105 protein-coding genes, 1 pseudogene and 1 riboswitch (2 of these 107 cut by a window edge) are annotated in these 113589 nt (G+C 64.0%); of the genes and pseudogenes, 67 read left to right on the forward strand and 39 right to left on the reverse strand.

The genetic code is table 11. From position 1 onward, the window contains the following. A protein-coding gene (locus tag MHM97_RS03890) for a GlxA family transcriptional regulator (RefSeq protein WP_239319669.1) crosses the window boundary here: on the forward strand, positions 1-346 show its 3' portion. Its footprint begins 677 nt before the window's first position; only the last 346 of its 1023 coding nucleotides appear in the window; its start codon lies beyond the left edge, outside the window; it ends in the stop codon at positions 344-346. 35 nt (positions 347-381) lie between these two features. On the opposite strand, the gene MHM97_RS03895 is transcribed toward MHM97_RS03890, so the two are convergent. The 4 genes from MHM97_RS03895 to MHM97_RS03910 all read right to left on the reverse strand — a co-directional run bounded on the left by MHM97_RS03895 (position 382) and on the right by MHM97_RS03910 (position 4767). Then, complete coding sequence (locus MHM97_RS03895) at positions 382-1029, reverse strand: DUF1826 domain-containing protein (protein ID WP_239319671.1); 648 nt, start codon at positions 1027-1029, stop codon at positions 382-384. A 29-nt stretch (positions 1030-1058) separates the two neighbouring features. After that, positions 1059-1532, reverse strand: coding sequence for a phosphoribosyl-AMP cyclohydrolase (locus MHM97_RS03900; RefSeq protein WP_239319674.1), 474 nt, complete (start codon positions 1530-1532; stop codon positions 1059-1061). A 69-nt stretch (positions 1533-1601) separates the two neighbouring features. Further along, complete coding sequence (thrS, locus tag MHM97_RS03905) at positions 1602-3521, reverse strand: threonine--tRNA ligase (protein WP_239319677.1); 1920 nt, start codon at positions 3519-3521, stop codon at positions 1602-1604. Positions 3522-3615: 94 nt separating this feature from the next. Then, positions 3616-4767 carry a CobW family GTP-binding protein gene (locus MHM97_RS03910; protein WP_239319680.1) on the reverse strand — a complete coding sequence of 384 codons (1152 nt, stop codon included), beginning with the start codon at positions 4765-4767 and terminating at the stop codon, positions 3616-3618. A gap of 84 nt (positions 4768-4851) precedes the next feature. On the opposite strand from MHM97_RS03910, the gene hisI reads away from it, so the two are divergent. The 14 genes from hisI (at position 4852) to MHM97_RS03980 (ending at position 22184) form a co-directional block, all read left to right on the forward strand. Beyond that, on the forward strand, positions 4852-5325 hold the full coding sequence (gene hisI / locus MHM97_RS03915; protein ID WP_239319682.1) for a phosphoribosyl-AMP cyclohydrolase: 474 nt from the start codon (positions 4852-4854) through the stop codon (positions 5323-5325). Between the two features lie 96 nt (positions 5326-5421). Continuing rightward, positions 5422-5631: riboswitch (cobalamin riboswitch) on the forward strand. A 160-nt stretch (positions 5632-5791) separates the two neighbouring features. Then, entirely contained in the window at positions 5792-7693 is a 1902-nt protein-coding gene (locus tag MHM97_RS03920) for a TonB-dependent receptor plug domain-containing protein (protein WP_239319686.1), read from the forward strand. 3 nt (positions 7694-7696) lie between these two features. Then, positions 7697-8533 (forward strand): ABC transporter substrate-binding protein, encoded by an 837-nt coding sequence (locus MHM97_RS03925; RefSeq protein WP_239319689.1) that lies wholly within the window; start codon positions 7697-7699, stop codon positions 8531-8533. Continuing rightward, on the forward strand, positions 8530-9513 hold the full coding sequence (locus MHM97_RS03930) for a FecCD family ABC transporter permease (RefSeq protein ID WP_239319691.1): 984 nt from the start codon (positions 8530-8532) through the stop codon (positions 9511-9513). Before MHM97_RS03925 ends, MHM97_RS03930 begins: the two co-directional genes overlap by 4 nt. Then, positions 9510-10265, forward strand: a complete 756-nt coding sequence (locus MHM97_RS03935; RefSeq protein WP_239319693.1) for an ABC transporter ATP-binding protein — start codon at positions 9510-9512, stop codon at positions 10263-10265. The genes MHM97_RS03930 and MHM97_RS03935 overlap by 4 nt, the downstream gene beginning before the upstream one ends. After that, positions 10265-10921 (forward strand): adenosylcobinamide amidohydrolase, encoded by a 657-nt coding sequence (locus MHM97_RS03940; protein ID WP_239319696.1) that lies wholly within the window; start codon positions 10265-10267, stop codon positions 10919-10921. The genes MHM97_RS03935 and MHM97_RS03940 overlap by 1 nt, the downstream gene beginning before the upstream one ends. Next, on the forward strand, positions 10914-11915 hold the full coding sequence (locus MHM97_RS03945; RefSeq protein WP_239319698.1) for a DUF6925 family protein: 1002 nt from the start codon (positions 10914-10916) through the stop codon (positions 11913-11915). The genes MHM97_RS03940 and MHM97_RS03945 overlap by 8 nt, the downstream gene beginning before the upstream one ends. 197 nt (positions 11916-12112) lie before the next feature. Next, positions 12113-13120, forward strand: coding sequence for an ABC transporter substrate-binding protein (locus MHM97_RS03950; RefSeq protein WP_239319700.1), 1008 nt, complete (start codon positions 12113-12115; stop codon positions 13118-13120). After that, positions 13120-14157, forward strand: coding sequence for a FecCD family ABC transporter permease (locus MHM97_RS03955; protein ID WP_239319702.1), 1038 nt, complete (start codon positions 13120-13122; stop codon positions 14155-14157). Before MHM97_RS03950 ends, MHM97_RS03955 begins: the two co-directional genes overlap by 1 nt. Then, a complete protein-coding gene (locus MHM97_RS03960; RefSeq protein WP_239319704.1) occupies positions 14154-14918 on the forward strand; it encodes an ABC transporter ATP-binding protein in 765 nt (254 codons plus the stop codon). Before MHM97_RS03955 ends, MHM97_RS03960 begins: the two co-directional genes overlap by 4 nt. A 338-nt stretch (positions 14919-15256) precedes the next feature. Continuing rightward, positions 15257-19021 (forward strand): chemotaxis protein CheB, encoded by a 3765-nt coding sequence (locus MHM97_RS03965; protein ID WP_239319707.1) that lies wholly within the window; start codon positions 15257-15259, stop codon positions 19019-19021. 4 nt (positions 19022-19025) lie between these two features. Then, positions 19026-19406 (forward strand): response regulator, encoded by a 381-nt coding sequence (locus MHM97_RS03970; protein ID WP_239319709.1) that lies wholly within the window; start codon positions 19026-19028, stop codon positions 19404-19406. Position 19407: 1 nt separating this feature from the next. Continuing rightward, positions 19408-21792, forward strand: coding sequence for a transporter substrate-binding domain-containing protein (locus MHM97_RS03975; protein WP_239319711.1), 2385 nt, complete (start codon positions 19408-19410; stop codon positions 21790-21792). Further along, the gene (locus MHM97_RS03980; protein WP_239319721.1) at positions 21789-22184 is read left to right on the forward strand and encodes a response regulator; all 396 of its coding nucleotides are present in this window, start codon (positions 21789-21791) and stop codon (positions 22182-22184) included. Before MHM97_RS03975 ends, MHM97_RS03980 begins: the two co-directional genes overlap by 4 nt. A 241-nt stretch (positions 22185-22425) precedes the next feature. Here the strand turns inward: MHM97_RS03980 and MHM97_RS03985 are convergent, their stop codons facing one another. Both MHM97_RS03985 and MHM97_RS03990 read right to left on the reverse strand, forming a co-directional pair. Beyond that, a complete protein-coding gene (locus MHM97_RS03985) occupies positions 22426-23190 on the reverse strand; it encodes a substrate-binding periplasmic protein (protein WP_239319723.1) in 765 nt (254 codons plus the stop codon). Positions 23191-23272: 82 nt separating this feature from the next. After that, positions 23273-24040 carry a substrate-binding periplasmic protein gene (locus MHM97_RS03990; RefSeq protein WP_239319724.1) on the reverse strand — a complete coding sequence of 256 codons (768 nt, stop codon included), beginning with the start codon at positions 24038-24040 and terminating at the stop codon, positions 23273-23275. 417 nt (positions 24041-24457) lie between these two features. Between MHM97_RS03990 and MHM97_RS03995 the strand changes: the two genes are divergently transcribed. The 4 genes from MHM97_RS03995 (at position 24458) to MHM97_RS04010 (ending at position 28597) form a co-directional block, all read left to right on the forward strand. Then, entirely contained in the window at positions 24458-25576 is a 1119-nt protein-coding gene (locus MHM97_RS03995; RefSeq protein ID WP_239319725.1) for a porin, read from the forward strand. A 306-nt stretch (positions 25577-25882) separates the two neighbouring features. Beyond that, positions 25883-27214, forward strand: coding sequence for a trigger factor (gene tig, locus MHM97_RS04000; protein ID WP_239319726.1), 1332 nt, complete (start codon positions 25883-25885; stop codon positions 27212-27214). Between the two features lie 184 nt (positions 27215-27398). Continuing rightward, positions 27399-27686: a hypothetical protein gene (locus MHM97_RS04005; protein ID WP_239319727.1), complete on the forward strand. Its 288-nt coding sequence runs from the start codon at positions 27399-27401 to the stop codon at positions 27684-27686. Further along, a complete protein-coding gene (locus MHM97_RS04010; RefSeq protein WP_239319728.1) occupies positions 27683-28597 on the forward strand; it encodes a GGDEF domain-containing protein in 915 nt (304 codons plus the stop codon). The genes MHM97_RS04005 and MHM97_RS04010 overlap by 4 nt, the downstream gene beginning before the upstream one ends. A 71-nt stretch (positions 28598-28668) precedes the next feature. Here the strand turns inward: MHM97_RS04010 and MHM97_RS04015 are convergent, their stop codons facing one another. Together MHM97_RS04015 and MHM97_RS04020 are read right to left on the reverse strand one after the other, a co-directional pair. Continuing rightward, a complete protein-coding gene (locus tag MHM97_RS04015) occupies positions 28669-30633 on the reverse strand; it encodes a bifunctional 2',3'-cyclic-nucleotide 2'-phosphodiesterase/3'-nucleotidase (RefSeq protein WP_239319729.1) in 1965 nt (654 codons plus the stop codon). A gap of 164 nt (positions 30634-30797) precedes the next feature. Beyond that, entirely contained in the window at positions 30798-31265 is a 468-nt protein-coding gene (locus tag MHM97_RS04020) for a lytic transglycosylase domain-containing protein (protein ID WP_239319730.1), read from the reverse strand. 473 nt (positions 31266-31738) lie between these two features. Here MHM97_RS04020 and MHM97_RS04025 point away from each other — a divergent pair, with 473 nt between their 5' ends. Then, a complete protein-coding gene (locus tag MHM97_RS04025) occupies positions 31739-32584 on the forward strand; it encodes a flagellin N-terminal helical domain-containing protein (protein WP_239319731.1) in 846 nt (281 codons plus the stop codon). A gap of 290 nt (positions 32585-32874) precedes the next feature. Next, the gene (locus MHM97_RS04030) at positions 32875-33726 is read left to right on the forward strand and encodes a flagellin N-terminal helical domain-containing protein (RefSeq protein ID WP_239319733.1); all 852 of its coding nucleotides are present in this window, start codon (positions 32875-32877) and stop codon (positions 33724-33726) included. Between the two features lie 136 nt (positions 33727-33862). Here the strand turns inward: MHM97_RS04030 and rplI are convergent, their stop codons facing one another. From rplI to rpsF, 3 genes are read right to left on the reverse strand one after another with little or no spacing between them, the layout of a single operon-like run. After that, entirely contained in the window at positions 33863-34480 is a 618-nt protein-coding gene (rplI, locus tag MHM97_RS04035) for a 50S ribosomal protein L9 (protein ID WP_239319735.1), read from the reverse strand. 13 nt (positions 34481-34493) lie between these two features. Continuing rightward, positions 34494-34721 (reverse strand): 30S ribosomal protein S18, encoded by a 228-nt coding sequence (rpsR, locus tag MHM97_RS04040; protein ID WP_005608650.1) that lies wholly within the window; start codon positions 34719-34721, stop codon positions 34494-34496. A gap of 29 nt (positions 34722-34750) precedes the next feature. After that, positions 34751-35104: a 30S ribosomal protein S6 gene (gene rpsF / locus MHM97_RS04045; RefSeq protein WP_239319737.1), complete on the reverse strand. Its 354-nt coding sequence runs from the start codon at positions 35102-35104 to the stop codon at positions 34751-34753. 291 nt (positions 35105-35395) lie between these two features. Between rpsF and MHM97_RS04050 the strand changes: the two genes are divergently transcribed. The 3 genes from MHM97_RS04050 (at position 35396) to MHM97_RS04060 (ending at position 37806) form a co-directional block, all read left to right on the forward strand. Beyond that, complete coding sequence (locus MHM97_RS04050; RefSeq protein WP_239319739.1) at positions 35396-35929, forward strand: hypothetical protein; 534 nt, start codon at positions 35396-35398, stop codon at positions 35927-35929. A gap of 240 nt (positions 35930-36169) precedes the next feature. Next, a complete protein-coding gene (locus MHM97_RS04055; protein WP_239319741.1) occupies positions 36170-36748 on the forward strand; it encodes a YceI family protein in 579 nt (192 codons plus the stop codon). 278 nt (positions 36749-37026) lie between these two features. Further along, a complete protein-coding gene (locus MHM97_RS04060) occupies positions 37027-37806 on the forward strand; it encodes a transporter substrate-binding domain-containing protein (RefSeq protein WP_239319743.1) in 780 nt (259 codons plus the stop codon). Positions 37807-37879: 73 nt separating this feature from the next. Here MHM97_RS04060 and MHM97_RS04065 read toward each other — a convergent pair whose 3' ends face one another. Then, a complete protein-coding gene (locus MHM97_RS04065) occupies positions 37880-39121 on the reverse strand; it encodes a cytochrome b/b6 domain-containing protein (RefSeq protein ID WP_239319745.1) in 1242 nt (413 codons plus the stop codon). A 202-nt stretch (positions 39122-39323) separates the two neighbouring features. Between MHM97_RS04065 and fabD the strand changes: the two genes are divergently transcribed. The 24 genes from fabD to MHM97_RS04185 all read left to right on the forward strand — a co-directional run bounded on the left by fabD (position 39324) and on the right by MHM97_RS04185 (position 60224). Beyond that, positions 39324-40259: an ACP S-malonyltransferase gene (gene fabD / locus MHM97_RS04070; RefSeq protein ID WP_239319747.1), complete on the forward strand. Its 936-nt coding sequence runs from the start codon at positions 39324-39326 to the stop codon at positions 40257-40259. A gap of 20 nt (positions 40260-40279) precedes the next feature. Then, complete coding sequence (gene fabG, locus MHM97_RS04075; RefSeq protein WP_239319749.1) at positions 40280-41017, forward strand: 3-oxoacyl-[acyl-carrier-protein] reductase; 738 nt, start codon at positions 40280-40282, stop codon at positions 41015-41017. A 384-nt stretch (positions 41018-41401) separates the two neighbouring features. Further along, positions 41402-41635: an acyl carrier protein gene (locus MHM97_RS04080; RefSeq protein ID WP_005645147.1), complete on the forward strand. Its 234-nt coding sequence runs from the start codon at positions 41402-41404 to the stop codon at positions 41633-41635. Between the two features lie 184 nt (positions 41636-41819). Then, positions 41820-42563, forward strand: coding sequence for a HisA/HisF-related TIM barrel protein (locus MHM97_RS04085; protein ID WP_239319751.1), 744 nt, complete (start codon positions 41820-41822; stop codon positions 42561-42563). A gap of 488 nt (positions 42564-43051) precedes the next feature. Then, positions 43052-44320, forward strand: a complete 1269-nt coding sequence (fabF, locus tag MHM97_RS04090) for a beta-ketoacyl-ACP synthase II (RefSeq protein ID WP_239319754.1) — start codon at positions 43052-43054, stop codon at positions 44318-44320. A 1-nt stretch (position 44321) separates the two neighbouring features. Next, positions 44322-45476, forward strand: a complete 1155-nt coding sequence (mltG, locus tag MHM97_RS04095; RefSeq protein WP_239319757.1) for an endolytic transglycosylase MltG — start codon at positions 44322-44324, stop codon at positions 45474-45476. A gap of 255 nt (positions 45477-45731) precedes the next feature. Continuing rightward, positions 45732-46085, forward strand: a complete 354-nt coding sequence (locus MHM97_RS04100; protein WP_239319759.1) for a hypothetical protein — start codon at positions 45732-45734, stop codon at positions 46083-46085. Continuing rightward, positions 46054-47355 (forward strand): DNA-packaging protein, encoded by a 1302-nt coding sequence (locus MHM97_RS04105; protein ID WP_239319761.1) that lies wholly within the window; start codon positions 46054-46056, stop codon positions 47353-47355. The genes MHM97_RS04100 and MHM97_RS04105 overlap by 32 nt, the downstream gene beginning before the upstream one ends. Positions 47356-47554: 199 nt before the next feature. Then, positions 47555-48760, forward strand: coding sequence for a phage portal protein (locus MHM97_RS04110; protein ID WP_239319762.1), 1206 nt, complete (start codon positions 47555-47557; stop codon positions 48758-48760). Beyond that, positions 48753-48977: a GTA head formation protein, RCAP_rcc01685 family gene (locus tag MHM97_RS04115; RefSeq protein WP_239319763.1), complete on the forward strand. Its 225-nt coding sequence runs from the start codon at positions 48753-48755 to the stop codon at positions 48975-48977. The genes MHM97_RS04110 and MHM97_RS04115 overlap by 8 nt, the downstream gene beginning before the upstream one ends. 35 nt (positions 48978-49012) lie before the next feature. After that, positions 49013-49585, forward strand: a complete 573-nt coding sequence (locus MHM97_RS04120) for an HK97 family phage prohead protease (protein WP_106163522.1) — start codon at positions 49013-49015, stop codon at positions 49583-49585. A gap of 20 nt (positions 49586-49605) precedes the next feature. After that, positions 49606-50802: a phage major capsid protein gene (locus MHM97_RS04125; protein ID WP_065323682.1), complete on the forward strand. Its 1197-nt coding sequence runs from the start codon at positions 49606-49608 to the stop codon at positions 50800-50802. A gap of 175 nt (positions 50803-50977) precedes the next feature. After that, complete coding sequence (locus MHM97_RS04130) at positions 50978-51580, forward strand: head-tail connector protein (protein ID WP_239319764.1); 603 nt, start codon at positions 50978-50980, stop codon at positions 51578-51580. After that, complete coding sequence (locus tag MHM97_RS04135) at positions 51577-51915, forward strand: head-tail adaptor protein (protein WP_239319765.1); 339 nt, start codon at positions 51577-51579, stop codon at positions 51913-51915. Before MHM97_RS04130 ends, MHM97_RS04135 begins: the two co-directional genes overlap by 4 nt. Continuing rightward, positions 51912-52319, forward strand: coding sequence for a DUF3168 domain-containing protein (locus MHM97_RS04140; RefSeq protein ID WP_239319766.1), 408 nt, complete (start codon positions 51912-51914; stop codon positions 52317-52319). Before MHM97_RS04135 ends, MHM97_RS04140 begins: the two co-directional genes overlap by 4 nt. A 35-nt stretch (positions 52320-52354) precedes the next feature. Then, the gene (locus tag MHM97_RS04145; protein WP_065334134.1) at positions 52355-52768 is read left to right on the forward strand and encodes a phage major tail protein, TP901-1 family; all 414 of its coding nucleotides are present in this window, start codon (positions 52355-52357) and stop codon (positions 52766-52768) included. A 3-nt stretch (positions 52769-52771) separates the two neighbouring features. After that, entirely contained in the window at positions 52772-53095 is a 324-nt protein-coding gene (locus MHM97_RS04150) for a gene transfer agent family protein (RefSeq protein ID WP_239319767.1), read from the forward strand. Further along, positions 53092-53307: a rcc01693 family protein gene (locus MHM97_RS04155; RefSeq protein WP_239319770.1), complete on the forward strand. Its 216-nt coding sequence runs from the start codon at positions 53092-53094 to the stop codon at positions 53305-53307. Before MHM97_RS04150 ends, MHM97_RS04155 begins: the two co-directional genes overlap by 4 nt. Before the next feature lie 3 nt (positions 53308-53310). Next, complete coding sequence (locus tag MHM97_RS04160; RefSeq protein ID WP_239319772.1) at positions 53311-53970, forward strand: phage tail tape measure protein; 660 nt, start codon at positions 53311-53313, stop codon at positions 53968-53970. 13 nt (positions 53971-53983) lie between these two features. Continuing rightward, positions 53984-54616, forward strand: a complete 633-nt coding sequence (locus tag MHM97_RS04165; protein WP_239319774.1) for a DUF2460 domain-containing protein — start codon at positions 53984-53986, stop codon at positions 54614-54616. Further along, positions 54616-55494 (forward strand): DUF2163 domain-containing protein, encoded by an 879-nt coding sequence (locus tag MHM97_RS04170; RefSeq protein WP_239319776.1) that lies wholly within the window; start codon positions 54616-54618, stop codon positions 55492-55494. Before MHM97_RS04165 ends, MHM97_RS04170 begins: the two co-directional genes overlap by 1 nt. Continuing rightward, on the forward strand, positions 55491-55919 hold the full coding sequence (locus MHM97_RS04175; RefSeq protein ID WP_239319777.1) for an NlpC/P60 family protein: 429 nt from the start codon (positions 55491-55493) through the stop codon (positions 55917-55919). The genes MHM97_RS04170 and MHM97_RS04175 overlap by 4 nt, the downstream gene beginning before the upstream one ends. 58 nt (positions 55920-55977) lie before the next feature. After that, entirely contained in the window at positions 55978-59898 is a 3921-nt protein-coding gene (locus MHM97_RS04180; RefSeq protein WP_239319778.1) for a baseplate multidomain protein megatron, read from the forward strand. Beyond that, positions 59883-60224 carry a DUF7742 family protein gene (locus tag MHM97_RS04185; RefSeq protein WP_239319780.1) on the forward strand — a complete coding sequence of 114 codons (342 nt, stop codon included), beginning with the start codon at positions 59883-59885 and terminating at the stop codon, positions 60222-60224. Before MHM97_RS04180 ends, MHM97_RS04185 begins: the two co-directional genes overlap by 16 nt. A 110-nt stretch (positions 60225-60334) precedes the next feature. Here the strand turns inward: MHM97_RS04185 and MHM97_RS04190 are convergent, their stop codons facing one another. After that, positions 60335-60541: a cold-shock protein gene (locus MHM97_RS04190; RefSeq protein ID WP_011538414.1), complete on the reverse strand. Its 207-nt coding sequence runs from the start codon at positions 60539-60541 to the stop codon at positions 60335-60337. A 398-nt stretch (positions 60542-60939) separates the two neighbouring features. Here MHM97_RS04190 and cysE point away from each other — a divergent pair, with 398 nt between their 5' ends. Further along, positions 60940-61746 carry a serine O-acetyltransferase gene (cysE, locus tag MHM97_RS04195; RefSeq protein ID WP_239319782.1) on the forward strand — a complete coding sequence of 269 codons (807 nt, stop codon included), beginning with the start codon at positions 60940-60942 and terminating at the stop codon, positions 61744-61746. An 88-nt stretch (positions 61747-61834) separates the two neighbouring features. On the opposite strand, the gene MHM97_RS04200 is transcribed toward cysE, so the two are convergent. From MHM97_RS04200 to MHM97_RS04235, 8 genes are all read right to left on the reverse strand, one after another. Further along, positions 61835-63595 (reverse strand): methyl-accepting chemotaxis protein, encoded by a 1761-nt coding sequence (locus tag MHM97_RS04200; protein WP_239319784.1) that lies wholly within the window; start codon positions 63593-63595, stop codon positions 61835-61837. 221 nt (positions 63596-63816) lie between these two features. After that, a complete protein-coding gene (locus tag MHM97_RS04205; RefSeq protein WP_239319786.1) occupies positions 63817-65142 on the reverse strand; it encodes a pyruvate dehydrogenase complex dihydrolipoamide acetyltransferase in 1326 nt (441 codons plus the stop codon). 11 nt (positions 65143-65153) lie between these two features. Then, a complete protein-coding gene (locus MHM97_RS04210; RefSeq protein ID WP_239319788.1) occupies positions 65154-66533 on the reverse strand; it encodes a pyruvate dehydrogenase complex E1 component subunit beta in 1380 nt (459 codons plus the stop codon). Positions 66534-66549: 16 nt separating this feature from the next. Then, positions 66550-67563: a pyruvate dehydrogenase (acetyl-transferring) E1 component subunit alpha gene (pdhA, locus tag MHM97_RS04215; protein WP_239319798.1), complete on the reverse strand. Its 1014-nt coding sequence runs from the start codon at positions 67561-67563 to the stop codon at positions 66550-66552. A 247-nt stretch (positions 67564-67810) separates the two neighbouring features. After that, the gene (locus MHM97_RS04220; RefSeq protein ID WP_239319800.1) at positions 67811-68110 is read right to left on the reverse strand and encodes an FtsB family cell division protein; all 300 of its coding nucleotides are present in this window, start codon (positions 68108-68110) and stop codon (positions 67811-67813) included. A 195-nt stretch (positions 68111-68305) separates the two neighbouring features. Next, a complete protein-coding gene (locus MHM97_RS04225; RefSeq protein WP_239319802.1) occupies positions 68306-69574 on the reverse strand; it encodes an MFS transporter in 1269 nt (422 codons plus the stop codon). Between the two features lie 164 nt (positions 69575-69738). Beyond that, positions 69739-71508 carry a methyl-accepting chemotaxis protein gene (locus tag MHM97_RS04230; RefSeq protein WP_239319805.1) on the reverse strand — a complete coding sequence of 590 codons (1770 nt, stop codon included), beginning with the start codon at positions 71506-71508 and terminating at the stop codon, positions 69739-69741. Positions 71509-71688: 180 nt separating this feature from the next. Continuing rightward, on the reverse strand, positions 71689-72879 hold the full coding sequence (locus tag MHM97_RS04235) for a phosphoglycerate kinase (RefSeq protein ID WP_239319808.1): 1191 nt from the start codon (positions 72877-72879) through the stop codon (positions 71689-71691). A gap of 225 nt (positions 72880-73104) precedes the next feature. Between MHM97_RS04235 and MHM97_RS04240 the strand changes: the two genes are divergently transcribed. Together MHM97_RS04240 and MHM97_RS04245 are read left to right on the forward strand one after the other, a co-directional pair. Further along, positions 73105-73611, forward strand: a complete 507-nt coding sequence (locus MHM97_RS04240) for a peptidylprolyl isomerase (protein ID WP_239319811.1) — start codon at positions 73105-73107, stop codon at positions 73609-73611. Continuing rightward, positions 73604-74152 carry a peptidylprolyl isomerase gene (locus MHM97_RS04245; protein WP_239319814.1) on the forward strand — a complete coding sequence of 183 codons (549 nt, stop codon included), beginning with the start codon at positions 73604-73606 and terminating at the stop codon, positions 74150-74152. The genes MHM97_RS04240 and MHM97_RS04245 overlap by 8 nt, the downstream gene beginning before the upstream one ends. Before the next feature lie 208 nt (positions 74153-74360). On the opposite strand, the gene MHM97_RS04250 is transcribed toward MHM97_RS04245, so the two are convergent. The 5 genes from MHM97_RS04250 to MHM97_RS04270 all read right to left on the reverse strand — a co-directional run bounded on the left by MHM97_RS04250 (position 74361) and on the right by MHM97_RS04270 (position 79123). Then, entirely contained in the window at positions 74361-74891 is a 531-nt protein-coding gene (locus tag MHM97_RS04250; RefSeq protein WP_239319816.1) for a hypothetical protein, read from the reverse strand. A 362-nt stretch (positions 74892-75253) separates the two neighbouring features. Next, entirely contained in the window at positions 75254-75787 is a 534-nt protein-coding gene (locus MHM97_RS04255; protein WP_239319820.1) for a bactofilin family protein, read from the reverse strand. Then, positions 75777-77108 (reverse strand): M23 family metallopeptidase, encoded by a 1332-nt coding sequence (locus MHM97_RS04260; protein WP_239319823.1) that lies wholly within the window; start codon positions 77106-77108, stop codon positions 75777-75779. The genes MHM97_RS04255 and MHM97_RS04260 overlap by 11 nt, the downstream gene beginning before the upstream one ends. A 297-nt stretch (positions 77109-77405) precedes the next feature. Then, a complete protein-coding gene (locus MHM97_RS04265; RefSeq protein ID WP_239319826.1) occupies positions 77406-78248 on the reverse strand; it encodes a ferritin-like domain-containing protein in 843 nt (280 codons plus the stop codon). Between the two features lie 413 nt (positions 78249-78661). After that, the gene (locus MHM97_RS04270; RefSeq protein WP_239319829.1) at positions 78662-79123 is read right to left on the reverse strand and encodes a peroxiredoxin; all 462 of its coding nucleotides are present in this window, start codon (positions 79121-79123) and stop codon (positions 78662-78664) included. A gap of 61 nt (positions 79124-79184) precedes the next feature. On the opposite strand from MHM97_RS04270, the gene MHM97_RS04275 reads away from it, so the two are divergent. From MHM97_RS04275 to MHM97_RS04290, 4 genes are all read left to right on the forward strand, one after another. Continuing rightward, complete coding sequence (locus MHM97_RS04275) at positions 79185-82604, forward strand: YhdP family protein (protein ID WP_239319833.1); 3420 nt, start codon at positions 79185-79187, stop codon at positions 82602-82604. A gap of 85 nt (positions 82605-82689) precedes the next feature. Further along, positions 82690-83739, forward strand: coding sequence for a tRNA preQ1(34) S-adenosylmethionine ribosyltransferase-isomerase QueA (gene queA / locus MHM97_RS04280; RefSeq protein WP_239319836.1), 1050 nt, complete (start codon positions 82690-82692; stop codon positions 83737-83739). A 304-nt stretch (positions 83740-84043) separates the two neighbouring features. Continuing rightward, positions 84044-85318 carry an MFS transporter gene (locus MHM97_RS04285; RefSeq protein ID WP_239319838.1) on the forward strand — a complete coding sequence of 425 codons (1275 nt, stop codon included), beginning with the start codon at positions 84044-84046 and terminating at the stop codon, positions 85316-85318. A 148-nt stretch (positions 85319-85466) separates the two neighbouring features. Continuing rightward, positions 85467-86045, forward strand: a complete 579-nt coding sequence (locus MHM97_RS04290; RefSeq protein ID WP_239319840.1) for a DUF924 family protein — start codon at positions 85467-85469, stop codon at positions 86043-86045. 123 nt (positions 86046-86168) lie between these two features. Here MHM97_RS04290 and MHM97_RS04295 read toward each other — a convergent pair whose 3' ends face one another. Then, positions 86169-86627, reverse strand: coding sequence for a pyridoxamine 5'-phosphate oxidase family protein (locus tag MHM97_RS04295; protein WP_239319842.1), 459 nt, complete (start codon positions 86625-86627; stop codon positions 86169-86171). A gap of 319 nt (positions 86628-86946) precedes the next feature. On the opposite strand from MHM97_RS04295, the gene lpdA reads away from it, so the two are divergent. The 4 genes from lpdA to MHM97_RS04315 all read left to right on the forward strand — a co-directional run bounded on the left by lpdA (position 86947) and on the right by MHM97_RS04315 (position 93533). Then, on the forward strand, positions 86947-88341 hold the full coding sequence (gene lpdA / locus MHM97_RS04300) for a dihydrolipoyl dehydrogenase (protein WP_065321686.1): 1395 nt from the start codon (positions 86947-86949) through the stop codon (positions 88339-88341). Between the two features lie 152 nt (positions 88342-88493). Further along, the gene (locus tag MHM97_RS04305) at positions 88494-89678 is read left to right on the forward strand and encodes an MFS transporter (protein WP_239319852.1); all 1185 of its coding nucleotides are present in this window, start codon (positions 88494-88496) and stop codon (positions 89676-89678) included. A gap of 93 nt (positions 89679-89771) precedes the next feature. Next, positions 89772-92663 carry an excinuclease ABC subunit UvrA gene (gene uvrA, locus MHM97_RS04310; protein WP_239319864.1) on the forward strand — a complete coding sequence of 964 codons (2892 nt, stop codon included), beginning with the start codon at positions 89772-89774 and terminating at the stop codon, positions 92661-92663. 144 nt (positions 92664-92807) lie between these two features. Then, complete coding sequence (locus MHM97_RS04315) at positions 92808-93533, forward strand: head GIN domain-containing protein (RefSeq protein ID WP_239319866.1); 726 nt, start codon at positions 92808-92810, stop codon at positions 93531-93533. Here the strand turns inward: MHM97_RS04315 and MHM97_RS04320 are convergent. Continuing rightward, positions 93523-93966 (reverse strand): excinuclease ABC subunit A, encoded by a 444-nt coding sequence (locus MHM97_RS04320; RefSeq protein WP_239319868.1) that lies wholly within the window; start codon positions 93964-93966, stop codon positions 93523-93525. The genes MHM97_RS04315 and MHM97_RS04320 overlap by 11 nt on opposite strands. 135 nt (positions 93967-94101) lie before the next feature. On the opposite strand from MHM97_RS04320, the gene MHM97_RS04325 reads away from it, so the two are divergent. Further along, complete coding sequence (locus MHM97_RS04325) at positions 94102-94878, forward strand: helix-turn-helix domain-containing protein (protein ID WP_239319871.1); 777 nt, start codon at positions 94102-94104, stop codon at positions 94876-94878. A 179-nt stretch (positions 94879-95057) separates the two neighbouring features. Here MHM97_RS04325 and mmsB read toward each other — a convergent pair whose 3' ends face one another. Genes mmsB through MHM97_RS04340 form a run of 3 tightly spaced genes read right to left on the reverse strand, consistent with a single transcriptional unit; the run spans position 95058 to position 98148 of the window. Then, the gene (gene mmsB, locus MHM97_RS04330; RefSeq protein ID WP_239319874.1) at positions 95058-95930 is read right to left on the reverse strand and encodes a 3-hydroxyisobutyrate dehydrogenase; all 873 of its coding nucleotides are present in this window, start codon (positions 95928-95930) and stop codon (positions 95058-95060) included. Positions 95931-95934: 4 nt separating this feature from the next. Then, positions 95935-96978 (reverse strand): enoyl-CoA hydratase/isomerase family protein, encoded by a 1044-nt coding sequence (locus MHM97_RS04335; protein WP_239319876.1) that lies wholly within the window; start codon positions 96976-96978, stop codon positions 95935-95937. A 24-nt stretch (positions 96979-97002) separates the two neighbouring features. Further along, the gene (locus MHM97_RS04340) at positions 97003-98148 is read right to left on the reverse strand and encodes an acyl-CoA dehydrogenase family protein (RefSeq protein ID WP_239319878.1); all 1146 of its coding nucleotides are present in this window, start codon (positions 98146-98148) and stop codon (positions 97003-97005) included. 290 nt (positions 98149-98438) lie between these two features. On the opposite strand from MHM97_RS04340, the gene MHM97_RS04345 reads away from it, so the two are divergent. After that, positions 98439-100286: an O-linked N-acetylglucosamine transferase, SPINDLY family protein gene (locus MHM97_RS04345; RefSeq protein ID WP_239319879.1), complete on the forward strand. Its 1848-nt coding sequence runs from the start codon at positions 98439-98441 to the stop codon at positions 100284-100286. A gap of 152 nt (positions 100287-100438) precedes the next feature. Here the strand turns inward: MHM97_RS04345 and MHM97_RS04350 are convergent, their stop codons facing one another. Together MHM97_RS04350 and MHM97_RS04355 are read right to left on the reverse strand one after the other, a co-directional pair. After that, a complete protein-coding gene (locus MHM97_RS04350) occupies positions 100439-101056 on the reverse strand; it encodes a L,D-transpeptidase (RefSeq protein ID WP_239319881.1) in 618 nt (205 codons plus the stop codon). A 190-nt stretch (positions 101057-101246) separates the two neighbouring features. After that, the gene (locus tag MHM97_RS04355) at positions 101247-102746 is read right to left on the reverse strand and encodes a CoA-acylating methylmalonate-semialdehyde dehydrogenase (protein ID WP_239319883.1); all 1500 of its coding nucleotides are present in this window, start codon (positions 102744-102746) and stop codon (positions 101247-101249) included. 155 nt (positions 102747-102901) lie between these two features. Between MHM97_RS04355 and MHM97_RS04360 the strand changes: the two genes are divergently transcribed. The 3 genes from MHM97_RS04360 to coaD all read left to right on the forward strand — a co-directional run bounded on the left by MHM97_RS04360 (position 102902) and on the right by coaD (position 104900). After that, positions 102902-103798 (forward strand): LysR family transcriptional regulator, encoded by an 897-nt coding sequence (locus MHM97_RS04360; protein ID WP_239319885.1) that lies wholly within the window; start codon positions 102902-102904, stop codon positions 103796-103798. Between the two features lie 56 nt (positions 103799-103854). Next, positions 103855-104289 (forward strand): CBS domain-containing protein, encoded by a 435-nt coding sequence (locus MHM97_RS04365; protein WP_239319887.1) that lies wholly within the window; start codon positions 103855-103857, stop codon positions 104287-104289. Positions 104290-104408: 119 nt separating this feature from the next. Further along, the gene (coaD, locus tag MHM97_RS04370; protein ID WP_239319894.1) at positions 104409-104900 is read left to right on the forward strand and encodes a pantetheine-phosphate adenylyltransferase; all 492 of its coding nucleotides are present in this window, start codon (positions 104409-104411) and stop codon (positions 104898-104900) included. A gap of 84 nt (positions 104901-104984) precedes the next feature. Here the strand turns inward: coaD and MHM97_RS04375 are convergent, their stop codons facing one another. Both MHM97_RS04375 and gap read right to left on the reverse strand, forming a co-directional pair. Further along, on the reverse strand, positions 104985-105128 hold the full coding sequence (locus MHM97_RS04375) for a hypothetical protein (RefSeq protein ID WP_239319896.1): 144 nt from the start codon (positions 105126-105128) through the stop codon (positions 104985-104987). Positions 105129-105208: 80 nt separating this feature from the next. Further along, a complete protein-coding gene (gene gap / locus MHM97_RS04380; protein ID WP_239319898.1) occupies positions 105209-106210 on the reverse strand; it encodes a type I glyceraldehyde-3-phosphate dehydrogenase in 1002 nt (333 codons plus the stop codon). A gap of 254 nt (positions 106211-106464) precedes the next feature. Between gap and MHM97_RS04385 the strand changes: the two genes are divergently transcribed. Beyond that, positions 106465-107415: a DUF808 domain-containing protein gene (locus tag MHM97_RS04385; RefSeq protein ID WP_239319900.1), complete on the forward strand. Its 951-nt coding sequence runs from the start codon at positions 106465-106467 to the stop codon at positions 107413-107415. A 121-nt stretch (positions 107416-107536) separates the two neighbouring features. Here MHM97_RS04385 and tkt read toward each other — a convergent pair whose 3' ends face one another. Then, positions 107537-109558: a transketolase gene (tkt, locus tag MHM97_RS04390; protein ID WP_239319901.1), complete on the reverse strand. Its 2022-nt coding sequence runs from the start codon at positions 109556-109558 to the stop codon at positions 107537-107539. A gap of 325 nt (positions 109559-109883) precedes the next feature. Here tkt and MHM97_RS04395 point away from each other — a divergent pair, with 325 nt between their 5' ends. After that, on the forward strand, positions 109884-110789 hold the full coding sequence (locus tag MHM97_RS04395; RefSeq protein ID WP_239319903.1) for a hypothetical protein: 906 nt from the start codon (positions 109884-109886) through the stop codon (positions 110787-110789). Next, positions 110789-111199 (forward strand): annotated as a pseudogene (locus MHM97_RS04400) (cell division protein ZapA); the annotation flags it as partial. The gene MHM97_RS04395 and the pseudogene MHM97_RS04400, both read left to right, overlap by 1 nt. 201 nt (positions 111200-111400) lie before the next feature. Here the strand turns inward: MHM97_RS04400 and grxD are convergent. The 3 genes from grxD to purL all read right to left on the reverse strand — a co-directional run. Continuing rightward, the gene (gene grxD, locus MHM97_RS04405; protein WP_239319907.1) at positions 111401-111763 is read right to left on the reverse strand and encodes a Grx4 family monothiol glutaredoxin; all 363 of its coding nucleotides are present in this window, start codon (positions 111761-111763) and stop codon (positions 111401-111403) included. A 281-nt stretch (positions 111764-112044) separates the two neighbouring features. After that, positions 112045-112281, reverse strand: coding sequence for a BolA/IbaG family iron-sulfur metabolism protein (locus MHM97_RS04410; RefSeq protein WP_239319908.1), 237 nt, complete (start codon positions 112279-112281; stop codon positions 112045-112047). A 277-nt stretch (positions 112282-112558) separates the two neighbouring features. Continuing rightward, positions 112559-113589 carry the 3' portion of a phosphoribosylformylglycinamidine synthase subunit PurL gene (gene purL, locus MHM97_RS04415; protein ID WP_239319910.1) on the reverse strand. 1135 nt of this gene lie beyond the right edge of the window, so the window shows 1031 of its 2166 coding nt (coding positions 1136-2166); its start codon lies beyond the right edge, outside the window; its stop codon occupies positions 112559-112561.

Raw genomic sequence — 113589 nt, forward strand, 5'->3', positions numbered from 1 at the left:
GGCGGGCGCAACCAGCATGACCAAGGTGCTGACCTGGATGAGCGACCGGCTGGATCAACCGCTGAGCCTGAGTGACATCGCCGCCGCGCATGGGATGAGCGTGCGCAGCCTGACCCGCGCCTTCACGGCCGAGTTTGCAGTCGCGCCGATGGCCATGCTCGAAGCGCTGCGATGTGACCGGGCCAAGGCGTTGCTGCTCGATACGGACCTGCCACTAAAGACCCTAGCCTATCGCGCCGGGTTTCAGTCGGACGAGCAAATGCGCAAGGCCTTTCGCCGCCGCTTTTCCCTGTCGCCGCGCGACTACCGGGCGCGGTTTGCGACCTCCGGCGCACCGCCTGGCTAGCGCCCCGCAGTACGAACCCCCGGGGCGCGTTGCGATCAGTGCTTGTAGGCCGCCGCCGCTTCTTCTGCTGGATCGTCGATCGGGTCGAGCACCAGCAGCAGCCGTGTTTCACCGGTGCCCGCGATGGGCGGCGAGCGGTGCAGCACCCCCGAGACCGGTGTTTCCGGCCACCGCGTGCCACGCAGGATGATCGGCGCGCCCGTGGGGACGGTCAGGATCTGCGCGGGGTCGTGGCCATTTTCGGACAGACCATACTGCGTTCCGGTGCCGCGATAGGTGCAGACCAGACGGGCCTTTACGGCATCGATATGAAACTTGCGACACGCATTGGTGTCGACGACGTCAAAGCGCAGCCGGACGTAGGCACTGTCCATGACTTTGGCAAAAATCGACGCCAGTGCCGAGGCATCTTCGATCAGCATGTTGCGCTCCTCACATGTCGGCGTACCGCATTGAACGGCAATATTGATCAGCGCGTCACAGACCGCATCCGGCCGCAGGATCAGCCGCGCCTTTGGCAACTGCTCGGGCGGCAGCGCATCGATCCAGCGCTGGAACCGTGGCAGCGGATCGCGCTGCCAGATCGTCGCCGCGCAGGCGGGCTGGTGAATGGCCGTCAGACCGCTTGGTGTGGTGACCGATGTCGTGCAGTTGTCGAGCGCGGGGTGCGTGTCGAGGATCATCTGGCGAACTCCTGTTTCAGGCTGTGACGTTAGGGCTGGTAGGGCAGGGAGGAATGGTGCAGGACGATGCGCAGGGTGCCTGTTTCGTCCTTCTTGTAGCCAAAGCTCTTGTCCACCGTGGTGACGGTGCCGTCCTTGTTGGTCAGCTTGACCCAGCCCATCCACATGGCGACATCGCCCTGGATGAAGCGGGCCGAGGGGATGCTCGCCATGGCGCGCCAGCCCATGATCGCAAACCCATTGTCGAGGGGGTAGTCATCGGAATGGCCGCAGAAATAGGCCAAGGCTCCGGCTTTGGTCGGGCGAAAGGTCTGCGCGCCGCTGGCCATGGTCGGTTCGAACAACACGGGCCCGAGGTCATAGCCGTAGTAAGCGTCGATATTGGCAGAGGCGACCGCGCGGGCCGCGTCTATGCCGCCATCCTCAAAGGCCTTCGAGATGGCGATTTTCCCATTGCCCCAGATGGTCAGGGCGTTCTGGATGTCGTCTTCGGTGATCTGCAAGGAACAGTCCTTTGTTTGATGGGGTCACGAGGGGCCGGTAGCCCCTTCTGGCAGAGCGAGGATGGGGCTTTACGCGCCGCGGGGCGGACGCGCCTCTGTCACCAGCAGGCGGACCGCCTCTTCGAGGGTCAGTGTCTCGGTCTTGTCGGTTCCGTGTCGCCGGATGGTCACGCTGCGCGCGTCGGCCTCGCGCCCGCCGAGTGCGATCTGGACGGGGATCTTTTGCAGCGCGTGTTCGCGCACTTTGTAGCCGATCTTCTCATTGCGCAGATCGGTCTCGACCCTGAGCCCCGCCGCCTTCAGCGCCTGTGCAACCTCGGAGGCCCAGTCATCGGCGGCCTCGGTCACCGTGGCGACAACCACCTGCACCGGCGCCAGCCACAGCGGCAAATGCCCGGCGTGGTGTTCGATCAGAATGCCGGTGAACCGCTCCAGCGAGCCAAACAGCGCGCGGTGCAGCATCACCGGTGCCAGCTTGTCGCCCGACGGGGCCACATAGGTGGTGCCGAACCGTTCCGGCAGGTTGAAATCCACCTGAAGCGTGCCGCATTGCCAGTCCCGTCCGATGGCGTCGCGCAGGACATATTCCAGCTTTGGCCCGTAGAACGCGCCTTCGCCTTCAAAGATCGTATAGGGATGACCGGCCTGATCCAGCGCCTGACGCAGCGCATCCTCGGAGCGGTCCCAGCTTTCATCGCTGCCGATGCGGTTCTCCGGGCGGGTCGAGAGCTTGATGCGTACATCGTCAAAACCAAAGTCGCGATAGATCGACATCACCAGGCCGTTGACCTTCAGGCATTCCTCGGTCAGCTGCTCCGGCGTGCAATAGATATGGGCGTCATCCTGGGTGAAGCTGCGCACGCGCAAAAGCCCGTGCAAGGCACCTGATGGCTCATAGCGATGCACCTTGCCAAATTCGGCGATCTTCAGCGGCAGGTCGCGATAGCTCTTGGTGCCTTGCCCGTAGATCAGCATATGGCCGGGGCAGTTCATCGGTTTCAGCGCATAGTCGCGATCGTCCTCGGTCTTGGCGAGAAACATGTTCTGGCGGTAGTTCTGCCAATGGCCCGAGGTCTCCCACAGGGCGCGGTCCATGATGTCGGGAGAGTTGACCTCGATATAGCCCGCCTCTTCCTGACGCGCGCGCATGTAGCCGATCAGCGTCTGGAACAGGCGCCAGCCCTTTGCATGCCAGAAGACAGACCCGGGCGCGACCTCCTCAAAGTGGAACAGGTTCATCTCGCGCCCCAGTCGACGATGATCGCGTTTCTCGGCCTCGGCCATCATCGTCATATGCGCATCGAGTGCGGCTTTGTCGGCAAAGGCGACGCCATAGATGCGGCTGAGCATCGGGTTGTTGCTGTCGCCACGCCAATAGGCGCCCGCCACCCGGGTCAGTTTGAACGCGCTGCCGACATCCGCGGTGCTGCGCATATGCGGCCCCCGGCAGAGGTCGAGCCAGTCCCCCTGGCGATAGATCGTGACGGTCTCGCCCTCGGGGATCGCATCAAGCAATGCGAGCTTGTACCCTTCGCCGGCGGTCTCAAAATGCTGTCGGGCTTCTTCGCGGGTCCATTCCTCGCGGGTGAAGGGGGTCCTGGCGGCGATGATCTGGCGCATCTTTTTCTCGATCACCGGTAGATCCTCGGGGGTGAACGGCGTGTCCCGCTCGAAATCATAGTAGAACCCGTGTTCGATGGCCGGCCCGATGGCGGTCCTAGTGCCGGGCCACAGCGCCTGAACCGCTTCGGCCAACACATGCGCAAGGTCGTGGCGGATCAGTTCCAGCGCCCGCGGGTCATCCCGCGTCACCAGCTCCACCGCGGCGCCGTCGGGCAGGGGACGGGACAGATCCGTGACCTCTCCGTCAACAACCGCAGCGACCGTGCGCTTGGCAAGGCTCGGGCTGATGGCGGCGGCAAGATCGGCGGCGGTGCTGGCAGGCTGAAGCGCGCGGCTTGCGCCATCGGGCAGGCGAATATGGATCATTTCGGGGTCTTTCTGTCAGGGAGGAGAGGCACCGGGCAGCAGGCCACAGGCGCTGCGGCGGTTTCTCTGCTGTGGTGGCAACAGCCGGCATGGCTCAGAACGGCAATTCAAGGGTGTCGACCATCATGCCGCCGGGCAGGTCCGGCGGTGCGATCTCGGCCTTTGGTTTCATCAGGAGCATGTCGAGGCTGGCCTTTAGGTCGGCCTCTTCCACGTCGCGCGCGATGACAACGACGCGGCTGGTGGTCTCCGTGCCCGACCAGCTTTTAAGCGGCACAGGGGCATCAAAAATATGCTGCACCCCATGAAAGACAAACGGGTATTGCAAGCCCTCGACGTGCAGGATGCCTTTCATACGCAGGATGTTCTGTCCCTTAAGTGCAATCAGCGAGTCCAGCCAGAAATCAAAGACATTTGCGGCAATGGGATCTGTCACTGCGATCGAGGCGGAGGTGATCCGATGGTCATGAGTGGCGAGCGCCGATGCGCCGAAGGCCAGCGGGGCCGGGGGCGTTTCCGCGGCGGCAAAGCCGGAGACCCCAGCCAGCGGATCGGGCTGTGCGATCTCTTGCAACAGTCCCAGCCAGCGATCCACCTCCGGCGCGGCCACGCCCTCGCGCAGGGCGGAGAGGCCAAACAATGTGCCCACCGGCACGCGCCCATGGTCAGCCCGGACACGCGGGGCGGTGGCGTTCAGACCCTCCAGGCGTTTTTCGAGCCGGGACTGGTCGAACCCGTCGATCAGATCCGCCTTCGACAGGATTAGCGTATCGGCCATGGCGACCTGCTGCACCGCCTCGAACTGCCGATCGAGGGTGCCCATGCCCGTCGCCGCATCCACCAGGGTCACCACCCCATCCAGCCGGAAGGCCTGCGCAATCTGGTAATCGGTCGTCAGCGTATGCACGATCGGTGCCGGATCGGCGATGCCGCTGGTTTCAATCACCACCCGATCAAATTGCACCTGACCCGCGTCCCGCTTTGCGATCAGGTCCTCGAACGTCTTGGCCAGATCGCCCAGGATCGCACAGCACAGGCAGCCCGATGGCAGCAGGACGGTCTCCTCGGTGGCTTCTTCGATCAGGTCGTGGTCCAGGCCGATATCGCCAAATTCATTCATGATGACGGCAATCCGCCCCGCGTCGGGGTCGCGGATCAGGTGGTTCAACAGCGTGGTTTTCCCGGCCCCCAGAAACCCGGTCAGCAAGGTCACGGGAATGCGTTTGTCCTGCTCGGTCATCACCATGCTGGCCTCTTTACAGTGTGTTGCCTTTCGTTCAGGGGTGTTACGTTATAACACTGCGTTTTACAAGAAGCCGGAGAAGGCGATATGACACAACTGCACTTTCAGCCCCGCACCACCGTGGAACAGGTCGAGGAAAGCACCGACCTTGCGCCCAAATTCGGCGAGGATGGTCTGATGCCCTGCATCACCACGGACGCAACCACGGGCGAGGTGCTGATGCTGGGTTGGATGAATGCCGAGGCCTTTCGCCTGACCATCCAAACCGGCGAGGCGCATTATTTCAGCCGCGCCCGGCAGGTGCTGTGGCACAAGGGGGCGACCTCCGGCCTGGTTCAGACCGTGGTCGAGGCGCGCATCGACGACGATCAGGACGCCCTGTGGCTGCGTGTCGATGTGACCGGCTCCGGCGCATCCTGCCACGTGGGCTATCGGTCCTGTTTCTACCGCGCCGTGCCACATGGCGCAGAGGCCGGGATGCCGCTGACCTTTGTTGAGGCGCGCAAGACCTTCGACCCGGTGGCGGTCTATGGCGATGCGCCGAACCCGACCCAACTCTGACCCTGCGGCGTCGGGGCAGGGCGTTTGTACGCCGCTACCGCGCCCTCACCGTCGCCGCACCGGGCTTTGGCGCTTGACAGGATCACGTCACTTTGCCTAAGCCCGGGTCATTCTGGTCCGGCTGGGAGACCACCCGGTTAAAAGGGAACACGGTGAGGTGTAGCCAACAGGCGCCGAATCCGTGACTGCCCCCGCAACTGTGAGCGGAGAGCAATGCTGCGATATGCCACTGCCCGGAAAGGGTGGGAAGGCGCGGCAAAGCTTCGACCCGCGAGTCAGGAGACCTGCCAGGAGGATCACCCTGTCCGGGTGCGGGGCGCGCCAAGGACAACGGACTTCCGTAGTGGTGGCAGTTCTCACCGTCTGCGGGGGCAAAGCCTTCCAAAGACCCGAAATTTGGACCCGCTGCCCGGTATGGGCGGTGTGCCTGGCGTGTGTATGGCGCGCGGGCTGGGAGGAATGGAATATGGACAAGGCAAGCCTGTCACTGGCCGCCGCGCTGGTGGTCGCCCCCGCAATCGCAACCGCTCAGGAGGGCGGTGTCATCGATCTCGGCGAGATCATCGTCTCCGGCGGCCTGACCCCGATCGAGGCGGACAACTATGGTCGCTCGGTCTCGGTGATCACCGCGCAAGAGCTTGAAACACGCGGAGTTACCACCCTGCAAGATGCCCTGCGCGGGGTTCCCAGCGTGGCGGTGAACTCGACCGGCAGCGGCTTTACCCAAGTGCGGATCCGCGGCGGCGAAGGCAACCACGTGCTGGTGCTGATCGACGGGGTCGAAGCCAATACCGGGTCGGGCGGCGAATATATCCTCAGCGGGCTGACCGTCAGCGATATCGAACGCATCGAAGTCTTGCGCGGCCCGCAATCGGCGCTTTACGGCGCCAATGCCGTCTCTGGCGTGATCTCGATCACCACCAAGCGGGCGGAGAAGCCGGGCACCTCTTATGGCGGCGGGGTTGAATTCGGCTCCAACAGCACCCGTGCTGCCAATGCCTATGTGCGGCAGCGGTTCGAGCGCGGCGAGCTGAACTTCTCCGTCGACACGCGCCAGACCGATGGCGAGGACGGTTCGCGGCTGGATGGCGGCGACACCGAGTTCAACGACCGGGAAACAGTGAACCTGACCGGTCGGTATGAGATTACGGATCAGATCACCACCGGTTTCACCCTGCGGCGCACCTGGCAGCACTACGGCAGCGAGGACACGCTGCCCTTTGGCTCCACGGCGCCGACCTCTGAAGGGTATCTGGTGGAAAGCCCGGCAAACACCGACCGCGACGAAGTGTTCGGCTCGTTGTGGCTGGAAGCCGACAGCGCCTCCGGGCGCAGCAGGCACCGGTTTTCCATCAGCGGCACCGACCAGGAAAACCAGTCCCGGGATGGCGCCTTTGGCCCGTCCTCCAGCGAGTCGACACACCGCGCGTTCAAATACCTGGGCAACTTTGCACTGGACGGGGCGGGGCTGGATCAGTCCGCACACCGCCTGAACCTGCTGCTGGAGGCCGAAGAACAGACATACACGGCGTCTTTCAGCGGCAGCACCGCGTTCGAGCGCAACAGCGAGGCCGTCGCACTGGAGTATCAGGGGGAACTGGCCAATGGTCTTGATGTGCAGGCCGGGCTGCGCCACGACTTTAACGACACCTTCGAGAATGCAACCACCTGGAACCTGTCGGTGTCCTATCAACTGCCCGGACGCGACATCCGCGTGCGCGGTGCCGCCGGGCGGGCCTTTGTGAACCCGACGATGTTCGAGCAATTCGGCTTTGTTCCCGGTTCCTTTGCCGGCAATCCGAACCTGAAGCCGGAGGAAAGCACCAGCTACGAACTGGGTGCGGACTTCGGTCTTGGCGATCGCGGTGAGCTGGCGGTGACACTCTACCGGAATGACGTCGACAATCTGATCCAGGGCTCGGGCATGACAGCTGTCAACATTCCGGGCACCAGCAAGTCGCGCGGGGTTGAGCTGGAAACCTCCTTTGCCGTGCTGGACTGGCTGGATCTGAGCGGCGCCTATTCCTACACGGATGCCGAAACCGCCACCGGTGCGGTGCAGGTGCGCCGGCCAGAGCATGAGCTGCGCCTGTCGGTGGCGGCGCAGGCCTATGCCGGGCGCGGCACGGTCAACCTGGATGTGCGCCACGTCTCCGGCAATCACGGCCGCCAGTTCTTCGCGACCGGCACCCCGACGGCAGAGCTTCCGTCCTTCACTGTCGTGGATCTGGCCACCACCTATGACCTGACGGCCAATGCACAGCTGACCGCGCGTGTGACGAACCTGCTGGATGAAGACTATCAGGAATCCTGGGGGTATTTCGCAAATGGCCGCGAGGTCTTTGTCGGCGTCCGGGCATCGTTCTGATCCATGCGCAGGCTGCCAGGTATAGCCCTGGCCCTTCTGTGGGCCGCCACCGGTGCCTTTGCCGGGCCGTCGCGCGTGGTGTCGATGAACCTGTGTACGGACCAGCTGGCGATGCTGCTTGCGGCGCCGGGCCAGCTGGCGTCGGTCTCCTACGTCGCGCGGGACACCCGCGCCTCGGCCATGGCTGACGTGGCCATGGCGTATCCCGTCAATCACGGTCTGGCCGAAGAGATCTATCTCCTGCAGCCCGATCTGGTGATTGCCGGTGCCTATTCGACCCGGGCCACCACCGATATGCTGCGGCGCCTCGGGGTGCCGGTGGTGGTGTTTGAGCCCGCCAACGCGCTTGAGGATGTGCGCGACCGCATCCTGCGGATGGGAGAGGTTCTGGACCGCGAAGAGGCCGCCCGGGCCCTGCTGGCCGACTACGACAGACGCCTGAAACAACTGGAACACGCCGGGCCGGATGCGCCGCGCGCCGCGCTCTATGCCGCCAATGGGTTTACCTCTGGCAGCCGCACCCTCGCAGGCCAGATCCTGCGGGCAGCGGGGCTGCGCAATGTCGCGGATGAGCTGGGCTTTGGCGGCTCCGGCCACATGCCGCTGGAAGTGCTGGCCCTGTCGGCGCCGGACCTGCTGGTCGCAACATCTCCCTATCCGCGCGCCTCGCGCAGCGAGGAAAATCTGGCGCATCCGGTGGTGCGCCATCTGGCCGCCCGCAGCGGTGCCGGTCAGATCCGCGACGCGGATTGGGTCTGCGGCACCCCGTATGTCTTGCGCGCGGTCGAGGCCCTGGCCGCAGAGCGCCGCCAGTTTGTCGCTCAGGAGGACCGCAAATGACCCGTCTGATGATCGCCCTCAGCGCCATGGTGGTGGTGCTGTTCCTGCTGTCGCTTACGGTGGGACCGGCGGATGTGCGTCCGACCGAGAGCCTGGCGGCGCTGTTTGACGACGGCTATGGCCCGCTGACCCTGGTGATGCGGGAAATCCGGCTGCCGCGCGCCGTGCTGGCGGTGATCATCGGCGGCGGGCTTGGGCTGGCGGGGGCGGCCATGCAGGGCTATCTGCGCAACCCGCTGGCTGAGCCGGGACTGATAGGCGTGTCCTCCTCGGCGGCGCTGGGGGCGGTGCTGGCGATCAATACCGGGTTGGCGGCCAGCCTGACCCTGGGCCTGCCACTGGCGGCGCTTGCCGGGGCTTTGGCGGGGGTGTTTCTGGTGATGGCACTGGCCGGGCCGCAGGGCGGATCGCTGACGCTGATCCTGGCGGGGATCGCGATCTCGGCGATGGCGGCGGCGCTCACGTCGCTGGTGCTGAACCTGTCGCCCAATCCCTTTGCCGCCAATGAGATCGTGTTCTGGATGATGGGCTCGCTTGCGGATCGTTCGATGCTGCATGTCTGGCTGGTGCTGCCCTTTGCACTGACGGGGGCGGCAATCCTGCTGACGCTCGCGCGGGGGCTGGATGCGCTGACCCTGGGCGAGGATGCGGCGCAGACCATGGGGATGAACCTGAACCGGATGCGCCTGCTGCTGGTGATCGGCACCGCCGGTATCGTTGGCGGTGCCACCGCCGTGGCCGGGGCGATCGGCTTCATCGGCCTGGTGGTGCCGCATATTCTGCGCCCTCTGGTGGGCGGCCAACCGTCGCGGCTGTTGTGGGCCTCGGCGCTTGGCGGCGCCATCATGCTGCAACTGGCGGATATTGCCGTGCGGGTCATCCTGCCGTCGCGCGACCTGAAACTGGGCGTGGTCACCGCCCTGGTGGGCGCGCCGCTGTTCCTGCATCTGATCTACAAGACCCGAAAGGGGCTGGCATGAGCGTGCTTTCGGTCCGGACCCTCTCCGTCACCTTGCGCAACCGCCCGGTGCTGCGCGATGTGTCCTTCACCCTCCGGGAGGGGGAATTCGTCGGCCTGCTGGGCCCGAATGGCGCGGGTAAAAGCAGCCTGATGCGCGCGGCGCTGGGGCTGATCCCGGCGCAGGGGCACAGCTCGTTGGCACAGATGAGCGCGGCAGAGCGCGCCCGCACGGTCGCCTGGATGCCGCAATCGCGCGAAATCGCCTGGCCGATCCCGGTGGAGCGGCTGGTGGCATTGGGCCGCCTGCCGCATCTGCCGCAGGGGCTGCGGCTGCCGCCTCGCGATCAGGCGCTGGTGGATCAGGCCATCGCCCGCATGGGGCTGGAGATGTTTCGCCAGCGGGCGGCCTCGCGCCTGTCGGGCGGCGAGCAGGCCCGCGCGCTGATTGCCCGCGCCCTGGCGCAGGACACGCCGCTTCTGATGGCCGATGAACCCGCCGCCGGGCTTGATCCGGCGCATCAGATTTCCACCATGGAGGTCTTTGCCGCCCTCGCCGCCGAAGGGCGCACCGCGCTGGTCGCGCTGCATGACCTGGGGCTGGCCGCGCGCCACTGCACCCGGCTGATCCTGCTGGCCGAGGGGGGCGTCCTGGCCGACGGGCCGCCCGCCGAAGTGCTGACGCCCGACCTCATGGCCCGCGCCTTTGGCATCTCGGTCTGGCATGAGCAGACGGCGCAAGGGCCGGTGTTCCAGCCGCTGCAGGTGCTGTGATGGGATCTGTCACCCTGGACCGCCCCTGGATCGCGTTTGACCTCGGCGCCGAGATGCAGGTGCTGAGCTGGGCTGTGAACCGCCCCGGCCTTGTCACCGCCCGCCGCATCCTGTGGCGCGAAGTCCGCAACAGCGACCTGCCGCCGGGTCTGGATGTCACCGCGTGGTTTGCGGGTGAACTGGCACAGAGGGGCGGCGAGGACGCCGTGGCCTTCCTGACCTCCCGCGATCTGCGCGCGTATTGCGAGGCCACGGCCACGGTCGAGGGCATCAGTGCCCATGCGGTGGCCACCGTCGGCCTGTCCAACGCCGAACGGGCCGGCAGCCGGATGGACTATGCCAGCCGCAACTGGGGCACCATCAATGTGGCCCTGCGCCTGTCCGAAGGGCTGACCCAGGCCGGGCTGATCGAGGCGATGAGCATCGCGGTCCAGGCCCGCACCGCCGCGGTGATGGAGGCGGGCCTCACCTTGCCAAGCGGAACCGCGACCGGCACCGGCACCGACTGTGTCGCGGTGGCTGCGCCCCTCGGCGACACGCCCTATGCCGGGCTGCACACGGCCACCGGCGAGGCCATCGGCAAGGCCGTCTACCAGGCCGTCCACAGCGGCGCCCTGGACTGGAAAACAACCAACAGGAGGGCAGCAGATGCCTGAGCTTCAACAGGTGCTGAAAGACGCGCTGACGCAAGAAGACTGCGGCTGGAACATGGGGTCGTTTGGCGCCATTGCCGAGTTCCACCACGTCGAGGGCGACCCGGCCCCGCAGGAACACGCCGGGCTGATGCAGGTCACCCCGCGCGGCGGCCTGCGCATCGACACGCTAGAAGGGGTGCGCCCGGTCGCCTATGAAACCCTCAGCCCCAAGCCGCACCGCTGGACGCAGGCGGTGTCGCTGTGCCTGCCGCATGCAGATGCGGCGATGAACCGGCGCGATGTGCTGACCGCGCTCGGCCCGGACCACGACGCGCTGCGCTTTGAGGATCGCGGTGCGCAGCTGTTCGACATGGGGCTGGGCCAGTATCAGGCGGATTTCTGCATCCGCACTGCCGACCCCGACCTGCTGGCGGTGCTGAATGAAAACGCCGGCCGGTCGCTGTTTGAACAGGACAACCCGGCGATGGGCGCGATCCTGAAGGCACATCCGCATCGGGTACTGCTGACCCGTCTTGGCCGGGTCGAGGTCTATCAGATGATCGGCGGTCCGGACACCGGCGGCAAATCCCCCGAAGGCCCGCACACCCATGTGCTGCCGAAACTTCTGCGTGCCGAACGCACCCATTCTGCCAATACGCCGATCCCCGAAGGTTGGGTGCCCTGTTGCGGTGTGCATCCCGAGAACCCTGTCATTGGCCGTCTGGGCGAGGACAAGCGCTTCAATCGCGCTGCCTTTGACGCCTTTCAGGATCTCCTCGGTGCCTGGGGCGCTGACGCCTATTGCGACGGCAAACAGGCCGTCTGGCAGCACCTGAAGGACGGGACCCCAGCCGGGAAGACCCAAGAGCCCGATACCCGCGAGGGCCGCGCGGGCTGGCGCAACGGTATCCGGCAATGGCGGGTGCTGCATGGGTCAGACCCGTTGACCGAGACCTACGCAGAGCGCTTTGATCGTGGGGCCGAGCAAACCGAACCGGAAAATCCTGGCCACTGATACCTGTCCCGCAGGCAGCGGCGCGGCGCAGGCAACGGCACCGCCGCCGCTGCCTGCGGCCCGGATACTGCGCTGGCTGCGCGGTTGGCCAGAAGCGGAGCGCCCCAGGGCAATGCAGGTCAGAATCACGCTTGATCTTGCAGGCTGATGTCTCTAGCTGGTTTCCGACTAAAGTGCTCAAGAATGGAAATCTGCCGATGTCTCGCAATTCGATCCTCACCCTGGGAACCGTGGCGCTGCTGGTGTCCGGCATGTCCCTGCGGGCCGACACGCACTATCCCCTGACGATCGAGAACTGCGGTCAGTCGGTGACCTTTGACAAGGCGCCGGAAAACGCCGTCGCGCTGGGACAGAACAGCGCCGAGATCATGCTGCTTCTGGGGCTTGAGGACCGCATGGCGGCCACCGCGTTCTGGCCCAACGCCGTCCTGCCCGAAGTGGCAGAGGCCAACAGCGGTGTCGAAAGGCTCACCGTTGAATTTCCGACGCTGGAATCCGTGCTTGCCACCCAGCCCGATTTTGTCGCCGCCATGCTGACCACGTTGCTGGGTCCGGACAGCAAGGTCGCCAAACGGTCCGATTTTGAAGGCCTCGGCATCCCGACCTATCTGTCGCCCAGCGCCTGCTCGACGACGCTGGACGCAGGCGACGCCTATGGCTCGCGCGGGGAACTCTGGAACATGGACCTGCTGTACAAGGAGATCGAGGATCTGTCCCGGATCTTTGACGTGGCAGAGCGCGGGCAGGCGTTGATCGCCGATTTCAGGGCCCGTGAGGCCGCCCTGCGGGCGCAGTTTTCCGAAACCGAGGATCTGAGCTTCCTGTTCTGGTTCTCCAGCCCGTCCCCGGCGGATGACGCCTATCTGGGCGGGGGCAACGGGCCGTCGGGCTATATCGCCGATGTTCTGGGCGGCACCAATGCGATCAAGACCGAAGCGGACTGGCCCGCCGTTGGCTGGGAAGGCATCATGGCAGCCGACCCGACGGTGTTTGTGGTGGCGCAGGTCGATCGGGAGCGCTGGAACCTGGACACGGCGGACAACAAGATCGCGTTCCTGACCTCCGATCCGACCGTCAGCCAGATGGAAGCGGTGCGCAACGGGCGCATTGTCGTGATGAGCGGCGCCGCCATGAACCCCAGTATCCGCACGCTCTATGGTGCGGAGCAGGTGGCCGAACAGCTGAAGGCGATTGATCTTCCGTGATGGCATCGGATGCTTCAGAAGGCGAGGCGGCGCGTCTGACGCTCTTCCTCTGTCTGTCGCTGGTCGTGCTGGTCTTTGTCGTCGCGGCGGCGGCGGCGATCGGCGACTACAATATCGGTCTGGACACGGTGTTTCTGTCGGTCACCAATGAACTGGGGCTGACCGGGGCGGATATTGCACAGATCGAACAGAGCGTGGTCTGGAACCTGCGCCTGAGCCGCGCGCTGGTGGCCGCGCTGGCCGGGGCCGGGCTGGCCATCTGTGGCGCGATCCTTCAGGCGCTGCTGCGCAATGCCCTGGCCGAACCCTTTGTCCTGGGGGTGTCGGCGGGGGCCTCGACCGGCGCGGTCTGCGTGATCGTCCTGGGGCTGGGGGCCGGCAGCCTGTCCTTGTCGTTGGGGGCGTTTTCCGGGGCCTTCGCGGCGTTTGCCCTGGTGGCGCTGCTGTCCAACGGGGCCACCAGCGGGCCGAACCACACGATCCTGGCCGGGGTGGCGGCCTCGCAGCTGTTCAACGCGCTGACCTCCTATATTGTCACCACCTCCGGCAATGCGCAGCAGGCCAGGGACGTGATGTTCTGGCTTCTGGGCAGCTTTGGCGGCGTGCGCTGGCCGGATTTCCAGCTGTTGCTGGGGGTGGTGGTCGTCAGCCTCGCGATCTGTATCGTGATGGCGCGCTCGCTCGATGCCTTTACCTTTGGGGACGAGGATGCCGCTGCGCTCGGGGTGCCGGTGGCGCGCATCCGACTGCTGTTGTTCGGGGTGACGGCCCTGCTCACGGCCACCATCGTCAGCATGGTGGGGGCGATCGGGTTTGTCGGTCTGGTGGTGCCCCATGCGGCGCGCTACGTGGTGGGGCCGCTGCATTTGCGGCTGTTGCCCGCCTGCGCCGTGGTTGGCGCTGTCTTCATGGTGGTGGCCGACATCGTATCCCGGGTGATCGCGCCGCAGCAGACGGTGCCGATCGGCGTTGTCACGGCGCTTGTCGGGGTGCCCTTCTTTGCCATCATCCTCTACCGGGCGAGGCCGCAGTCATGAGTGTGGTTGCCGACAGCCTGCGGTGGGGCGTCAAACGCCGGACCATTGTGTCCGATGTGTCGCTGAGCGTCGCGCCCGGCGAGACGCTGGGCCTGATCGGCCCCAACGGGTCGGGGAAGTCGTCCCTGCTGCGGCTGCTGGCTGGGTTGCGCAAGCCGGCATCCGGGCGGGTCGCGATCAACGGCGAGAACATCGCGCAGGTGCCGCGCAAGGCGCTGTCGCGGCAGGTGGCCTTTGTCCAGCAAAGTGCCGCGACCGACACCAATGTCACGGTGGCAGATGTCGTCCGCCTCGGGCGCACCCCGCATCGCTCGGCGCTTGCGGGCTGGTCGGAGGCCGACGAGGCCGCAGTCACTAATGCGCTGGAGCGGGTCGACATGGCCTCTCGCAGGCGTCAGGCATGGCAGACCCTGTCCGGCGGAGAACGCCAGCGCGTGCATATCGCGCGGGCGCTCGCCCAGGCGCCGCAGGTGATGTTCCTCGACGAGCCGACCAACCACCTCGATATTCACCACCAGATCGAGATCCTGCGCATGGTGCGTGATCTGGAGCTGACCAGCATCATTGCGCTGCATGACCTCAATCTCGCGGCGATGTTCTGTGACCGGATCGTGGTTCTGGACGCCGGAACCGTCCGCGCTTGCGGCACCCCTGATGCGGTGCTGACCCAGGATCTGCTGCGCGATGTGTTCCGGGTCACCGCCCAGATCAGTGGCCCCGCGGTGGGCGACAGGCCGCATATCCGCTTCAGCGCCGAGTAACCGTCCCAGCGCCCCGGGGGCGACGGCCCCTGCACGGACGCGCAAAACCCGTTCGGCATGCCGGGCGGGGCAGGGCGCCCGGGCGGGCTGTGCGGATGCCGGCACTGGTGTTCGGGACCCGCTTGCGCCTTGAGAAGAGTGACAAAACGCCCGCGTTACACGCTGGACGTGCACCGGTCCCGTCGTTAGTCTCTCAGGCAAAGCTGTGGGAGACCGGACCGTGTCATGGGCGCCATGATCGCACCCGCCCCCGGCATCCCGCCCACAGGGCCGCTGTGCTTGCAGGTCTGGCCGGCGACGTGATCGATCAGGTTTCAAGCGAGGCGATTTAGCAGAACATGACGGAGGACAACATTCAGCCCGAAGAGACCACCCCGCAGTCCGTCTCGGCCACAGAGATCACCGGCGGGCCCCGTCCGATGGGATCTGTCGACCAGCGGTTCTATATCATCGGCGTTGGCGCGTCGGCGGGGGGGCTGGATGCGATCAAGCAATTGCTGACCCGGGTGCCCGAGGATTTCCCGCACAGTTTTGTCGTCATCCAGCACCTGTCGCCGGACTACAAATCGCTGATGACCGAGATCCTCGGCCGCGAAACCCAGCACCAGGTGGTGGAGGTCGAGGACGACATGCCGGTGGAACCGCACCACATCTATGTCATCCCCCCCGGCGCGCATATTGTCATTCAGGGCACCCGGGGCGACAGCAACAGCGGGCGAGCGCATCAGGCGGGCGATCCGGATGCCTCGGACAACGCCAATGCGCCACGGGGGGCGGGATTGCGGTTCTCGCTGGTCGCGCCGCAGCCGCGCCCGGCGCTCAACCTGCCGATCGATGTGTTCTTCCTCTCCCTTGCAGAGGCGGCGGGCGAGCGGGCGATCGGGGTGGTGCTGTCCGGCACCGGGTCCGACGGCAGCCGCGGGCTGCGGGCGATCAAGGACAGCGAGGGGCTGGTGATCGCGCAGGACCCCGAGACCTGCGGCTTTGACGGCATGCCGCGTCAGGCCATTGCCACCGGGCTGGTGGATCAGGTGCTTCAGCCCGACGACATCGTCGAGGAAATCGATCGCTTCATCGCGCTGCGCCAGAGCGGCATTGCCGATGTGGATGAGGTGTTCTCCGGCGCGCAGGATATATTCCGGCAGATCCTGGAGCGGGTCAGCACGCGGGCGGAAATCGACTTTGCGCTCTACAAGGAGCCCACCCTGAAACGCCGCATCGCGCGGCGCATGGGCTTTCTTGGCCTGACCCGGGCGGAGGAGTATCTCCGCTATCTCGAGGACAACAGCGGCGAGGCGGAGCTGCTCTATCGCGAGTTTCTGGTCGGGGTGACCAACTTCTTTCGCGATCTGCATGTCTGGCGCACGATGGAGGCCCGGGTGCTGCGACGGCTGTTCGAAGAGGGCGACACCAGCGCGCCCCTGCGGATCTGGTCGGTCGGCTGCTCCACTGGCGAGGAAGCCTATACGCTGGCGATGCTGTTGCAGAAATTTCGCGACGATAACCAGATCGAGCGCGACTTTCGCGTCTATGCCACCGATGTGAACGAAAACGCGGTCAATACCGCCAAACAGGGGATCTATCCGGATCACACGCTGGAGGAAATCCCGGTGGAATACCGCGAGGCGGGCTATATCACCCACCACCCCGGCACCTTTGCGATTGCGCCCAAGATCCGCGCCCAGATCGTCTTTGCGGTACATGACATCACCCTCGATCCGCCCTACACGCGGACTGATCTGATCGTCTGCCGCAACCTGCTGATCTATCTCAGCCCGGATGTGCAGGCGCGGGTGATGGTGAATTTCTCGATGTCGCTGCGCATGGAGGGGTATCTGCTCCTTGGGGCGGCGGAAACGCCGGGGCCGGATGGTGTCCGGTTCAGCTTCTTCATGGGCAAGGAGCGGATCTACAAGAACATGCGCGTCGCGCAGTCGAGGCCCGGGCGCGGATCGCTGACCGCACAGCTGCCGGCCCTTGGCATGCTGCCGCGGGCGCGGCGCATGCTCTCGAGCACCCACACCGCGCAGGACGACCTGCATTCGCTGTTCCAGTTCTCGCTGGAGGCAAGCCAGACCGGCGTATGCATCGTGGACCCCAGTGCCACCCTGCTGAAGACCTTCGGCAACATGAAGTCGATCCTGCAAATCCCGGACAGCGGCTTTTCCACCAATATCTTTGAACTCTGCGATGATCGTCTGCGCAGCGCCGTGGCGCTGGTCATGCGCGGCGCCGAGGACAATACCTCGGCCCAGGCCTCCGACATCCGGCTGATCGAGGAAGACGAGGTGCGCACGATATCGGTGTCCGGGCGCAAGATCATGTGGGAAGGGCACACCACCGCCATTGCCCTGTTCATCCGCCAGTCGACCCAGGCGCTGCCGCGCAGCCAGCCGGGCACGGCAGACGGAGAGGAGCCGGCGGCCCAGACCAGGGCCTATATCCAGCATCTGGAGGGCGAGGTGCGCTCGCTTCAGGAAATGCTCGGGGTGACGGCGCAGGACCTCGGTGCCTCCAACGAGGAGCTGCAAACCGCCAACGAAGAGCTGATTGCCGCCAACGAGGAATTGCAGGCCAACAACGAAGAGACCCAGAGCATCAACGAGGAGCTGCACACGGTCAACACCGAGAACATCGAGCGGATTTCCGAACTGGAGCAGGTGAATGCGGATGTCGACAACCTGCTGGAAACCGCGGCCCTGGGCATCCTGCTGTTGGACAATGACATGTGCATCCGCCGCTTCAGCGCCGGGGTGACCCGCTACCTCGACCTCCAGCACAGCGATGTGGGCCGCCCGCTGCAGAGCTTTGCCACGGCGCTGCTGCCGGAGGCGGTCACTCTGCTGCTGGAGGACGCCACGCTGGCGCGCGATCAGGGCGAGGAAACCGAACGCGAGCTGCGCCGCCGGGACGGCGGCTTTGTGCAGACCCGCGTGCGCCAGTTCACCCGTCCGCGTGGCAGCCCCGACGGGGTGGTCATTACCCTGCTGGACATCACCGACAGCAAGCTTCTGGAGCAGGAGGCACGGCGACAGAGCGAAATTCTGGCCAGCGTGCTGGAGAGCGAGGAAGCGGGCTATTGGGACTGGAACATCCCCAGCGATCAGCTCTATATCAGCCGCCGCTTTCTGGAATTGCTGGGCTTTGCCACCGGCGAACTGGCCCCCACGCCGGAAACCTGGTTTGCCCTCATCCACGAGGAAGACCGCCCGCGGTTCCACCAGGCCTATGACGCCCATGTCGAGAGCCGCGGCACAAAACCCTTTGCGGTCGAGGTGCGCTATCTGCGCAAGGATGGCTCGGTGATCTGGGTCAAGAGCCGCGGGCAGGTCACCGACTGGAGCGTGGATCACCGTCCGATGCGGATGATCGGCGTGCATCAGAACGTCACCGACCTGCGCGAGCGGGAGGACGAGATCCAGCGCCGCGCCAATGAAATCCGCCGCTTTGCCTTTATTTCCGCCCATGACCTGAAACAGCCGCTCAATACCATCGAAAGCAGTATCGAGGCGCTGTTGGAGGAACTGCCGGACCAGCTCGACGAGGAGGCCCGGGAGGTGGTGGACTATCTGACCCGCGGCACCAACCGCCTGAAACGGCGGGTGGATGCGATCCTCGATTTTGCCCGCTTGCAGGACAAGGACGTCACCCTGGAACCGCTGGATCTGAACCGGATCGCCCGGGCCTCGGTGCAGGATCTGAAGGTGCCGATCGAACAGGCCGGGGCCGAGGTCATCGTCGAACCGCTGCCGCAGGCGCTTGGGGTGCCGGATCTGATTGCGCGGGTGTTGCAGAACCTGCTGAGCAACGCGCTCAAATATCGCCACCCCGACCGGCCATGCCGCATCACCATCGCGCCGCTGGCAACCGTCGATGGACGGGTCGGCGTGCGCGTGGATGACACCGGCATCGGCATCGCGGAAAAGGATCGCGAGAGCGTTTTTGAACTGTTTACCCGCTTGCATGTAGAATCCGAGGTCGAAGGCAGCGGCCTCGGCCTTGCCATGTGTGAAAAGATCATCTCGATGCACGGCGGCACCATCGAGGTGGTGGAGGCAGAGGACGGCGGCTCCAGCTTCCGCTTCACGTTGGGAGAGGGATGACACCATGACAGCGCGCCCCAAGGTCCTTCTGGTCGATGACTGCGATGCGGATCGGTATTTCTTCAAACGCAGCCTGCGCAAGGTCGCGCCGGAGGCCGAAGTGGTGGAATTCACCTATGCCGAGGATGCGCTGACCTATCTCAAGACACCGGGGCGGGGGCAGGTGGATCTGGTGTTTGTCGACATCAACATGCCACGGCTGAACGGGTTTGAATTCGCCGATCACTATCAGGCGCTCTATCCCGAACTGCGCGGCCATGCGCGGCTGTTTGTCTGTTCCTCCTCGATCAACCCGGCCGACCGGCAGCGCAGCGAGGACCATCCGGTGATCGACGGGTTCTACGAAAAACCGGTTGGCAAGGCGCAACTGGGGGCCTTGTTGTAACATGGGACCGGCGCGCGCACTGCCTCTGCTGCATTGGCGGCGCATCGTCCGGGGGCTTGTCGCCGCGCTGGCGCTGAGCACCGGCGCAGCCATCGCGGCGGACGACGTGCCGCGCTACGACAAGGTGGTGATGCCCTGGGGCAATGTGCCGCCGCTGTTGATGCGCGGCGAGGATGGCGCGCCGACCGGGTTTGCGGTCGAACTGGCCCGGCTGGTCGCCGATGAGGTCGGGTTTGAACTGGAACTGAAATATTACGGCCCGATCCCCGATATTGCCGCCGCGCAGGCAGGTGGCGAGACCGACATGCTGGTGGCGGTGGGGATGGGGCCGGTGTTCCAGCCCACCAATGTGGCCTCGCGCCCGATTTCCGAAGTGCAGGTCAGGCTGGCGATCCCGGTTGAACGGGCCGACAGCTTTGATCCCGACAACCTCGCCGGGCTGCGCATCGGGGCGGTGCCGCCGACCATCGCAGCAGATCCCGCCCTGTTTCCCGCCGCCACCCTGGTGGAGCAACCGGGGCCGGAGGAGGCGCTGATCTCGCTCCTCAGCGGCGATGTCGACGCGGTCTCCTATCCGGTCAACGTGCTGTTTGCGATGACCCGCGCCACCCGGCTGGACGGGCGGATCGCCTTTGTCGGTGATCCCCTGAAGACGATCCAACGCGTCATCGTGCTGCACGAAAGCCGCGCCGAGCTGCTTGACCCCGTCAACGCCGCGCTTGAAAAATTCGAAGCCGACGGCACCCTGGAGCAGCTGCGCGCCAAATACCTGATCTCCAACCCGGCGCCGGTGCCCGACGTGCTGACCGTGGGGGTGCACCACGTGCCGCCCTTTGTCGACATGGCGGCGGATGGCACTGCCACCGGGTTCGGGGTGGAGGTGCTCGAGGACCTGATGGATCTGGCCGGCCTGCGGTTTCGATATCAGCCCATCACCGACGAGGAATTTGGTCAGGGCCCCCGCGACGGCGTTGCCGATATCGTGCCGATGATGGCCTGGAACGCAGCGCGCGAGACGCGGATGGATTTCACCTTTCCCACCCACCGGGTGCCGTTCTCGATCTTCACCCTTGCCGACGCACCACAGCGGCCGCAGTCCCTGGATGACCTGCGCGGACTGCGGGTGGCGGTGGAATCCGGCAAGAACACGGCGCTTCTGGCCGAGAGCCACGGCGGGCTGGATCTGATCTATGTCGACGGCAAGGACGGCACCATGACCGCGCTGCTCGATGGCCGGGCAGAGGCCACCCTGTCGCCGACCAACGCTTTCTGGAGCCATGTCACGCAGCGCGGCAACCGCGACCTGTTCCGCGCCAGCGCGCAGCCCTTCTATGTCAGCGAGTCGGGGCCCGCCCTGCGTCTCGGGCTTGGCGAGGTGCGGGAGCGGCTGAATGCGGTCATCCCCGGCTATCTGATCTCCGACACCTATGCCGACCGGCAGGCCAAGTGGTTCGGCACCCCGGTGTTCTGGACGCCGCTGCGGTTGCGGCTGCTGATGGGCGGCATCGCTGCGCTGCTGGTGGCCTTGCTGGGGGTGGCGATCTGGCAGCAGGTGCAGCGCAGCCGGACCCAGGAACGCCAGGCCCGCCTGCTGCAACATTCGCGCCAGCTCGAAGGGCTGGTGGAGGAGCTGGAACGCTCCAACCGCGAACTGGACAGCTTTGCCGATATTGCCTCCCACGACCTCAAGGAACCGCTGCGGGCCATCCACTGGCAGATCCGCCAGCTGCAAGAGCAGAGCGAGACGCCGCCCGCCGCCGAAATCCGCCGTATCGAGGACCTCTGCGCCCAGATGGAGGCGACGATTTCGGCGCTCCTCAGTTCCTCGCAGCATCGCGGCCGGGGCAGCGCCCGGGTCGATATCGACGTCGAAGCGCTGGTGGAGGAAATTCGCGGCGAGCTGTCAGAACTGGCGCTGGCGACGGGCGGGCGCATCGTGGTGGAAACCCCCTTGCCACGGGTGAACGCCAGCCGCGCCAAGGCCAAGGTGGTGTTCCAGAACCTGATGGCGAACGGGCTGATCTACAACCGCGCCGCCACGCCGGAGGTGCGGCTGGGCTATCTGACGCCGGACAGCCAGGACCACAGCGGGCTGGTGCATGTGTTCTATGTCCGCGACAATGGCATCGGCATCGCGCCGGAGGATCGGATGCGCTTGTTCGAACCCGGGGTGCGGGGCCAGTCGCCCCATGACCAGACGCTCCCCGGCGCAACCGGAAGTGGTCTGGGGCTTTCCTTTGCCAAGGAAATCGTGGAAAGCTATGGCCAGCTTATTACACTGGACAGCACAGTCGGCAGCGGCACCACCTTCTACTTCTCCTTGCCCAACGCGCGGGAGCAGGACGCTGGTGCTGCGGCGACGGCGACATTGGCGGACGCAGTATGACCAAGATCCTTGTTATCGACGACAGTCCGGAGGACACCCAGATCCTGTGTCAGCTCTGCGAGCAGATCCCGGGCACCGTGACCACCACCGAAGCCACCGGCAGCGACGGCGTGGCGCGGTTTGCCAAATGGCGCGCGGATTGCGTGCTGCTGGACTATCACCTGGCGGATAACAATGGCCTGTCGGTGCTGGCGGCCCTGAAGGCGCGCGACCCGTTTGTGCCGGTGATCGTGCTCTCGGGACGCGGCAGCGAGGAGCTGGCCGCCGCCGCGATGAAGGCCGGGGCGACCCGCTATCTGACCAAACGCGGCCTGTCGCTGGACATGCTGCGCACGGCGGTGGAGGCGTCAATCCGCTGGATGCAGCACGCGGCGATGATGCGTCAGGGATAACGCCCGTCGCAAACGGGCACCTCATCCCGGCGAGCCTCCTTTGGCGCGGGGCATATTGCAGAGAAATCAAAGCCTGTATGATCTTCGCGGATCAAACCCGGCCCTCTGGCACAAAAAAAACGGGGCGCAGAACGCCCCGTTCGTGTTCCAGGTCCGCATGTCATCACCGAATAGGGACGCCCACCGGCCTGACCCGCGCGGCCCGTCAGCGCCAGGGTGCAGCGCTGACGGACCGGGGGGATCAGCTGCCGAGACCGGCTGCGGAACTCAGCTCGGCGCGGCTCTCGTCCAGAGCGCCGGAGGCCTGCATCTCGTCATAGGCCGCCTGCAACCGTTTGGCGAGCGCGGCACCGCCCTCCGCCTCGAGCGAGATCTGGAGGAAGCCGCCAACGCCCATGATGGCGCTCTCGGTGGAGCCAAGTTGCGCCCGCTCTTCGGCAGAGAATTCCTGCTCCAGCAGATACTGTCCGACATATTCATCGACGATAAAGGCATCGATGCGCCCGCCCAGCAGCTTGCGGAAGTTGGAGGCATCATCCTTGGCGGTCTGGGTCTCGATCGACCCGTTTTCCACATTGGCCCAGAACACCGGCGTGTAGGAATAGCCGTGGGTGACACCGATCACCACGTCCTCCAGTTCGGTGACATCCTCGAATTCCGGCACCGGATTGTCGGTGCGATAGTAGAGCACGTTCCGGTCCAGCGTGAAGGGGCCGACCATCGCCAGACCGGTCTGGTCGGGGCGCTCGCCCCAGTAGCTCGACGCCTGCACCTGGCCATTGCGGGCCATCTCCAGCGCGCGTTTCCAAGGCATGTATTCGAATTCGACATCGAGGCCGGCGTGCTCGGCCACGCGGGTCACCAGCCCGTTGACGACACCGTGGTTGGGCAGCGATTCCCCGGTGAAGGGCGCGTATTCACCGGTGGAGATCGTGATGGTTTCGGCATGGGCCGCCGTGGACAGCGCCACCAGCGCGCCGGTCAGGGTCGCAAGGATATGTTTCATGAGAGAGGTCTTTCGTTCACAGGATGGGGGAGGGCGCCGCACGAGGTCAGATGCGGCGCCGGGAGGAGAGGCCGATGGCCCGTCAGCTGGACGGGATGCCAGAGGCCGCATTCAGTTCGGTTTTTACCGCGTCGAGTTCGCCGGATTCGGCCAGCGCGTCATAGGCGGATTGCAGGCGTGCCGCGATGTCGGCGCCGCCTTCGGCTTCGGTCGAGATCTGAAGATAGCCAAGCGCCTCGGCAACGGGCGTTTCCGATGCCGCGAACTGAGCCACTTCCTCGGGGCTGAAGTTCTGGTTCAGGAGGTCCCAGCCCACCAGTTCATTGATGATGAAAGCGTCGATGCGCCCCTTTTGCAGCTTCTTGAAGTTGGACAGGTCGTTTGACGCGGTCTGGATCTCGTAGGTGCCATCCTCGCCATGTGCCCAGAACGCCTCTGTGTAGGGGTAGCCCAGCGTGGCGCCAAAGGTGGTTCCGGCCAGATCGTCCAGCTCGGACCACTCTGGCAGCGGCGCATCGGCGCGGTGGAAAAAGACGATGCGGCCGTTGGACACCGGGCCCACTTCGATCAGGCCGCTTTGGTCTGTCAGATCGTTCCAGTAGCTGGCACCGTGCATCTGACCCTGACGGGTGAGTTCAAGCCCGCGGTTCCACGGCATGTATTCAAAGCTGATCTCGACCCCGGCATCGGCGGCCAGACGTGAAACAAGGCCGTTGACCACACCGCCATTGGGCAGCGCTTCGCCGGTCATCGGGGCGTATTCGCCGGTGGCAATGCGCAGCGGCTCCGCCATCAGCGGCGCGGTCATGGTGGCGAGGGCAAGGCCGAGGGCGCTCAGGGTTGTCTTCATGTCGTCTACTCCGGAGGTGGATTGTCGCAAAAACGGGTTTGGCGAAAGTCTCCCCCCAGATCCCTAACCGGCGGTTACCGGGGCAGGGGGGCAGCCGGGGATTTTTGTGCGGATTTGATTCGAGTGACGCGCCGCTTTGATGCCGGGACAGCGCCGGAGGGTTGCACGCAGCGAATGGCTGCCTATTCAATAATGCAAACTTGGGTGGTTGAAATTGATCGTGCAAAACCCCAGTGGCACGATGTGCTAGGCGGAAAAGTGCCATAATTACAGCGCTCTCCGCGATGTGAACTGACCCGTTCAGCTGGGTCGACTTTCAAGTCCTGTTCCCGAAATTCTTACATGATAGCTCAGGGTCCAGTCGGATCCGGGGATGGAGGATGGCCGACTGTAAATCGACTTTAGGAGACTCAGATCATGAGCACCAAAACCCTTGCGGCGGGCTCCAGCGCGCTCGCGCTGACAGCCCTCCTCGCCGCTCCCGCCGTTGCGGGCCCCACCTACACCTCGGACAATGGTGGCACCTTCCGCTGGTACGGCCAGCTCAACCTGACCTATCAGGGCTATGACGATGGCCAGGAAGACTACAACCGCTTCCTCGACAACGGCAACTCCGGGTCCCGCGTCGGCTTCTGGCTGGAGCAGCCCTTTGGCGAGAACACCCTGAAATTCCGCTTTGAAACCTCGCTGTCGCTGCGCTCGACAGATGGTGTCGATCAGAACGGGCAGGGCGACATCACCGACTGGACCCGCAGCGACCTGCGCCACGTCGACCTGCAATGGCACACCCCGCGCTACGGTACCTTCTCCATCGGTCAGGGCTCGATGGCGGCGGATGGCGCCACCGGGATCGACCTCTCCGGCACCGGTGTGGCGGCGAATACCTCCGTGGCGGATGCCGCCGGTGGCTACTTCCTGCGCAGCAGCACCGGCGCGCTGACCGGGATCGAGATCGGCGATGTCTTTGCGACCTTTGACGGCTCCCGCCGGGGCCGGGTGCGCTATGACTCGCCCGAATTCGCCGGGTTCACCGTCTCTGCGTCCTATGGTGAGGACATCCTGACCGAGGATGCCGACACCGAGCAGTATGACATCGCCCTGAACTACGAAAACGAGGATCTTGGCGATTTCACCGTGGCCGGTGCCCTGGCCGTGAGCTGGACCGACAAGGGCGGTTCCGACACGCGGGACACCATCGCCTCCGCCGCGGTTCTGCACGAGCCGACCGGCCTTTCGCTGAGCGCCGCCACCGGCGACCGCGACACCGGCGGCAACTATGGCTACGTCAAGCTGGGCTACACCGCGAACCTGGTCTCCGTCGGCGCCACCTCCTTCTCGGTGGACTATTATGACGGCTCCGATCTGGTCTCTGTCAACGACAGCGCGGAATCCTTCGGGATCGCGGCGGTGCAGAAATTCGACCGCCAGAACATCGAAGCCTATGTCGCCTACCGCGAGTATTCCTACGATGACACTTCGGCGACCACCTATCAGGACGGGTCTGCCGTTCTGGCCGGTGCCCGCTGGAAGTTCTGAGCAGAACATGTCAAGAGCGGTGCTCTGAATACGGGTTACCGGGCCGGGTGAGGGTTTTTACCTCGTGACCCGTGACTGGTTCGGTTGTCCGCATCACGCTGCGCCCCCCGGCTCCTCCCGGGGGGCGTTTGCATGTGGTCTGCGGCCTTCACGGCGTAAAAACGGGGGGAAAGCGCCGGTTTGGGGCGCTTCATGGGCGGATCGGGGCGGATGCCTCTTGCACCGCGCCGCGCGGGCCAATAGAAGGCCACAAATTGTCTGGGGGCGGAGCCTGCGCGCGCGCCCCGAATCTCTATGGGGAATATGATGCAGGTCACTGAAACTCTGAACGAAGGTCTGAAGCGCGGCTACGCGATCACCATTCCGGCAACCGAGCTGGAAGAGAAGGTCAACGCGAAACTGGCCGAAGCGCAACCCGAGATCGAGATGAAGGGCTTCCGCAAGGGCAAGGTTCCGATGCCGCTTCTGAAAAAGCAGTTCGGTCCGCGCCTGATGGGCGAAGTCATGCAGGAAGCTGTCGATGGTGCGATGAACAAGCACTTCGAAGATTCCGGCGACCGTCCGGCGTTGCAGCCCGACGTCAAGATGACCAACGAAGACTGGAAAGAGGGCGACGACGTCAACGTCGAGATGTCCTATGAGGCGCTGCCCGAGATCCCCGAGGTCGACGTGTCCGGCGTCGAGCTGGAAAAGCTGGTTGTCAAAGCCGAAGACGAAGCCGTGACCGAGGCGCTGGAAAACCTCGCGTCCTCCGCACAGGAATTCGAAGCCCGCGAAGAGGGTGCCGCATCCGAGGATGGCGATCAGGTCGTGATCGACTTTGTCGGCAAGGTTGACGGCGAAGCGTTCGAAGGCGGTTCCGCCGAGGATTACCCGCTGACGCTGGGCTCCAACTCCTTCATCCCCGGCTTCGAAGAGCAGCTGGTCGGCGTGAAGTCCGGTGAGGAAAAAGACGTCACCGTGACCTTCCCCGAAGAGTATGGCGCAGAGCACCTCGCGGGCAAGGAAGCCGTGTTCTCCTGCACCATCAAAGAGGTCAAAGCCCCCAAAGCGGCCGAGATCAACGACGAGCTGGCCAAGAAATTCGGTGCCGAGGATCTGGACCAGCTGAAAGGTCAGATCTCCGAGCGTCTCGAAGCAGAATATGCCGGTGCCGCCCGTCAGGTGATGAAGCGTGCCGCCCTCGACGCGCTGGCCGATCTGGTCTCCTTCGACCTGCCGCCGAGCCTGGTTGAGGCCGAAGCCAAGCAGATCGCACACCAGCTGTGGCACGAGGAAAACCCGGACGTGCAGGGCCACGACCACCCGGAAATCGAGCCCACCGACGAGCACAACAAGCTGGCCGAGCGCCGCGTGCGCCTGGGTCTGCTCCTCGCCGAAATGGGTCAGAAAGCCGAAGTCGAAGTGACCGACCAGGAAATGACCCAGGCGATCATGCAGCAGGCACGCCAGTACCCGGGCCAGGAACGTCAGTTCTTTGAGTTCATCCAGCAGAACGCCCAGATGCAGCAGCAGCTGCGCGCGCCGATCTTCGAAGACAAGGTCATCGACTTGGTATTCGATCAGGCGAAGGTCTCCGAGAAGGAAGTCTCCAAGGAAGACCTGCAAAAAGCCGTCGAGGCGCTGGAAGAAGAATAATCTCTTCCTCTTTGAGTTTTTGGAAAGAGCCGTCCGGTCCGGGCGGCTCTTTTTCTTTGGGCGACGGGTGCGTTGGCGCGGATTTTAGCGCGCGCGACCTTTGCCGCGGAGGCTGCGAATCATCTGGTCGCGCAGTTCGGCGCGGTTGCGGTTTTGGGCCAGATATCTGCAACTGAGACCTTTCATGCTTGAAAATATTCATTTGCTTCAACCATTTGGTGCGATTTTGTCTAATTCATTCAATTTTTTAGAGAAACCGCCCCAAACGGTGGGGGGCATCAATTTGCAGGTCGTGCCATTGCGGGGAAGGCATCGTTTTTTTCCCCTCATCGCCTGTCGGATTGGGGCTTTTCCTTTGCCCGCGAAAAAATCAAAAGTCGTCGATATAAAAAAATTTCAAGGCAGCGCCTTCAAACGCATAAATCGTATCGGGACAGATCCATGCCAACGACCAGGATTCAGCGCCGCGTGAATATCCTTCTTGGGGCCAGCGTTGCCCTCATTTGTGCGGGTATGGTTGTGGTCAACCTGTCGCGCGGGACCTACCCGATGGCGGCCATTCTGGCGCTTGTGGTGCTGATCCTGGTGCTCGACCTCGTTGCGGCGCTGCGCCTGCAACGGCTGCCTGTCTCGATCAACCTTGTGCTCTGCCTGATCGGGGCGGCGATCGTGCTGGGGATCTGGCTGATCGGGCCGGAGACCGGTTTCTATGCCTTCCCGGCCGTGATCGGTGCCTTTCTGGTGTCGCGTGGCCTGTTCCCGCTGGTGTTCTCGCTGATCTTCTGCGGCGGGGTTGTTTCCATGACGCTGTTCTCTGGTGGCGATTGGCCCTTTGCCATGCGGCTCTTCTTTGCGCTCAGCCTGTGCCTTGCCTTCCTGTGGTATGCCGCAATCCGCATCGACGAAGCGCAGAACCAGCTGGTCAGCGGCTGTATCCGCGATCCCCTGACCGGATGTTTCAACCGGCGCCACCTGGAGGCGGTGATCGAAATCGAGGATCTGTCCGACGCAGCCCTGATCCTGTTTGACCTCGACGATTTCAAGAGCGTCAACGACAACCTCGGCCATCCCACCGGCGACTATGTGCTGAAAGCGGTGACGATGCTGGTGCAGCAGGAACTGAGCCCCGGTGATCTCCTGTTCCGGCTGGGCGGCGAGGAGTTTCTGGTGTTGCGGCCGTGCGGGGATCTGGCATCGGCACGCACGCTTGCCGAACAATGCCGCGCACAGCTCGAAGGCTCCGGCATTCTGAAGATGCGCCGGATCACCGCCACGTTCAGCTGCGCCGCCATCGCAGGGCAGGCCGATCTGATGCCAGCGCTGTGCCGGGCGGATGTGATGCTGCTCAGAGCCAAGCGCGACGGCCGCAACCGGGTCGCCTGACGCAAAAGGGCCGCCCCGATGTGCGCCGGGGCGGCCCCATTTGACCTGTCAGCCGCGGTGTCTGGCCGCGATCAGAGTTCGATCTTGAAACGGGCAAACCCGTCCGGGCCATCGCCGGCCGGTGTGATCGACACGCCGGGCACCGCATCCGCATAGTCCGCCGCCTTGGGGCCGGTGTCGAACAGCACCGAGGTGCCGGGCAGGGGCGCAAAACGCCAGTTGCCGTCTGCCTTGGGGCTGATGGTGCCCTGTTCGACGATATAGCGCACGATCACATCGCGGTTGGTGTCGGGGCCTTCGAACACAACGGTATCGCCCATCGCCCCCGGGAAGTTGCCACCGCCGCCAGCGCGATAGTTGTTGGTGGCGATGATGAACTCCTGCGCGGGATCAATCGGCGCGCCGTTGAATTCAAGGTTCACGATCCGGTTGGTGTCCGGGTTGATGACCTCTCCCTTGGAAGTGAACATCGGCGGCTGGCTCAGGTCGATCTGATAGGTCACCCCGTCGATCACATCAAAGTTGTAGCTTGGGAACTCCGGGTTCAGCAGCACCTGATCCGCTTTGCCGGGCTCGACCTGGTTGAACATGCCCGCCGAGCGCTCCAGCCAGTCCTTGACCTGCTGGCCGGTGACCTTCACCGCGCGCACGGTGTTGGGGTAGAGGTAGAGATCGGCGACATTCTTGATCGCCACATCGCCCACGGGGACATCGGTGTAATACTCCGGCCCGCCACGCCCACCAGCCTTGAACGGCGCGGCGGCGGAGAGGATCGGCAGGCCCTCATGCTCGGTGCCCTTGAGCATCTGTTCGATGTACCAGGTCTGCGCGATCGAGACGATCTGCACCGACGGATCATCCGCCACCAGCGCAAAATAGCTGTGCAGCGGCGCATCGGTCTTGCCCACCGCGCGGCGCACATAGGCCAGCGTGGCGTCATGGTCTGCCTGCACCGCGTCAAGCACGCTCTGGTCGCTGTCGACAAGGGCGGTGACGCTGCGGTCCTCGTTGCGCTTTGAAATGGGCCGCGCCTCGGAGGCATGGCCCACCACACGCCAGCCGTTGCCGTCGCGCTCCAGCATCAGGTCGATCAGCCCCATGTGGCTGCCCCAATAGCCGCCCATGACGGCGGGCGTGCCGTGGATGGTGCCTTTGTCGGCGTCAACGCCCGCAAACTCCGCATAGGTGGAGGAGGGGAACACCAGATGGCTGTGTCCGGTCATGATGGCATCAATGCCCTCCACCGCCGCCAGCGGCACCGAGGCGTTCTCCATCCCGTCGCTGTGATCGGCCGCGCCGATGCCGGAGTGGGACAGCGCAATAATGATGTCTGCGCCTTTCTCCTTCATCTCGGGCACATAGGCGCGGGCGCAGTCGACGATGTCACGCGCCTGCACGTTGCCCTCCAGATGCTTGCGGTCCCAGTTCATCACCTGCGGCGGCACAAAGCCGATCAGGCCGATCTTGATCGGATGGGTGTTGCCCGCGCCATCGGTCAGCGTGCGCTCCAGCATCACATAGGGCGGCAGCAGCGTCTCATCCTCGCGCGGGGAGGCGCCCATCTTCTTGGCGACATTGGCACAGACCACCGGGAACCCGGCCCCGGCCAGCGACTTCATCAAAAATGAAATGCCGTAGTTGAATTCGTGATTGCCCAGGGTGGAGGCATCGTAGCCCACGGTGTTCATCGCCGTGATCACCGGATGCTGGTCGCCGTCCTTCATGCCGCGCTCATAGGCGATGTAATCGCCCATCGGGTTGCCCTGCAGGAAGTCGCCATTGTCCAGCAGCAGCGTGTTGGTGGCCTCGGCGCGGATGTCGTTGATCAGGGCCGCGGTCCGGGCGAGGCCGACCGTGTCCACGGGTTTGTCGCCGTAATAGTCATAAGGAAACACATGCACGTGCAGGTCGGTGGTCTCCATCAGGCGCAGGTGCACCTGTCCGGCGGCCGCCTGAACGGAAAACGGATGCAGGGCAATCAGCCCGGCGCCGGCGCTGCCGGCAAGAAAGGACCGGCGATCAAGTTGAAGCGGCATGTTCTACTCCTTGAAATCAAATCAACCCCCGGGGGTGGGGGCCTGTGCAATGTCGTAGCCAAGTCATGTGACGGCTATATTGCAGCAGGCCAGATTTTGACTTTGTGGTCAAAGAATTTGACATCCGGGAGCGCGTATCGCGGACAGGCGACGGCGGACCCGGCTCAGCGCAGGCCCGTTTCGCGCAGCATGCCGCGCCGCTTCGCCTCATAGTAGTAGCCGCGCGAATAGTGTTTGACCGCCGTGTCCTGGCTGCCATCAGAGATCAGCCAGGCGCCGCGCAGATACCGCACTGCGTATTTCAGGTTGGTATCGGCATCCAGCAGGTCCTTCGGCTGGCCCCGGAACCCCATGGAGCGCGCAGTGGCGGGCAGGATCTGCAGCAGCCCGTAATAGGGCCGGTTGGTCGCCCAGGGGCGATGGGTGCTCTCGCGCACTGCCAGCCGGTGGACCAGGCTGCGCGGCACCTCATAGTGGTCGGCCCAGTAGTTGATCTTTTGCCGCAGCTCCGGGGTTTCATTCGGATAGAGGGGCGGGCTGTAGGCGCGCGTTGCCGTTTCGGTGCGCGCGCAGCCCGCCGCGGAGCTGAGGGAAAAGGCCGCCAAAGTCCAAAGCAGGTGACGACGATGCATGGGGGGCTCTTTCGGTTGTTGCTGCGGCGCCAGATTAGCCGGGATTTCAGATGCAGCAAGACCCACGCCGGCAGCAGGGCGGAGCTTTGCCGATCCCGGCGATGGCACGGCATCCGGCGTACTGTCGCCCGCGGTGCACGGGCTCAGGGGACAGTGACCCCGAGGCGGGACTGGGCTGAAGCCGGGGTTGGAACTCTGTTTAATTTTCAACAATAGCGCGATGAAATTGCATCTCTTTTTCGTCGATTAGGAGATCATTCAGCTGTGTTAAAATTGTAGGAATGAGGGTGGGCGGCATTAATCTCTCGGTAAGATGATTTATGCCAGTGTAACGGTGCATCTGGTGACAGGTGGCGCTGACGCCGCGAGGCGTAAGGCAGGTTTAGGACGGGACCACTCGCCCCCGTGTAACGGGAAAACCTGAATAAAGGACAGATAACAAATCACTGTCCTGCCATTGAATAAGGTGCTCTATGTCCAGCATTCTGACCAACAACGGCGCAATGGTTGCGCTGCAAACCCTGAAGTCCGTCAACGACGACCTCAACGAAACCCAGACCAGCATCTCCACCGGTAAAGAGGTGGGCACTGCCAAGGATAACTCCGCAGTCTGGGCGATCTCCAAGACCATGGAATCCGACATCGCCGGTTTCGAAGCGATCGAAGAAGGCCTCGCCGTGGGCGAAGCCACCGTTGCGGTTGCCTCTGCCGGTGCCGAACAGATCGTTGAAAAACTGACCGAGATGAAGGAACTGATCGTCTCCGCTCAGTCCGAGAACGTGGATCACGCCACCATCCAGACTGACATCGACTCCAAGGTTGAGCAGGTCAACGCGATCATCTCTGCGGCCCAGTTCAACGGTGCAAACCTGCTGGCTTCCGATATCGATGGCAACACCACCACGCAGATGGGCGTTCTTGCATCGCTTGACCGCGTTGGCGCTGGCGGCGCCGTGTCTGCCGTGGAAATCACCATCGACACCGTCGACTTTGAATCCAGCCTCGACCTGGCCTCCATGACCCAGATCACCGATTCCGCTTCCGCGGCCTCCGCTCTGGGTGAGATCGAAACCTATCTGCAAACCGCCATCACCGGCGCTGCGGCTCTGGGTGCGGATGCGGCCCGTCTGGAAGACCAGTCCGAGTTCGTGGGCAACCTGGTCGACTCCATGACCCAGGGTGTGTCGACCATGACCGACACCAACATGGAAGAGGCGTCCGCCCGATTGTCGGCCCTGCAGACGCAGCAAGACCTGGCCACGCAATCGCTGACGATCGCGAATGAAGCGCCAAGTTCGCTCTTGCAGCTGTTCCGATAAGTCTCGCTGAGACACGGCAAAACAGCCGCCGGTCCCCCAGGGGGCCGGCGGTTTTTCGTGTGATCGCGATGCCTCGGGCGATCATCGTAAAGATCCTGCAAACAGCGGTCTTTGGCGTTAACTCCGCAGTAAGGCTTTGAGCGTATAGTTAACGCGCATCGCGGCAGGCAGCTGTGCGGATGGCGCCGCACCCGGCAACGGGCGGCAGTGTCGGAATGGGCACGGAGCGATCCCTGAAGCGGGGTCTACACCTGCGGGACCAAAACTGTCCCATGCGATGGAACCCCATCATGTCCAGTATCCTGACGAATTCCGGGGCGATGATTGCCCTGCGCACCCTGAAAAACATCAATGGCGATCTGACCGATGTGCAGACCTCCATTTCCACCGGCAAGCGGATCGGATCGGCGAAGGACAATGCCGCCGTCTGGGCCATTGCCAAGACGATGGAATCCGATATTGCCGGTTTCCGCTCGATCGAGGAGGGGCTCGCACTGGGCGAGGCCACCGTGGCCGTTGCCTCTGCCGGAGCCGAGCAAATCGTTGAAAAACTCACCGAGATCAAGGAACTGATCGTCTCTGCCCAGTCGGAGAACGTGGATCACGACACCATTCAGACCGACATCGCCTCCAAGGTGGAGCAGGTCGAAGCGATCATTTCCGCAGCCCAGTTCAATGGCGCCAACCTGCTGGCGGCGGATCTGGACGGTAGCGGCGGCACCCAGCTGGGGGTGCTGGCCTCGCTCAACCGGGTGGGGCCGGGCGGCGCGGTGACGGCTCAGGAAATCACCATCGACTCGGTGAATTTCACCTCCAACCTCGATCTCGCCAGCAGCCTGACCACGATCACCGACACCGCCTCTGCCGCCTCGGCGCTGAGCGAAATCGAAAGCTTCCTGCAGACTGCGATCAACGGCGCCGCCGCGCTCGGGTCCTCTGCCGCGCGGCTGGAGGATCAGTCCGAATTTGTCGGCCGTCTGGTGGATTCGATGGTGCAGGGCGTCTCTGCCATGACCGATACCGATATGGAGGAAGCCTCTGCCCGACTGGCCGCGTTGCAGACCCAGCAGGAACTGGCGATCCAGGCGCTCACCATTGCCAATCAGGCGCCTCGCCTGTTGTTGCAGCTGTTCCGGCAATAGAGAGGGATCCGCGCCGGTCTGATCCTGCGCAGCACATGGACCCTGACAAGAAGCAGCACATGGACCCCGACAAGAAAAGGGCCGCCCGATGATCCGGGCGGCCCTCCATTTAGGTCACAACATCCGATCGCGGGGATCAGGCGTTGGTTTCGTCCTCCGCGGCCGGAGCCGGTGCATCGCCTTCGTCGTCGTCGGAAGCGGCGCTGCCGATGTCGTCGAAGAGTTCGGAGATTTCGAACTCTGCTGCGGCTTCTTCTTCAGCGGCCAGTTCCTGGATCGACTTGCCGGAGGCCTGCAGTTCCGCTTCCTCGGGGGAGCGCGCAACGTTCAGCTCGACGGTCACCATGACCTCGGGGTGCAGGTGCACTTCTGCGATGTGCAGGCCCAGGGTCTTGATCGGCTCACGGATGATGACCTGCTTGCGGTCCACCGAGAAGCCTTCTTCGGTTGCAACATCAGCCGCGTCACGGGTGGTGACGGAGCCATAGAGGTTGCCACCATCGGAGGCCTGACGAATCACGACGAACTGCTGGCCGTCGAGTTTCTCGCCGAGGGCTTCTGCTTCTTTCTTGGTCTCCAGGTTGCGCGCTTCGAGCTGCGCTTTCTGGGCTTCAAAAGCTGCGATGTTGGCGTCAGACGCGGTCTGCGCCTTGCCCTGCGGCAGCAGGTAGTTGCGGGCAAAGCCGGGCTTTACGTCAACGACGTCGCCCATCTGGCCGAGCTTCGCAACACGTTCAAGAAGGATAACTTGCATGGATCAGGTCTCCTTACTTCACGGCGTAGGGCAGCAGGGCGAGGAAGCGGGCGCGCTTGATAGCACGGGCCAGTTCACGCTGCTTCTTTGCCGAAACGGCGGTGATACGGGAGGGCACGATCTTGCCACGCTCAGAGATGTAGCGTTGCAGCAGACGAGTGTCCTTGTAATCGATCTTGGGCGCGTTCTCACCAGAGAACGGGCACACTTTCCGGCGGCGGAAAAATGGTTTGGCTGCCATGGTTTAGCGTCCTTTTCTCAAGCGTTAGATCAGCGGCGCTCGCGACGGTTGTCGCGTTCGTCACGTTTCTGCATCTGGACCGAGGGGCCTTCGGCGTGCTCGTCGACCTTGATGGTCAGAACGCGCATCACGTCGTCATGCAGGCGCATCAGGCGTTCCATTTCCTGAACAGCCGCTGCCGGAGCATCGGAGCGCAGGAAGGCATAGTGGCCCTTGCGGTTTTTGTTGATCTTGTAGGCCATCGTCTTGACGCCCCAGTACTCGTTGTCGACCAGCTTGCCGCCGTTGTCGGACAGAACAGCACCGAAGTGTTCGATGAGGCCTTCAGCTTGCGAGTTGGACAGGTCCTGACGCGCAATCATGACATGCTCATAGAGTGGCATGCGAACTCCTGTTTGTGTCTGGGCGCATTTCATAGGCAGGGCATAATCGCCTTCCGCTGCCCCACCACGAGAGTCTGCGCGGATCCAAAGATACGGAAGGAGGCTTCCCCTTAGACGTCTTTGTTCCCAAGCGCAAGCAGCCTGTTGCAACGGCGCGGCCGCATGGGCCGGGGGCGGGCGCGAGAATTCCCCAAGCCTGCCACACTGCCGCCCCAATCCGACGCGAGAAATTGGTTAACAGAGTGTTAACGGTGGGTCTCGCACCTGCCGGAGCTGGAAAGGATAACCGCCATGACCGCGATTGACCAGAATGTGCTCGACTTCAGCCGCGTAGCGCCCTTGGACCATGTCCCCGGCGTGCAGGCGACCGCGCCGACACAGGTCAATATCCGGCCCGGCGGGTCCGTATCTGCCATGGTGCTGCGCCTGCTCGGCGGCTGCATGGTGTTGGCCTCCACCGGTCTCTGGCTGGTGCCCGAGGCCGGTGCGGACCCGCAGATGGCGCTGATCCGGGTCGGGATTTCGGTGTTCCTGCTGTTCTTCGGCCTGTGCCTCTTGCTGCTGCGCGAACAGACGCCGCAGCCGGAGTTCCAGTTCGACGCTCAGCGCGGCGAGATGCGGATCGAGGAGACCCGCGCCGATGGCCGGGCGCGGGTGCTGGTGCGGCGCAGCTACGACAGTCTTGGCGCGGCGCGGTTCACCAGCAAGAGCGTGCAGCTGCTGGAGGCCGACGGCACCCTGTTGATCGAACTGCCGCTGGAAGGGCGCGGCACACGCAAGCTGTTGTTGACGCAGCTGCGGCCGCATCTGCGGGTGATCGGATAAGCCCGGTTCCCCCCCGCCGCTGCCGTTTTGCGGCCCCACATTCTCTGACATTCGCGTGAGCCGCCCGCTTTCCCACAGGAAATTGCGGGCGATGTCATATAGATCTGCGGCGACTGCGAATAAATCCGCAGGGTCGGGTGTTCATTTTCCAACACCCGATGTTGGGTTTTGCGGACTAGCTGACGCCACCCGCATGGCCGACATTACGACCATCAAACCATGACACTGGAGCCCAGACCCATGAAAAAGATCCTGCTTGCCGCTGCATTGATCGGCACCACCGCCGCCACCTCCGCCTTTGCCGCGCCGGAAAAATACACGCTTGATGCAAGCCACAGCCAGATCCTGTTCAGCTACAACCACCTTGGCTATTCCACCACCTACGGCCTGTTTTCCGGTTTCGAGGGCGACATCATGTTCGACCAGGAAGATCCCGCGAATTCGTCGGTTTCCGTGTCGATGCCGGTGAAATCCATGCTGACCGGCTGGGAAGCCCGCTTCAACCACTTCATGTCCGATGATTTCTTCGGCGCCACCGATGACGAGATGGTGACCTTCACCTCCACCGGCATCGAAGTGACCGGCGAAGACACCGCCAAGATCACCGGCGACCTGACCCTGAACGGGGTGACCAAATCGGTGGTGCTGGATGCCAAGCTGAACCAGGCGGGCGAGCACCCGATGGCGAAAAAGCCCTGGGCCGGTTTCGACGCCACCACCACCCTGGTGCGCTCCGAATATGAGCTGGGCCAGTTCGCGCCCTTCGTCAGCGACGAGGTCGAAGTGAAGATCTCCGTCGAGGCGATGAAAGCGGAATAATCCCGCCCATCGTTGTGATGCTTTTGACCACCGGTCCTGATCTCAGGGCCGGTGGTTTTCTTTGTGCCCGGGCGCTGCGGATCGCGCGGACAGTGGGGGGATCGCGCCGGTCGTCCGCCGTAGTATCGGACGGGCGCCGGGGAACTGCAGCAACTTGATACAAATGCCCTGCGTATCGCGCATAGTTGAGGCGCGTGCGTTAAGTGATCGTTAGCCGCCGTTGGACAAGGCTCTGGGGCAGTCATTCGACCGTAGCCATCGACTCAGGAGTCTGCCCCATGTTCAATGCCCGCCCCATCCTTGCTGCCCTGACGCTTGCCGTGACCCAGATCCCGGCCTTTGCCCATGCCGAGGACCTGACCATTCTGGCCGGGGACCTGCCGCCGATGTTCAATGCGGATGGCACCGGGCGCGAGGCCGAGGTGATCACCACCGTGATGGAGCGCTGCGGTCACAGCGTCACCTTCGAGATCCAGCCCTTTACCCGGCACTGGAAAACCTATGCCAACGGCAAGGGCGACGGGGTCGCCACCGTTCCTCTTGGTATGCCGCTCGACGGGGTCCAGTCCGACGCCTACATCCAGTATCAGAACGGCGTGTCCTCGCTGTCGGAGGCGGGCGCGGGCTATGCGGATCTTTCGGCGCTGTCGGGCCAGTCGGTGATTGCCTTTATGGGCGCGTCGGAGATCATCCCGGGGCTGAAGGACGCGGTGCCGAGCTTCAAGAGCTACAAGGAAATCGCCGATCAGATCGGCCAGAGCCGGATGATCTTTGGTCATCGCGTGGATGCGGTGATCGGCGACGGCATGATCTTTGCCGAATACAACCGGCAACTGCGCGAACAGGCGGACCTGATGTTCGATCCAAATCAGGACGTGACCTTTCAGGCGATCTTTGCGCCGTCCGACTACGGCATGAACTTCCGCACCGAAGCGCTGACGGAGGATTTCAACCGCTGCTATGGCGAGGCCAAGGCCGACGGCACGCTCGATGCGATCAACCAGAAATGGGCCGAACGCTATCGCGACACCCTCGGCACCCAGTATCTGGGCTACTGATACCGCGCATCAATACTGAGTTCACCGCCGCACCCGATCCGGGGCGGCGGTGTTTCCGTGTTTGCGGGCCGGGTCAGTCAGCGCGCGTCGCCGTCAGATCGACCGTGATCTCCACGCCAAAGCCCAGCGTTGCCTCATCCTGCGTGCCGGTTCCGATGTTGAAATCCAGCCGGTTCACCTCCGTGCGCCCGGACATGGTGGCCGTGTCGCCCTCCAGCGTGAGGGTGAAGGGCAGGGTGGTGGGCACCGACTGGTCGCGGATGGTCAGCGTGCCCTGGGCCTCATACTGTTCACCCTCAATCTGGACGATCTCGGCGGTAAAGGTTGCGGTGGGATAGGTGTCCGCGTCGAAGTAATCCGCCCCCATCGCCTGATCGGTCACCGACCCCAGTGTCAGCGAGGGGATCGTGATCGTGACCTCCACATCGCCGGCCGGGCCGGGGGTGGCGGGCTCCTCAAAATTGATATTGGCGTTCCAGTCCGCAAACGTGCCGCTGACGGTGCTGCCCATCTGCACGACCTCGATCCCGAGGCTGCCGTCCTGAACCGCCCAGCCCGAACCCTCTGCCGTCTGGCGCGCGGTCTCCGCCCCCGACGCCCCAGTGGTCGAGACCGGGTGAGACTGCAGGAACAGCGCGGTGCTGCCGCCGATGACCCCGATCCAGACCAGCAGCGCGGTCAGGAACGGCAGCGCGGAATGCGACTGCGCCGGCGGTTCCGGCAGCGCACGGGTGCCGGGTGCCATCCGCAGCAGGGTGCTGTCCTTGTCGATCACATGGTGCTTCAACGCCCCACCCACATGCGCCAGCAGCGTCGCCCCGAGCAGCAGCATGGTGTAATAATGCACGGTTGCCGAAAGCTCCGAGACCAGCTCTGATTTCGGCACCAGCGGCAGGTTCTGCCCGAACGGCCACCAGATCGGCGCAAACCCGTCGGTGGCGGCGTGGTGGATCCAGCCCGACAGCGGCACGATCACCATGGCACCATAGAGCACCCAATGTGCGGTCTCCGCGGCCCATGTCTCCAGCTTGCGATCCGGGTGCAGCAGGCCCGGCTTTTCCTGCGTCAGCGCCCAGAGAATGCGCAGCAGCGCGGTAAAGAACACCGCAACCCCGACGGTCTTGTGCAGCGAAAACAGCAATGTGGCGCGCGCGATCGTGGCCTGCGCGCCGTCGAACTCCGGGCTCTGGATCTGATGGGCCAGCTCATTGGCGAAATAGCCCAGCGGAAAGGCCGAGAGGATCAGCAGGGCGGTCAACCAGTGAAAACTCTTGGTGATCGCGCCGTAGCTGTTGGACGTATTGCTGCGGGACATGGGACTTGGGTCCTTGTTTTGGGATCAGGTGTTGGCTCAAAGGTAACAACACCGCAGGCGGGTTCAATATTCACCAACCTTCACGGATGCACATCACCCCTGCGTGCGCGCGAATGACGGATTTCGCGGCACCGAATGCTTGTACGCAACGTCAGCCCCGTCTAAACCACCGGGAACGACAGTTTCATGAATGAGGACAGCCATGTCGATCGCATTCGTTTTCCCGGGCCAAGGCGCCCAAACCATCGGAATGGGCAAGGCGCTGGCCGAGGCCTACCCGGCGGCACAGGCCGTCTTTGACGAGGTGGACGCAGCCCTCGGCGAAAGCCTGAGCAGCCTGATCTGGGAGGGCGATATCGAGACCCTGACCCTGACGCAGAACGCCCAGCCGGCGCTGATGGCGACCTCTATGGCCGCGATGCGCGCGCTGGAGGCCGAGGGGGTCAGCATCGACAAGGCCGCCTTTGTGGCCGGTCACTCCTTGGGCGAATATTCGGCGCTGGCCGCCTCCGGCGCGCTCAGCCTTGCCGACACCGCGCGCCTGCTGCGCACCCGGGGGCAGGCGATGCAAAGCGCCGTGCCGGTCGGTGTTGGCGCGATGGCCGCGCTCCTGGGTCTGGATTTCGAGACGGTGAAAGCCGTCGCCGCCGAGGCCGCCGCCGAGGGCGAGGTGGTGCAGGCCGCCAATGACAATGATCCCACCCAGGTGGTGGTCTCCGGCCACAAGGCCGCGGTGGAGCGTGCCGCCGAGATCGCCAAGGAGAAAGGCGCCAAACGCGCCGTGATGCTGCCGGTCTCCGCCCCCTTCCACTGCGCCCTGATGCAGCCCGCCGCCGATGTGATGGCCGAGGCACTTGCAGGCGTGGAGATCAAGGCGCCAGCGGTGCCGCTGATCGCCAATGTGCGCGCTGACGCGGTCACCGATCCCGACACCATTCGCCAGCTTCTGGTGGAGCAGGTCACCGGCTCGGTGCGCTGGCGCGAGAGCGTCGAGGCCATGGCCGCCAAGGGCGTCACCGAGTTCTGGGAAATCGGCGCGGGCAAGGCGCTTTCGGGCATGATCCGCAAGATCGACCGCGCCCTGGTCTCCAAACAGGTCGGCACCGACGCCGACGTCAAGGCCGTGAGCGGCGCATAATCCATAAGGAAGAGACAGACATGTTTGATCTGACAGGTAAGAACGCGCTGATCACAGGCGCATCCGGTGGCATCGGTGGCGACATTGCGCGCGCTCTCCACGCAGCGGGGGCGACTGTTGCGCTGTCCGGCACCCGGCCCGACCCGCTGCACGCGCTGGCCGAGGAGCTTGGCGAACGGGCGCATGTGGTAACCTGCAACCTCTCCGACGCCGAGGCGGTCGAGGCGCTGCCCAAGCAAGCCGCCGAAGTCATGGGCTCTGTTGATATCCTGATCAACAACGCCGGCATCACCAAGGACAACCTGTTCATGCGGATGAAGGACGAGGAATGGCAGAGCGTTCTGGACGTCAACCTCACCTCCACCATGCGCCTGTGCCGGGGTGTGCTGCGCGGCATGATGAAGGCGCGCTGGGGCCGGATCGTCAATATCTCCTCCATCGTCGGCGCCACGGGTAACCCCGGTCAGGGCAACTATGCCGCCTCCAAGGCCGGTATGATCGGCATGTCCAAATCGCTGGCCTATGAGGTCGCAAACCGCGGCATCACCGTGAACGCGGTTGCGCCCGGGTTCATTGCCACTGCGATGACCGACAAGCTCAACGACACTCAGAAAGACGCGATCCTCACGCAGATCCCGGCGGGCCGTATGGGGGATTCGAAAGAAATCGCCGCCGCCGTGCTCTATCTGGCATCTGACGAGGCCGCCTATGTGACCGGCACCACGCTGCATGTGAACGGCGGCATGGCAATGCTCTGATCGCCACAAGTAAAGATCGGGAACAGGCCGCGCCGGAAACGGTGCGGTCTTTTTTCATGTTTTCAATCCCTTGGCTGACGTCGGGGCAGGGGGCGCTGCATCGCGGCGACACTCGGGGGTTGTTCGCCCAGCGTGCAGGGGCCAGTGTGATCGCAGGGGGCAACGGCCGCGCCGGCACCGCGCTTTAACGCAACCGAAATGATTTGCGTCGGCTTGTGTCTGTGCTATAGGCCCCCCATCTTTCGTCTTGGCAGGCTGCTCGCCTTGCCAGCACGACCCGTTTCCGGACGGGACCCCACCGCCCGCTTGGGCAACAACCAACCCTCCCGAGTGGGCAAGGGCAGAACCGGGCTCTTGTGGCCCTGAAAAAAACGAGGAATAGACATGAGCGACGTCGCAGATCGCGTGAAAAAGATCGTTGTAGAGCACCTGGGTGTGGAAGAAGACAAGGTGACCGAAAGCGCCTCCTTCATCGACGACCTCGGCGCAGACAGCCTCGACACCGTTGAGCTGGTCATGGCGTTCGAAGAAGAGTTCGGCATCGAGATCCCGGACGACGCAGCCGAGACCATCCAGACCTTCGGCGACGCCGTGAAGTTCATCTCCGAAGCGTCCTGATCGGGCCTTTTCGAGAGACCTCACGATTTCGTGATTAAAGAGGCGGCGCTTTCCTGCGGAAAAGCGCCGCTTTTTGTTTGCTGGTGCAGAATTTGACGTTCGTCTCACGCAGACAAGCGATCACAAACGCGCCGCATCATGCTATGCTCATAATCATTATGAGAACAATCGGAGACGACGGAGCATGATGATTTATCCCACAATGGAACTGCTGGATGGCCGCTGCGTGACCCTGGACAAGGGGAACCTCGACGCGCCGATGATCTGGCATGTTGATCCGGTCGAAACGGCAAAGGGATTTGCCGAGGCCGGGGCCGAGTGGATGCATCTGACCGATTTCAATGCGCTGCAAGGCGACACCAGTAATGACGAGCTGGTGGCGGAAATCATCCGCACGGCGGGTGTTCCGGTCCAGCTGGGCGGCGGTATCCGCTCGCGCGAGCGGGCGGAGTACTGGATCGAGAAGGGCGCCGGTCGTGTCGTCATCGGCACCATGGCCGCCTATGATCCCGCTGCGGTTGCGGAGCTGGCCAAATACCACCCTGACCAGGTCGTGCTAGCGCTGGACGTCTGGCAGGGGCAGGTGATGACCGAAGGCTGGCGCAAATCCGGCGCCTGGACGCCCGAAGCCTTTGTCGATGCCTTCGAGAATGTGCCCTTTGCCGGGATCCTGGTCACCGACATCGACAGCGACATGAGCGATCTGGACGCCCAGCTGGGTCTGATCTCCAGCCTTGCCGCGAAGGCCAAATCGCCGGTCATCGCCAGCGGCGTGGTGCGCACAGCGGATGATATCGCGCGGCTCAAGTATGTGCAGAACATCGCCGGCGCGCTGGTGGGCCGGGCCTTGTTCAACAAGACCGTCTCGCTCGAAGAGGCGCTGGCCACCGCACAGCCCGAAGCCGAACCGGTGGCGGAGTTCCTCTGATCCCCGGGCTGATCGGGCTGACAAGGTTGATCAGGCGCTGAGGACGCCGGCGGGTCTGGCGTAACGGCGAATGTTTGGGGGCGGAGGCGCGACAGGCATCCGGCCCCTCTCTCAACCAGCGCGGCCCGATGCACGTGTCGGGGTGGCACTTCTGGTGGCGCTCTTGTCTGTGGTAAGGCGGACGACCACACGCCCAAAGCCCACCGACCAGACAGCCCCATCCCAAACAAAACACAGGCCGCAGGCGATTTTTCACCTACGGCCTGTTTTGATGAAAGAGCCTCATGTGGGGGAACCCTGGTTCTTTGCTTCGTCCAAGGACCACTGTCCGACATCAAGCTTACCAAAGCCTTACACCCTGTGGAAAACTCGCCGAGATTTTACGCAAATCTGCCCGAAAGGCGCGGCGGGCTTCCCGCTCTTGCACATTTTGGCCATTCCAAGGTAATTGGATGGACGAATTGCTGAAGCGCTAAGGAGAGCAAGGAATGCGTCGAGTAGTTGTTACCGGACTGGGCCTGGTGACCCCCCTGGCATCCGGGGTCGAGGAAACCTGGGCGCGGCTCCTGGACGGGCAGTCCGGCGCCGGTCCGATCACCCTCTTTGATGCAGAGGCCAGCGGTGTCACCACCACCTACGCCTGCGAGGTGCCGCGCGGTGATGGCACCGAGGGCACCTTCAACCCCGATGACTGGGTGGTGAAGAAAGACCAGAAGAAGATCGACGACTTCATCCTCTATGGCATTGCTGCCGCCGAAATGGCGGTCAAGGATGCGGGCTGGACCCCGGAGGACGAGGAAAGCCTCCTGCGCACCGGCGTGATGATCGGCTCCGGCATCGGTGGCCTGTCGTCGATCGCCGACACCGCCGTGATGATCAAGGAAAAAGGCCCGCGTCGCGTGTCGCCCTTCTTTATCCCCGGCGCGCTGATCAACCTGATCTCCGGCCAGGTCTCCATCCGCCACGGCTTCAAAGGGCCGAACCATTCGGTTGTGACCGCCTGTTCCACCGGCGCGCATGCCATTGGCGACGCCTCCCGCCTGATCAAATCCGGCGACGCAGACGTGATGATCGCGGGCGGTGCCGAGGCGGCGATCTGCGAGATCGGCATCGCGGGCTTCAATGCCTGCAAGGCGCTGTCGACCAAATATGCCGATGATCCCACCAAGGCATCGCGCCCCTATGATGCGGACCGTGACGGTTTTGTCATGGGCGAGGGCGCCGGCATCGTGGTGCTGGAGGAATACGAACACGCCAAGGCCCGCGGTGCCAAGATTTACGGCGAGGTTCTGGGCTACGGTCTGTCTGGCGATGCCTACCACATCACCGCCCCCTCCGAGGACGGCGAGGGCGGCGAGCGCTCCATGCGGGCAGCCCTTGCCAATGCGGGGCTGAGCGCGGCGGACATCGACTATATCAACGCGCATGGCACCTCGACGATGGCAGATACCATCGAGCTGGGCGCGGTCGAGCGTCTGCTGGGCGATCACGCGCAGAACGCCACCATGTCCTCGACCAAATCCGCCACCGGCCACCTCCTGGGCGCGGCGGGCGCGATCGAGGCGATCTTCTCCATCCTCGCGATCCGCGATCAGGTGGCGCCGCCGACGATCAACCTCGACACCCCCGCGGTGGAGACCCCGGTCGATCTGGCCCCCAATGCAAAACGCGAACGCGAGATCAATGTGGCGCTGTCGAACTCCTTCGGCTTTGGCGGCACCAATGCCTCGGTGATCTTCGGGAAAGTGAGCGACTGACATGTGGCGCAGCCTGGCCTCGAACGTGCTGACGATCCTGATCGTCGGCCTGTTCCTCTTCGCGGGTGTGATCCTGTGGGGCAAGAATGAATACACCTCCGATGGGCCGCTGGCGGAGGCCATCTGCCTGCGCGTGCAGCCCGGATCGAACATGTCGCGCGTCAGCCGCAATCTGGAAGACCAGGGCGCGGTGACCTCCGGCGCGATTTTCCGCATCGGCGTCAAATACTCCGACAAGGCGCAGGACCTGAAAGCGGGCAGCTTTCTGGTCGAACCCGGCGCCTCGATGGAGGGGATCGTCGATCAGATCACCCGCGGCGGCGCTTCCACCTGCGGCACCGAGATCGTCTATCGCGTCGGCGTGACCCGGGTGCTGGCCGAGGTGCGCGAGCTGGACCCCGCCACCAACGCCTTTGTGGAGCGGGCGGAGTTTGTGCCCGGCGTCGATGAGACCCCGGCGGTCTATACCGAGAAGAAGGCCGAGGCCGACACCCGCTACCGCATTGCGCTGGCCGAAGGTGTGACCAGCTGGCAGGTGGTGGAATCGCTCAAGGCGATGGACATCCTCGAAGGCGACCCCGGTCGCCGTCCGGAGGAAGGCAGCCTGGCGCCGGACAGCTATGAAATCCGCCCCGGCGCCCGGCGCGAAGCGATCCTGACGGAGATGAAAGCCCGCCAGAACCAGCGGATCGCCGACGCATGGGAGGCACGCAGCCCCGATGCAGCCGTCGAAACCCCTGAGGAGATGCTGATCCTGGCCTCGATCATCGAGAAGGAAACCGGCATCGCCGAGGAGCGCGGCGTGGTGGCCTCGGTGTTCACCAACCGCCTGAAGCGCGGCATGCGCCTGCAAACCGACCCCACGGTGATCTATGGCGTCACCAAGGGCGAGGGCGTGCTGGGCCGGGGTCTGCGTCAGAGTGAGCTGCGCGGCGTCACCCCCTGGAACACCTATGTGATCGAAGGCCTGCCGCCGACGCCGATCGCCAATCCGGGGCTTGAGAGCCTGGTGGCGGCGGTGAACCCGGAACAGACCGACTATGTGTTCTTTGTCGCCGATGGCACCGGTGGGCACGCCTTTGCGGAAACGCTCGAAGAGCACAACCGCAACGTGGCCAAGTGGCGCGAGATCGAAGCGCAACGCAACAACAACTGAGACGACATCAAAGGGGGGCATCGCCCCCCTTTTTTCTTTGCCAGTACTTGGCTTGTGCAGGGGGCGCCTAAGCACAAACCGTGGCCGTTGCGCCCCGGGCGCACGCCGGTCTGACGCGATGTTCATCCGTCTGCGGTAAAACCATCCCCGGCAGCTGGAAAACGTGGGGGCAAGGATCGGCGGACCTGGACGGGTCTCTGATCCGGGCCTCCCGTTTCTCCCAACGGATCGTTCTGAGACGAGGCCGTACCCCCCATGACATCACAGACGCCCGAAGAGCTGATGGAGATCAGCTCTGACCTCTTGCGCTCTCTGCACGACAGCCTCCGGCGTGCGCGCCGGATCAGCGAGGATTACCTCGCCCAGTTCGAGGCGGAACAGGACATCAACCCCGACACCGCGCAGCTCAAGCCGCAGATTGCCAAGCTCGATGGCCTGATCCGTGACATCCAGAAAGTGGAGAAAACCCTTGTCGACCGCAAAGACGCCCCTGGTGCCGCCCGCATGGTGGCTTTCGACCTCTGTGCCGCCCGCGATGAGATCGAGCGCCGCTTGGCTGGCCTCTGTGCCGCGCTTCATGACGCAGATCTGGCTGGAGGAGATGGATGACCACACCCTGGCGGCGATGCCCTATGTGTTCGACCTCTGGGCGCTGCCGCATCAATGCGCGCCTGCGGGCGATTGGCGCGCCTGGGTGATCCTGGGCGGGCGCGGGGCGGGCAAGACCCGTGCTGGTGCCGAATGGGTGCGGTCCGAGGTCGAGGGGGCAGAGCCTTTTGGTATCGGTCGCGCGCGTCGCATGGCGCTGGTCGGCGAGACCTATGATCAGGTGCGCGACGTGATGATCCATGGCGACAGCGGCATCCTTGCCTGCTCGCCGCCGGACCGCCGCCCGGAGTGGCGCGCGGGCGAACGCAGGCTGGTCTGGCCCAATGGAGCCACCGCGCAGGCGTTTTCCGCCTCCGACCCCGAGGCGTTGCGCGGGCCGCAGTTTGATGCCGCCTGGGTGGACGAGCTGGCGAAATGGCGCCGCGCTCAGGAGGCCTGGGACATGCTGCAATTCGCCCTGCGTCTGGGCGCGGCCCCACGCGTCTGTGTGACCACCACCCCGCGCAATGTGCCGCTGCTGAAGCAGCTGCTGGAGAGTCCCTCGACTGTTACCACCCATGCGCCCACCGAGGCCAACCGCGCCAACCTCGCGCCCGGTTTCCTGACAGAGGTGCGGGCCCGCTACGGTGGGTCGCGACTGGCGCGGCAAGAGCTGGACGGCGTGATGCTGGCGGATGTGGATGGCGCGCTCTGGACGTCGGGCATGCTGGAGCAGCTCCAGCGTCGCGACAGACCGCCCCTCGACCGGATCGTGGTGGCGGTGGACCCATCGGTGAGTGCGCATAAGGGCTCTGATGCCTGCGGTATCATTGTTGCCGGGGCGCAGACGCAGGGGCCGATTTCCGAGTGGCGCGCCTATGTGCTGGCCGATCACACGGTGCAGGGGCTGGGGCCCACCGGCTGGGCGCGCGCCGCCATTGCCGCGCGCGACGCCTATCGGGCCGAGCGACTGGTGGCCGAGGTCAATCAGGGCGGGGCATTGGTGGGCACCGTATTGCGGCAGGTTGATCCCCTGGTGCCCTTCACCCCCGTTCACGCCAGCACAGGCAAGGTAGCACGGGCGGAGCCCGTCGCGGCGCTCTATGAGCAGGGGCGCGTGCATCATGCACCGGGCCTGCAAGAGTTGGAGGAGCAGATGTGCCTGATGACGGCGCAGGGCTATCGCGGCGATGGCTCTCCCGACCGTGTGGATGCGTTGGTCTGGGCGCTGCATGCGCTGATTATCGGCCCGGCAGAGCAGCATCGCTGCCCCAAGATCCGTCGTCTCTAGGGCGCGCGCTATCCCAAATCAAACCTATGAAACGCCCGCCTCACGCGGGCGTTTTGCTTTTCTATCAGAGGCTTGGCGCTGGGTGTTGCGCCCCCGGCGCACGCCCTGCTGGCGGGATGTTCAAACCCCTGTGGCAGATTGTTTTCCAACACGACGGGCATCGGCCCAAGGCGAAACCGGAACGGCAAAGGAGTGCACCATGGTCTTTGACCTGCTGCGACGCAAGACGGGGCGAGTGGATCAGACGGCGGCTGCGGCCCCGTCGCAAAAGGCCAGCGCTGCGGCGCGGGTGCTGCCCATGGGCAATGGCACGCAGGCCGCCTGGGGGCCACGTGACACGGTCTCTCTGACCCGAGCGGGGTTTCTGGGCAACCCGGTTGGCCACCGCGCGGTGAAACTTATCGCCGAGGCCGCCGCCGCGCTGCCATTGGTGCTCCAGAGCACGGATGCGCGGTATGACAGCCACCCGCTGCTGTCGCTGCTGTCGCGCCCCAATGCGGCGCAGGCGCGGGCAGAGATGCTGGAGGCGCTCTATGCCAACCTGCTCCTGTCGGGCAATGCCTATATCGAGGCGGTCGCCTCTGATGCGGGCTGGCCGGTGGAGCTGCACATTCTGCGCCCGGATCGCATGCGGGTGGTGCCGGGAGGTGATGGCTGGCCGGTGGGCTATGACTACGCGGTGGGCGGCAAGACACATCGCTTTGCGATAGATCCCGCGCGCCCGGCGATCTGCCACCTCAAGAGCTTTCATCCGCTGGACGATCACTACGGGCTCGCGCCGCTGCAGGCTGCAGCCACCGCGGTCGAGGTACATGGCGCCGCCGCGCGCTGGTCAAAATCGCTGCTGGACAATGCCGCGCAACCCTCCGGCGCGCTGGTCTGGACCGGATCGGACGGGCTGGGGCAGATGGGCGACGACCAGTTCCGCCGCCTCTCCGAGGAGATCGAGGCCAATTTTCAGGGCGCGCGCAACGCCGGACGGCCGATGGTGTTGGAGGGCGGTCTGGACTGGAAGCAGATGGGGTTCAGCCCCTCCGATATGGAGTTCCACCGCACCAAGGACAGCGCCGCGCGCGAGATTGCGCAGGCCTTTGGGGTGCCGCCGATGCTCCTCGGCATTCCGGGCGATGCCACCTATGCCAACTACCAGGAGGCCAACCGGGCATTCTATCGCCTGACGGTGCTGCCCCTGGCGATGCGGGTGGCGGCGAAACTTTCGGACTGGCTGATGCGGTTCGGCGAGGAAGTCCTGGAGATGAAACCGGATCTCGATCAGGTGCAGGCCCTCAGCACCGAACGCGAGGCGCAGTGGCGGCGCGTCACACAGGCGGATTTCCTGACCGAGTCTGAGAAGCGCCAGATGCTGGGCCTGCCGCCGCGCAGCGTGGAGGTGCCGGATGACTGACGACCCGTTGCCGCCCTTTGACTGCGCCCCAAGCCAGCGACTGAGTGCCCATGAACGCGTGAGCGAAATCCGTCAGGAGGCGCTGAACCGGCGACTGGATCGGATGGAACGGATGATGGAGCGGCTGGAAAAACGGCTCTGGATCACCGTCTACGGCGTTGCTGCCGTGATCCTTGCGCAGGCCTTTCAGGGCTTTTTGTCGGTGCAGTTGCCCTGAGCGATAATCAAGACATTTCAGAAAGGTAGAGCGTGATGCTGACAGATCATGAGCCCCGGCTCGAGACCAAATTCGCCCGCTTTGGCGAGGCGCTGTCCCTAAGCGCCGGAGAGGTGATCGAAGGCTATGCGAGCCTCTTTGGTGCCCCCGATCAGGGCAAGGATATCGTCACCCGTGGCGCCTATGCGGCCTCACTCGCGGCGCATCACTCGCGCGGCAGCAAGGTCAAGATGCTCTGGCAGCATGACCCGAGCCACCCCATCGGCGTCTGGGACGAGATCCTTGAGGACGACACCGGCCTGCGCGTCAAAGGACGTATCCTTACGGAAACCCAGAAAGGCGCAGAGGCCGCCGCCCTGGTGCGCGCCGGGGCTATCGAGGGGCTGTCGATCGGCTATCGCACCGTGAAGGCGACCCGCGACAAGGAAGGCCACCGGCGGCTGGAGGAGCTTCAGCTTTGGGAGGTGTCGCTCGTGACATTCCCGATGCTGCCCTCGGCCCGGCTGTCGCGGCTTGCCCGGCGCGAGGCGGAAGCGGCGAAATCCGACGCCTCCGATGCGGGCCTGCGCGCCCTTGCGGACGCTCTGCGCGCGGCCACCAGACCCTAACCCCTGAAAGAGGATCAGAGATGACAGATCATCCATTCACGGGCCACGCGCCCGAGGATGCGGCGACCCCGCCGCAGAATGTGGCCACGGAAGTGAAACAGGCCGTTTCGCAATTCGTGCAACATTTCAAGGGGTTCCAAGACGACGTGACCGAGAAACTCAAACAGACGGAAGAGCGTATGACCATGTTGGATCGTAAAACCCAAACCGCGGCCCGGCCGCATCTGGCGGCGGCGGAGGTCGATGGTGCGCCGCATCAAAAGGCCATGCAAGCCTATCTGCGCCATGGCGACGAGGAGGGCTTTCGCGGCCTTGACATGGGCACCAAGGCCATGTCGACGGCGGTAAATTCCGATGGCGGTTTCCTTGTCGACCCGCAGACCTCGGATGTGGTGAAATCGGTGCTGCAATCCACCGCGTCGATCCGTGCGGTGGCCTCGGTGGTCAATGTGGAGGCGACGTCTTTTGACGTGTTGATCGACCATTCCGATGTGGGTGCGGGCTGGGCCACCGAGACCGGCTCGGTCACGGAAACCGGCACGCCGTCCATTGACCGCATCGTGATCCCGCTGCACGAGCTTTCGGCCTTGCCCAAGGCGTCGCAACGACTGCTGGATGACAGCGCCTTTGACATCGAGGGCTGGCTGGCGGGGCGGATCGCCGACAAATTCGCCCGCGCTGAAGCGCAGAGCTTTATTTCGGGGGATGGCGTGGACAAGCCCACCGGCATCCTGACCCATCCCACGGTGGACAATGACAGCTGGAGCTGGGGCAATATCGGCTATGTGGCCACCGGCAGCGACGGCGATATCGGCTCGGCGGATGCGATCATCGACCTGGTCTATGCGCTGGACGCGCGCTACCGCGCCGGGGCGAGTTTTGTGATGAACTCCAAGACCGCCGGCCTGATCCGCAAGCTGAAGGACGCCGATGGCCGCTTCCTGTGGTCCGATGGTCTTGCGGCGGGCGAGCCAGCGCGGCTGATGGGATACCCGGTGCTGGTGGCCGAGGACATGCCGGATGTGGCCTCTGACAGCCTGTCGATTGCCTTTGGCGACTTTGGCGCAGGCTACACCATTGCCGAACGCCCGGACCTGCGCGTCCTGCGGGATCCGTTCTCCGCCAAGCCGCATGTGCTGTTTTACGCCACCAAGCGCGTGGGCGGCGACGTCAGCGACTTTGCTGCGATCAAGCTGATGAAATTCGGGCTGAGCTGATCGCTTAATCCCGGATGACGGGGCCGGCAGCCCGGCTCCGTCGGCGGGTGCGTGCCTCATGGGTTTGTCGTCCAGCTGCTCCCTCCGTCCGAGCGGCAGACCCGGTGCGCACCCGTCCAATGGACGGCGCGGCAGAGACCGCGTGAGGGATACAGATTTTCAGCGGAGAGAGCCGATGATTTTGCACGAACTGACCCCGCTGCCCGACAGCATTTTGCCGCTCGCGGCCTTCAAGGCGCATCTGCGTCTGGGCACCGGCTTTGGCGAGGAGGCGTTGCAGGACGCGGTGCTTCTGGCCTTCTTGCGCGCCAGCCTCGCGGCGATCGAGGCGCGCACCAACAAGGCGCTCTTGACGCGCGACTATGAGTGGCGGCTGAACGCATGGCCCCGCGTGGTGGAGCTGCCGGTGGCGCCGGTTTCGATCGTTTCGCAGGTGGCGCTGGTGGATCAGACCGGCGCGGAGACGGAGGTGCCCGTGGCGGCCTATGCGCTGGCGCCCGACGCCCATGCTCCGCGCCTGACGCCGCGCGCGGCGGTCTGGCCAATGATGCCTTCGGGGGGCGGCGCGGTGATCCGCTTTACCGCCGGGATGGCCGCCACATGGGACGCGCTACCCGCTGATCTCGCGCAGGCAGTGATGCTGCTGGCGGCGCATTATTACGAGTATCGCGATGACACCTCGCTGCATGCGGGCTGCATGCCCTTTGGCGTGGCGAGCCTGTTGGACCGGCACCGCATGCCACGCCTCAGCCTGGCCCGGAGCGAGGTGCACTCATGAGCGCGCCGCGACTGAACCGCCCGTTGCGGCTGGAAGATCCGCAAGCGACCAGCGATGGCGCCGGAGGATTTGACATCTCCTGGGTCGAGCTGGGCCAGCATTGGGCCGAGGTCGACGCGCTGACGGGCCGCGAGAGTGGCCGACGTGGCACCTCCGTCTCGCTGCAACGCTATCGGATCACCCTGCGCTCCGCCCCGGTGGGATCTCCCGCGCGCCCGAAACCGGACCAGCGGTTTTGCGAAGGCAGCCGCATCTACAAGATCGACGCCGTGGCCGAGCGCGACATGGACGGGCGTTACCTCATTTGTTTCGCAACAGAGGAGCTGGCCACATGACCTATGCGCTGTCTCACAGCCTGCAAACCGCCGTCTACCAGCAGCTGATCAGCGATGCCGCGCTGGCGGCAGAGGTGGGCACGGCGATCTACGACATGCTGCCTGCGGGCACGCTGCCGGGAATCTATGTAACCCTCGGCGCGGAGAGCGTGCGGGACAGATCCGATGTCACAGGCGGCGGCGCGCTGCATCGCTTTACCGTGACCGTGGTCGCCAATGCGGCCGGGTTCAGTGCCGCCAAACGCGCGGCGGCAGCGATCTCCGACGCGCTGGTGGATGCGCCGCTGACCCTGACGCGCGGGCATCTGGTGGGGCTGTGGTTTGACCGCGCCAACGCCAAACGGCTGAGCAACGGGGATCGCTCCATCGCGCTGCGGTTTTCCGCGCGTCTCGACGACTCCTGACTGAAATTCAACGCATTAGCAGAAGGACCTCACCCATGAGTGCTCAAAACGGCAAGGATCTCCTGATCAAGGTGGATATGACCGGCACCGGCAGTTTCACCACCATCGCAGGCCTGCGTGCCACCCGTATCAGCTTCAACGCCGAGAGCGTCGATGTGACCAGCCTCGACAGTGCGGGTGGCTGGCGTGAGCTTCTGGGCGGTGCGGGTGTGCGCTCGGCAAACCTCTCCGGCTCGGGCGTGTTTCGCGATGCGAGCACCGACGAGCGCGCGCGGCAGCTGTTCTTTGATGGCGAGACCCCGGCGTTTCAGGTGGTGATCCCGGATTTCGGCACCGTCGAAGGTCCGTTTCAGGTCACAGCGCTGGAATACGCTGGCAGCCACAATGGCGAGGCCACCTATGAGCTGTCGCTGGCCTCCGCCGGTGCGCTGACCTTTACGGCGGCCTGAGCCATGGCAAACCCCTACAGAGGTGAGGTGACACTGGTGCTCAACGGCCAGCCGCACATGCTGAAGCTGACACTGGGTGCGCTGGCGGAACTGGAGGCGGAACTGGGCGAGGGTGACTTGATATCCCTTGTGCAACGCTTTGAAATGGGACGGTTTTCCTCGTGCGATATGCTGGCGCTTCTGGCGGCGGGGCTGCGTGGGGGCGGATCTGACATCAGCCGCGCAGATCTGGCGCAGGCCGAGATCGAGGGCGGCGTGATGCAGGCCACCAAGGTCGCGGCGCAATTGTTGGCGCTGAGTTTCGCGCTGCCCTCGGGGGATGCATGAGCCGTGCCGCGATGCTGGACTGGCCCGCCCTGATGCGGGCCGGGATGCTGGGGCTGCGGCTGACCCCGCGCGAGTTCTGGCAACTGACCCCGGCAGAGCTGCGGCTGATGCTGAACCTTGATGCCAGCACACCACCCATGGACCGCGACCGCCTGAGCCTTCTGATGACGCAGTTCCCGGATCAGACCAACGACGTGAACCAACCGGAGTAACCCATGGCAAACACGACAGATTCCGACTTTGAATCCCAGGCGGGGCCGCTGGAGGACAGCCTTGGCGATGCCGCCGGGATGGCGGCGCAGTTCACCGCCGAGATGGACCGGGTGCGCGCGGCCTTTGCGGCGACCCAGGCAGACGCGGCGGATTTTGAAACCGGCCTCAGCCGGGGGCTACGGCGCGCGATGAAGGATCTGGTGGTCGATGGCGACAGTCTGAGCGATGCGCTGGAAAGCCTCGCCAAGACGATGATCAACACCACCTTCAACTCCGCCATGCGCCCGGTGACAGATCACCTCGGCGGGTTGGTGAGCGATGGGATCGGCGCGCTGGTCGGTGGCATCTTGCCCTTTGCCGATGGTGCCGCCTTCAGTCAGGGCAAGGTCACGCCCTTTGCACGCGGTGGCGTGGTGTCCTCGCCCACGCATTTCCCGATGCGCGGCGGGCTGGGGCTGATGGGCGAAGCGGGGCCGGAGGCGATCCTGCCATTGGCGCGCGGCCCGGACGGCAGCCTTGGGGTGAAGACGCAAGGCGGCGGCAAATCCCCAACCGTCGTGATGAATGTCACAACCCCCGATGTGGCCGGGTTCCAGCGCTCGCGTGGGCAGATTGCAGCCCAGATGAGCCGCATGCTCGCACGCGGAAACCGCAATAGGTAAGGAGGGTGAACCCATGAGTTTTCACGAAGTTCGTTTCCCTGAGACGCTCTCTTTCGGCTCTGTTGGAGGGCCGGAGCGGCGCACGGATGTGGTGACGCTGGCCAATGGCCATGAGGAGCGCAACACCCCCTGGGCGCATGCGCGGCGGCGCTATGATGCGGGGCTGGGTCTGCGTGGTCTTGAGGATATTGCCGCGCTCATCGCGTTTTTCGAGGCCCGTCAGGGCCAGCTCCATGGGTTTCGCTGGAAGGACTGGACCGACTATGCGTCATCGCTGCCGGGTCAGGATGTGACGTTTGAGGATCAGCTGATCGCCACCGGCGATGGCGATACCAACAGGTTTCAGCTTGCCAAACGCTATCGCTCCGGCCCGCATGAATATCTGCGTCCGATCAGCAAACCCGTGGCGGGCACCGTGCGCCTCGGGATCGACAATGAGGCGCTGGTGGAGGGCGTGGATTACGACCTCGACCTGACCACGGGCGAGGTGACGCTGGCCTATGTGCCGGAAATTGGCCGTGAAATCCGCGCCGGGTTCGAGTTCGACGTGCCGGTCCGCTTTGACACGGATCGCATCCAGACCTCGGTGGCGTCGTTTCAGGCGGGCGAGGCCCCGAATGTGCCAGTGGTGGAGGTGCGGGTGTGATGGATCGCGAAGGCTTAAACACGCATCTCAAATCCGGGGCCACCACGGTATGCCGCGCCTGGGCCGTCAGTCGCGCCGATGGCGTGACGCTGGGGTTCACCGATCATGACCGGGATCTGAGCTTTGACGGCGTGACATTCCGCGCCGGAACCGGCCTCACGGCGCGCAGCCTGATGCAAAGCACCGGGCTTGCGGTCGACAACAGCGAAGCACTCGGCGCACTCAGCTCCGATGCGGTGCGCGAGGCGGATATTGAATCCGGCCGCTATGACGGGGCCGAGGTGCGGGCGTGGTTGGTGAACTGGGCCGACACCACGCAACGCGCCTTGCAGTTTCGCGGCTCTCTGGGGGAGATCCGCCGTGCAGGCGGCGCGTTTGAGGCGGAGCTGCGTGGCCTCACCGAAGGGTTGAACCAGCCGCTCGGGCGGGTGTTTCAGACGCCCTGTAGCGCGGTTCTGGGGGATGAGGCGTGTAAATTCGACCTCAACACCGCAGGGTATATCACTGAGGAATCAGTGGAAAACATCGACGAGGGGCAGCATTTCACATGGGGCGCGCTTGATGGGTTCGCGCCGGAGTGGTTCACAGGCGGGCGGCTCACCGTGCTGAGTGGTGCAGGCGCCGGTCTGTGGGCGCCGATCCGGTCGGACAGCACGAGCGAGCGTCGTGAAATCACCCTGTGGCAGCCGATCCGCGCGGATATTCAACCGGGCGATATGGTGCGGCTGACCGCAGGCTGTGACAAGCGCATGAGCACCTGTCGGCTGAAGTTCGACAATCTGGTGAACTATCAGGGCTTTCCCGACATCCCTGGCGAGGACTGGATGGTGGCGGTGCCCAAGCGCAATGGCCAGAACACCGGCGGCAGCCGTCGATGAGCCGCGACATCAACACAGAGGCGCTATGGGTGGCGCGGCAATGGCTGGGCACTCCCTATCGGCATCAGGGGGCCACGCGGGGTGCGGGCTGCGATTGTCTCGGGCTGATCCGGGGCATCTGGCGCAGCCTTTATGGCAGCGAGCCTGAACCCGTGCCGCCCTATACCCGCGACTGGGCGGAACGCGGCACCGAGGAACGCCTGTGGCGCGCGGCGCTGCGGCATATGCAGCCCGTCCACCACGCCGCGCCGGGGCAGGTGATCCTGTTTCGCATGCATGGGAGTGCTGTGGCCAAACACCTTGGCCTGCAAAGCAGCGCGTCCCGTTTCATCCATGCCTACAGCGGCCATGGCGTGGTCGAAAGCGCGCTGACGCCCGCATGGCAGCGGCGCATCGTGGCGCGCTTTGCCTTTCCCGCAGAGTGAGCGTGCGGGCTGTGGCCCGGACTTTCTCCACCCCAACGATCCCTGAGGAGGACATATCATGGCGACATTGGTACTGGCAGCGGCAGGGTCCGCCGTGGGCGGGGCAATCGGCGGCTCTGTGGCGGGGCTGTCGACGGCGATCATTGGCCGTGCGGTCGGCGCAAGCCTTGGTCGGGTCATTGACGAGCGCCTCTTGGGCAGTGGCAGTGCTGCGGTGGAAACTGGCAAGGTCGACCGCTTTCGCATCACCACCGGCAGCGATGGTGAGCCGATGGCGCAGGTCTTTGGCCGCATGCGGTTGGGCGGGCAGGTGATCTGGGCGACGGAGTTTGTCGAGACCGCAACTACTACCTCCTCGGGCGGCAAGGGCTCTGCGCCCAAACGCACCACCACCAGCTACTCCTACAGCCTGTCGATGGCGGTGGCGATCTGCGCGGGAGAGATCACACGGGTGTCGCGGGTCTGGGCCGATGGCGAAGAGGTGGCGCTGCGCGATCTCAATATGACCGTCTACCGGGGCAGCAAGGACCAGCAGCCCGACCCCCTGATGGAGGCGGTGGAGGGCGCAGGCCAGGTGCCCGCCTATCGCGGCACCGCCTATGTGGTCTTTGAAAACCTCGATCTGGAGCGGTTCGGCAACCGGGTGCCGCAGTTCTCATTCGAGGTGTTGCGCGCGGAGCAGCCCTCGGGCGAGACCTACAAACAGGATCTGGCGCAGATCGTGCCCGGCGTGGCGCTGATCCCCGGCACGGGCGAATACAGTCTGGCCAGCCAGCCGGTCTATATGCAGCACGGGCCGGGCGCGCAGAAAGCCGCCAATATCAACCAGATCTCTGGCGACACCGATCTGGTCGCCTCGGTCGATGCACTCTCTGAGGAGCTGCCGCAGGCCGAGGCGGTGTCCATGGTTGTGTGCTGGTTTGGCGACGATCTGCGCTGTGGTGACTGCGCCCTTGCGCCCAAGGTGGAACAGAAGCTCGCGGATGGGTCGATGCCGTGGCAGGTGGCGGGGCTCACCCGGGCCAGCGCGGATGAGGTCATCAAGGACGCGGGCGCAGCCGTGTATGGTGGCACCCCGGCGGATCAGGCAGTGGTGCAGGGCATCCAGCATCTGAACGCCCAAGGCAAGCGGGTGATGTTTTACCCCTTTATCCTGATGGAGCAGCAGGCGGGCAATGATCTGCCCGATCCCTACAGCAACGCCGAGGGCCAGCCGGTGCTGCCATGGCGGGGGCGGATCACGCTCTCGACCGCGCCGGGTCTGGCGGGCAGCCCGGATGGCACTGCGCTCGCGGATGCGGAGGTCGCAGGCTTTCTCGGCACCGCTCAGGCCAGCGATTTCACCATCTCGGGCGGTCAGGTGAGCTATCACGGCCCCGATGAGTGGAGCTTTCGCCGATTTATCCTGCATTACGCAGCGCTTTGTGCGGCAGCGGGCGGCGTGGAGGCGTTTTGCATCGGCTCGGAACTGCGCGGGTTGACGCAGATCCGGGGCGCGAGCGGCTTTCCCTTTGTGCAGGGGCTGAAGGATCTGGTGGGTGAGGTGCGCACGCTTTTGGGGGCGGAGGTCAAACTGGGCTATGCGGCGGATTGGTCGGAGTATTTCGGCTATCAGACACCAGAAGGCGACCATCTGTTTCACCTCGATCCGCTGTGGTCCGACCCGCAGATCGATTTTATCGGCATCGACAATTACATGCCGCTCAGCGACTGGCGCGAGGGCGAGGATCACCTCGACGCGCAGGAGTGGCCTGCGATCTATGATCTCGACTACCTCAAGGCCAATATCGAGGGCGGCGAGGGCTATGACTGGTATTACCATTCTCCCGAGGCCGAGGCAGCGCAGATCCGCACGCCGATCACGGATGGTGCTTATGATGAGCCGTGGATCTATCGCAACAAAGACATCCGCAGCTGGTGGTCGCTGCCGCATCACGACCGGATTGGCGGGGTGCGGTCTGAGACTGCGACCGATTGGGTGCCACAATCCAAACCGATCTGGTTCACGGAACTGGGCTGTGCGGCCATCGACAAGGGCACCAATGAGCCGAACAAATTCCTTGATCCCAAAAGCTCCGAGTCGCAATTGCCGCGTGCCTCCAATGGCTTGCGTGACGATCTGATCCAGCAGCAATATTTGCGCGCGCAGCTGACCTATTGGCAGGAGAGCGCGCATAACCCGACCTCCAGCGCCTATGGCGGTGCGATGGTGGACCTGAGGCATGCCTATGTCTGGGCCTGGGACGCGCGGCCCTTTCCAGCCTTTCCCAACCGGGTGGAGGTCTGGGACGATGGCGAGAATTACGCGCGCGGGCACTGGCTCAATGGGCGCGCGGGGCAGCGCACGCTGGCTTCTGTGGTGACGGAGATCTGCCGTGAGGCGGGGGTGACGGAGATCGACGCAAGCCAGCTCTGGGGTATTGTGCGCGGCTATGCGGTCTATGACGTGGCGGAGGCGCGCAGTGCCTTGCAACCGCTGATGCTGCGTCACGGGTTTGACGCGATCGAGCGCGATGGCACGCTGATCTTTCGCCTGCGCAATGGGCTGAACGCCTTTGATCTGGAGACCGATACGCTGGCGGTGCTGCCAGAGATGGACGGCGATCAGGAACAAAGCCGCATGCCCGAGGCAGAGCTGATGGGCCGTGTGCGGCTGCGCTTTGTCGAATGGGGCGGCTCGCACGATACGGTCGCCGAAGAGGCGGTGCTGCCGGATGAGGCCACCCATGCGGTGAGCCAGAATGACCTGCCCATGGCGCTGACCCGCGCCGAGGGGCGGCAGGTGGTGCAGCGCTGGCTGGCGGAGGCGCGGATTTCGCGCGACACCGCACGTTTTGCGCTGCCGCCCTCGCGCGCGCTGGAGGTTGCGGCGGGCGATGTGGTGCGCCTGCCGGGGCAGGACGGTGAGGGCGCGGCGCGCTACCGGGTGGACCGGGTGGAGCAGGCCGAGGCGCAGATCCTCGAGGCCGTGCGCATTGAACCCGTGGTCTATCAGCCGCTGGCCACGCCGGAGGATCTGCCGCGCAACGATGCCTTTGCCGCCCCAACGCCGGTACTGCCGCTGTTCCTCGATCTGCCCTTGATGCGCGGGGATGAGGTGCCGCATGCACCGCATGTCTGTGCCACGGCGCAGGACTGGCCGGGCGCGGTGGCCCTCTATGGTGCGGATCTGGCCGGGGATTTCATGCTCGAAGAACTGCTGCCCGCCCGTGCGACGGTTGGGGTGACCACAACGGACCTGCTGACCGGGCCGGTGGGGCGCTGGGATCGCGGCGCGGATCTGGAGGTGGAGCTGATCGCGGGCACGCTGGAGAGCCGGGAGGCTTTGTCGGTGCTGGGCGGGGCCAACCGGCTGGCCATCGGCGATGGCAGTCCGGAGAACTGGGAGATCATCCAGTTCACAGACGCCGAGTTGATCGCACCGAACCGCTACCTGATCCGGGACCGTCTGCGTGGGCAATACGGCAGCGATGGTGTCATGCCGGACCTCTGGCCAGCGGGGTCCTTTGTGGTTCTGATGGATGCAGCGGTCGAGCAACTGGATCTGGCGCTGACGGATCGGCGGATCGCGCGCGACTACCGCTTTGGCCCGGCGCGGCGCGCCTATGATGATCCGTCCTATGTGGCGCTCTCGGCGGCCTTTGACGGCAATGGTCTGCGTCCCTACGCGCCGGTGCATCTGCGCACCTCGGATACGTTGGGCGCGGATATGGCGTTTCACTGGATCAGGCGCACCCGTATCGAGGGCGACAGCTGGGATCTGGAGGAGGTGCCGCTGGGCGAAGAGGCCGAGGTCTACCGCGTGCAGGTGCGCGCAGGCAGCACGGTGCTGCGCGATCTGCGCGTCACCACGCCCGACTGGACCTATAGCGCGGCGGATCAGGCCAGCGATGGCGCAAGTGCAGGCGATGTGGTGCAGGTGGCGCAGGTCTCGGCGCGCTACGGGGCGGGGCCGGTGGCGGAATGGGTCCTGGCGTAATCCTGCACAGCGGAATGTGTCGCGATTATCCAAAACCGCGCCAGCCGATCCTGTGGGAAGACTTGCGCAGCCTGGCGCGGGCCCTGCTGGCCCATCCGGCGCCGCGCCGGGCGGCCTTGTGTCGGCAGATCCTTCTGGGGGCCAGCCGGGCGCGACGTCAGGCCGTGGCCACTGGCTGCTGTCACCCGCGCTGGGGTGATGGCTCACTTGATCGGGCGGCGCGTTGTTTTCCGTTGGCGGCGGAACCCTTTCCCGGCGATCCCGATTATGCGCGCTGCCTGCACATCGCCCTAAACGCGGTGGCGGCGATGACGGGGGGCAGATGAAAAACGCCCCGGCGCCAAGGGCAGCCGGGGCGTTTTCTTGGAATGATCCGTGCTGGGGAGGCCTAAGCGCTCCCACACCGCACCAGACCGGCCCGAAGGCCGGGGGTCGATCAGGCCAGGGCCAGATCGGTTGCGGATTCGCGACCGTCACGGCCGGACTGGATCTCGAAGGTCACCGCCTGGCCGTCGGCCAGACCGGTCAGACCGGAGCGTTCCACTGCGGAGATGTGCACGAACACGTCGTTGGAGCGGCCTTCAACCGCGATAAAGCCGTAACCTTTGGTGGAGTTGAACCACTTCACGGTACCGTTTGCCATTTTCAAAGTTCCTTTTGGTCTTTGTCGCCCGCAACGTGCGGCGACCCGGCAGCTTAACGTCGAAAGCGGTCGGGTAGACGAAACTTCGATGGTATAAGGTTGCAGATCCTTTTTGCCGTGGATTCTCGTTTTTTGCAAGTAGGATAATCGGCCATTGCGCCGGCGGTCGCGGCGTAAAAGGGCGCGAAATCATAGGTTTTTGCGGGGTTTTCATATTTCCGCCGGTGATCGGGGCGATCACGGGATTGCGCTTGGCATTTGAGAGGTTAGATCTCTAGTGTGGACGGGACTGGACCCGGAATAAGCCGGGACCGCGAGTTTCACTGGAGCCAGATCCGCCGGGACCCCCGCCGGAGAGGATCAAGACACGGATGCCCCGCGCGAGAAGGACCACGCCGATGTTGGACACGCACAAGGCCGTCAGACAGATCGACCCCGTCTGGGGCCGCATCACCGAGGAAGCCGAAACAGCCGTTGCTGAGCAGCCCCTGATGGGCGGTCTCATTCATGCTTGCATCCTCCACCACAAGACCCTCGACAAGGCGCTGAGCTACCGGATCGCGGCCAAGTTGAATTCCAACGAGATGTCGATGGTGATCCTGCGCGAGATCGTCGATGGCGCCTATGAGGCGGAACCGGCGCTGGTCGAGGCGGCCCGGGCCGACCTGATGGCGATCTATGACCGCGACCCGGCCTGCCACCGGCTGTTGCAGCCGATCCTCTATTTCAAGGGCTATCAGGCGGTGCAGGCCTATCGTGTGGGCCATTGGCTGTGGCAGCAGGGCGACTGGGATCTGGCCTATTTCTTCCAGATGCGGATTTCCGAGATCTTTGGCGTCGACATTCACCCGGCGGCCAAGATCGGCAAGGGCATCATGATCGACCACGCCCATTCCATCGTCATCGGCGAAACCGCCGTGGTGGGGGACAACGTGTCGATGCTGCATTCGGTGACGCTGGGCGGCACCGGCAAGGAAGAAGAGGACCGCCACCCCAAGATCGAGGATGGCGTGCTGATCGGCGCCGGGGCCAAGGTGCTGGGCAATATCCGCGTTGGGCATTGCTCGCGGATTGCGGCCGGGTCCGTGGTGCTGCAGGAGGTGCCGCCCTGCAAGACGGTGGCCGGGGTGCCGGCCAAAATCGTTGGCGAAGCAGGCTGTGATCAACCCTCGGTGAGCATGAATCAGGTGCTTGCCGGTAAGTGAGTTCGCCGCCCCGTATTTATGGATGCGACTGTTGTTAAACGGAAAAAGGGCACCTGTGCGGTGCCCTTTTGCAGGTTTGTTGGCTGGATCAGGCCGCCGCCCGGGGGACCTCCGGCGCGCGCGGAGCGGTGTCTGAGGCGGCTGGGGCGAGGTCGAAGGCGTTGACGAGCCTGTCCAGATGACCGGCATCGCCGCGCAGGGATTGTACATCGCTCACCTGTCCGGCCAGGATTTGCGCATTGTCGCTGGTGGTGTGGCCGAGGGCGCTGAGCTGGTCCGAGATCGTCCCCAGCCGCTTGGAGTCATTACCAAACCCATCGGCAGAGGTCTGGATGCGGCTGGAGATCTGCTCCAGCGAGGCGATCACCTGTGTGAGCGCGTCGCCGGTGTTGTTGACCTCGGTCACGCCGTTCTGGATGTGCCCGGTGGCGGTGTTGATCAGCCCCTTGACCTCGGTCGCGGCCGTTGAGGTGCGTTGGGCGAGGGCGCGGACTTCGCTGGCGACCACGGCAAACCCGGCCCCGGCGCGGCCGGCGCGTGCCGCTTCGACACCGGCGTTCAACGCCAGCAGGTTGGTCTGGAAGGCGATGTCGTCGATCACCTTGATGATGGTTTCGATCTGGCTGGCGCTGGCTTCGATCTCGGTCATCGCGGCGATGGCGTTTTTCACCACCGTGCCATTGTTGCGCGCCTGCTGCACCGCGGTCTGGGCGAGGCCGTTGACCGCATGCGCCCCCTCGGTGGCGGCGTTGACCGAGGCGGTGAGGTCCTGAAGCGCGCCGGAAATCTCGTCCAATGTGTCCGATTGCGCCTGGATCCGCTGCGAGAGGCTGCTTGATCCCGCCTCGATATTGGTGGTGCGGGTCAGGATGGTTCCGGAGGTGGCCAGCACCTGCGACAGGGCGGCGGCGATCGAGGAGATGGCGCTGTTGAAATCGGCGCGCAGCGGTTCATAGGCTTCGCCCAGCGGCGCGTCCATCTGCACGGTCAGATCGCGGCGGGCGAGCGCCTCCAGCCCGGCGCGCAGGCGCTCGATGGCAAACAGCTGCGCCTGTTGCTCGGCCTGGCGCAGGGTCTCGGTCTCCCGGCCCGCGGCCAGCGTGTCCTGCAGGGCAATGATGCGACGGGCAACCCGGCCCAGCTCATCACGGCGGTTGCTCAGCGGCAGGCGGGTGTCGTAGTGGCCGGCGTCGATCCGCTCCAGAGCTGCGACGATCTGGGCCATGGGACGCCCGACCGCGCGTTTCAGGATCGCAAAACACACCAGCAGCGACGTGATCATCAGGCCGACGGCAATGCCAGCATCGCGGATCAGCGCTGCGGTGATGGCGGACTGGACCGGGGTCGGATCCCAGACCATGATGAGAACGCCGCGGATCGCCCCCTTGGAGGAGGCGATGGGGTAGACGATGGAAAAGCCGTTGTCGCTGATCTGGGCTACGCCGCTCTGCAACACGGCGGTTGCGGCGGCGTCCAGGCGTTCGGCGCGTTCCGGTGCGAGCGTGCCGATATCGGCCATGACGACGCCGTCGCCCTTGATGACCTTGGTATAGGAAAAGCTCTCGCCGGCGCGTTCGATCACATAGGCCAGGCGCCGTTCGACGGTACCGGAAAAGCCCAGCTGCACCGGCTGTGCCACCTGGGCGGCCGCCATATTGGTCAGCTCCAGCTGCAAGGTGCGCAGCGCATCCATGGACTGGGTTTCCAGACGCCCCCCTGCGAGGATCCCGATGGGCAGCGCCACGATCAGCGAAAAGATCGCAACAAGGGCCGCGATACGGAGGTTCATCGAGGCGAAGATGCTGTGCGATGTTGCGCGACGGGGGGCCGAGGGGCGCAGTTTGAACATGAGAATATCCCGCAAAAAGGAAGGTGGGGCGTGCTGTTGCTGTCTAGGGCGCTGATAGTGCGATCGGGTAAACCGCAACAGCGCGAAGTGTTTTGAATTGCGGGTGAATGTCATGAAACTGTGATGTTTTTCCCTGTCGGGCAGACCCCGTTCCGGCAAACAAAAAACGCCGGGCAGTGTCTGCCCGGCGTGCAATCCTGTCAGGTGTTGGCGCGGCCCTGTCAGGCCAGCATCACCATCGGGTTTTCCAGATTGTCGACGATCGCTTTCAAGAGGTCCGCGCCAAGCGCGCCGTCGATGACGCGGTGGTCGACCGACATGGTGACGCTCATCACGGTGGCGACGGTCAACTCGCCATCTGCGCCCACCACGGGTTTCTTGACGCCGGAGCCGACGGCCAGAATGCCCGCATGCGGCGGGTTCACGATGGCATCAAAATTGTCGATGCCGAACATGCCGAGGTTGGAGATCGCAAAGGACCCGCCTTGGTATTCATGCGGTGCAAGCTTGCGGTCGCGGGCGCGAGTGGCGAGGTCTTTCATCTCTGCCGACAGCGCCGAGAGCGACTTCATATCGGAGTCTTGCAGAACCGGTGTGAACAGACCGCCCTCAATCGCGACCGCAACGGCCACATCGGAGGCTTTCATCTTCAGCACGCGGTCCCCGGCCCAGACCGCATTGGCGTCGGGCACCGATTGCAGCGCCAGCGCCACGGCCTTGATGATGAAGTCATTGACGGAGAGTTTGACGCCCCGCGGCTCCAGCTGCTTGTTGAGCTGGGAGCGGAATTTCAGCAGCGCGTCGAGCTGGATGTCGCGGCGCAGGTAGAAATGCGGGATGGTCTGCTTGGCCTCGGTGAGACGCGCGGCAATGGTCTTGCGCATGCCATCGAGTTTGACTTCCTCGTAGTCGCGCCCCTCGTACATCTTGGCGACCGCATCGGCGGAGGGGCCAGCAGGTGCGGCAGCAGCAGCCGGAGCAGCGGCGGGCGCGGTCTTGGCCTCTGCCTTGGGGGCGGCGGTGGCGTTTTCCACATCGACCTTGATGATGCGTCCACGGGGGCCGGAGCCTTTGATCGACGCAAGGTCGAGCCCCTTGTCGGCGGCGATGCGACGCGCCAGGGGCGAGGCAAAGATGCGCGAGCCATCCGCCGCAGCGGGCGCTGCCGGGGCAGGGGTTGCGCTTGCGGCGGCGGGGGCAGCGGCTGCGTCGGAGCCTCCTTCGGAGGCCGCCTCCTGAGCCGCGTCAGCGGCAGGGGCCGCTTCCGGTGTTGCCGCTGATGTGTCGATATCATCAGCGCTTTCACCATCCTCCAGCAGGACCGCGATGGGGGTGTTGACCTTCACCCCCTCGGAGCCCTCGGCGATCAGGATCTTGCCAACGACACCTTCGTCCACGGCCTCGAATTCCATCGTCGCCTTGTCGGTCTCGATCTCGGCAATGAGGTCGCCGGAGGAGACGGTGTCGCCCTCCTTGACCAGCCATTTTGCCAGCGTGCCTTCCTCCATGGTGGGAGAGAGGGCGGGCATGAGAATTTCAGTGGGCATCCTTGCTCTCCTTAGCGGTAGGTCACTTGTTTCACGGCTTCGATCACCTCGTCGGTGGTGATCAGTGCGTGTTTTTCAAGGTTGGCGGCATAGGGCATCGGCACGTCCTTGCCGGTGCAGGTCACCACGGGCGCGTCGAGATAGTCGAACGCCTGCTGCATCACCTCGGAGGCGATGTAGGAGCCAACAGAGCCCTGCGGCCAGCCTTCCTCGACGGTGACCAGACGGTTGGTCTTCATCACCGATTTGATCACGGTGGGCAGGTCCATCGGGCGCAGGGTGCGCAGGTCGATGACCTCGGCGTTGATGCCGTCTTCGGCCAGCTTATCCGCCGCTTGCAGGGCGTAGGTCATGCCGATGCCGAAGGACACGATGGTGACATCGTCGCCCTTGCGCCAGATTTTCGCCTTGCCGAAGGGCACGGTGTAATCGTCGAGTTTCGGCACATCGAACGACTTGCCGTAGAGGATCTCGTTTTCAAGGAAGATCACCGGGTTCGGGTCGCGGATCGCCGATTTCAGCAGGCCCTTGGCGTCGGCGGCGGAGTAGGGCATTGCCACCTTGAGGCCGGGGATCTGCATATACCATGCAGCGTAGTCCTGGCTGTGCTGTGCGCCCACACGCGCCGCTGCGCCGTTGGGGCCACGGAACACCATCGGTGCGCCCATCTGACCGCCGGACATATAGAGCGTCTTGGCCGCAGAGTTGATGATCTGGTCGATCGCCTGCATGGCGAAGTTGAAGGTCATGAACTCAACGATGGGGCGCAGCCCGCCAAAGGCCGCGCCGGTGGCGATCCCGGCAAAGCCATGCTCGGTGATCGGAGTGTCGATCACGCGTTTGGCGCCGAACTCATCCAGCAAGCCCTGGGTGATCTTGTAGGCGCCTTCGTATTCGGCGACTTCCTCGCCCATGACAAAGACGTCTTCGCTGCCCCGCATCTCTTCGGCCATGGCGTCGCGCAGCGCTTCGCGCACGGTCTGGCTGACCACTTCGGTGCCCTCGGGATAATCGGGACTGTCATCCACCTCGGGGGCAGCCGGGGCCGCGGCAGCAGCGACGGTCGGCGCGGGCTCCGCAGGAGCCTCGGCGGCCGGCGCTTCTCCGCCCGCCGCAGGTGCGGATGCGACAGCATCCTCCACGCTTTCGCCCTCTTCCACGAGGATCGCGATGGGGGTGTTCACCTTCACGCCCTCGCTGCCTTCGTCGATGAGGATCTTGCCGACGATGCCTTCGTCGACAGCCTCGAATTCCATGGTGGCCTTGTCGGTTTCGATCTCGGCAAGAATATCGCCGGAGTTCACGGTATCGCCTTCCTTTACCAGCCATTTGGCCAGCGTGCCTTCCTCCATGGTCGGCGACAGGGCGGGCATCAGAATTTCAGTTGCCATAATCTTGGTCTCTCCCTCAGGCGCTTTTCTGCGGAATGTCGTCGGCGTAAATATCGGTCCAAAGCTCCTCAAGCGCGGGCTCGGGGCTTTCCTTGGCGAAATCGGCGGATTTATTGACGATATCCTTGATTTCCTTGTCGATCGCCTTGAGGTCTTCTTCGGTGGCATGCTTGCCGGTCAGCAGCATTTCGCGGACCTGCTCGATGGGGTCACGCTCTTCGCGCATTTTCTGCACTTCCTCGCGGGTCCGGTATTTTGCCGGGTCCGACATCGAGTGGCCGCGATAGCGGTAGGTTTTGACCTCGAGGATATAGGGGCCTTTGCCGGCGCGGCAGTGGGCGACGGCGCGCTCGCCGGCTTCCTTGACCGCCAGCACGTTCATGCCGTCGACTTCTTCGCCCGCGATGCCATAGGCCTCGCCGCGTTTCCACAGTGCCGGGGATTTGGTCGACCGCTGGACGGAGGTGCCCATGGCGTATTGGTTGTTCTCGATCACAAAGACCACCGGCAGATCCCAGAGCTGCGCCATGTTGTAGGTCTCATAGACCTGACCCTGGTTCGCCGCGCCATCGCCAAAATAGGTGAAGGTCACGCGGTCGTTGCCTTTGTATTTGTCGGAAAACGCAAGGCCCGCACCCAGCGGCACCTGCGCGCCGACGATGCCATGGCCGCCATAGAAATGCTTCTCCTTGGAGAACATATGCATGGAGCCGCCCTTGCCCTTGGAATAGCCGCCCTCGCGGCCCGTCAGCTCGGCCATCACCCCGTCCGGGTCCATGCCGCAGGCCAGCATGTGGCCGTGGTCACGGTAGGATGTGACGCGTTTGTCGCCGTCCTCGGCCGCAGCCTCCAGACCGACAACCACCGCTTCCTGACCGATGTAAAGGTGGCAGAAGCCGCCAATGAGGCCCATGCCGTAGAGCTGACCGGCCTTTTCCTCGAATCGCCGGATCAACAGCATCTCGCGGTAGTAGGTTGTCAGTTCTTCGGCGGAAACGTTTGATTTCTGAGCGCTTTTTCTTGCGGCCATAATGGCAGGCTCCCCCTAAAGCTAAGGTAGTTTAACACTAAACTATCTCATAGAGCATTTTTCCCGCTGTTGCGAGGAATAATGTGACGCCGGGTCTGATCCGGCTGTGCTCCGCCGGATGCCGCAGGCAGTGCGGACCCGAAAAGGACAGTCAGAGATATCCGGGGCAGGGTGCCGACTGCGGCACCGGAAATCAAGCCCGGCGCCCGCAACGGTCATGCTTACGGTCAGGGCGCCGCAGGGCGGATCAGTCGATGATGATTTCGTCCGAACGGGCCAGACCCAGAACGGAGCGGGCCTGTTCGTCCAGCAGGTCGAGGTCGAGATAGTCATCCGACAACCGGCGGGTCAGGTTTTCCATCCGCGCGATGTCCTGTTGCAGCCGGGCGAGGTCCTGTTCGAGTCCATCGGCCTCGGCCTGTATCTCGACACGCCGGAACAGTCCAAAATCGCCCTGCACGGCGGCAAAGGTGAAATAGGCGCTCAGCAGGAACGCCGCGGCGAAGAACAGCAAAGTGCCTAAGGAAGGCGAGGATTTTCGCGTCACGTGGATGATGCCTGTACTGCAATGCTCGGGGCGCGCCGGTTTGCCCGACGTCTGACGCCCTTATGGCACAGGCACCGAGGCCTGTGAATTCCCAAAAGGGTTAACGTTCCGAGGTGTCGCAAACGCGGGACAGTCCGGGAGAGCGGAGGCCTCCGACCTGCGGCGGGGCCACCTGTGCAGCGGGTTGCCGTGGTCCTACTCGGCCTCCGCGTTTTCGGCCGCCCAGGTGGTGGCGTCCTCCACCGCAACGATCGAGGTCGTCGGCACCAGGTTCACATAGGCGTCGGTTTCCGACGCCGGCGTCGCCTCGGACTGCGACATCCTGTAGAGCGCATAGACCGTGATCGCCAGAAACGTGCCGCCCAGCACGATCCAGAACGCAAACGGGCCAAGCACATCCATGGCCAGACCCACGGCAAGCGGCCCCAGAATGGCCCCCAACCCGAAGGTGAACACCAGCCCCCCGGAAATCGCCGGCATGTCCGCCACCGGCACATTGTCGTTGGTGTAGGCCAGAAACAGCGCATAAAGCGGCGTTGTCATGCCCCCGGCAAGAAAGGCCGCCGCCATGATCGGCACGGCCGGATCGAGGGTGAGCCAGGCCGGCGGGCTCTGCGCGATCCAACCCAGCCCGCAGGCGGCGGCCCCCAGGAACGCGGTGCCGCAAATCACCTTGCGCCGGTCGATGCGGTCGGACAGCCAGCCGATCGGGACCTGCATCAGCATCGCCCCGCCAAACAGCATCGCCACGAACAGTGCGATCTGATTGGCGCTGAGGCCGATCTCGCTGCCAAACACGGCGCCCATGCCGGATTGGCTGGCGTAGATGCTGCCCAGGAGAAAGATACCGACCGTGCCCAGCGGCGACGCGGTGAACAGGTCCTTGAGACCGCAGGGTTTGGCGACATCGACCATGGGCGCGGGCTGGATCGACAGCAGGATCGGCGCAAAGGAGATCGACACCAGAATCGAGGCCCCGATAAACAGCGCCGCATTGCCGGCGTCGCCCAGCGTCAACAGGCCCTGCGCGCCGATGATGCCAAGCGTCTGCGCCAGCATATAGGCCGAGAGCATCTTGCCGCGGTTCTCGTTCGAGGTGGCATTGTTGAGCCAGCTTTCCGCAACCACATAGATGCCCGACATGCAAAACCCGATGACCACGCGCAGGATCGTCCATGTCCAGGGTTCTGCCCAGAGCGTAAAGGCGATCAGCGCCGCGGAGATGAAGCTGCCCAGGGCCGCAAAGACCCGCACATGTCCCACGCGCTGGATCAGGATCGGTGAAAACCGGGCGCCGGACAGGAAACCGAGGAAATACCCGGAGGTGATGATCGACAGTTCAGCGGAGGAGAACCCCTCCATCCCGCCGCGCAGGCCCATGAGGGTAAAGTGCATCCCGTTGCCGAGCATGATCAGCACCACACCGGCAAGGAGCGCCCAGACAGAGGCCAGCATATTGATCATCTCAGCACCCCGAGTGTTGCACGGGGAACCGCCCTCAGACGGCGGCCCCCCGGACACTTAAGACAGCAATCTGCCGCAAGATCAGCGCGCCAGCGCCGCACATAGGGGTGTTTGCGACATTGCGCCGGTGTGGCGCTCAGAGCCGGTGCGCGCCGCGCGCAGGATCAGGCCGCGCGGGCCTCTCCCGTTGGCGTGTCGTCGGCTTGGCCACCGGTGAACCCCTGCAACAGATCGCTGAGACGGCTGGCTTGGCTGCGCATCTCCTGGCTGGCGCTGTAGGTCTGCTGCACCATCGCGGCGTTTTCCTGGGTCACCGTGTCGAGCTGGGCGACACCGATGTTGATCTCCTTGATGCCTGCCGCCTGCTCCCCGGAGGAGCTGGCGATGGCGGAGACCATGCCGGAGACGTTGGTGACGCTTTCGACGATGCGGTTCAGGGTCTCTGACGTGGCTTCGACCAGACGTTCGCCCTCGCTGACCTGGGTCGAGCTTTCCTGCACCAGCTCCTTGATCTCGCTGGCGGATTTGGCGGCCTTCAGGGCCAGGCCACGCACTTCGGAGGCGACCACGGCAAACCCGCGCCCGGCTTCGCCCGCGCGGGCGGCCTCGACGCCGGCGTTCAGCGCCAGCAGGCTGGTCTGAAAGGCGATGTCGTCGATCGAGGTGATGATCTGGCTGATCTGTTCGGAATAGGAGGCGATCGAGGTCATCGCCTCGCGTGCCTGGGCCATGACCTCGCCGCCCTGTTCGGCGCGACGGCGGCCTTCTTCGACCTCGCGGTCTGCGGCCTGGGCCTGTTCGGCGCTGGATTGCACCGAGGCCGACATTTCCTCCAGCGCGGCGGCGCTTTCTTCCAGTGTGGCGGCCTGGGTTTCGGCACGCTGGGACATCTGGTCGGACATCCGTTCCATTTCGCGGGCGTTCTGTTCGACGACAGAAGAGCTCTGGCTGAGTTGCGCGACCAGATCGGCCAGCGACAGGGCAAGGCCGTTGAAATCCTCGCACAGCGCGGTGTAGCTGGGGCCGAGATCGGACCAGTCGCCGGCCGGGATCTCCTGGTCCAGGTGGCCCTGTTTCAGGCCGCTCATCGCTGCGCCAAGGGTTTCGAACAGAGCGACCCGGCGGGCGTTTTCGGTCTCGCTGGCCTGTGAGGCCGCCTCTGCCGCGGCCAGTCGCGCGCGCAGGTCTTGCAGGTTGCGGGCAATCCTGCCCAGCTCATCCCCCCGGTCGGTGCCGGAAATCTCGGTCTCGTAGTCCTGATCGCTGAGCGCCTGAATGCTGGCCGCGGCCCGCGCCACCGGCTGGCTCAGATGGCGCCCGAAGGCGAGGGCTACCGCCACCGCCACAAGGGCCGCCGTGGCGCTGCTGATGGCCTGGATGAGCTGGCTGTTTGCGATCAGCGTGCGGAGGTCCTGCTGGATCTGCACGTTGCGGGTCTGGATCGCCTCCTGCATCTGGTCGACGCTGTCGCGCAGCTCTGCCAGCAGCGGCACCACCGCATCCTGCGCCATGGTACCGCGGGTGTCGGCGGGGGCGGATTCGAGATCGGGGAGGCGGGCCGTGATCCGATCCAGCACCGCGTTGAGGTCCATCATCGCGGCAAAGACCGTCGGATTGCGCATTTCGGCGGTCACGGTGTCAAAGCGACCTTCGGCCAGGTCCAGCTCGGCGCGGATTTCGTCGAGGTTGCCCCGCAACCGGGTCAGCCCGTCCGGCGCGCCAAGCGCATAGGACAGAAGATCCGCCAGCCCCTGTTCGGTGTCTTCCTTGATGTCATCCAGGCTCTTGAGCTGGGCGGTGCCCAGATTGGTGTTCTGGATGGCATTGGTCAGACGCTGGTTGTTGATCCAGGAAATCGCCGACAGAGCCAGCAGCATGGCGATGAAGGCTCCGGCAAAGAGGAACACCTGGGTGCGGATGGAGAAATGTCTCATAAGGTGGGGACCTGTCGTATTCCGGCGGGCAGAAGGGCCCGGCCTGATCGCAGGCTACTGCCACAGACGTAAAGAAACGGTTTGTAAACTCTCGCCACTGCGTAAAAAAACCGGCACGCAGGAGGTGCGTGCCGGTCGTCAGTGTTGCGGTGGTTGCGGCCGTTTCGGCAACGGCAGCGATCAGCCCTCCAGCGCCGCAACGCCGGGCAGGACCTTGCCTTCCATCCACTCCAGAAAGGCGCCGCCAGCGGTGGAGATATAGCTGAACGCCTCTGCCGCGCCGGCCTGATTGAGTGCCGCCACGGTGTCGCCGCCCCCTGCGACGGAGACCAGGGTTCCCGCCTTGGTGCAGTCGGCGGCCTTTTGTGCGGCGGTGTTGGTGGCCATGTCGAAGGGTGCGATCTCAAAAGCGCCCAGCGGGCCGTTCCAGATCAGGGTCCTGCTGTCGGCAAATACGGCAGCGATGGCGGCAACCGATGCGGGACCGGCATCGAGGATCATCGCATCAGACGGGCAGGCATCGGCGGGAACGGTTTCATTCTCGGCACCGGCCTTGAACTCGCGCGCCACCACCACGTCGGAGGGCAAGAGAATGGTGCATCCGGCGGCCTCGGCGCGGGCCATGATTTCCTTGGCAGTTCCGGTCATATCGTGCTCGCAGAGCGATTTGCCGACGTCGATGCCCTGTGCCGCGAGGAAGGTATTGGCCATGCCGCCGCCGATCACCAGCGTGTCGACCTTGGCGACCAGATTGCCCAGCAGGTCCAGCTTGGTGGAGACCTTGGCGCCACCCACAACCGCCGTGACGGGGCGTTCGGGCGTGGCAAGCGAACCTTCGAGCGCCTTGAGTTCCGCCTCCATCAGGCGGCCCGCGCAGGCGGGCAGCAGGCGCGCCAGCGCCTCGGTCGAGGCATGGGCGCGGTGGGCGGCAGAGAACGCATCATTGCAGTAGATATCGCCGAGCTTTGCCATTTCCGCCGCGAGGTCGGCGTCGTTCTTTTCTTCGCCGGCGTGAAAGCGGGTGTTTTCCAGCAGCAGGATCTGGCCCGGTTGCAGGGCGGCAATTGCAGCCTCGGCAGCGGGGCCACGGCAATCGGCGACAAAGACCACGGATGCGCCAAAGGCGGCTTCCAGCGCGGGAACGAGCGGTTGCAGCGACATATCCGGCACCACCTGACCCTTGGGGCGGCCAAAATGGGCCAGGAGCACGGGCTTTGCACCCTTGGCCAGGAGGTCGGAGATGGTCGGCACCAGACGGCGGATGCGGGTGTCATCGGTGACCTTGCCGTCCTCCATCGGGACGTTGATGTCCACGCGGGTCAGAACGGTTTTGCCTTCAAGCTCCATGTCGTCGAGTGTCTTCCAGCCCATGTCCGGCTCCTCTTTGGTATCGGGCGCGCCTGCGCGGGGTGCAGGTGCAGAAAATTCAAGGGTCTCGCGCCTGTGTCCTGTGTTTCTGCGCCTCAGTCAATGGTCTGGCGCGCCGTCGTCCTGCCGCGATCCCGCCGACCGGTGCGCTCGCGCGCATTGTTCCCTTGGCAAGCGGGGGCATGGACTTTAGGTATTCCGGCAATACGAATGTGACAGGAGGGCCTCATGGCCGAGATCAAGGATCCCGAAAACACCATCATCGTCGAGCTGAAGGACGGCAATGTCGTCATCGAGCTGCTGCCCGACGTGGCGCCGATGCATTGTGACCGGATGAAGGAACTGGCGCGCGAAGGCCAGTATGACAACGTGGCCTTTCACCGGGTGATCGACGGTTTCATGGCGCAGACCGGCGACGTGCAGCATGGCGACATGGAAGACGGGTTCAACCTGGGCCGGGCCGGCACCGGTGGCTCCGACAAGAAAGACCTGCCGGCGGAATTCTCCGGTGTGCCGCACGATCGTGGCACGCTGGGCGCGGCGCGCTCGTCGAACCCGAACTCCGCCAACTCGCAGTTCTTTATCAACTTCAAGGACAACCACTTTCTGAACCGTCAGTACACCGTCTATGGCCGTGTCATCGAGGGCATGGAGCATGTGGATGCGATCACCCGTGGCGAGCCGCCTGCGAACCCGGACCGGATGATCTCCGTCAAGGTGGCCGCCGATGCTTAAGCACCTGAGCGCACTGGTCTTTCTGGCCGCGTCGCCTGCGTATGCCACCGGTCTGGAAATCCAGGTCGAAGGCGAGGCCAATGGCACCATCGTGATCGACCTTCTGGAAGATGTGGCCCCCAAACACGTGGAGCAGATCACCGCGCTGGCCGATGAAGGCCAGTATGACGGGGTGGTGTTTCACCGGGTGATCGACGGCTTCATGGCGCAGACCGGCGACGTGGAAAACGGTCGTCTGGGATCGGACATGCGCTATGCGGGCACCGGCGGGTCCGACCGTCCGGATCTGGCGGCGGAATTCTCCGAACTGCCGTTTGATCGCGGCGTTGTCGGCATGGCGCGCTCGCAAGATCCCGACAGCGGTAACTCGCAGTTCTTCATCATGTTCGACGAAGGTCACTTCCTGAACGGTCAATATACCGTTGTGGGCCGTGTCACCGAGGGTATGGATGTGGTGGATCAGATCAAACGCGGCCATCCGCGGTCCGGTGCCATCACCGGCAAGCCCGATGTGATGACCAAGGTCTCCGTCACCGAGTAAGGTGCTGTCGGCACAGGAATATCAAAGCCCCGCAGCGTGATGCTGCGGGGCTTTCTGTTTGGTCCGGGCTGTGGTTGTGGCTGGAGTTCTGGGGTGAAGGGCGCGCTCCCGTGTCCGCCGGGTCCCCGGCTGTCGCCGGGCACGGCAGCGGCCTTTGGGCCGGGCGCCGCGCTGGCGCGCGGCGGGGGCAGGTGGCAGCCGCCAGTGTTTATGCGAGTTTGAGGCCGCGTTGCAAATCCTCAAGCGCCGTGCGCTGCGCGGAGGTGAGCTCGCCACTGCCGTATTTTGCGATATCCTGCACGATCTCGACCAGGGTGTTGAAATCGCTCTGACCGCTCAGCTTGTAGAGCTTGCGTGACAGGCGCGGCACCGCTTGAGCCGCATCGCCGCATTGGGTCACGATCCAGCGCCCGAGGATGACCAGTTCTTCGCCGTCCTTATGGCTGACATGACAGCCATCGCGCAGCCCCCGCACCAACGCATCGCGCTGCTCGGCGGTGGGGTAGTCATCGAGTTCGAGAAAGCTCACACCGATGGCGGCAATGGCGACCTTCGGGTCTTCGATTTGCTCGACAGGATGCACATTGACCTGCCGTCGAAAACCAAAGCGACGGGCAGCAGCGCGTGCATCCGCCGCCATATCGAGTAAATCGCTGGTCATATGGGCAGCGTTGCGCGCGCGGTGAAACCAGAACCATGCTCCGGCCAAAACGGCGAGAGCGCCTAGAATAATGGGCATGTTCAAAATCCGATTTTAGAATCTCTGGCAGTAGATCTAGCCGCTGCCAGATCCGCCACAAAGGGGAATCTCGCCTCCGCGGATGTCGCGTCTTCTGGTTGCGTTGCGGGTACGGGTCATCGTCATAGGGATGCGTTCGGTCGCGAAGACCACCAAAGCAACTGTGGCACGGCATGTGCGCCGCATCTGGTGTGGGATCAGCCTGTATCTGCGATGCGACGTTCAGACGGGCAAAACAGACCGCGTAAAACAGACCGTGCGAAACGGGCGGGGTAAAACAGACGGGCAAAATAAAAAGCGCCGGCGTGGACCGGCGCTTTTGTCGTTCTGCTATTGGGCCTGCGCCGCTGCGCAGGCGGAGGTCAGCCTTCGGCCTTGGCCGGCGCGGCGGCGGGCTGGGCCGGTGCCTTGGAGGCGGCTTTGCCGGGGCTGAGCGGGTCGTCCTGACGCTGCACGGAGCCTTCGAAATGGGCGCCGGACTCGATCGCGATGGTCTTGTGGATGATGTCACCCTCGACCCGCGCGGTGGAGGTCAGGCGGACCTTCAGACCGCGCACGCGACCGACGATGCGGCCGTTGATGACCACGTCGTCCGCGGTGATCTCACCTTTGATGGTGGCGGTCTCGCCAATGGTCAGAAGATGGGCGCGGATGTCGCCTTCGACGGTGCCTTCGACCTGGATGTCACCGGTGGTTTTGACATTGCCGGTGATGTGCAGATCCGAGCTCAGCAGCGAGGCCGCGGGCTTTGCCTTGGGCGCGGCGGGCTTGCTGTAGTCGCTGGCGCCGGTGGATGCGCTGCTCGACGAGGAGGGCGCCGGGCTGGAGGCCGGGGTCGCCGTTGGAGTCTCGGCTTGTTTCGGGCCGGGCTCGTTGATTTTGCTCTTAGAAAACATTTCTCGCAGCCTTGATATAGATCATGGGGTTTACGGGTTTGCCATTGACCCTGACCTCGTAATGGAGGTGGGTCCCGGTGGACCGTCCGGTGTTACCCATATCAGCAATGTGATCCCCGCGCGAGACCCTTTGACCGACCTTCACACGGATGTTGGAGTTATGGGCATATCTGGTTTCGATGCCAAAGGCATGCTGGATTTTCACAAGCCGGCCATAGCCGGATTGCCAGCCCGCATGGGTGACCACACCGTCGGCGGTGGCAAAGATGTCGGTTCCGGTGCCGCCGGCGAAATCGGACCCTTTGTGCAGCCTGCGCCCGCCGGTCTTGGGGTCGCGGCGATAGCCAAACCCGGAGCTCTGACGCACCTGACCGAGGTTCACCGGCACCGAGAAGGGCGCCTGGGCGGCGGCGATCCGGTAGAGGTTCAGCTGGCTCATCTGATTGAGCAGCGCATTGGCGCGCAGCTCATCGGGGCTGGGTTCCTCGCCGCGGGTGGACAGGGACAGGGGCTCCAGCGGGCCGCCTTCGCCGTTATAGCCCCGGCGCACCTGTTCGAGAATGCGATCCGGCGGCAGGCCGGCGGAGGAGAACATCTTGTTCAGCGGCTCGACCGAGATTGCCATCGCCTCTTCCAGCTGGCGGAAGATCTGGTCGTTGCGCTGCGCGGCCAGGCGCAGTTCCAGTTCCAGATCGTCGCGCTGTGCCAGGGCAGAGCGGGCGTCGGATTCGATCTGGTCCCGTTCGGCGGCGGTCTCGGCCAGGGCGGTGGTGAGGAAATCCAGTTGCTCGGGCGCGGTGGCGGCGAGCACCTGTTCGGGGCTGTCGGGCGCGGTCTGTTCGCGCAGGTCCAGCACCGTGCGTTTCAGGATCTCGCGCTCGCGAATGGTCTGGCGCAGGTTGGCCTGGATGATGTCGATGCCGGTTTCCAGCTCGCGCCGGCGGGTTTCGGAGGCCAGCAGCTCCGACTGCATGGTGGAGATCTGCTCGAGCGCGGCGTTGAAGCGGTCCTGTGCAGCCAGCGCCTCTTCGGCGCGGCGGTCGCGTTCCGTGGACAGCGCATTCAGTCGCTCCTGATAGACCTGCTGGTCACGGCGCGCCTGATCGCGGAAGTTGCCGGAGCCGATGCTGTCCATCAGCACGATGGCGGTGGCGACGATGGCCCAGGACACAAACAGCGTCAGCCCGGCCACGGTCAGGATCTGGGTTTCCGAGCTCAGTCGTATGAACCGGGTGTCGGTGTCGGATTTGAGGAAAACCCGGCGCTCGGGGAACCGGCGCTCCAGAAATGCGTGAATCCGTAGGTGTAGTCCGCCGCGCAAGCCCGATATCCTTGTGCCATCCCTTTGCGGTTGCCCTCTCCTGCCTCCCGGAGATGTCGTGCAACCTGCCTTGGCAAGATGGAATAGCCAGACTGTGGCCATTCAGCAACCCTGTTCCGTCCGCATGGCGCTTCTGCGGCGCATTTCCTTGGCCTTGGGCAGAAAACTGCCGATATGGGCCGGTTTGACCCGGATTTTCGCGCAATGCGATATTGCTGCGGCGGTGATTCTCCTTTTGCGGGTTGTCCGGGGTGTTCGGAGCGGTCGCAGGGCCGGGGATGGCGCGGTGCCGTCGGGTCAGCGCGCGTAGGCCGGTGCTTCCCCATCCGCGAGCGGCCAGTAGAAATCCGGCGGCAGGCCCGCGTCGGCGCGTTTTTCCTCGTTGAAGGGCGGCTTGAGCGCGCCGTGGAAATACTTCTGCACCAATGCGTGGAATTCGGCCTTTGGGTCGAGGTTGTCGCGCCCGCAGAGGAAATTGAACCATTTGGCGCCATAGGCCACATGCCCGACCTCCTCGGCGTAGATGATCTCCAGCGCGTCGAGCGCCTGTTGCACACCCGCCTTGCGGAAGATCTCGATCATGCCCGGGGTCACATCCAGCCCGCGGGCTTCCAGTACCATCGGCACCACGGCCAGGCGACCCATCAAATCGTCCACGGTATCCTCGGCGGCGCGCCACATGCCGACATGGGCGGGCAGGGCGCCGTAGTGGCTGCCAAGGCTTTCCAGGCAATCGCACATCAGGTTGAAATGCTTGGATTCCTCATCTGCGGATTTCACCCAGTCATCGTAGAACCCAAGCGGCATCGGGATATGGGTGAAGCGGGCGATGATGTCCCAGTGCAGGTCGACGGCGTTGAGTTCGATATGGGCCACCGCATGCAAGAGCGCGATCCGGCCCTGCGGGGTGCCGGGTTTGCGCTTTGGCACGTCGCGGGGGTGCAGCAACTCGGGTTCCGCGGGGCGGGCCGGATGCAGGGGCGGGGTGGCGCTGCCCACGGCGATCTCCGGGGCGTCGCCGGCGCGGGCGGCGCGCCATGCGGCGGCGTATTTGTGCGACAGGGCAGTCTTGGCGCGCCCGTCGGCGCAAGTGAGCACGTCGGTGGCCATCTGGGCGAGGGTAAGGGGGGTGTGGGTCATGGGTCCGTCGGTTTGGCGTCGTGGAGTGGATATGACACGGGGCGTGGCACGTGTGGCGGTGCGGCGGTGAAAGGGATCAGGGCTCACCAGAGCGAAAGCGCTCCGGATCTGCCCCCTGCCACCGCCAGGTCCGCCCCGCAAGGAAAATAGCCGTCTCCCCACCCGCCGGGCGGGGGCCCTCGGCGATTTTTCTTGCGTCTCAGCTCTGGCCGTGGCGTGACAGAGGCAGGTGATGGGCGGCTCCGGAGCGAAACATCGGGCTTCGGGGGCTGGAGGTTTTGCGCTTTGCTGTGCAAATCGCGGGAGGGCGGGGCCGCGCCTGCGGCGCGGCCCCGCCCGGCCCAACGCTTTTGGGGGTGGCTTTGCCGCACCGCAAAAGGGGCGGGAGCCTCCCCTGCGCCCGTTGTGGGGGATTACAGGGCTTTGACCGCCTCCAGCACCTCTTCGACGTGGCTGGGCACTTTGACCTTGCGCCAGATGCGGGCGATTTTTCCGTCGCCGTCGATGAGGAAGGTCGAGCGTTCGATGCCCATGCTCTTGCGGCCGTACATGTTCTTTTCTACCCAGACGCCATAGTCCTCGCACATGGTGCTGTCGGCGTCGGACAGGAGCGGCACGGTCAGCCCGTGTTTGGCGACGAATTTGTCGTGTTTGGCCACTGTATCCCGGGAAATGCCGAACACCGCGGCACCGGCATCGGCAAAGGCCGGCAGATGCTCGGAGAATCCGATGGATTCCTTGGTGCATCCCGGCGTATCATCGCGGGGATAGAAAAACAGGACAACGGCCTGGCCCTTCAGGTCCGCAAGGGAGACTTCGCCGCCACCATCACGGGGCAGGGTGAAGGCCGGGGCAAGGTCAGAGGGTTCGAGCATGTTTTGGGTCTCCATAGGGTGTCGTTCAAGCTGCAAAGCGGGTACGAGCCAAACATAGATCATGTCAGGCGAAGAGAAACCAGAGATCGTCGCACCGCCGCAGGAGGACCTGCCGCAATTTGCAACGCCGGCTGACCAAAAGCAGGCGCGACGCCGGCGCCTGTTGCGGCGTCTGCGGGGCGGCCTGGCCTGGCTGGTGCTGGCGTTGGCGCTGGTGGCGGTGGCGACGACCTGGCTGCTGGATCGCCGCATCGGCGCGCCGGAGTGGCTGCGGGCGGAGGCCGAGGCGCGGATCGAGGCGCAGCTGGGCGGATTGCAGATCGAATTTGGCACCATCGAGCTGGTGGTGCGCCGGGGCTGGCGGCCGCGGCTGTCGCTCAGCGATGTCACGCTGTACTACCCGGATGGCAGCCCGGCGCTGCAGCTCGAGGACGCGCAGGCGGCGCTGGCGATGCGGCCCTTGCTGCGCGGGCAGGTGCGGCCCAAGGTGATTTCGCTCTCGGGTCTGTTTGCCACCCTGCAACGCGACAGTGGCGGCGCCGTTGCGGTCAGTTTCTCCGATGCCGCGACCCCGTTTCGCCAGGCGCGCAACCTGCCGCAGCTGATCGATGCCTGGGACCGGCAGCTGGAATTGCCGATCCTGTCCGCACTCACCCGGGTCGAGACCCAGGCGGTGACCCTCAGCTATGTGGATCGGCGGATCGACCGGGCCTGGACGCTGGATGGTGGCACCATCCTGCTGTCGCGTGCCGGTGACAGTGTCGACATCGAGGCCGGGTTCTCCATTCTGAGCGGGCGGGAATATGCCAGTACGGTAGAGGCGAACTATCGCTCCGACATTGGGGATACGGCGGCGGAATTTGCGGTTGTGGTCGATCAGGTGCCCAGCGCTGATGTAGCGAGCCAAAGCCCGGCGTTCGGCTGGCTCGACGTGCTGCGCGCGCCGATTTCCGGGGCGCTGCGGGGGGCGGTCGACAGCGAGGGCAGCCTGCTGCCGTTGCAGGCCAGTCTTGAAATCGGCACCGGGGTGATCCAGCCCAGCGAGACGCTGAAACCGGTTCCGATCCAGTCGGCGCAGAGCTTCTTCACCTTCACCCCGCAAACCCAGGAGCTGCAATTCTCACGCCTGTCGGTCGAGAGCGGCTGGGTCAGCGGGCAGATGGAAGGCCGGGCAGAGCTGGTCGGGGTCCGCGATGGCCAGCTGACGGAACTGGTGGGCCAGCTGCAATTCAGCGACATGAAGATCAATCCGCTGCGGCTGTATCCGGAGCCGTTGTCCTTTTCCGGTGTGCGGGCCGATTTCCTGATGGAACTGGCGCCCTTCCGCCTGCGGCTGGGGGAAATGCTGGTGCAGCAGGGCGATACCAACCTGTTGCTGAACGGAGATGTGAGGGCGGGTGACAAGGGCTGGAACTATGACCTTCAGGGCACGGCGGATCGCTTTGGCGTGGAGATGGTCAAGCAGATGTGGCCGCCATCGGCCCCGCCCAAACCCCGGCAATGGTTTGCCGAAAACGTGCTGTCCGGCCACATCCATGACGCCCAGTTTGCGTTGCGCGGGCGGGATGCGGAAAAACCCTTTATCGCGGTGGATCTCGGGTTCGAGCAGGGGCGCGTGCGGTTCAACAAGTTCTATCCGGAGCTGGAACAGGCGTCGGGTCAGCTCAGCATCTATGGCAACCGGCTGGTGGCCACCGCGACCGAGGGCTGGGTCACCGCGCGCCAGGGCGGGCGGATGGATCTGGCCGGATCGTCCTTCATCATTCCCGACACCGCGCAGAAGGGCGATGACAGCCTTGGGATCCTGCGCGCACAGGCGAGGGGCAATGCGCAGGCGGTGCTGTCGCTGCTCAATCGCGAACCGCTGACGGTGCTCGACAATATCGGGCTGCCGGTGGAGCTGGGCGAGGGCCGGGTCGAGGTCAATGCCACCGCCGCGATGCCCCTGAAGAAAAACGTCGATGTGGCGCAGGTGGAGTATCACTATGCCGGGCGGCTGCGCGACGTGCGCAGCACGGTTCTGGTGCCCGGCCATGCGGTGGCGGCGGCAGAGCTGGCGATCTCCGGTGACAACACGCATGTGGAGGTGTCCGGACCCGGGCAATTTTCCGGGGTGCCGATCACTGCGCGCTGGCATCAGGGGCTGCGCCCCGGAAACCCGCCCGACGGCACCATTACCGGCGAGATGGAACTGTCCTCCGAGACGCTGGAGGCGCTGGAGATCGGCCTGCCGGACGGGATGCTGCGCGGCCGTGGCAGTGCCGGTTTCACCGTGACACTGCCGCCCGGTGCGCCGGTGCAAGTGGCGGTGGAGAGCAACCTTCAGGGCATTGGCTTGCGCCTGCCGGAGCTGGCCTGGTCCAAACCGGACGGCGCAGCGGGGCTGTTGGCCTTCTCGACCGTGCTGGACGACACCCCGTCGGTGGAGAACCTGCGGCTGCAGGCGGCGGGACTGCGGGCCGAGGGCCGGATGACGGTGAATGCGGCAGGCGGGCTTGACCGGGCGGAGTTCTCCTCGGTCACGTTGGGAGACTGGTTGCAGGGGCCGGTGACGCTGACCGGGCGCGCGGGCGCGCCGCCGGCGCTGGCGATGACCGGCGGGCGGATCGACCTGCGCCGGGCACCGTTCAACAGCGGTTCCGGTGGCGGCGGTGGCGAATCGGGGGGCGATACGCCGATGACCCTGGCGCTGGACCGGTTGCAGGTGACGGATGAGATCTCGCTGTCCCGGTTTCAGGGCCGGTTCGACACCCGGGGTGGCTTCAACGGCGCCTTTACCGGCAACCTCAACACGCTGACCCCGGTCGAGGGCGTGGTGGTGCCGCAGGCAGGCGGCATGGCGATGCGCGTGCGCTCGGAGGATGCCGGAGGCGTGTTTCGCGCCGCGGGGGTGATGCGCCATGGCTATGGCGGCAGTTTCGAGATGACGCTGATCCCGGCGCAGCAATCCGGCGCCTACAATGGGCAGGTGCGGGTCAGTAACATCCGCATCAAACGCGCCCCGGCGATCGCCGCGCTGATCAACTCGCTCAGCCTGGTGGGGCTGTTTGACGAATTGTCGGGGCAGGGCATCCTGTTCACCTCGGTTGAGGCCGATTTCCGCCTCGGCTCGCGCTATCTGACGCTCAACAGCTCTTCGGCAGTGGGCCCTTCGATCGGACTGTCGCTCGACGGGGTCTATGATCTCGCCACCAGCCGCATGAACATGCGCGGCGTGCTCTCGCCGATCTACATGGTCAACGCGATCGGCAGCGTGCTCACCCGCAAGGGCGAAGGGCTGTTTGGCTTCTCCTTCACGCTGAAGGGCGAGGCCGATGATCCCCGGGTGTCGGTCAACCCGCTGTCGGGGATCGCGCCCGGCTTCCTGCGCGAAGTGTTCCGCGGCGCCCAGCCCACCGCCCCGGGCGAAGCTCCGCTGGAACCGGAGGTCTCGGCCGAGGAATTGCGCCAGGAACGCAAGCGCCGCAACGAGAACCGCTAGGCGCCCGTCGCACCGGCGCAAAAACCGCGCCCGGGGCGGCTGCGGAGCATGGACTTTCCCGCGGGCGCGCAGTATCGCGCCGGTCATGAAACTGAGTGATTTTGACTTTGACCTGCCGGAAGAGCTGATCGCGACGCGCCCTGCGTCGCCGCGCTCTTCGGCACGGCTGCTGGTGGCGCAACAGGACCGGATTACCGATGCACGGGTGACCGACCTGCTGCAATGGATCGAGCCGGGCGACCGGCTGGTGCTGAATGACACCAAGGTGATCCCGGCGCGGCTGAGCGGCCAGCGTCACCGGGACAGCGCCCAGGGGCCGGTCTCGGCGCGGATCGAGGTCACCTTGCTGGAGCCGCAGGCGGATGGCTGCTGGGCGGCACTGCTGAAGCCGCTGAAGAAGATCAAACCGGGCGAGGTTGTGCGCTTTGGCAATCAGCTGTCGGCCGAGCTGGTCGAGGTGGTCGACGGCCAGGGCCGGTTGCGGTTCAATCTCGTGGGCGAGGATTTCGACGCCGCGCTGGCAGAGGCCGGGGCGATGCCGCTGCCGCCCTATATCGCCGCCAAGCGCGCTGCCGACGAGCAGGACAAGACCGATTATCAGACCGTCTGGGCGCGCAGCTCAGGTGCCGTTGCCGCTCCGACGGCGAGCTTGCATTTCGACGAGCCACTGCTGACGGCGCTGGCGGCCCGGGGCGTGGACTTTACCTATGTCACCCTGCATGTGGGCGCGGGCACCTTCCTGCCGGTCAAGGTCGAGGACGTCACCACCCACAAGATGCACGCCGAATGGGGGCAGGTGACCAAACAGGCCGCCGCCGAGATCGCCGCCACCAAGGCCGCGGGCAAGCGGGTAATCCCGGTCGGCACCACGGCGCTGCGGCTGATCGAGAGCGCGGCGCGCGACAGTGGCGCGATCGCGCCTTGGGAGGGGGAGACCGATATCTTTATCTATCCCGGCTTCACCTTCCATGTGACCGATGCGCTGATGACCAATTTCCACCTGCCGAAGTCGACGCTTCTGATGCTGGTCTCGGCGTTGATGGGGCAGGAACGGATGCGGCGGGTCTATGAACATGCGGTGTCCGAGCGCTATCGGTTCTTTTCCTACGGCGATGCCTCGCTGCTGATCCCCTAGGCCGCGCGCGAGGGCCCGCGGGCCCGTTCCGATGATCCGCTCCACCACAGCCGGCCACAGACAGGGCAGGCGGGGGGTTGACCGGTCCGGTCACTGTGGGAAGGTCGCCACAAGACCAGTGCGAGTCGGATTTGCCGGGCCATGGCGCGTCAAAACGGATCATAACTGACCCTTTGCGGCGCCGATCGCGCCGCATTTTTCGATTGCCCCGCCTGATGGCCGCGTGCCGGGGTTTCCTAACAATCTCTCTCGCCCGGCGCTGTGCCGGCGGGCTCCTGACAAAGACCGAAGGAGACGAAACGACATGTTTCAAGTTCTGTCGAGCGCCTGGGCGCTGCTGCTGGGTATCGGATTGCTCATGCTGGGCAACGGCCTTCAGGGGACGCTCCTGGGGGTGCGGGGGGACATCGAGGGCTATAGCGAGTTCATGATGTCCCTGATCGTCGCGGGCTACTTCGTGGGCCTGCTGATCGGGTCCTGGATGGCGCCGGGCATGATCCGCCGCGTCGGCCATGTGCGGGTGTTCGCCGCGCTGGCCTCGCTGATTTCGGCGGTGATGGTGATCTATCCGGCGATCCCCAACCCGATCGTCTGGATCATTGGCCGGATCGTGGTGGGGTTCTGCTTCTCGGGCGTGTATGTGACCGCCGAAAGCTGGCTCAACAATGCTGCCGACAACCAGAACCGGGGCAAGGCGCTCTCGCTCTATATGGTGGTGATGACGCTGGGGCTGGTGGCGGCACAGGGCTTCATCCTGATTGGTGATCCGGCGGGCTATCTGCCCTTTGTCATCGCCTCGATCGCGGTTTCGATCTCCTTTGCCCCCATTCTGCTGTCGATCTCGCCGACCCCGGCCTTTGATACCGCCAAGCGGATGACCCTGCGCGAGCTGATGGAGGCCTCGCCGCTGGGCTGTGTCGGCATGTTCCTGCTGGGCGGCGTGTTCTCGGCCCAGTTCGGCATGGCGGCGGTTTACGCCACCTCGGTGGGGCTGGAGACCTATCAGATCTCCATGTTCACGGCGAGCTTCTTTGTCGGCGCGCTGTTCCTGCAATTCCCGCTGGGCTGGATCTCGGACCGGATGGAACGCCGGGTGCTGATCATCTTTGTCGCCGGCACCGCCAGCGCGGCCTCGATCATGGCGATGATCCTCGGCGGCTCCTTTGTGTTGCTGCTGACATCGGCCTTTGTCATCGGCGGGCTGGTCAATCCGCTCTACTCGCTGCTGCTGGCGCATACCAACGACTACCTGGAGCATGACGACATGGCGGCGGCCTCCGGCGGGCTGGTGTTCATCAACGGTCTGGGCGCATCCTCCGGCCCACTGATCATCGGTTGGCTGATGTCGGATTCGGTGATCGGCCCCAACGGCTTCTTCCTGTTCATGGCGGTGCTGCTGGGCGCGCTGGTGTTCTATGCCGCCTACCGCTCGACGCAGCGGGCAACCGTCCCGGTCGAAGAGACTGGCGTGATGCCGGTGATGAGCCCGACGGCGACTTCGGTCGCGGTCGAGTTCGCCCAGGAGTACGCCATCGAAACCGAGCTGGAAGAGCAAGAAAACGCCGCTTCCACAGGCTGATAGCGCCACCATGCCCAAAATGCGGCCTTCAGATCACAAAAGTGACTCTGAAGGTCGTATTTGTAACCTAACGTCACTTGTGCTCGACCGGTGAATCAGGCTCATCATGGGGTGTTACGTTATTTTTACAGCCGGTGGAGAAAGACCAATGGCACGCCCTGAAGAGATACTGGAATTCTGGCTCGACGATGTCGGCGAGCAGGGCTGGTATCGCCAAGACGACGCGCTGGATGCACAGATCCGCGAGCGGTTCGAGGACAGCTGGACCAAGGCCTGCGAGGGCAGCTACTCGTTCTGGCTGACCTATCCCAGCGGCGCGCTGGCCTATATCATCCTGATGGACCAGTTCCCGCGCAACATGTTCCGGGGCGAGGGCAAGGCGTTCTCCTCCGATCAGGCGGCGCTGGCTGCGGCCAAGGCGGCTGTGGACCGCAAGTGGGATCTCAAGATCGACGAACCGGCGCGCCAGTTCTTCTACCTGCCGATGATGCATTCCGAGAGCCTGTGCGATCAGGAGCGTTGCGTGCGGCTGATCCACGAGCGACTGGAGAAGACCGGCGCCGAAAACCTGCTGCATGCCCGCGCGCATCGCGAGGTGATCCGCCTGTTTGGCCGCTTCCCCTATCGCAACGAGGCGCTGCACCGCCCCAGCACCGCGCCGGAACTGGATTATGTCAGCGCCGGGGGCTATGGCTCCACCGTGCGCGACATGCAGGCCATGGCCTGACACGTACCGCGACCGCACAGTGCCGCGCGACGTCCCAGGGCCCTGCCAGATTGGCGGGGCCTTTTTTGTGCGGCGCCTGCCGTCATGACCGGGTGCCGGGCCACAGTGCCAGGGGGCGGCGGGTCACTCCGACAGGGGGCGCACCCCATAGGTGCGATGGGCATCCGCGCGCAGCTCGGCTTCGCTGCGGTCGGGATGGAACAGGTAACTCGGCGCCAGGATCGGCGTGCGGCGGGTGACACTGACCGAGATCACATGACGGATCGGAAATGCATCGCCTGTCATCGCCAGCAAGGGCGCTGCCAGTTCGGCAAAGCCGGGCGCTTCGGGGGCGAGGACCTCTGCCGTGCCCTCGATCTTGTGACCCCGTTGCAGGAATACGTCGATCAGGCTGACGCAGACCGCCGGATTGGCGCGGATGTTGCGCACGCTGCCACCCGAGGCGATGTCGGCGATGACCAGCCGGTCCGGGTCCAGATCGGCGTAGATTTCCTTGGGCGAGACATTGGGGCGATTGTCGGCCCCCACCGTGGCCAGCCAGCACAGGACGGCGTGTTCTGCTTCCTTGAAATCTCGGGTCATGGCGGTCTCCTGTGTTTGAACCTATCTGATCCCCTCAGCCTAGGCGCCAGGATCGCGCGCACCAAGCACCGCCCGCGACCGGCTGGGTCCGTCTTGCGACGCCCCGGCACCGGGGAAGAGCCCCGCCTGGCCAAGCGACAGAGCAGATGCGCCGGTCGGGGATTTTTCTGTTGCCCACCTGTCAGCGCTTGTTAGGGTCGGGGCGGTTTTGCGCGATCCTCCGCGCCGCGTCCGGACGGGGCGGCTTCGGTTGTTGCAGCGCGCGGAAAATTAGTTTAACGGTAAACTAGTTTTGGATCTTTGTTCATGAGGGAACACAATGGCCGCAGCATCCTATGACGTGATCGTAATCGGCGCAGGCCCCGGAGGCTATGTCGCCGCAATCCGGGCCGCGCAGCTCGGTCTGAAGACCTGCGTGGTCGAGCGCGAACACCTGGGCGGCATCTGCCTGAACTGGGGCTGCATCCCCACCAAGGCGCTGTTGCGGTCGTCGGAGGTGTTCCACCTGATGGAGCGCGCGAAGGATTTTGGCCTCAAGGCCGAGAACATCGGCTACGACCTGAACGCGGTGGTGAAACGCTCGCGCGGTGTGGCCAAGCAGCTCTCGGCGGGCGTCAAAGGTCTGCTGAAAAAGCACAAGATCGACGTCGTGATGGGCGCGGCAACAATCCCCGCCAAGGGCAAGGTCTCGGTCAAAACCGACAAGGGCACCGAGGAGCTGACCGGCAAGAACATCATCGTCGCCACCGGCGCGCGGGCGCGCGAGTTGCCGGGGCTGGAGGCCGATGGCGATCTGGTCTGGACCTATAAGCACGCGCTCGACCCCAAGCGGATGCCGAAAAAACTGCTGGTCATCGGCTCCGGCGCGATCGGCATCGAATTTGCCAGCTTCTACAACACCTTGGGGTCGGACACGACCGTGGTTGAGGTGATGGATCGCGTCTTGCCGGTGGAGGACGAGGAGATCTCGAAATTCGCCAAGAAAGCGTTCGAGAAACAAGGCATGAAGATCATGCAAAAGGCGATGGTCAAACAGCTTGATCGTGCCTCCGGCAAGGTGACCGCGCATATCGAAGTGGGCGGCAAGGTCGAGAAGCACGAGTTTGACACGGTGATTTCTGCGGTCGGCATCGTCGGCAACACCGAGGGCCTCGGGCTGGAGGAACTGGGCGTCAAGATCGACCGCACTCATGTGATCACCGATGAATATTGCCGCACCGGTATCGACGGCGTCTATGCCATTGGCGATATCGCCGGCGCGCCGTGGCTGGCGCATAAGGCCTCTCATGAGGGCGTGATGGTGGCCGAGCTGATCGCCGGCAAACACGCGCATCCGGTGAAACCCGAGAGCATCGCGGGCTGTACCTATTGTCACCCGCAGGTGGCCTCCGTCGGCTATACCGAAGCCAAGGCCAAGGAGCTGGGCTACAAGGTCAAAGTGGGCCGTTTCCCCTTTATCGGCAACGGCAAGGCGATTGCCTTGGGGGAGGCTGAGGGCATGGTGAAGACTGTGTTCGACGAGAAAACCGGCGAGCTCTTGGGCGCGCATATGGTGGGTGCTGAAGTCACCGAGCTGATCCAGGGCTACGTGGTCGGGCGTCAGCTGGAAACCACCGAAGAAGACCTGATGAACACCGTCTTCCCGCATCCGACCCTGTCGGAGATGATGCATGAAAGCGTGCTGGATGCCTTTGACCGGGTGATCCACATCTGATTTCACCAGCATTGGTTTATGAAAGGCCGGGTCTCATGCCCGGCCTTTTTTATGCGTTTTGTGTGGGTACAAAATAGCTGTCCTGTTGTCTGGCGTCCCGGCGGGCGCAGGCATAGGGTGGCGGTTCATTTGCAGCGGGCGAGGGCGACGGGATGCAGCAGCAGGAGCGTGGGACAAATTGGGTCATGGTGCTGCTGATCTGGGCTGCGGGCCTCGGTGCCGCGGCGCAATACGGCAAGATCGCGGTGACCTTTGATCGGTTGCCCGCGCTCTATCCCGATGTGGGTACGGCGATGGGCTGGACGGTATCGCTGGTCGGTGTGCTGGGGATCGTCTTTGGTGTGGTGGCAGGGCTGTTTGTCTCGGCCTTTGGGTATCGGCGCACGCTGGTCTGTTCGCTCCTGCTTGGCGCGGCGATGTCGGCCTTGCAGGCGCTGCATCTGCCCTTTGGTCCGTTTCTTCTGACGCGGGTGGTCGAGGGAATCTCGCATCTGGGCGTAGTGGTGGCCGCGCCGACGCTGTTGGCGATCCTAGCACATGGCCCGGCGCGCGGATTGGCGCTGACGATCTGGAGCACTTTTTTTGGCGTCGCCTTTGCGATCCTGAGCTGGGCCGGGCTGCCCTTGGTCGATGCTTATGGCGTGCTGGCGCTGTTTGGCGTGCATGCGGCGATCATGGCGGTGCTTGCGGTGATCCTGCATCTGGCGCTGCGCGATCTGCCAGTGCCTGTGCGCACGCGCTATCCGGACCTCAGCGCCTTGCCCGCGCTGCACCTCAACATCTACCGCTCGCCCTATAAAACCGCACCTGCGGCGGGGTGGCTGTTTTACACCTGCTGTTTTGTGGCGGTGCTGACGGTGCTGCCGCCCTTTATCGACGAGAGCATCCGCCTGCATGTGATGGGCGCGATGCCGCTGGTCTCTATTGCGGTGTCTTTGACGCTGGGGGCGGCTTTGCTGCGGCAGATACCCGGCGTGGCCGTGGTGCAGTTGGGATTTCTGATCGGCGCGGCGGCGATGCTGTGGCTCTGGGCCATGCCGGGGCATTGGCTGGCCTGTATGGCGCTGGCGGCGGGGTTCGGGCTGGTGCAGGGCGCAAGCTTTGCCGCCGTGCCGCAGCTCAATCACATCGCCGCCGCGCAATCAGAGGCCAATGGCGCCATGGCGCAGGCGGGCAATCTGGGCAATGCCATCGGTACGCCGCTGTTTGTCGCGGTGATTGCATTTGGCGGCTATGGCGCGTTGATGCTGACGGTGGCGCTGTTGCTTATCTGTGGCGCGGTGGTGCATCATAGCCTCGCTTCTCAGCGCCGCCGCTGGGCCGCTGACAGTTTCTGACAGCACAGCGCGCGTCGTTCCCTGTCTGTTCCGCATTTTCTCTTGGAGACTCGGGGCGGCTCACCTATGTGTATTGCAAAGTTTGGGGGCGATATGGCTGAGTTGAAGAATATCGAGGTGCGCGGCGCGCGCGAGCACAATCTCAAGAACATCGACGTGGACATTCCGCGCGATGAACTGGTGGTGATCACCGGCCTGTCGGGATCGGGCAAATCGAGCCTTGCGTTTGACACCATCTATGCGGAGGGGCAGCGCCGCTACGTTGAATCCCTCAGCGCCTATGCGCGCCAGTTCCTCGATATGATGGAAAAGCCGGATGTGGATCATATCTCGGGCCTTTCGCCTGCGATCTCCATCGAGCAGAAGACCACGTCGAAAAACCCGCGCTCCACCGTCGGCACCGTCACCGAGATTTACGACTATCTGCGACTGTTGTTTGCCCGCGCGGGCACGCCCTACAGCCCCGCCACCGGCCAGCCCATCGAGGCGCAGCAGGTGCAGGATATGGTCGACCGGATCATGACGCTGGAGGACGGCACGCGCGGCTATCTGCTGGCGCCCATCGTGCGGGATCGCAAAGGCGAGTACAAAAAAGAGATGCTGGAGCTGAGGAAGCAGGGGTTCCAGCGCGTCAAGGTGGATGGGGAGTTCCACGACCTTGATACGCCGCCCACGCTCGACAAGAAATTCCGCCATGACATCGACGTGGTAGTGGACCGGCTGGTTGTAAAAGAAGGCATCGAGACCCGGTTGGCGGACAGCTTGCGCACCGCGCTGGATCTGGCGGACGGGATCGCCATTCTGGAGACCGCCCCGCGTGAGGGCGACCCGGAGCGGATTACATTCAGTGAGAATTTCGCCTGTCCCGTCAGTGGCTTCACCATCCCCGAGATTGAGCCACGGCTGTTTTCCTTTAACGCGCCCTTTGGGGCCTGTCCCCATTGTGACGGGCTTGGCGTGGAGCTGTTCTTTGACGAACGCCTCGTGGTGCCGGATCAGAGCCTCAAGGTCTATGACGGGGCGCTGGCACCCTGGCGCAAGGGCAAATCGCCCTATTTCCTGCAGACCATCGAGGCCATCGCCAACCACTATGAGTTCGACAAGAACACGCCGTGGAAGGATCTGCCCGCGCATGTGAAACAGGTATTCCTGCATGGCTCCGGCGATGAGGAAATCGCCTTTCGCTATGACGAGGGGGGCCGTGTCTATAATGTGACCCGCGTCTTTGAGGGCGTGATCCCCAACATGGAACGCCGCTACCGCGAGACGGATTCCAACTGGGTGCGCGAGGAGTTCGAGCGCTACCAGAACAACCGTGATTGCGGCCATTGCGGCGGGTATCGTCTGCGCGAAGAGGCGCTGGCGGTCAAAATCGGCCCGGCGGGAGGCGCAGCCGAGCATCGTCTGCACATCGGTCAGGTGGTGGAGAAATCCATCCGCGAGGCGCTGGCGTGGATCGAGGAGGTGCCCAATCACCTCACGGCGCAAAAACAAGAGATCGCCCGCGCCATCGTCAAGGAAATCCGCGAGCGTCTTGGCTTCCTCAACAATGTGGGGCTGGAGTATCTGACCCTCTCGCGCAACGCGGGCACGCTCTCGGGCGGGGAAAGCCAGCGGATTCGTCTCGCGAGCCAGATCGGCTCTGGCCTCACCGGCGTTCTTTATGTGCTGGACGAGCCGTCCATCGGCCTGCATCAGCGCGACAATGACCGGCTGATTACCACACTCAAGAACCTGCGCGATCAGGGTAATACGGTGATCGTGGTGGAACATGACGAGGATATGATCCGTCAGGCCGACTACGTCTTTGATATTGGCCCCGGTGCCGGGGTGCATGGCGGGCAGGTGGTGAGCCACGGCACGCCCGCCGCGGTCGAGGGCGACGCAGGCTCGGTGACCGGGCAGTATCTGGCCGGAACGCGCGAGATCGAGGTGCCTGCCACACGGCGCAAGGGCAACAAGAAGAAGATCAAGGTGGTCAAGGCCACCGGAAACAACCTGAAGAACGTCACCGCCGAATTCCCGTTGGGGAAATTTGTCTGCGTCACCGGCGTGTCGGGGGGCGGCAAATCGACCCTGACCATTGAGACGCTGTTCAAGACCGCCTCCATGCGCCTCAACGGGGCGCGCCAGACGCCTGCGCCTTGCGAGACCATCAAGGGGCTGGAGCATCTGGACAAGGTGATCGACATCGACCAGCGCCCGATTGGGCGTACACCCCGTTCGAACCCGGCGACCTATACCGGGGCCTTCACGCCGATCCGCGACTGGTTTGCCGGTCTGCCCGAGGCCAAGGCGCGCGGCTACAAGCCCGGGCGGTTCTCTTTCAACGTCAAGGGCGGGCGCTGCGAGGCCTGTCAGGGTGACGGGGTGCTGAAGGTCGAGATGCATTTCCTGCCGGATGTCTATGTCACCTGTGAGACCTGTCAGGGTGCGCGCTACAACCGTGAAACGCTGGAGATCAAGTTCAAGGGCAAGAGCATTGCCGATGTGCTGGATATGACGGTGGAAGACGCGCAGGAGTTCTTTGCCGCCGTGCCCTCGATCCGCGACAAGATGGACGCGCTGATGCGGGTGGGTCTTGGCTATATCAAGGTGGGCCAGCAGGCCACGACGCTCTCGGGCGGTGAGGCGCAGCGGGTGAAGCTGTCAAAGGAACTGGCGAAGCGCTCCACCGGTCGGACGCTCTATATTCTGGATGAGCCGACCACGGGTCTGCATTTCGAGGATGTGCGCAAGCTGCTGGAAGTGCTGCATGAACTGGTGGAGCAGGGCAACTCCGTGGTGGTGATCGAACATAACCTCGACGTCATCAAGACCGCCGACTGGATCATCGACATCGGCCCCGAGGGCGGCGATGGCGGTGGTGAGATCGTGGCCGCCGGGACGCCGGAAAAGGTCGCCGAAGAGCCACGCAGCTACACCGGCCATTATCTGAAACCGATGTTGGCGGCGAAGCCGAAGAAAAAGGTCGCCGCGGAGTAAGCGGCGTCCATCGGCGCCGGTGCAGCACGCGCGGGGCGCACGACCTTTGGTTGGGTGGGCAGAAAAACCCACCCGCGCCTCTTGAATGTTATCCCTCTTAACATCACGTGTCAGTGAACGGGATAAACATGTGAGGATGCCACCATGTCATCGAGGGTCATTGCCGCGTTGGGGTCCATCGCCATTGCGGGGGGCGCCTATATCGGGGCCAGCGCCATGGTCCAGGCGGAACAAAGCGCGTTCGGGTTCGAGGCGTTCCACACCATCCAGCTGTCCGAAGGGATCGAGCTGTCCGTGGTGTCCGGGGCGGAGCGCTATCTGGTTACGGCGGAGGCCTCGGGCCTGACCGGCACGGATCGCTTGCAGATCACGCAGGACGGGCAGGTGCTGGCGATTGATCGCACCGATCGCTGGTCGCCGATGGGCGGGCTGCTGGACGGGCCACTGCGGGTGACGGTGCATCTGCCGGAACTGCGCAGCCTGTCGGTGCACGAAGGCGCCATCGCCGAGGTGACCGGAGCGGTGGCGCAAGAGGTCGAATTCGACGTCACCAGCGGCAGCCGGTTGCGCATCTCGGATCTGGATGCGGCGCAGGTCTATCTGGAGGCCAGTTCCGGCGGCGATCTGGAGGTTTCGGGGCGCTGCGTGAAGCTGGATGTCACCGCCTCCAGCGGCGGCGATATCGACGCGGAGGACTTGCACTGCAAGACGGTCCGCGCCTCTGCCTCCAGCGGGGCGGATGTGGATCTGACCGCGACCGGCCAATTGCGCGCCAAGGCGTCGAGCGGCGGCGATATCTCGGTCGAGGGCAACCCGGCGACACAGGACGTCAGCCATTCGGTCGGCGGCTCGGTGCGGATCAAGGGCTGACCCGCGGGCGCGCGGCGGGGCGGGCCAGCAGCAGCGGCACAAGGAACAGCGCAAGAAAGGCGCTGTTCATCACCAGGTTGAACCCCGCCCCCGATAGGGCGGAGCCAAAGCAATCGGTCACATACCAGCCCAGCAGGGCCGGGATCAGAAGCCGCCGCGCCAGAACCGGATCGCGGGGATGGATCAGCGCGGCGACCTGCCAGATCAGCACCGCAAGCCCGACCATCAGCCCGCCTGAAATCGCAAACATCAGATGCGCAACCGGCGGCCCCAGGTCGGGGGCCTGATCCGAGGTCAGGAACGCCAGATCGACAAACAGGCGTCCGATCGGACGCAGCAGCGCCACATGCGGCGCCAGGATGAGGGTAAGGCCAAACAGCAGCGTCAGCACCGCGGCGGTTTTCAGGGTACGGGCAGCGTGATCGGGGGACATGGCAGATCTCCGGTGGCGGGACAGTTCGGCACCACATGCGCAGGCGCAGCGCTGCATTTCAATTACCTATGAGGTAAGTGTGTGCGCGATCAAAATCTGCCACAACGGCAGTCGACCGCAAAAGGGGCATATCGGATGGGCACGTTCGGCGCAGCGTTGAAAGACTGGCGGCAGATCCGGCGCCGCAGCCAGCTGGATCTGGCCATGGCGGCTGGCGTGTCCGCCCGGCACCTGTCGTTTCTGGAAACCGGACGCGCCCAACCCAGCCGCGCCATGGTGCTGCGATTGGCGGCAGAGCTGGCAGTGCCCCAGGCGGGCGTCAACACGCTGTTGCAGGCGGCGGGGCTGGCGCCGGCCTATGGCGCACGCCGCCTGACGGATGCGGAGATGGCGCCGCTGCGGGATGCGGTGGAGTGGATGCTGACCCGGCATGCGCCCTATCCGGCGATGGCCCTGGATCGCCATTGGCGGATCTGTGCGCTCAATGCCCCGGCCCGGAGCCTGCTGGCACCGGTGGGCCTGGGCGAGGGGGCCGATATGCTGTCGGAGCTGATGCAGAACCAGCGGCTGCGGGACAGCCTGATCAACCTGGCGGAAATCGAGCGCCTGACCCTGCATCGTCTGCGCAGCGAGCTTGCTCATTTTGGCCGCGAACCGGTGCTCGAAGACGCGATCCGCAGGCTGGAGGCACATGTGGTGGCGGCCCCGGATACGGGACCGGCAGAAGGGCTGCCGCCGGTCATCCCCGCTCGCTATCGGCTGGGCGGTCAGGAGTTGTCGTTCTTCTCGGCCATTTCGCAATTTGGCACGGTGGAGGACATCGCCCTGTCGGAGTTGAAAATCGAATGCCTGTTCCCGGCGGATGAGCCCACGCGCGCGGCGCTGATCGCACTGACGGATGCGCAACCTTGACGTTGGCGCTGATCTGTCGCCGCATGTCACACAGGTGGCGATCCCGCCCGGCCATGTCCTGATCCATGCGGGGCGCAGCACGCCGTCGTTCAGGGACATGCTGGTGCAGCGGGCGACAGGCCCGCAGGTCGCGGATCTGTCGGATCTGTCGGGGGATGAGCCGCCTCCGGTGGCCTCGATCAGCTGCGGTTGCGGCCTTCGAAGCGCGGCAGCATGGCGGAGAAATCCTTGCCGGTGCCATCCTCCTGCTCGACAAAGGCGGTGTAGAGCGCCTCGGCCAGTTTGCCCATCGGGGTATCGGCGTCGGCGCTGTGGGCGGCCTGTTGGCTGAGGCGCAGGTCCTTCAGCATCAGATCGGCGGCAAAACCGGGCTGGTAGCCATTGTCCGCAGGCGACTGCGGGCCGACGCCCGGCGCCGGGCAATAGGCATTCATCGACCAGCTGTAGCCCGAGGAGGTGGAGACCACATCGAACATCTTCTGGCGGTCGAGGCCAAGCTTATCGGCCAGGGCAAAGGCCTCGCAGGTGGCGATCATGGTGACGCCGAGGATCATGTTGTTGCAGATCTTGGCGGCCTGACCGGCGCCGGCCTCGCCGCAATGCACCGCCTTCTGGCCCATGATGTCAAACAGCGGTTCCGCCTTGGCAAAGGCCTCGGCGGATCCGCCGGCCATGAAGGTCAACGTGCCCCCCGCGGCGCCGCCGATGCCACCGGAGACCGGCGCATCCACCGCCAGAAGCCCGGCGTCATGGGCCTGTTCCGCCACGGCGCGGGCGCTGTCCACATCGACGGTGGAACAGTCGACAAAGGCTGCGCCCGCCGCCATCGCGGGGATGATCTCTGTTGCCACATGGCGCAGGATGTCGCCGTTGGGCAGCATGGTGATGACCACATCCGCGCCCGTCGCGGCGGCGGCGGCGCTGTCGGCCAGGGTGACACCGTCGACGCTGACCTCCGCCATGTCGAAGCCGGTGACCTCATGCCCGGCCTTGGCCAGGTTTGCCGCCATCGGGCCGCCCATGTTGCCCAGTCCGATAAATCCGATCTTCATCTGTTCACTCCTCCTCCTCAAAGGTCAGCGCATCCGGGCCCAGCGGCATCAGCATCTGGCTGACGGCCACCGCGGGCACCGGGGCCTCTGCATATTGCCACTTGGGCGATTTGTCCTTGTCGATGATGAGGGCGCGCACCCCTTCCAGCAAGTCACCCTGTTCCATCGCGCGATGGGTGAACCGATACTCCAGGTCCAGGGCGCGGCGCATGGTGGTATTGGTGGCGCGCAGGCGGTGAACCATCTCCACCGTGCAGGCCAGCGACAGTGGCGCATGGCGCGACAGGGTCTTGAGCGTACTGCGGGCAAACGCGTCGTCCCGCGCCGTCAGAACGGTGAGGATGTCGGCGAGGGTTTCGCCCGCAAAACAGGCGTCGATCTCTGCGCGCATGGCCTCGAGCTGCCCCTCGGGGGGTGTTTCCGCCATTTGTGCCAGCAGGTTCAGGTCGCCGGTGCGTTGCAGGTCGGCGATCAGGCCGGGCCATTGCGCCTGCGGGATGAAATGATCGGCAAAGCCGGCAAGGATCGCATCCGCAGCGCCCATCCGGTGCCCCGTGGTGCCGAGGTATTCACCGAGCCGCCCCGGCGCCAGCGCCAGCAGCAGCGAGCCGCCCACGTCCGGCACCAGCCCGATGCCGCATTCCGGCATCGAGATCCTGGAGCTTTCGCAGACGATGCGATGGGTGCCGTGACAGCCGATGCCGACACCGCCCCCCATGGTAAAGCCCTGGAGGAAGCTGACCACCGGTTTGGGATACTCGAAAATACGCGCGTTCATGCGGTATTCGTCGCGCCAGAAATTGCGGCCATAGGCAAAATCGCCCTTGGTGCCGGTCTCGTAGAGTTCGGCAATGTCGCCGCCCGCACAGAAGGCCTTGTCGCCCGCGGCATCAAGGATCACCAGCGCGACGCTGTCGTCGGTGGCCCAGTCCCTGAGTGCCGCATCGATCGCAAGGCACATGTCATAGGACAGCGCATTCAGCGCCTTTTCGCGGGTCAGGGTGATCCGGCCCGCGCGGCCTTCGATGCGGATATGGATGTCGCTCATGGCGGCTGTTTCCCCTCCCGGAGCTTAGTGGTTTTCCGCCAGCAGGTGGCGGGCGACGATCACGCGCATGATTTCATTGGTGCCTTCGAGGATCTGATGCACGCGCAGGTCGCGGACCAGTTTCTCGATACCGTAATCGGCGAGATAGCCATAGCCACCGTGCAATTGCAGGCATTGGTCCACAACCTTCGATCCGGTCTCGGTAACAAATTTCTTGGCCATGGCACAGAACTTGGAGGCATCGGGTTCGCCCTGATCGAGCTTCCACGCCGCCTGACGCAGGAAGGTGCGTGCGGCCTGCAATTCGATCTCCATGTCGGCGAGGCGGAATTGCAGCCCCTGGAACTGGTCGATGGATTTCCCAAACGCCTTGCGCTCGGACATATATTGCAGCGTGGCGCTGAGGCCGGTCTGTGCCGCGCCGAGCGAGCAGGCGGCGATGTTCAGGCGGCCGCCATCGAGACCTTTCATGGCGTATTTGAACCCGTGGCCCTCTTCGCCCACCAGGTTGGCGGCGGGCACGCGGCAGTCGTCGAATTGCACCTGCGCGGTCGGCTGGCTCTTCCAGCCCATCTTGTCCTCAAGCCCGCCAAAGGACAGACCCGGGGTGCCATCCTCGACATAGAGGGTGGAGATCCCCTTGGGGCCGTCCTCGCCGGTGCGCACCATGCAGACATAGGCATCGGAATAGCCGCCACCAGAGATGAACGCCTTGGTGCCATTGAGCACATAGCCGTCGGCGTCGCGGGTGGCGCGGGTTTTCAGCGCCGCCGCATCGGAGCCGGAACCCGGCTCGGTGAGGCAATAGCTCAGCACCGTGTTGAGGCTCAGGACATCCGGCATGACGCGCGCCTTCAACTCCTCGCTGGCGAACATGTCCAGCATCTTGGCGCACATGTTGTGGATCGACAGAAACGCCGCCACCGACGGGCACGCCATCGACAGCGCCTCAAACACCAAGGTTGCATCAAGCCGCGACAGGCCGGAGCCGCCAGAGTCCTCGCTGACATAAAGCGCCCCGAATCCCAGCTCGCCCACCTTGGGCCACAGATCCTTGGGGATGGTGCCCTCCGCTTCCCATTGACGGGCAAAGGGCGCGATATGCTCCTGTGCAAATCCATGGGCCATATCAAAGATGGCTGTCTGCTCTTCTGTTATTGCGAAGTCCATGGGCTCTCCTCCCCCTTGCTGCCGGCGCCCTCGCTGGGGCTGGCAGGAATTGAACAACTGTTTATTTAATACGCGTGACCGGGCGCGACTGCAACCTGCGGATCTGCAAGCCGGTCTTGCATTGCTGCGGCAGACGGGTCGTTGCGGTGGGCGCGGCGGGATGATTTCCAAGAATTCTCAGCGGATTTGAGGGATTTTTTAACATCTCATTGGCACAACTTTCGGCAAAGCGTGCCTATGTTCCAGAAGGAGAGGGCACCAAACGCAGTTTCAGAAGGAGTGTGATCACCGTGTCGCAGCCCAGTCAAACCAGCAAACTCGCCGTGACCCTGAACGGGAAGCCGGAGTTCCCGGAATTCGAGAAGTTCGCCACCTCCATCAAATCGCAGGAACGGGCGAAATTCGCCTATGAGATGAAGAACGGGCTGCGCAACGGTATCGCGCCGGGGGACAAACCCCAGGACAGCGCGAAGAAACTGCTGAAACGGGCGCGGGCCGAAATCCTGAAACACCACAACCAGCGCGCGGAAACGCTGCTGCGCCAGGCGATCTCGCTGGACGAGAACAACGCCACCCTGCACGCGCAACTGGGCGAAGTGCTGATGAAGGACATGCAGCGCCTGGTCGATGCGCTGGCGTGCTTCATGAGGGCGGTGAAGCTGGAGCCGACCAATGGCGGCCACTATGGTCTGATCGGCACGCTCCTGATGCGGATGCAGCGCTATGACGAGGCGATCGACTATTTCCAGATCGCGGTCAAATTCGACCCCAAGAACTATATCGCGCTGTCCCGGATGATGCACATGAAGGCGCACCGGCTGCGTTGGGACGAGTTCGAGAAGCTGCCGAACTACCTGAAGGCGTTCAACGACAAACGGGTGGTCTCCGATCCCTTTGCCTTCCTGTCGCTCTGCGATGACGGGTCGTTCCAGCGGCTGCGCTCCGAGGCGCATGTGCGTGCCAAGCACCGCAACCCGGTGAAGGCCTGGAAGCCGGTGGCCGCACGGCCCAGAGAGCAGAAGATCCGGATCGGGTATTTCTCCAACGACTTCTACAACCACGCGACCATGCACCTGATGGCGGGTTTGCTGGAGCGGCATGACCGCGAGCGTTTTGAGATCTTCATCTACGACTATGGCTCCAAGCGGCAGGACCACGAACACCAGCGGGCGCGCAGGAACGCTGATCAGTTCTATGACGTGCGGGCCATGGATACCACGGAACTGGTGGAACTGGCGCGTGCGGATGGGATCGACATCGGCGTCGACCTGAAGGGCTATACCGAGGGCGGCCGGCTCGATATTTTCAACGACCGCGTGGCGCCGGTCCAGGTCGCCTATCTGGGCTATCCGGGCACCACCGGTCTGAAATCCATGGATTATATGGTGGCCGACCGCATCACCATCCCGTCGCATCTGCGTAAGCACTACAGCGAGCATATCCTGTACATGCCGCATTGCTACCAGCCCAACGACGAGAACCGCTATATCGCAACCAGCTATGCCAGCCGGGCCACCTATGGGTTGCCGGCCGAGGGGTTTGTGTTCTCCTCCTTCAACAACCCCTACAAGGTCACGCCGCGCGAATTCGACATCTGGATGAACCTGCTGAAGGAGGTGCCCGACAGCGTGCTGTGGTTCTATACCTCCAAGAACGAGGCCAGCGATGTGATCCGCAAGGAGGCCGAGAGCCGCGGCGTCGATGGCGCCCGCATCATCACCGCCGGCCGGTTGCAGCCGGAAGAGCACCTGGCGCGCCTGCGGTTTGCGGATCTGTTCCTGGATACGTTCAACGTCAACGCCCACACCACCGCCAGTGACGCGCTCTGGGCCGGGCTGCCGGTTGTGACCAAGACCGGCGAGCAGTTCGCCGCACGGGTGGCCGGCAGTGTCCTGACCGCCGCCGGGCTGTCGGATCTGGTGACCAGCACCGAGAAGAAATACCACGATGTGGCGCTGCGCGTGGCGCAGGACCCGGACTATCACGCCGACATCAAGGCGCGGATCGCGGAGAGTCACTCCGGCGCGCCGCTGTTTGATACCAGCGGGTACACTAGGGATTTCGAGCAGCTGCTGGAAAAGGCGTTCCAGAACTACCTCGACGGCAACGGCCCGCGCCATATGGGTCTGTCGGCCTGATCCGGGCCGGGGCCGCGGTTCTTCCTCAAACGTAAAACAGCCGCGTCCCTCTGGGGGCGCGGCTGTAGTGTTTCAAACGGCTCTAGGTTGGCGCAGAGCATCCTGTCGAAGCAGAGCGCCGGCGGGGGCACCAAGCGTCCTGCGCCGATGGGTCAGAGCAGACGCACCTGGGTGCCGACCTTGACCAGCGGATAGAGTTTTTCCACGTGCTGGTTATAGAGCCCGATGCAGCCGGAGGAGCTTTGACGTCCGATCTTGCGGGTGTCATGGGTGCCATGCACGAGATAGGCCGGCCAGTCCAGATACATGGCCCGGGTGCCCAGCGGGTTGCCCGGAACGCCGCCCTCGATCCGCTGCGGCAGCGACGGGTCGCGCTCGCGCATGTTGGCGGTCGGGGTCCAGCTGGGGTTCTCGCGCTTGCGCACGATTTTTGAATAACCGCGCCGGGTCAGCTCCTCGCTCATCGGCACGGAGGAGGGAAACAGCAGATAGGTTTCGCCGTCGCCGCCCCAGTAGTGCAGGGCGCGGCTTTCGATGTCGGCCAGCAGGCAGCCCACGCCCAGGGTGTCAAAATGGTCCTGCCAATGCTGCTGCTGGAAGGACGACACGTTGCGCTGGACCGGAATTTCCTCGCGGATCGCGGGTTCGTCCTGCGGGAAGGCATCGGTGGATTGCGCGCGCAGCAGGCTCGGCGCGGCAAGGGTCGCAGCGGCGCCGGACAGCAGCGCGCGGCGGGACAGAAAACGGTTGGTTTTTGTGACGTCGGACATGGGCCCTTCCTCATGCGTTGCAATGCTCGATTGTTTGATCGCACATTACGGGCGCCCTACGGACAAGGCCAGAGGGGGGCGGGGTGACATTTGCGTGAACCCGCGGGCCGGGCAAAACCCCGCGCAGCGGGGGCCCATGCAAAAAGGCCGCCCACGATGTGGACGGCCCGGGCTCAAGGCATTTCGGGGATCAATCCATGGCCTTGAAGTTGAACTCGCCGCCTTCCTTGATGCCGGAGAACCAGCGCGCGGTGACGGTCTTGGTGCGGGTGTAGAACCGGAAGGCGTCGGGGCCGTATTGGTTCAGGTCGCCAAAGGCCGATTTCTTCCAGCCGCCGAAGGTGTGATAGCTCAGCGGCACCGGGATCGGGAAGTTGATGCCGACCATGCCCACGTTGACGCGGTTGGCAAAGTCACGCGCGGTGTCACCATCGGCGGTGTAGATCGCGGTGCCGTTGCCGTAGGCGTTGTCACGCACCAGGTTCAGCGCGTCCTCGTAATTGTCCATGCGGACGGTGGACAGAACCGGGCCAAAGACCTCTTCCTTGTAGATGTCCATCTCGGCGGTGACATTGTCGAACAGGGTCGGGCCGACGAAATAGCCGTTCTCATAACCTTGCAGCGTCAGGCCACGGCCATCGGTCACCAGCTTTGCGCCTTGCTCCACGCCGCTGTCGATCAGACCTTCGATGCGGGCCTTGGCCTGCGGGGTGATGACGGGACCGTAGTCGATGTCCTCACCGGCGGTGTAGGGGCCGACCTTGAGTTTCTCGATGCGGGGCACCAGACGTTCGATCAGGCCATCGGCGGTTTCTTTGCCGACCGGCACCGCAACGGAGATCGCCATGCAGCGTTCGCCCGCCGCGCCAAACCCGGCACCGACCAGCGCGTCCGCAGCCTTGTCGAGATCCGCATCGGGCATGATCAGCATGTGGTTCTTGGCACCGCCAAAGCACTGCGCGCGCTTGCCGTTGGTTGCCGCGCGGCCATAGATATACTGTGCGATCGGGGTGGAGCCGACAAAGCCGACGGCCTGAATGGTCTCATTGTCGAGGATCGCGTCGACCGCTTCTTTATCGCCATTCACAACCTGCAGCACGCCATCGGGCAGACCGGCTTCTTTCAGAAGCTCCGCCAGATAGAGCGAAGTGGAGGGCACGCGCTCGGAAGGTTTCAGGATCATGGCGTTGCCGCAGGACAGGGCAGGGGCCATTTTCCACAGCGGGATCATCGCCGGGAAGTTGAAGGGCGTGATGCCCGCAACCACACCCAGAGGCTGACGCATGGAGTAAAGATCGATGCCCGGTCCGCCGCTGTCGGTGAACTCGCCTTTCAGCATGTGCGGCGCGCCCATGCAGACCTCGACAACCTCAAGGCCACGCTGCACGTCGCCGCGTGCGTCGGGCAGGGTCTTGCCGTGTTCACGGGCAACCAGTTCCGCGAGCGTGTCCATATGCTCGTTGATGAGTTGGCCGAACTTCATCATCACGCGGGCGCGTTTCTGCGGGTTGGTGGCGGCCCAGCCAACCTGCGCTTCGGCAGCTTTGGCGATCACCGCGTCCATTTCGGCTTTGGTTGCGAGCGGCACCTTGGCCTGCACTTCGCCGGTGGCGGGGTTCAGAACATCAGCAAAACGGCCGGAGGTTCCGGCAACTTTCTCGCCATTCACATAGTGGGTCAGTTCCTGCATGTGCAGTCCTCCTGTGATCATGTGTCCCGCATATCCTAGGATTGCAAAAAACACGGGGAAAGAGGAAAGGTTTCAAAAAGGCTTTGCAGGAACGCAAATGGGTGCTCTAACCTGCATGTGTCGGATTTTAGTAAAAGACTGGAGGATTCCAAGAAATGGAACCCCAATGGGACGATATGAAGGTGTTCCTGGCCGTGGCGCGGGAAAGCAGCCTCTCCGGTGCGGGGCGGGTCCTGAAGATGGACCCGGCCACGGTGGGCCGCCGGGTGGCGCGGTTCGAGGCGGCGCTGAAGACATCGCTGTTTGTAAAATCGCCACAGGGCTACGCGCTGAGTGCGGCCGGAGACCGACTCCTCGGTCATGCCGAGGCGGCAGAGCTGGCCATGCGCGCCGGCGAAGAGGCGCTGACCGGTCCCAGTGATACGCTGTCGGGGCAGATCCGCATTGGCGCGCCGGACGGCTGCGCCAACTACATCCTGCCGCAGGTCTGCGCGGCGATCTCCAAGGACAACCCGGATCTGGACATTCAGGTGGTGGCGCTGCCGCGGGTCATCAACCTGTCACGGCGCGAGGCCGATATGGCAGTGACCGTGAGCGCGCCCACCGCCGGCAAGCTGCTGGTGCAGAAGATTACCGATTATCACCTGCATCTGGCCGCGTCGCGCTATTACCTGCGCGACCATCACCCGATCGAAAAACTAGAACACCTGCGGGATCACCGGATGATCGGCTATATCCCCGACATGATCTTTGACCGCGAGTTGGATTACCTCAATGACCTCGGCGTGGAGCGGGTGTCGCTCGCATCCAATTCGGTGTCCGTGCAGATCAAGATGCTGGCGGAGGGGAGCGCGGTTGGCGTCGTGCATGATTTCTCGCTGCCCAGCCACCGGGCCCTGCGCAAGGTGCTGAAGGATGAATTCAGCCTGACCCGCAGTTTCTACCTGGTGCGCCATCAGGGCGATCAGCGCAGCGACCGGCTCAACCGCTTTGCCGAGGCGCTGTCAAAGGGAATTCGCGAAGAGGTCGAGCGGCTGGAAGGCTTGACTTGATCCAATCTTGCGGCAAACTCTTGAGAGAGTGAAAGAAAATTTCAAGGGTGCGCAAAATGCTCGTAAAGTCGATTCTGAAGTCCAAGGACATTACCGATGTGGTCACGATCGGTCCCGAGGCGACGATCGAGGCGGCGGCACAGCTGCTGTCGGATCGCGGGATCGGCACCGTTGTGGTCTCGGCCGATCAGGCCACGCCGCTGGGCATCCTGTCAGAGCGTGACATCGTGCGCCAGCTGGCAAAGACCGGATCGGTCTGTCTGGGGCACAAGGTTGAGGATTACATGACCCGGGAACTGGTGACTTGTGTGCAGGACACCAATGTCGAAGAGGCGCTGACCAAGATGACCGAAGGCCGGTTTCGCCACATGCCGGTGGTCGAGGAGGGCGTGCTGATCGGCATTATCTCGCTTGGCGATGTGGTGAAGGCCCAGCTGACCGAAGTGGCGATGGAAAAATCCGCACTCGAAGGCATGATCATGGGCCATTAGGCCGGTCCCTGGCGCAGCGGCAGATCCGGGGCAGGAAGATTCAGTATTCTCACGGACTTGCATTGCGGGGCGCAACATGATTGCGTGCCCGCAGAATGTGACGCAGGCAGGAGGGGCCCATGCGCATTGGCTTGTATCCCGGAACCTTTGACCCGATTACGCTCGGGCATATCGACATCATCCGCCGGGCGGCCATGCTGGTGGATCGGCTGGTGATCGGCGTGGCGATCAACCGCGACAAGGGGCCGTTGTTCGACCTCGAGGAGCGCGTCGCCATGATCGAGGCGGAATGTGCCAAGCTGACCGAACAGACCGGCACCGAGATTATCGCCCATCCGTTCGAGAATCTGCTTATTGACTGTGCCCGCGATGTGGGCGCGCAGGTGATCGTGCGCGGGCTGCGCGCGGTGGCGGATTTCGAGTATGAGTTCCAGATGGTTGGCATGAACCGTGCGCTGGATGACAGTATCGAGACGGTGTTCCTGATGGCCGAGGCACGGCATCAGGCGATCGCCAGCAAACTTGTCAAAGAGATTGCGCGGTTGGAGGGCGACGTCAGCAAATTTGTCACCCCCCTGGTGCGTGAAAAGCTGATGCAGCGCCTGGGCTGAGCCCGACGGGCCGCCCTCCCACGGTGACCCAGAAGACCCGGCGCGCAGCAGGCAGTGCCGGGTTTTTGCATTTGTCGGGATGGATCAGCGCCAGAACGCCAGCCATTCGATCAGATCGAACAGCTTCTTTCCGAGAAACAGCAGATGTTCGGTGCCAAAAAAGACTGTATCCACCGCCAGCGCGGTGAGCAGAAACAGGCCAAGGGTGATGGCGACGGTATTGGACATAGGGGCTGCTCGTGCAAAAAACGCCCGGTCAGCTATGCCTGACCGGGCGTGAAATCTCAACCCTCATGCGGGAGGGGGCCTCAGTTCAGACGGCCCATGGCGGTGGCGACATCGGCCATCCGCACCGAGAAGCCCCACTCGTTGTCATACCACGCCAGCACGCGCACCATGCGACCGTCGACCACGCGGGTCTGATCCGGCGCAAAGATGGAGCTTTCTTCGGTGTGGTTGAAATCGGTCGACACCAGCGGTGCAGGCTCATAGCCCAGAACGCGCGACATGTGCCCCTTGGAAGCCTCTTCCACCGCAGCGTTCACCTCTTCGCCGCTCACCTCGCGACCGGCGCGGAAGGTCAGATCCACGGCAGAGACATTTGGTGTCGGCACGCGGATCGCGGAGCCATCCAGACGGCCCTTCAGGTTGGGCAGCACTTCGCCCAGAGCCTTGGCGGCGCCGGTGGAGGTCGGGATCATCGACATCGCGGCGGCGCGGGCCCGGTAGAGATCATCGTGACGGCGATCCAGCGTCGGCTGATCGCCGGTATAGGCGTGGATCGTGGTCATGATGCCGTGTTCGATGCCAAAGGCCTCGTCCAGCACTTTGGCCAGCGGTGCGAGGCAGTTGGTGGTGCAGGAGCCGTTGGAGACCATCTTGTCGGTGACCAGCAGATCCTCGTCATTGACGCCGTAAACCACGGTGCGGTCGACGTTCTTGCCCGGTGCGGACAGCAGCACCTTGCCCGCGCCGCGCTCCAGGTGCTTTTTCGCCTTCAGACCGTCGTTGAACTTGCCGGTGCATTCCAGCACCACGTCGCAGCCTTCCCAGTCCAGCGTGTCCATGTCGTAGGTGGAGTAGACCTGCATGTCGCCACGACCGAGGTTCAGGCGGCCTTCGCTGAAATCGACCTGGCCGGGAAAGCGGCCATGGATGCTGTCGTATTTGATGAGATGCGCGGCGGTCTCGATCGGGCCGGTCGCGTTGACCTTGATCACCTCGATGTCATTGCGAAAGCTGCCCGCGATATGGGCGAGGGTGCAGCGGCCAATGCGTCCGAAGCCGTTGATTCCAACTTTGATGGTCATCTCTGTCGTCTCCACGAGAAGGCTGTCTTAGGGGCAGCCTATAGCGGGCATTAACCTCGGGAAAAAGAAGAAATTAGAGTAAACACAGACTGTTAGCGCAAAACCTTGGTGGTTGCGTTAACAGCTGCAACACCGTTTGCGGTAACTGTCCGCGCCGGGCTTTCTGCTTATGCCGCAACGCGGCACGCTTGAATGCCGACCCGGCCGCGGGCTACACATGACGCAATGAATGCCACTGCGCAAAGAGGTGAGTTATGAGCGGTCTTCTGGCCTTGTTGGATGATGTCGCGGGGATTGCCAAGGTCGCCGCCGCCTCGGTGGATGATGTGGCGACCCAGTCGATGAAGGCGGGGTCCAAGGCGGCGGGGATCGTGATCGACGATGCCGCCGTGACGCCGAAATACGTGACCGGCTTTCAGCCCGCACGCGAGCTGCCGATGATCTGGCGCATCGCGCGCGGCTCCTTCATCAACAAGCTGGTGTTCCTGCTGCCCGTCGCGCTGTTGATGTCGCAGTTTGCCCCCTGGCTGATCCCGCCCTTGCTGATCCTCGGCGGCTGTTACCTGTGCTTTGAGGGCGCGGAAAAGATCGTGCATGTGCTGATGCCCCATGACGATCAGTCCGGTGGACCAGATGGTAGCCACGCCGTGGGGGATCCCACCCATCTGGAGGAACAAAAGGTCAAGGGCGCGATCAAGACCGATTTCATCCTCTCGGCCGAGATCATGACAATTTCGCTGTCGACGATCGAGAGCGACGTGCTGTGGATTCAGGCGGCGACACTGGCCGTGGTGGGCATCATGATCACCATCGTGGTCTATGGCGTGGTTGCCATCATCGTGAAGATGGATGATGTGGGACTCTGGCTCACAGAGGTGGGCCGTACCAGCGGCACCCGCGCGCTTGGTCGTGGCATTGTCGCCTTTATGCCGTGGTTCCTGAAAATGCTGACCGTGGTTGGCACTGCCGCCATGCTCTGGGTCGGCGGGTCGATCATCGTGCATTCCGCGCATCAGATGGGCTGGCACTGGCCCGAAGACACGATCTACAGCTTTGCCAAGAGCATCGCCCAAGGGGACGGATTGGTGGAATGGCTGGTCAAAGCGGTGATTGACGGCATCTTGGGTTTTGTCGTGGGGCTAATCCTGATCCCCATCGCCACCAAGCTGATCGCACCGCTCTTTGGCGCAAAAGCTGCGCATTAAACCAAACCTAAGACGTTAAAAGGGCGCCCCAGATCGGAGCGCCCTTTCATCTTCTAACTCAAAATATCCCGGGGGAGACCCGAAAGGGTCGGGGGCAGCGCCCCCAAACCCGGTGTGCCTCTTAGCCCAACAGCTCTTTGACCTTGGCAACGGTGCCCTCGGCGGTGATGCCGAATTTTTCAAACAGCTCGCCCGCCGGGGCGGAGGCACCAAAGCCCTGCATGCCGACAAAGCCCGCTTTTTTCTCCTGACCCCGTTCGCCCAGCAGCAAACGATCCCAGCCGCCATCGCGTACGGCGGCTTCGATGGCCACGCGCACCGGACCTGCGGGCAGAACCTTGCGGCGGTAGCTCTCGTCCTGCGCGTGGAACAGCTCCATGCAGGGCACAGAGACAACACGAGTGCCGATGCCCTGACCTTCGAGGATGTCTTTTGCGGCCATCGCGGTAGAGACTTCGGAACCCGACGCCATCAGGATCACCTGACGCTTGCTCTCGGCCTCGGCCAGCACATAGGCGCCTTTCTCGGTGAGGTTCGACAGCTTGTGCTCGGTGCGCACGGTGGGCAGTCCCTGACGGGTCAGGGCGATCACCGACGGGGTCTCTTTCGAGGTCAGCGCGATTTCCCAGGCTTCGGCGGTTTCCACCGCATCCGCCGGGCGGAACGTATAGGTGTTCGGGGTCGCGCGGCAGATTGCCAGGTGTTCGACCGGCTGGTGGGTCGGACCATCTTCGCCCACACCAATCGAGTCATGGGTCATGACAAACACGGTGGGGATCTTCGACAGCGCGGCCAGACGCATCGCGGGGCGGGCATAATCGGTAAAGCAGAAGAAGGTGCCGCCATAGGGGCGGATGCCACCATGCAGCGCCATGCCGTTCATCGCCGCCGCCATACCGTGCTCGCGGATGCCCCAGTAGACATAGCGGCCCTTGCGATTATCCGTGTCGAACATGCCCAGATCGCCGGTCTTGGTGTTGTTGGATCCGGTGAGGTCCGCAGAGCCCCCCATGGTTTCCGGCATGATCGGGTTGATGACTTCCAGCGCCATTTCCGACGCCTTGCGGGTGGCGACCTTGGGTTGGGCCTCAGACACCTGCTTTTTCAGCGCCTTGATCGTGGCGGAGAGCTTTTTCGGGGCTTCCAGCGCAAAGACGCGGTTGAACCGGTCCTGTTTCTGCTGCGACAGTTCCGCAAAGCGACCTTCCCATTCCGCACGCGCCGCGGCGCCGCGTTTGCCGATCTCTTCCCACTGGGATTTGATCTCGGCGGGCACCTGATAAGCGCCACCGGTCCAGCCATAGGCGTCTTTGGCGGCTTTCAGCTGATCGGCGTCGGTCAGCGCGCCGTGACCCTTGGAGGTATCCTGTGCGGCGTGACCCAGCGCGATATGGGTCTTGCAGGCGATCATCGAGGGTTTCTTGGTCTTTTTCGCGGCGGTGATGGCAGCGTCGATCTCGGCCGGGTTGTGGCCGTCGACTTCCTGCACATGCCAGCCGGAGGCCTTGAACCGCTGCACCTGGTTGGTGCGGTCCGAGAGGTCGACCTGACCGTCGATGGTGATGTTGTTGTTGTCCCAGAACACCATCAGCTTGCCCAGTTGGTGACGCCCGGCAAGGCCGATGGCCTCCTGGCTGACGCCCTCCATCAGGCAGCCGTCGCCGGCGATGACATAGGTGTGGTGATCAACGACCTTCTTGCCGTAATGGGCGCGCAGGCTCTCTTCGGCCATGGCAAACCCCACGGCGTTGGAAATCCCCTGACCCAGCGGGCCGGTGGTGACCTCGACCGCATCGAGCAGGAAGTTCTCCGGGTGGCCCGCGGTCAGCGCGCCGGACTGGCGGAAGTTCTTGATCTGATCCAGCGTCACCTGCGCGTCGCCCATGAGATACAGAAGCGAATAGATCAGCATGGAGCCATGGCCCGCCGACAGGATGAAGCGATCCCGGTCGGCCCATTTGGGGGCGCTCACATCGAACTTCATGTGCTTTTCAAACAGCACGGTTGCAACATCAGCCATGCCGATCGGCATGCCGGAGTGACCGGAGTTTGCACCGGCGACCGCATCCAGCGTCAGGGCGCGGATGGCGGCGGCTTTGTTCCAATGATCGGGGTTTTCAGAGCGCAGGGCTGTCAGATCCACTGAACTGTTCCTCTTTGGGTTCAAGGGGTTTGTCGCTGGATAGCAGCTAAGGTGCAAAGATCAAGCGCTGAGGGCCTATTTTACTGGGTTTCGCGCGAAGGTCCGCGCGCAAGTGGTTGAAAGCAAAGGGGGGGTGTTTTACCCCATCATGCGATAAGCTGACCGGAGCCGATGGCTCTCACGTTGATTCGTCCCCGCGCCAGCCCGGCCGGGCGCATCGGCTGGCGGGATGCATGGCGACAAACGGCAAAAGACCGGCCCGCGGTCGGATGGCAGAAGCAGGCTCTGCCCGTATCGCGGCACCGGAGGAGGCGAAGAGGAACGCATGGAGCAGTTAGAAGAATTGCAGGGCCGCATCCAGACTGCGCTGCACCGTATTTATGGCGGCGTCGCGGCGCTGGAACAGAAGCATGCCAACCGGCCGGTGCCGACGCTGGAAGAGCTGGACATGCAAAAGCATGCAGAGCTGTTGGCCGATCTCGAAGACGAGCGGATGGCAAATGCGCAGCTCGAAGAGCGGCTGAAGCTGCTGCACGGCCGTCTTGAAGACATGGAAAAGAAGGTGGCCGCCGTCGACGGCGCCGAGGACATGATCGCGCTGCATGCAGAGCTGGAGCTGCTGCGCGGTGCGGCTGGCAGCTCGGTTGAGACCGACGCGCTCAAGGCCGAAGTCGCTCGGTTGAAGCAGGACCTGGAAGTGGCCCGCAACCAGGCCGCCAGCGAACACGAAAAGCTTGAGGACGACCTGACGGAGGCCACCGCCCAGAACGAGGCCTTGCAGGCACAGATCGACGCGCTGTCCGCCGGGGCAGGCGCTGAGCTGGCGCCGGCGGTCGATACCGCAGCATTGGACGCCGAACTGGACACGCTGCGCATCGAACTGGAGGCCATGCGGGCCCGCGCCGAAGCGGCGGAGGCGGCTTCTGGCGCCGATGCGTCGGTCGACGAAGGGGGCAGCGCCGAACTGGACCAGCGTCTGGGAGAGCTGGACGGAGAATTGCAGAACCTTCGGGCCAGCAACGATCAGCTGCGCCAGTCCAATGCCGCCCTGCGCGCGGCCAATGCCGAAGGGGTCGGTGATCCGACATTGATAAATGCAGGATTGGAAGCCGAGGTCGAAGGGCTGAAAGCGGCCCGCGCCACTGACCAGGCCGAGGTCAACGCGGTGCTGGCCCGATTGGAGCCCCTGCTGGCGACCGCGCCCAACCTGCCGGAAGGAGAAGAAGCCTGATGCCGGAAGTGACCATTCACATCGGAGGCCGCGATTTTGTGGTGTCCTGTCAGGAAGGCGAACAGAGCTTTCTGGAGATGGCGGCCGGGATGCTCGACGATGAGGCCCAGGTGCTGTCGGATCAGATCGGGCGCATGCCCGAGGCGCGCATGCTGTTGATGGCGGGCCTGATGCTGGCGGACAAGACAGCCGCAGTCGAGGACCGGATCAAGGAAGTCGAAGCGGTGCTGGCGGAAAAGGATGCCGAGATCGCCCAGAAGGTTGCCGAGCTGGAAGAGCTGCGCAATGCGCCGCCGCCGGAACCGGAACAGGTCGAGGTGCCGGTCGTGCCGCCACAGGTGGCCGATGCCTTGGCAGACCTTGCGGCGCGCGCGGAAGCGCTGGCCGGCGAGATCGAACAAAAGGCCGCGCCTGACGATGACGACGAAGACACGGAGGAGGCGGAACTATCCGATGCCTCCGCCGCCGAAAGTGTCACCGAGGGCGAAGAAACCGCACAGGCCTGACCGGTCTTCTGCCGCTCAAACAGATAAAAAGCCCGCCGAACCATCAGGTTGGCGGGCTTTCTTGTGAGGGATCGGATCCCGGATCAGACCCGGATCAGGCCCAGATCAGGCGTTGGCTTCGCGGATCTTGTCGGCAGCATCCTTGTTAAAGCTGATGCCGTTTTGCTCAAACATGCCGTCGAGTTCGCCGGAGAGGGTCATCTCGGTGATGATGTCGCAGCCGCCGACAAACTCGCCCTTGATGTAGAGTTGCGGGATGGTCGGCCAGTCGGAATAGTCCTTGATGCCCTGACGGATGTCCTCATCTGCCAGCACGTTGACGTCGGTGTAGTCGACGCCGATATAGTTCAGCACGCCCGCCACGCGGGAGGAAAAGCCACATTGCGGCATTTCCTTGGTGCCTTTCATGTAAAGCACAACATCGTTGGCTTTGACGGTTTCGTCGATGCGGGTCTTTGCGTCGGTCATGGTATTGGTCCTTTGTCGTGGCGCCGGGATGCGCGCTTAACGCGATAGTTTCCGGCTGATCGAACGGTTGTAATCTTGCGCCTGTGCGTTGGCGGTATGAGCCTGTTCTAGGATCTCCAGATCAGTGGCTTCCATACCCAGTGGTACGTCAGAAGGCTTGGTCGTGATCTTGTCTGGCTGAGCATCAATCAGTCGTCGGCGTGGCCGTGATCGCCGTATTGCGTTCGTGAAGATGGCGACACCCGCAATGGACAGACCGATAAGGAGCCAGACGTTCCAAATCATTCCGGTGCTTTGGTGGTCAGGGCGAGGGCGTGCAGATCGCCGTCGGGACCATCCATCTTGCCTTTGAGCGCGGCATAGACGGCGCGTTGCTGCTGCACACGGTTCTTGCCGCGAAAGCTCTCGTCGACGACCATGGCGGACATGTGAACGCCATCGCTGCCGCCCACCTGAATTTGCGCATCCGGGAAGGTTTCGCGCAGGAGGGCTTCGATTTCATGGGCCTGCATTGGCATGGGGCGCATCCTTGCTGTGGTGTTCTTGTGCCAAAATGTAGGGCTGCAATGCGGGGGACGCAAGCAACTCTACCGTGATTGTAAGGTCTGTTTTATCGCGACCGATGTGAAACAGGACGGGGGCGCTCCCGCCTGCTTATGGACCGGCCCCAAAGGGGCCCGCCCAACACAGTTGGGCCCGGCACCGCGCAGGCGCGGTGCCGGGCCCAAGGCCGCCAAGGGGGCTTAGCATCTGCTAAGGCACCTGCGGGCGCGGGAGTTTCCCCGCCTTTTATGCTCAGGCGACCGCTTCGGCAAAGCTTGCGCGGAAGATCTGGCTCAACTCTTCCAGTGTCGCCTCGGAGCCGCCGATCTTGACGGTATCGCCGGTAAAACGGCCGACGGTCAGGAGCGGTACACCAGCCTGGCCGGAGGCAATCATCAAGGCCTCCGCCTGATCAAAGTTGCAGGCGACGAGGTAGCGGGCCTGATCCTCGCCAAAGAGGGTCGGCGTATCGCTGATATCGATCTGCACGCCGACACCGGCGGCCTCGGCCATTTCAAACGCTGCCAGCACCAGACCACCATCGCTGATGTCGGTGCAGGCCTTGATGAAATCGCGGTTGTTGCGGATGAATTCGCCGTTGCGCTTTTCGGCCTCCAGATCCACCGCAGGTGCATCGCCGTCTTCGCGGTTGAAGACCTCGTGCAGGAGCGCCGACTGGCCGAGGTGACCGGTGGTTTCGCCCACCAGCAGCAGCACGTGACCGTCGCGGGCCTCGCCCAGGATCGGCTCTTCATCCGCCGCAACCAGACCCACCGCACCGATGGTGGGGGTGGGCAGGATCGCCTGACCGTCGGTCTCGTTATAAAGAGAGACGTTGCCGGAGACGATCGGCATATCCAGCGCCGACACCGCCTCGCCGATGCCTTTGAGTGCGCCGACAAACTGGCCCATGATCTCGGGCTTTTCGGGGTTGCCGAAATTGAGGTTGTCGGTGGTCGCCAGCGGTTTTGCCCCCACGGCAGAGAGGTTGCGATAGGCTTCGGCCACGGCCTGCTTGCCGCCCTCAATCGGGTTCGCCTTGACGTAGCGCGGGGTCACATCAGAGGTGAACGCGAGCTTCTTGTCGGTGCCATGCACGCGCACCACGCCGCCACCCAGGCCCGGACGACGGGCGGTGTCGCCCATCACGGTGGTGTCATATTGCTCATAGACCCACTGTTTGCCGGCGTAGTTGGGGCTGGAGATCAGCGCCTTCAGACCATCGATCGGGTCAATGGTCGGCACATCCGCATCCGTCAGCGCCTCTGGGGCTTCGACCTCGA

The sequence above is a fragment of the Epibacterium sp. Ofav1-8 genome (assembly GCF_022348185.1).
Taxonomy (GTDB): Bacteria; Pseudomonadota; Alphaproteobacteria; order Rhodobacterales; family Rhodobacteraceae; genus Epibacterium.

What these genes read in the sequence shown, in the direction of transcription:
- MHM97_RS04235 (WP_239319808.1), bottom strand. Translation starts at nt 72,879, where the DNA reads ATGGGCTGGAAGACACTCGACGACATGGAGCTTGAAGGCAAAACCGTT.
- MHM97_RS04320 (WP_239319868.1), bottom strand. Translation starts at nt 93,966, where the DNA reads ATGTCCCCCGATCACGCTGCCCGTACCCTGAAAACCGCCGCGGTGCTG.
- MHM97_RS04360 (WP_239319885.1), top strand. Translation starts at nt 102,902, where the DNA reads ATGGAACCCCAATGGGACGATATGAAGGTGTTCCTGGCCGTGGCGCGG.
- MHM97_RS04015 (WP_239319729.1), bottom strand. Translation starts at nt 30,633, where the DNA reads ATGCCGCTTCAACTTGATCGCCGGTCCTTTCTTGCCGGCAGCGCCGGC.
- MHM97_RS04350 (WP_239319881.1), bottom strand. Translation starts at nt 101,056, where the DNA reads ATGTCCGACGTCACAAAAACCAACCGTTTTCTGTCCCGCCGCGCGCTG.
- MHM97_RS04175 (WP_239319777.1), top strand. Translation starts at nt 55,491, where the DNA reads ATGAGCCGCGACATCAACACAGAGGCGCTATGGGTGGCGCGGCAATGG.
- MHM97_RS03985 (WP_239319723.1), bottom strand. Translation starts at nt 23,190, where the DNA reads ATGAAACATATCCTTGCGACCCTGACCGGCGCGCTGGTGGCGCTGTCC.
- lpdA (WP_065321686.1), top strand. Translation starts at nt 86,947, where the DNA reads ATGGCCGCAGCATCCTATGACGTGATCGTAATCGGCGCAGGCCCCGGA.
- MHM97_RS04365 (WP_239319887.1), top strand. Translation starts at nt 103,855, where the DNA reads ATGCTCGTAAAGTCGATTCTGAAGTCCAAGGACATTACCGATGTGGTC.
- MHM97_RS03950 (WP_239319700.1), top strand. Translation starts at nt 12,113, where the DNA reads ATGTCTCGCAATTCGATCCTCACCCTGGGAACCGTGGCGCTGCTGGTG.
- MHM97_RS04210 (WP_239319788.1), bottom strand. Translation starts at nt 66,533, where the DNA reads ATGGCAACTGAAATTCTGATGCCCGCCCTGTCGCCGACCATGGAGGAA.
- gap (WP_239319898.1), bottom strand. Translation starts at nt 106,210, where the DNA reads ATGACCATCAAAGTTGGAATCAACGGCTTCGGACGCATTGGCCGCTGC.
- MHM97_RS03920 (WP_239319686.1), top strand. Translation starts at nt 5,792, where the DNA reads ATGGACAAGGCAAGCCTGTCACTGGCCGCCGCGCTGGTGGTCGCCCCC.
- MHM97_RS04355 (WP_239319883.1), bottom strand. Translation starts at nt 102,746, where the DNA reads ATGCAGGAACTGACCCACTATGTGAATGGCGAGAAAGTTGCCGGAACC.
- MHM97_RS03955 (WP_239319702.1), top strand. Translation starts at nt 13,120, where the DNA reads ATGGCATCGGATGCTTCAGAAGGCGAGGCGGCGCGTCTGACGCTCTTC.
- MHM97_RS04165 (WP_239319774.1), top strand. Translation starts at nt 53,984, where the DNA reads ATGAGTTTTCACGAAGTTCGTTTCCCTGAGACGCTCTCTTTCGGCTCT.
- MHM97_RS03965 (WP_239319707.1), top strand. Translation starts at nt 15,257, where the DNA reads ATGACGGAGGACAACATTCAGCCCGAAGAGACCACCCCGCAGTCCGTC.
- MHM97_RS04325 (WP_239319871.1), top strand. Translation starts at nt 94,102, where the DNA reads ATGGGCACGTTCGGCGCAGCGTTGAAAGACTGGCGGCAGATCCGGCGC.
- fabF (WP_239319754.1), top strand. Translation starts at nt 43,052, where the DNA reads ATGCGTCGAGTAGTTGTTACCGGACTGGGCCTGGTGACCCCCCTGGCA.
- mltG (WP_239319757.1), top strand. Translation starts at nt 44,322, where the DNA reads ATGTGGCGCAGCCTGGCCTCGAACGTGCTGACGATCCTGATCGTCGGC.
- MHM97_RS04270 (WP_239319829.1), bottom strand. Translation starts at nt 79,123, where the DNA reads ATGCTCGAACCCTCTGACCTTGCCCCGGCCTTCACCCTGCCCCGTGAT.
- MHM97_RS04155 (WP_239319770.1), top strand. Translation starts at nt 53,092, where the DNA reads ATGAGCCGTGCCGCGATGCTGGACTGGCCCGCCCTGATGCGGGCCGGG.
- MHM97_RS04410 (WP_239319908.1), bottom strand. Translation starts at nt 112,281, where the DNA reads ATGCCAATGCAGGCCCATGAAATCGAAGCCCTCCTGCGCGAAACCTTC.
- MHM97_RS04225 (WP_239319802.1), bottom strand. Translation starts at nt 69,574, where the DNA reads ATGATCAATATGCTGGCCTCTGTCTGGGCGCTCCTTGCCGGTGTGGTG.
- rpsR (WP_005608650.1), bottom strand. Translation starts at nt 34,721, where the DNA reads ATGGCAGCCAAACCATTTTTCCGCCGCCGGAAAGTGTGCCCGTTCTCT.
- MHM97_RS04150 (WP_239319767.1), top strand. Translation starts at nt 52,772, where the DNA reads ATGGCAAACCCCTACAGAGGTGAGGTGACACTGGTGCTCAACGGCCAG.
- MHM97_RS04200 (WP_239319784.1), bottom strand. Translation starts at nt 63,595, where the DNA reads ATGTTCAAACTGCGCCCCTCGGCCCCCCGTCGCGCAACATCGCACAGC.
- MHM97_RS04245 (WP_239319814.1), top strand. Translation starts at nt 73,604, where the DNA reads ATGCTTAAGCACCTGAGCGCACTGGTCTTTCTGGCCGCGTCGCCTGCG.
- MHM97_RS03935 (WP_239319693.1), top strand. Translation starts at nt 9,510, where the DNA reads ATGAGCGTGCTTTCGGTCCGGACCCTCTCCGTCACCTTGCGCAACCGC.
- MHM97_RS04005 (WP_239319727.1), top strand. Translation starts at nt 27,399, where the DNA reads ATGCTTGAAAATATTCATTTGCTTCAACCATTTGGTGCGATTTTGTCT.
- MHM97_RS04105 (WP_239319761.1), top strand. Translation starts at nt 46,054, where the DNA reads ATGACGCAGATCTGGCTGGAGGAGATGGATGACCACACCCTGGCGGCG.
- MHM97_RS04340 (WP_239319878.1), bottom strand. Translation starts at nt 98,148, where the DNA reads ATGGACTTCGCAATAACAGAAGAGCAGACAGCCATCTTTGATATGGCC.
- MHM97_RS04025 (WP_239319731.1), top strand. Translation starts at nt 31,739, where the DNA reads ATGTCCAGCATTCTGACCAACAACGGCGCAATGGTTGCGCTGCAAACC.
- fabD (WP_239319747.1), top strand. Translation starts at nt 39,324, where the DNA reads ATGTCGATCGCATTCGTTTTCCCGGGCCAAGGCGCCCAAACCATCGGA.
- uvrA (WP_239319864.1), top strand. Translation starts at nt 89,772, where the DNA reads ATGGCTGAGTTGAAGAATATCGAGGTGCGCGGCGCGCGCGAGCACAAT.
- rplI (WP_239319735.1), bottom strand. Translation starts at nt 34,480, where the DNA reads ATGCAAGTTATCCTTCTTGAACGTGTTGCGAAGCTCGGCCAGATGGGC.
- MHM97_RS04055 (WP_239319741.1), top strand. Translation starts at nt 36,170, where the DNA reads ATGAAAAAGATCCTGCTTGCCGCTGCATTGATCGGCACCACCGCCGCC.
- MHM97_RS04060 (WP_239319743.1), top strand. Translation starts at nt 37,027, where the DNA reads ATGTTCAATGCCCGCCCCATCCTTGCTGCCCTGACGCTTGCCGTGACC.
- MHM97_RS03925 (WP_239319689.1), top strand. Translation starts at nt 7,697, where the DNA reads ATGCGCAGGCTGCCAGGTATAGCCCTGGCCCTTCTGTGGGCCGCCACC.
- MHM97_RS04285 (WP_239319838.1), top strand. Translation starts at nt 84,044, where the DNA reads ATGTTTCAAGTTCTGTCGAGCGCCTGGGCGCTGCTGCTGGGTATCGGA.
- mmsB (WP_239319874.1), bottom strand. Translation starts at nt 95,930, where the DNA reads ATGAAGATCGGATTTATCGGACTGGGCAACATGGGCGGCCCGATGGCG.
- MHM97_RS04265 (WP_239319826.1), bottom strand. Translation starts at nt 78,248, where the DNA reads ATGACCCACACCCCCCTTACCCTCGCCCAGATGGCCACCGACGTGCTC.
- MHM97_RS04130 (WP_239319764.1), top strand. Translation starts at nt 50,978, where the DNA reads ATGATTTTGCACGAACTGACCCCGCTGCCCGACAGCATTTTGCCGCTC.
- cysE (WP_239319782.1), top strand. Translation starts at nt 60,940, where the DNA reads ATGTTGGACACGCACAAGGCCGTCAGACAGATCGACCCCGTCTGGGGC.
- MHM97_RS03990 (WP_239319724.1), bottom strand. Translation starts at nt 24,040, where the DNA reads ATGAAGACAACCCTGAGCGCCCTCGGCCTTGCCCTCGCCACCATGACC.
- MHM97_RS04375 (WP_239319896.1), bottom strand. Translation starts at nt 105,128, where the DNA reads ATGTCCAATACCGTCGCCATCACCCTTGGCCTGTTTCTGCTCACCGCG.
- MHM97_RS04185 (WP_239319780.1), top strand. Translation starts at nt 59,883, where the DNA reads ATGGGTCCTGGCGTAATCCTGCACAGCGGAATGTGTCGCGATTATCCA.
- MHM97_RS03910 (WP_239319680.1), bottom strand. Translation starts at nt 4,767, where the DNA reads ATGGTGATGACCGAGCAGGACAAACGCATTCCCGTGACCTTGCTGACC.
- MHM97_RS04020 (WP_239319730.1), bottom strand. Translation starts at nt 31,265, where the DNA reads ATGCATCGTCGTCACCTGCTTTGGACTTTGGCGGCCTTTTCCCTCAGC.
- MHM97_RS04145 (WP_065334134.1), top strand. Translation starts at nt 52,355, where the DNA reads ATGAGTGCTCAAAACGGCAAGGATCTCCTGATCAAGGTGGATATGACC.
- hisI (WP_239319682.1), top strand. Translation starts at nt 4,852, where the DNA reads ATGACACAACTGCACTTTCAGCCCCGCACCACCGTGGAACAGGTCGAG.
- MHM97_RS04305 (WP_239319852.1), top strand. Translation starts at nt 88,494, where the DNA reads ATGCAGCAGCAGGAGCGTGGGACAAATTGGGTCATGGTGCTGCTGATC.
- MHM97_RS04050 (WP_239319739.1), top strand. Translation starts at nt 35,396, where the DNA reads ATGACCGCGATTGACCAGAATGTGCTCGACTTCAGCCGCGTAGCGCCC.
- MHM97_RS04395 (WP_239319903.1), top strand. Translation starts at nt 109,884, where the DNA reads ATGGAGCAGTTAGAAGAATTGCAGGGCCGCATCCAGACTGCGCTGCAC.
- fabG (WP_239319749.1), top strand. Translation starts at nt 40,280, where the DNA reads ATGTTTGATCTGACAGGTAAGAACGCGCTGATCACAGGCGCATCCGGT.
- MHM97_RS03980 (WP_239319721.1), top strand. Translation starts at nt 21,789, where the DNA reads ATGACCAAGATCCTTGTTATCGACGACAGTCCGGAGGACACCCAGATC.
- MHM97_RS04385 (WP_239319900.1), top strand. Translation starts at nt 106,465, where the DNA reads ATGAGCGGTCTTCTGGCCTTGTTGGATGATGTCGCGGGGATTGCCAAG.
- MHM97_RS04115 (WP_239319763.1), top strand. Translation starts at nt 48,753, where the DNA reads ATGACTGACGACCCGTTGCCGCCCTTTGACTGCGCCCCAAGCCAGCGA.
- pdhA (WP_239319798.1), bottom strand. Translation starts at nt 67,563, where the DNA reads ATGGCCGCAAGAAAAAGCGCTCAGAAATCAAACGTTTCCGCCGAAGAA.
- MHM97_RS04230 (WP_239319805.1), bottom strand. Translation starts at nt 71,508, where the DNA reads ATGAGACATTTCTCCATCCGCACCCAGGTGTTCCTCTTTGCCGGAGCC.
- MHM97_RS04030 (WP_239319733.1), top strand. Translation starts at nt 32,875, where the DNA reads ATGTCCAGTATCCTGACGAATTCCGGGGCGATGATTGCCCTGCGCACC.
- MHM97_RS04295 (WP_239319842.1), bottom strand. Translation starts at nt 86,627, where the DNA reads ATGACCCGAGATTTCAAGGAAGCAGAACACGCCGTCCTGTGCTGGCTG.
- coaD (WP_239319894.1), top strand. Translation starts at nt 104,409, where the DNA reads ATGCGCATTGGCTTGTATCCCGGAACCTTTGACCCGATTACGCTCGGG.
- thrS (WP_239319677.1), bottom strand. Translation starts at nt 3,521, where the DNA reads ATGATCCATATTCGCCTGCCCGATGGCGCAAGCCGCGCGCTTCAGCCT.
- MHM97_RS04290 (WP_239319840.1), top strand. Translation starts at nt 85,467, where the DNA reads ATGGCACGCCCTGAAGAGATACTGGAATTCTGGCTCGACGATGTCGGC.
- MHM97_RS03960 (WP_239319704.1), top strand. Translation starts at nt 14,154, where the DNA reads ATGAGTGTGGTTGCCGACAGCCTGCGGTGGGGCGTCAAACGCCGGACC.
- MHM97_RS03895 (WP_239319671.1), bottom strand. Translation starts at nt 1,029, where the DNA reads ATGATCCTCGACACGCACCCCGCGCTCGACAACTGCACGACATCGGTC.
- MHM97_RS04100 (WP_239319759.1), top strand. Translation starts at nt 45,732, where the DNA reads ATGACATCACAGACGCCCGAAGAGCTGATGGAGATCAGCTCTGACCTC.
- MHM97_RS04160 (WP_239319772.1), top strand. Translation starts at nt 53,311, where the DNA reads ATGGCAAACACGACAGATTCCGACTTTGAATCCCAGGCGGGGCCGCTG.
- rpsF (WP_239319737.1), bottom strand. Translation starts at nt 35,104, where the DNA reads ATGCCACTCTATGAGCATGTCATGATTGCGCGTCAGGACCTGTCCAAC.
- MHM97_RS04275 (WP_239319833.1), top strand. Translation starts at nt 79,185, where the DNA reads ATGTCAGGCGAAGAGAAACCAGAGATCGTCGCACCGCCGCAGGAGGAC.
- MHM97_RS04190 (WP_011538414.1), bottom strand. Translation starts at nt 60,541, where the DNA reads ATGGCAAACGGTACCGTGAAGTGGTTCAACTCCACCAAAGGTTACGGC.
- MHM97_RS03930 (WP_239319691.1), top strand. Translation starts at nt 8,530, where the DNA reads ATGACCCGTCTGATGATCGCCCTCAGCGCCATGGTGGTGGTGCTGTTC.
- queA (WP_239319836.1), top strand. Translation starts at nt 82,690, where the DNA reads ATGAAACTGAGTGATTTTGACTTTGACCTGCCGGAAGAGCTGATCGCG.
- MHM97_RS04065 (WP_239319745.1), bottom strand. Translation starts at nt 39,121, where the DNA reads ATGTCCCGCAGCAATACGTCCAACAGCTACGGCGCGATCACCAAGAGT.
- tig (WP_239319726.1), top strand. Translation starts at nt 25,883, where the DNA reads ATGCAGGTCACTGAAACTCTGAACGAAGGTCTGAAGCGCGGCTACGCG.
- MHM97_RS04135 (WP_239319765.1), top strand. Translation starts at nt 51,577, where the DNA reads ATGAGCGCGCCGCGACTGAACCGCCCGTTGCGGCTGGAAGATCCGCAA.
- MHM97_RS04335 (WP_239319876.1), bottom strand. Translation starts at nt 96,978, where the DNA reads ATGAGCGACATCCATATCCGCATCGAAGGCCGCGCGGGCCGGATCACC.
- MHM97_RS03945 (WP_239319698.1), top strand. Translation starts at nt 10,914, where the DNA reads ATGCCTGAGCTTCAACAGGTGCTGAAAGACGCGCTGACGCAAGAAGAC.
- MHM97_RS03975 (WP_239319711.1), top strand. Translation starts at nt 19,408, where the DNA reads ATGGGACCGGCGCGCGCACTGCCTCTGCTGCATTGGCGGCGCATCGTC.
- MHM97_RS04250 (WP_239319816.1), bottom strand. Translation starts at nt 74,891, where the DNA reads ATGCCCATTATTCTAGGCGCTCTCGCCGTTTTGGCCGGAGCATGGTTC.
- MHM97_RS03995 (WP_239319725.1), top strand. Translation starts at nt 24,458, where the DNA reads ATGAGCACCAAAACCCTTGCGGCGGGCTCCAGCGCGCTCGCGCTGACA.
- MHM97_RS03970 (WP_239319709.1), top strand. Translation starts at nt 19,026, where the DNA reads ATGACAGCGCGCCCCAAGGTCCTTCTGGTCGATGACTGCGATGCGGAT.
- MHM97_RS04120 (WP_106163522.1), top strand. Translation starts at nt 49,013, where the DNA reads ATGCTGACAGATCATGAGCCCCGGCTCGAGACCAAATTCGCCCGCTTT.
- MHM97_RS04255 (WP_239319820.1), bottom strand. Translation starts at nt 75,787, where the DNA reads ATGTTTTCTAAGAGCAAAATCAACGAGCCCGGCCCGAAACAAGCCGAG.
- MHM97_RS04110 (WP_239319762.1), top strand. Translation starts at nt 47,555, where the DNA reads ATGGTCTTTGACCTGCTGCGACGCAAGACGGGGCGAGTGGATCAGACG.
- MHM97_RS04240 (WP_239319811.1), top strand. Translation starts at nt 73,105, where the DNA reads ATGGCCGAGATCAAGGATCCCGAAAACACCATCATCGTCGAGCTGAAG.
- grxD (WP_239319907.1), bottom strand. Translation starts at nt 111,763, where the DNA reads ATGACCGACGCAAAGACCCGCATCGACGAAACCGTCAAAGCCAACGAT.
- MHM97_RS04205 (WP_239319786.1), bottom strand. Translation starts at nt 65,142, where the DNA reads ATGCCCACTGAAATTCTCATGCCCGCCCTCTCTCCCACCATGGAGGAA.
- MHM97_RS04315 (WP_239319866.1), top strand. Translation starts at nt 92,808, where the DNA reads ATGTCATCGAGGGTCATTGCCGCGTTGGGGTCCATCGCCATTGCGGGG.
- MHM97_RS04125 (WP_065323682.1), top strand. Translation starts at nt 49,606, where the DNA reads ATGACAGATCATCCATTCACGGGCCACGCGCCCGAGGATGCGGCGACC.
- MHM97_RS03940 (WP_239319696.1), top strand. Translation starts at nt 10,265, where the DNA reads ATGGGATCTGTCACCCTGGACCGCCCCTGGATCGCGTTTGACCTCGGC.
- MHM97_RS04085 (WP_239319751.1), top strand. Translation starts at nt 41,820, where the DNA reads ATGATGATTTATCCCACAATGGAACTGCTGGATGGCCGCTGCGTGACC.
- MHM97_RS04170 (WP_239319776.1), top strand. Translation starts at nt 54,616, where the DNA reads ATGGATCGCGAAGGCTTAAACACGCATCTCAAATCCGGGGCCACCACG.
- MHM97_RS04140 (WP_239319766.1), top strand. Translation starts at nt 51,912, where the DNA reads ATGACCTATGCGCTGTCTCACAGCCTGCAAACCGCCGTCTACCAGCAG.
- MHM97_RS04180 (WP_239319778.1), top strand. Translation starts at nt 55,978, where the DNA reads ATGGCGACATTGGTACTGGCAGCGGCAGGGTCCGCCGTGGGCGGGGCA.
- MHM97_RS04080 (WP_005645147.1), top strand. Translation starts at nt 41,402, where the DNA reads ATGAGCGACGTCGCAGATCGCGTGAAAAAGATCGTTGTAGAGCACCTG.